General features: G+C 72.2%; 86 protein-coding genes and 1 pseudogene. 52 read left to right on the top strand and 35 right to left on the bottom strand.

Annotation, left to right across the window (positions count from 1 at the left end; translation table 11 throughout):
• Nucleotides 1–307 precede the first annotated feature (307 nt).
• From ACZ6B8_RS04785 to ACZ6B8_RS04750, 8 genes are all read left to right on the top strand, one after another.
• Nucleotides 308–1297, top strand: a complete 990-nt coding sequence (locus tag ACZ6B8_RS04785) for a malate dehydrogenase (RefSeq protein WP_471606284.1) — start codon at nucleotides 308–310, stop codon at nucleotides 1295–1297.
• 122 nt (nucleotides 1298–1419) lie between these two features.
• The gene (locus ACZ6B8_RS04780) at nucleotides 1420–1665 is read left to right on the top strand and encodes a helix-turn-helix transcriptional regulator (RefSeq protein ID WP_471084777.1); all 246 of its coding nucleotides are present in this window, start codon (nucleotides 1420–1422) and stop codon (nucleotides 1663–1665) included.
• The gene (locus tag ACZ6B8_RS04775; RefSeq protein ID WP_471606283.1) at nucleotides 1665–2216 is read left to right on the top strand and encodes a hypothetical protein; all 552 of its coding nucleotides are present in this window, start codon (nucleotides 1665–1667) and stop codon (nucleotides 2214–2216) included. The genes ACZ6B8_RS04780 and ACZ6B8_RS04775 overlap by 1 nt, the downstream gene beginning before the upstream one ends.
• Nucleotides 2217–2365: 149 nt before the next feature.
• Complete coding sequence (locus tag ACZ6B8_RS04770) at nucleotides 2366–3895, top strand: aldehyde dehydrogenase family protein (RefSeq protein WP_471084783.1); 1530 nt, start codon at nucleotides 2366–2368, stop codon at nucleotides 3893–3895.
• 124 nt (nucleotides 3896–4019) lie between these two features.
• On the top strand, nucleotides 4020–5555 hold the full coding sequence (locus tag ACZ6B8_RS04765) for a GMC family oxidoreductase (RefSeq protein ID WP_471084786.1): 1536 nt from the start codon (nucleotides 4020–4022) through the stop codon (nucleotides 5553–5555).
• Nucleotides 5552–6673 carry a quaternary amine ABC transporter ATP-binding protein gene (locus ACZ6B8_RS04760; protein WP_471606282.1) on the top strand — a complete coding sequence of 374 codons (1122 nt, stop codon included), beginning with the start codon at nucleotides 5552–5554 and terminating at the stop codon, nucleotides 6671–6673. The genes ACZ6B8_RS04765 and ACZ6B8_RS04760 overlap by 4 nt, the downstream gene beginning before the upstream one ends.
• Nucleotides 6673–8640 carry an ABC transporter permease gene (locus ACZ6B8_RS04755; protein ID WP_471606281.1) on the top strand — a complete coding sequence of 656 codons (1968 nt, stop codon included), beginning with the start codon at nucleotides 6673–6675 and terminating at the stop codon, nucleotides 8638–8640. The genes ACZ6B8_RS04760 and ACZ6B8_RS04755 overlap by 1 nt, the downstream gene beginning before the upstream one ends.
• Before the next feature lies 1 nt (nucleotide 8641).
• On the top strand, nucleotides 8642–9607 hold the full coding sequence (locus tag ACZ6B8_RS04750; RefSeq protein ID WP_471084795.1) for an ABC transporter substrate-binding protein: 966 nt from the start codon (nucleotides 8642–8644) through the stop codon (nucleotides 9605–9607).
• A gap of 66 nt (nucleotides 9608–9673) precedes the next feature.
• On the opposite strand, the gene ACZ6B8_RS04745 is transcribed toward ACZ6B8_RS04750, so the two are convergent.
• Genes ACZ6B8_RS04745 through ACZ6B8_RS04735 form a run of 3 tightly spaced genes read right to left on the bottom strand, consistent with a single transcriptional unit; the run spans nucleotide 9674 to nucleotide 11408 of the window.
• A complete protein-coding gene (locus tag ACZ6B8_RS04745) occupies nucleotides 9674–10405 on the bottom strand; it encodes an isocitrate lyase/PEP mutase family protein (protein WP_471084798.1) in 732 nt (243 codons plus the stop codon).
• Nucleotides 10399–10845: a carboxymuconolactone decarboxylase family protein gene (locus ACZ6B8_RS04740; protein WP_471085068.1), complete on the bottom strand. Its 447-nt coding sequence runs from the start codon at nucleotides 10843–10845 to the stop codon at nucleotides 10399–10401. The genes ACZ6B8_RS04745 and ACZ6B8_RS04740 overlap by 7 nt, the downstream gene beginning before the upstream one ends.
• A 17-nt stretch (nucleotides 10846–10862) precedes the next feature.
• Nucleotides 10863–11408, bottom strand: coding sequence for a carboxymuconolactone decarboxylase family protein (locus ACZ6B8_RS04735; protein ID WP_471606280.1), 546 nt, complete (start codon nucleotides 11406–11408; stop codon nucleotides 10863–10865).
• Nucleotides 11409–11454: 46 nt separating this feature from the next.
• On the opposite strand from ACZ6B8_RS04735, the gene pdxR reads away from it, so the two are divergent.
• On the top strand, nucleotides 11455–12957 hold the full coding sequence (pdxR, locus tag ACZ6B8_RS04730; RefSeq protein WP_471606279.1) for a MocR-like pyridoxine biosynthesis transcription factor PdxR: 1503 nt from the start codon (nucleotides 11455–11457) through the stop codon (nucleotides 12955–12957).
• A 124-nt stretch (nucleotides 12958–13081) separates the two neighbouring features.
• Here the strand turns inward: pdxR and ACZ6B8_RS04725 are convergent, their stop codons facing one another.
• Entirely contained in the window at nucleotides 13082–13927 is an 846-nt protein-coding gene (locus tag ACZ6B8_RS04725; RefSeq protein ID WP_471085070.1) for a DMT family protein, read from the bottom strand.
• Nucleotides 13928–14128: 201 nt separating this feature from the next.
• On the opposite strand from ACZ6B8_RS04725, the gene ACZ6B8_RS04720 reads away from it, so the two are divergent.
• Together ACZ6B8_RS04720 and ACZ6B8_RS04715 are read left to right on the top strand one after the other, a co-directional pair.
• Nucleotides 14129–14518 (top strand): hypothetical protein, encoded by a 390-nt coding sequence (locus ACZ6B8_RS04720; RefSeq protein WP_471606278.1) that lies wholly within the window; start codon nucleotides 14129–14131, stop codon nucleotides 14516–14518.
• Between the two features lie 28 nt (nucleotides 14519–14546).
• The gene (locus ACZ6B8_RS04715) at nucleotides 14547–15731 is read left to right on the top strand and encodes a glutathionylspermidine synthase family protein (protein ID WP_471606277.1); all 1185 of its coding nucleotides are present in this window, start codon (nucleotides 14547–14549) and stop codon (nucleotides 15729–15731) included.
• Nucleotides 15732–15780: 49 nt separating this feature from the next.
• Here the strand turns inward: ACZ6B8_RS04715 and rocD are convergent, their stop codons facing one another.
• On the bottom strand, nucleotides 15781–17019 hold the full coding sequence (gene rocD / locus ACZ6B8_RS04710) for an ornithine--oxo-acid transaminase (protein WP_471606276.1): 1239 nt from the start codon (nucleotides 17017–17019) through the stop codon (nucleotides 15781–15783).
• 365 nt (nucleotides 17020–17384) lie between these two features.
• Here rocD and glyA point away from each other — a divergent pair.
• The 3 genes and pseudogenes from glyA to ACZ6B8_RS04695 form a co-directional block, all read left to right on the top strand.
• Nucleotides 17385–17573: pseudogene (glyA, locus tag ACZ6B8_RS04705) on the top strand (serine hydroxymethyltransferase); the annotation flags it as partial.
• A gap of 103 nt (nucleotides 17574–17676) precedes the next feature.
• On the top strand, nucleotides 17677–18690 hold the full coding sequence (gene trpS, locus ACZ6B8_RS04700; RefSeq protein WP_471084815.1) for a tryptophan--tRNA ligase: 1014 nt from the start codon (nucleotides 17677–17679) through the stop codon (nucleotides 18688–18690).
• Between the two features lie 85 nt (nucleotides 18691–18775).
• Nucleotides 18776–19357 carry a 2'-5' RNA ligase family protein gene (locus ACZ6B8_RS04695; RefSeq protein WP_471084818.1) on the top strand — a complete coding sequence of 194 codons (582 nt, stop codon included), beginning with the start codon at nucleotides 18776–18778 and terminating at the stop codon, nucleotides 19355–19357.
• Nucleotides 19358–19430: 73 nt separating this feature from the next.
• Here ACZ6B8_RS04695 and ACZ6B8_RS04690 read toward each other — a convergent pair whose 3' ends face one another.
• Both ACZ6B8_RS04690 and ACZ6B8_RS04685 read right to left on the bottom strand, forming a co-directional pair.
• Entirely contained in the window at nucleotides 19431–20186 is a 756-nt protein-coding gene (locus tag ACZ6B8_RS04690; RefSeq protein WP_471084821.1) for a decaprenylphospho-beta-D-erythro-pentofuranosid-2-ulose 2-reductase, read from the bottom strand.
• An 11-nt stretch (nucleotides 20187–20197) separates the two neighbouring features.
• On the bottom strand, nucleotides 20198–21622 hold the full coding sequence (locus ACZ6B8_RS04685; RefSeq protein ID WP_471606275.1) for an FAD-binding oxidoreductase: 1425 nt from the start codon (nucleotides 21620–21622) through the stop codon (nucleotides 20198–20200).
• Between the two features lie 176 nt (nucleotides 21623–21798).
• Between ACZ6B8_RS04685 and ACZ6B8_RS04680 the strand changes: the two genes are divergently transcribed.
• Genes ACZ6B8_RS04680 through ACZ6B8_RS04665 form a run of 4 tightly spaced genes read left to right on the top strand, consistent with a single transcriptional unit; the run spans nucleotide 21799 to nucleotide 24680 of the window.
• Nucleotides 21799–22320: a phosphatase PAP2 family protein gene (locus tag ACZ6B8_RS04680; protein ID WP_471606274.1), complete on the top strand. Its 522-nt coding sequence runs from the start codon at nucleotides 21799–21801 to the stop codon at nucleotides 22318–22320.
• Nucleotides 22313–23266 (top strand): decaprenyl-phosphate phosphoribosyltransferase, encoded by a 954-nt coding sequence (locus tag ACZ6B8_RS04675; RefSeq protein ID WP_471606273.1) that lies wholly within the window; start codon nucleotides 22313–22315, stop codon nucleotides 23264–23266. The genes ACZ6B8_RS04680 and ACZ6B8_RS04675 overlap by 8 nt, the downstream gene beginning before the upstream one ends.
• A gap of 2 nt (nucleotides 23267–23268) precedes the next feature.
• Nucleotides 23269–23736 carry a GtrA family protein gene (locus ACZ6B8_RS04670; protein WP_471606470.1) on the top strand — a complete coding sequence of 156 codons (468 nt, stop codon included), beginning with the start codon at nucleotides 23269–23271 and terminating at the stop codon, nucleotides 23734–23736.
• Nucleotides 23724–24680 carry a YihY/virulence factor BrkB family protein gene (locus ACZ6B8_RS04665; protein ID WP_471606272.1) on the top strand — a complete coding sequence of 319 codons (957 nt, stop codon included), beginning with the start codon at nucleotides 23724–23726 and terminating at the stop codon, nucleotides 24678–24680. Before ACZ6B8_RS04670 ends, ACZ6B8_RS04665 begins: the two co-directional genes overlap by 13 nt.
• Here ACZ6B8_RS04665 and ACZ6B8_RS04660 read toward each other — a convergent pair.
• Nucleotides 24671–25942, bottom strand: a complete 1272-nt coding sequence (locus ACZ6B8_RS04660) for a D-alanyl-D-alanine carboxypeptidase family protein (protein ID WP_471606271.1) — start codon at nucleotides 25940–25942, stop codon at nucleotides 24671–24673. The genes ACZ6B8_RS04665 and ACZ6B8_RS04660 overlap by 10 nt on opposite strands.
• A 109-nt stretch (nucleotides 25943–26051) precedes the next feature.
• On the opposite strand from ACZ6B8_RS04660, the gene ACZ6B8_RS04655 reads away from it, so the two are divergent.
• Together ACZ6B8_RS04655 and ACZ6B8_RS04650 are read left to right on the top strand one after the other, a co-directional pair.
• Entirely contained in the window at nucleotides 26052–26294 is a 243-nt protein-coding gene (locus ACZ6B8_RS04655) for an SCO4848 family membrane protein (protein WP_355803629.1), read from the top strand.
• A 2-nt stretch (nucleotides 26295–26296) separates the two neighbouring features.
• Nucleotides 26297–27649 (top strand): metallophosphoesterase, encoded by a 1353-nt coding sequence (locus ACZ6B8_RS04650; protein WP_471606270.1) that lies wholly within the window; start codon nucleotides 26297–26299, stop codon nucleotides 27647–27649.
• Here ACZ6B8_RS04650 and ACZ6B8_RS04645 read toward each other — a convergent pair.
• Nucleotides 27553–28971: an MFS transporter gene (locus tag ACZ6B8_RS04645; protein ID WP_471606269.1), complete on the bottom strand. Its 1419-nt coding sequence runs from the start codon at nucleotides 28969–28971 to the stop codon at nucleotides 27553–27555. The genes ACZ6B8_RS04650 and ACZ6B8_RS04645 overlap by 97 nt on opposite strands.
• Before the next feature lie 182 nt (nucleotides 28972–29153).
• Between ACZ6B8_RS04645 and ACZ6B8_RS04640 the strand changes: the two genes are divergently transcribed.
• Nucleotides 29154–29696: a MarR family winged helix-turn-helix transcriptional regulator gene (locus tag ACZ6B8_RS04640; protein ID WP_471606469.1), complete on the top strand. Its 543-nt coding sequence runs from the start codon at nucleotides 29154–29156 to the stop codon at nucleotides 29694–29696.
• A 30-nt stretch (nucleotides 29697–29726) separates the two neighbouring features.
• Here ACZ6B8_RS04640 and ACZ6B8_RS04635 read toward each other — a convergent pair whose 3' ends face one another.
• The 7 genes from ACZ6B8_RS04635 to ACZ6B8_RS04605 form a co-directional block, all read right to left on the bottom strand.
• On the bottom strand, nucleotides 29727–30185 hold the full coding sequence (locus tag ACZ6B8_RS04635) for a VOC family protein (protein WP_471606268.1): 459 nt from the start codon (nucleotides 30183–30185) through the stop codon (nucleotides 29727–29729).
• 99 nt (nucleotides 30186–30284) lie between these two features.
• Complete coding sequence (locus ACZ6B8_RS04630) at nucleotides 30285–30845, bottom strand: hypothetical protein (protein WP_471606267.1); 561 nt, start codon at nucleotides 30843–30845, stop codon at nucleotides 30285–30287.
• A gap of 92 nt (nucleotides 30846–30937) precedes the next feature.
• Nucleotides 30938–31708, bottom strand: a complete 771-nt coding sequence (locus tag ACZ6B8_RS04625; protein WP_389720230.1) for a succinate dehydrogenase iron-sulfur subunit — start codon at nucleotides 31706–31708, stop codon at nucleotides 30938–30940.
• Nucleotides 31708–33462 carry a succinate dehydrogenase flavoprotein subunit gene (gene sdhA, locus ACZ6B8_RS04620; RefSeq protein WP_469250022.1) on the bottom strand — a complete coding sequence of 585 codons (1755 nt, stop codon included), beginning with the start codon at nucleotides 33460–33462 and terminating at the stop codon, nucleotides 31708–31710. The genes ACZ6B8_RS04625 and sdhA overlap by 1 nt, the downstream gene beginning before the upstream one ends.
• Before the next feature lie 16 nt (nucleotides 33463–33478).
• Nucleotides 33479–33970 (bottom strand): succinate dehydrogenase hydrophobic membrane anchor subunit, encoded by a 492-nt coding sequence (locus ACZ6B8_RS04615; protein ID WP_471084860.1) that lies wholly within the window; start codon nucleotides 33968–33970, stop codon nucleotides 33479–33481.
• Nucleotides 33971–33978: 8 nt separating this feature from the next.
• A complete protein-coding gene (gene sdhC / locus ACZ6B8_RS04610; RefSeq protein ID WP_471084863.1) occupies nucleotides 33979–34359 on the bottom strand; it encodes a succinate dehydrogenase, cytochrome b556 subunit in 381 nt (126 codons plus the stop codon).
• 147 nt (nucleotides 34360–34506) lie between these two features.
• Nucleotides 34507–35124 carry a 2-oxo-4-hydroxy-4-carboxy-5-ureidoimidazoline decarboxylase gene (locus ACZ6B8_RS04605; RefSeq protein WP_471606468.1) on the bottom strand — a complete coding sequence of 206 codons (618 nt, stop codon included), beginning with the start codon at nucleotides 35122–35124 and terminating at the stop codon, nucleotides 34507–34509.
• A gap of 261 nt (nucleotides 35125–35385) precedes the next feature.
• Here ACZ6B8_RS04605 and ACZ6B8_RS04600 point away from each other — a divergent pair, with 261 nt between their 5' ends.
• From ACZ6B8_RS04600 to ACZ6B8_RS04585, 4 genes are all read left to right on the top strand, one after another.
• The gene (locus ACZ6B8_RS04600) at nucleotides 35386–36996 is read left to right on the top strand and encodes a beta-N-acetylhexosaminidase (RefSeq protein WP_471606266.1); all 1611 of its coding nucleotides are present in this window, start codon (nucleotides 35386–35388) and stop codon (nucleotides 36994–36996) included.
• A gap of 75 nt (nucleotides 36997–37071) precedes the next feature.
• Nucleotides 37072–37839, top strand: coding sequence for a DUF4328 domain-containing protein (locus ACZ6B8_RS04595; RefSeq protein WP_471606265.1), 768 nt, complete (start codon nucleotides 37072–37074; stop codon nucleotides 37837–37839).
• Between the two features lie 84 nt (nucleotides 37840–37923).
• Complete coding sequence (locus ACZ6B8_RS04590) at nucleotides 37924–38430, top strand: hypothetical protein (protein WP_471606264.1); 507 nt, start codon at nucleotides 37924–37926, stop codon at nucleotides 38428–38430.
• A gap of 64 nt (nucleotides 38431–38494) precedes the next feature.
• Complete coding sequence (locus ACZ6B8_RS04585) at nucleotides 38495–39082, top strand: hypothetical protein (RefSeq protein WP_471606263.1); 588 nt, start codon at nucleotides 38495–38497, stop codon at nucleotides 39080–39082.
• Here the strand turns inward: ACZ6B8_RS04585 and ACZ6B8_RS04580 are convergent.
• Nucleotides 39079–39324, bottom strand: a complete 246-nt coding sequence (locus ACZ6B8_RS04580; protein ID WP_471606262.1) for a hypothetical protein — start codon at nucleotides 39322–39324, stop codon at nucleotides 39079–39081. The genes ACZ6B8_RS04585 and ACZ6B8_RS04580 overlap by 4 nt on opposite strands.
• Nucleotides 39325–39720: 396 nt before the next feature.
• Here ACZ6B8_RS04580 and ACZ6B8_RS04575 point away from each other — a divergent pair, with 396 nt between their 5' ends.
• From ACZ6B8_RS04575 to ACZ6B8_RS04560, 4 genes are all read left to right on the top strand, one after another.
• Complete coding sequence (locus ACZ6B8_RS04575) at nucleotides 39721–40158, top strand: hypothetical protein (protein ID WP_471606261.1); 438 nt, start codon at nucleotides 39721–39723, stop codon at nucleotides 40156–40158.
• 150 nt (nucleotides 40159–40308) lie between these two features.
• Entirely contained in the window at nucleotides 40309–41163 is an 855-nt protein-coding gene (locus ACZ6B8_RS04570; protein WP_471606260.1) for an RNA polymerase sigma factor, read from the top strand.
• 51 nt (nucleotides 41164–41214) lie between these two features.
• Nucleotides 41215–43425: a hypothetical protein gene (locus ACZ6B8_RS04565; protein ID WP_471606259.1), complete on the top strand. Its 2211-nt coding sequence runs from the start codon at nucleotides 41215–41217 to the stop codon at nucleotides 43423–43425.
• Between the two features lie 76 nt (nucleotides 43426–43501).
• The gene (locus ACZ6B8_RS04560) at nucleotides 43502–45100 is read left to right on the top strand and encodes a type 1 periplasmic-binding domain-containing protein (RefSeq protein ID WP_471606258.1); all 1599 of its coding nucleotides are present in this window, start codon (nucleotides 43502–43504) and stop codon (nucleotides 45098–45100) included.
• 129 nt (nucleotides 45101–45229) lie between these two features.
• Here the strand turns inward: ACZ6B8_RS04560 and ACZ6B8_RS04555 are convergent, their stop codons facing one another.
• Entirely contained in the window at nucleotides 45230–47839 is a 2610-nt protein-coding gene (locus ACZ6B8_RS04555; protein ID WP_471606257.1) for an FG-GAP-like repeat-containing protein, read from the bottom strand.
• 293 nt (nucleotides 47840–48132) lie between these two features.
• On the opposite strand from ACZ6B8_RS04555, the gene ACZ6B8_RS04550 reads away from it, so the two are divergent.
• Nucleotides 48133–48966 (top strand): hypothetical protein, encoded by an 834-nt coding sequence (locus ACZ6B8_RS04550; RefSeq protein ID WP_471606256.1) that lies wholly within the window; start codon nucleotides 48133–48135, stop codon nucleotides 48964–48966.
• Between the two features lie 48 nt (nucleotides 48967–49014).
• Here the strand turns inward: ACZ6B8_RS04550 and ACZ6B8_RS04545 are convergent, their stop codons facing one another.
• The gene (locus ACZ6B8_RS04545) at nucleotides 49015–49416 is read right to left on the bottom strand and encodes a Uma2 family endonuclease (RefSeq protein WP_471606255.1); all 402 of its coding nucleotides are present in this window, start codon (nucleotides 49414–49416) and stop codon (nucleotides 49015–49017) included.
• A 234-nt stretch (nucleotides 49417–49650) separates the two neighbouring features.
• On the opposite strand from ACZ6B8_RS04545, the gene ACZ6B8_RS04540 reads away from it, so the two are divergent.
• Nucleotides 49651–50316 carry an RNA polymerase sigma factor gene (locus ACZ6B8_RS04540; protein ID WP_471084894.1) on the top strand — a complete coding sequence of 222 codons (666 nt, stop codon included), beginning with the start codon at nucleotides 49651–49653 and terminating at the stop codon, nucleotides 50314–50316.
• Nucleotides 50316–51569 carry a hypothetical protein gene (locus tag ACZ6B8_RS04535; protein WP_471606254.1) on the top strand — a complete coding sequence of 418 codons (1254 nt, stop codon included), beginning with the start codon at nucleotides 50316–50318 and terminating at the stop codon, nucleotides 51567–51569. Before ACZ6B8_RS04540 ends, ACZ6B8_RS04535 begins: the two co-directional genes overlap by 1 nt.
• Before the next feature lie 229 nt (nucleotides 51570–51798).
• On the opposite strand, the gene ACZ6B8_RS04530 is transcribed toward ACZ6B8_RS04535, so the two are convergent.
• Nucleotides 51799–52665: a L,D-transpeptidase family protein gene (locus ACZ6B8_RS04530; protein ID WP_471606253.1), complete on the bottom strand. Its 867-nt coding sequence runs from the start codon at nucleotides 52663–52665 to the stop codon at nucleotides 51799–51801.
• 89 nt (nucleotides 52666–52754) lie between these two features.
• Between ACZ6B8_RS04530 and ACZ6B8_RS04525 the strand changes: the two genes are divergently transcribed.
• Nucleotides 52755–54335, top strand: coding sequence for an acyl-CoA mutase large subunit family protein (locus tag ACZ6B8_RS04525; protein WP_471606252.1), 1581 nt, complete (start codon nucleotides 52755–52757; stop codon nucleotides 54333–54335).
• Between the two features lie 147 nt (nucleotides 54336–54482).
• Nucleotides 54483–55136: a leucine efflux protein LeuE gene (gene leuE, locus ACZ6B8_RS04520; RefSeq protein WP_471606251.1), complete on the top strand. Its 654-nt coding sequence runs from the start codon at nucleotides 54483–54485 to the stop codon at nucleotides 55134–55136.
• Between the two features lie 24 nt (nucleotides 55137–55160).
• Here the strand turns inward: leuE and ACZ6B8_RS04515 are convergent, their stop codons facing one another.
• The gene (locus ACZ6B8_RS04515; protein WP_471084909.1) at nucleotides 55161–55637 is read right to left on the bottom strand and encodes a MarR family winged helix-turn-helix transcriptional regulator; all 477 of its coding nucleotides are present in this window, start codon (nucleotides 55635–55637) and stop codon (nucleotides 55161–55163) included.
• An 18-nt stretch (nucleotides 55638–55655) separates the two neighbouring features.
• Nucleotides 55656–57137 (bottom strand): FAD-dependent monooxygenase, encoded by a 1482-nt coding sequence (locus ACZ6B8_RS04510; RefSeq protein WP_471606250.1) that lies wholly within the window; start codon nucleotides 57135–57137, stop codon nucleotides 55656–55658.
• A 38-nt stretch (nucleotides 57138–57175) separates the two neighbouring features.
• Between ACZ6B8_RS04510 and ACZ6B8_RS04505 the strand changes: the two genes are divergently transcribed.
• Nucleotides 57176–57817 carry a TetR/AcrR family transcriptional regulator C-terminal domain-containing protein gene (locus tag ACZ6B8_RS04505; RefSeq protein WP_471606249.1) on the top strand — a complete coding sequence of 214 codons (642 nt, stop codon included), beginning with the start codon at nucleotides 57176–57178 and terminating at the stop codon, nucleotides 57815–57817.
• A 12-nt stretch (nucleotides 57818–57829) separates the two neighbouring features.
• On the opposite strand, the gene ACZ6B8_RS04500 is transcribed toward ACZ6B8_RS04505, so the two are convergent.
• Genes ACZ6B8_RS04500 through ACZ6B8_RS04490 form a run of 3 tightly spaced genes read right to left on the bottom strand, consistent with a single transcriptional unit; the run spans nucleotide 57830 to nucleotide 61343 of the window.
• Complete coding sequence (locus tag ACZ6B8_RS04500; protein WP_471606248.1) at nucleotides 57830–59002, bottom strand: acyltransferase family protein; 1173 nt, start codon at nucleotides 59000–59002, stop codon at nucleotides 57830–57832.
• Nucleotides 58999–60369: a polysialyltransferase family glycosyltransferase gene (locus ACZ6B8_RS04495; protein ID WP_471606247.1), complete on the bottom strand. Its 1371-nt coding sequence runs from the start codon at nucleotides 60367–60369 to the stop codon at nucleotides 58999–59001. The genes ACZ6B8_RS04500 and ACZ6B8_RS04495 overlap by 4 nt, the downstream gene beginning before the upstream one ends.
• Nucleotides 60366–61343: a glycosyltransferase family 2 protein gene (locus tag ACZ6B8_RS04490; RefSeq protein ID WP_471084924.1), complete on the bottom strand. Its 978-nt coding sequence runs from the start codon at nucleotides 61341–61343 to the stop codon at nucleotides 60366–60368. Before ACZ6B8_RS04490 ends, ACZ6B8_RS04495 begins: the two co-directional genes overlap by 4 nt.
• A gap of 198 nt (nucleotides 61344–61541) precedes the next feature.
• On the opposite strand from ACZ6B8_RS04490, the gene ACZ6B8_RS04485 reads away from it, so the two are divergent.
• Genes ACZ6B8_RS04485 through ACZ6B8_RS04470 form a run of 4 tightly spaced genes read left to right on the top strand, consistent with a single transcriptional unit; the run spans nucleotide 61542 to nucleotide 66339 of the window.
• On the top strand, nucleotides 61542–62891 hold the full coding sequence (locus tag ACZ6B8_RS04485) for a DUF6716 putative glycosyltransferase (RefSeq protein ID WP_471084927.1): 1350 nt from the start codon (nucleotides 61542–61544) through the stop codon (nucleotides 62889–62891).
• Nucleotides 62892–62917: 26 nt separating this feature from the next.
• Nucleotides 62918–64231, top strand: a complete 1314-nt coding sequence (locus ACZ6B8_RS04480; RefSeq protein WP_471606246.1) for a cytidylyltransferase domain-containing protein — start codon at nucleotides 62918–62920, stop codon at nucleotides 64229–64231.
• Between the two features lie 13 nt (nucleotides 64232–64244).
• On the top strand, nucleotides 64245–65195 hold the full coding sequence (locus ACZ6B8_RS04475; protein ID WP_471084933.1) for an N-acetylneuraminate synthase family protein: 951 nt from the start codon (nucleotides 64245–64247) through the stop codon (nucleotides 65193–65195).
• 37 nt (nucleotides 65196–65232) lie between these two features.
• Nucleotides 65233–66339, top strand: a complete 1107-nt coding sequence (locus ACZ6B8_RS04470; RefSeq protein WP_471084936.1) for a hypothetical protein — start codon at nucleotides 65233–65235, stop codon at nucleotides 66337–66339.
• A gap of 9 nt (nucleotides 66340–66348) precedes the next feature.
• Here ACZ6B8_RS04470 and ACZ6B8_RS04465 read toward each other — a convergent pair whose 3' ends face one another.
• Nucleotides 66349–66813, bottom strand: a complete 465-nt coding sequence (locus ACZ6B8_RS04465; RefSeq protein WP_471606245.1) for a protein-tyrosine phosphatase family protein — start codon at nucleotides 66811–66813, stop codon at nucleotides 66349–66351.
• Nucleotides 66814–68752: 1939 nt separating this feature from the next.
• Complete coding sequence (locus ACZ6B8_RS04460; protein ID WP_471606244.1) at nucleotides 68753–69970, bottom strand: serine hydrolase domain-containing protein; 1218 nt, start codon at nucleotides 69968–69970, stop codon at nucleotides 68753–68755.
• A 292-nt stretch (nucleotides 69971–70262) separates the two neighbouring features.
• On the opposite strand from ACZ6B8_RS04460, the gene ACZ6B8_RS04455 reads away from it, so the two are divergent.
• The 10 genes from ACZ6B8_RS04455 (at nucleotide 70263) to ACZ6B8_RS04410 (ending at nucleotide 81420) form a co-directional block, all read left to right on the top strand.
• Complete coding sequence (locus ACZ6B8_RS04455; protein ID WP_471085085.1) at nucleotides 70263–71507, top strand: M20 family metallopeptidase; 1245 nt, start codon at nucleotides 70263–70265, stop codon at nucleotides 71505–71507.
• Between the two features lie 239 nt (nucleotides 71508–71746).
• Nucleotides 71747–72832, top strand: a complete 1086-nt coding sequence (locus ACZ6B8_RS04450) for a BMP family lipoprotein (RefSeq protein WP_471085088.1) — start codon at nucleotides 71747–71749, stop codon at nucleotides 72830–72832.
• A 231-nt stretch (nucleotides 72833–73063) separates the two neighbouring features.
• Complete coding sequence (locus tag ACZ6B8_RS04445) at nucleotides 73064–74116, top strand: BMP family lipoprotein (RefSeq protein WP_471084945.1); 1053 nt, start codon at nucleotides 73064–73066, stop codon at nucleotides 74114–74116.
• Nucleotides 74117–74398: 282 nt separating this feature from the next.
• Nucleotides 74399–75982: an ABC transporter ATP-binding protein gene (locus ACZ6B8_RS04440; protein WP_471606467.1), complete on the top strand. Its 1584-nt coding sequence runs from the start codon at nucleotides 74399–74401 to the stop codon at nucleotides 75980–75982.
• Nucleotides 75979–77121, top strand: a complete 1143-nt coding sequence (locus ACZ6B8_RS04435) for an ABC transporter permease (protein ID WP_471606243.1) — start codon at nucleotides 75979–75981, stop codon at nucleotides 77119–77121. The genes ACZ6B8_RS04440 and ACZ6B8_RS04435 overlap by 4 nt, the downstream gene beginning before the upstream one ends.
• On the top strand, nucleotides 77118–78383 hold the full coding sequence (locus ACZ6B8_RS04430) for an ABC transporter permease (RefSeq protein ID WP_471606242.1): 1266 nt from the start codon (nucleotides 77118–77120) through the stop codon (nucleotides 78381–78383). The genes ACZ6B8_RS04435 and ACZ6B8_RS04430 overlap by 4 nt, the downstream gene beginning before the upstream one ends.
• On the top strand, nucleotides 78380–78793 hold the full coding sequence (locus ACZ6B8_RS04425; RefSeq protein WP_471084954.1) for a cytidine deaminase: 414 nt from the start codon (nucleotides 78380–78382) through the stop codon (nucleotides 78791–78793). Before ACZ6B8_RS04430 ends, ACZ6B8_RS04425 begins: the two co-directional genes overlap by 4 nt.
• Nucleotides 78794–78913: 120 nt before the next feature.
• The gene (locus ACZ6B8_RS04420; protein WP_471606241.1) at nucleotides 78914–80191 is read left to right on the top strand and encodes a thymidine phosphorylase; all 1278 of its coding nucleotides are present in this window, start codon (nucleotides 78914–78916) and stop codon (nucleotides 80189–80191) included.
• Nucleotides 80192–80331: 140 nt separating this feature from the next.
• On the top strand, nucleotides 80332–80916 hold the full coding sequence (locus tag ACZ6B8_RS04415; protein ID WP_471606240.1) for a Uma2 family endonuclease: 585 nt from the start codon (nucleotides 80332–80334) through the stop codon (nucleotides 80914–80916).
• A gap of 66 nt (nucleotides 80917–80982) precedes the next feature.
• Complete coding sequence (locus ACZ6B8_RS04410; protein ID WP_471606239.1) at nucleotides 80983–81420, top strand: STAS domain-containing protein; 438 nt, start codon at nucleotides 80983–80985, stop codon at nucleotides 81418–81420.
• Here the strand turns inward: ACZ6B8_RS04410 and ACZ6B8_RS04405 are convergent.
• Nucleotides 81331–82314 carry a sigma-70 family RNA polymerase sigma factor gene (locus ACZ6B8_RS04405; protein ID WP_471606238.1) on the bottom strand — a complete coding sequence of 328 codons (984 nt, stop codon included), beginning with the start codon at nucleotides 82312–82314 and terminating at the stop codon, nucleotides 81331–81333. The genes ACZ6B8_RS04410 and ACZ6B8_RS04405 overlap by 90 nt on opposite strands.
• Nucleotides 82315–82453: 139 nt before the next feature.
• Complete coding sequence (locus tag ACZ6B8_RS04400; protein ID WP_471606237.1) at nucleotides 82454–83740, bottom strand: MFS transporter; 1287 nt, start codon at nucleotides 83738–83740, stop codon at nucleotides 82454–82456.
• Nucleotides 83741–83802: 62 nt separating this feature from the next.
• Here ACZ6B8_RS04400 and ACZ6B8_RS04395 point away from each other — a divergent pair, with 62 nt between their 5' ends.
• Entirely contained in the window at nucleotides 83803–84774 is a 972-nt protein-coding gene (locus ACZ6B8_RS04395) for a LysR family transcriptional regulator (RefSeq protein ID WP_471606236.1), read from the top strand.
• Between the two features lie 84 nt (nucleotides 84775–84858).
• Here the strand turns inward: ACZ6B8_RS04395 and ACZ6B8_RS04390 are convergent, their stop codons facing one another.
• Entirely contained in the window at nucleotides 84859–85623 is a 765-nt protein-coding gene (locus ACZ6B8_RS04390) for an alpha/beta hydrolase (protein WP_471084973.1), read from the bottom strand.
• Nucleotides 85624–85725: 102 nt separating this feature from the next.
• On the opposite strand from ACZ6B8_RS04390, the gene ACZ6B8_RS04385 reads away from it, so the two are divergent.
• Both ACZ6B8_RS04385 and ACZ6B8_RS04380 read left to right on the top strand, forming a co-directional pair.
• Nucleotides 85726–86895 carry an adenosine deaminase gene (locus ACZ6B8_RS04385; RefSeq protein ID WP_471084975.1) on the top strand — a complete coding sequence of 390 codons (1170 nt, stop codon included), beginning with the start codon at nucleotides 85726–85728 and terminating at the stop codon, nucleotides 86893–86895.
• A gap of 161 nt (nucleotides 86896–87056) precedes the next feature.
• The gene (locus tag ACZ6B8_RS04380; protein ID WP_358710344.1) at nucleotides 87057–87437 is read left to right on the top strand and encodes an ATP-binding protein; all 381 of its coding nucleotides are present in this window, start codon (nucleotides 87057–87059) and stop codon (nucleotides 87435–87437) included.
• A 100-nt stretch (nucleotides 87438–87537) separates the two neighbouring features.
• Here the strand turns inward: ACZ6B8_RS04380 and ACZ6B8_RS04375 are convergent, their stop codons facing one another.
• The 5 genes from ACZ6B8_RS04375 to afsQ1 all read right to left on the bottom strand — a co-directional run bounded on the left by ACZ6B8_RS04375 (nucleotide 87538) and on the right by afsQ1 (nucleotide 91278).
• Entirely contained in the window at nucleotides 87538–87738 is a 201-nt protein-coding gene (locus ACZ6B8_RS04375; RefSeq protein ID WP_471084979.1) for a PspC domain-containing protein, read from the bottom strand.
• Between the two features lie 112 nt (nucleotides 87739–87850).
• Nucleotides 87851–88399 (bottom strand): VanZ family protein, encoded by a 549-nt coding sequence (locus tag ACZ6B8_RS04370; protein ID WP_471606235.1) that lies wholly within the window; start codon nucleotides 88397–88399, stop codon nucleotides 87851–87853.
• Nucleotides 88400–88451: 52 nt separating this feature from the next.
• Complete coding sequence (locus ACZ6B8_RS04365; protein WP_471084985.1) at nucleotides 88452–89051, bottom strand: hypothetical protein; 600 nt, start codon at nucleotides 89049–89051, stop codon at nucleotides 88452–88454.
• Nucleotides 89048–90604, bottom strand: coding sequence for an ATP-binding protein (locus ACZ6B8_RS04360; protein WP_471606234.1), 1557 nt, complete (start codon nucleotides 90602–90604; stop codon nucleotides 89048–89050). Before ACZ6B8_RS04360 ends, ACZ6B8_RS04365 begins: the two co-directional genes overlap by 4 nt.
• Nucleotides 90601–91278 carry a two-component system response regulator AfsQ1 gene (afsQ1, locus tag ACZ6B8_RS04355; RefSeq protein WP_030779097.1) on the bottom strand — a complete coding sequence of 226 codons (678 nt, stop codon included), beginning with the start codon at nucleotides 91276–91278 and terminating at the stop codon, nucleotides 90601–90603. Before afsQ1 ends, ACZ6B8_RS04360 begins: the two co-directional genes overlap by 4 nt.
• Between the last annotated feature and the right edge of the window lie 219 nt (nucleotides 91279–91497).

Here is a 91497-nt window from a genome sequence, read left to right as displayed (position 1 = left end):
GTGGCAGCGCAGGCAGCCCTCCCTGGAAGGGGGGAGGGGGGGCGTGGGACACCCGACACCAACCCCCCCCCCCCCCCCCCCCCGACGTGGCGGCCGCCCCCCTCTTCAGGTGGGTGGTGCTGTGGGCCGGGACACAGTGACCCGGCGGTCCGGGGCAGCCCGGGCGCGATAGCCTGACGGCGGATCTCTCTTGATGCCAAGAGATCGATCATCGAGAGGCGATCGAGCGGTGTCGGCGGGGATCCAGGAACCAGGGGATCCACGGACGACAGGGACCCCCACCGCCAGCTGTCTTACGGAGATCGCCATGACCCGCACTCCCGTGAATGTCACCGTCACCGGCGCGGCCGGCCAGATCGGCTACGCGCTGCTCTTCCGCATCGCCTCGGGCCACCTGCTCGGCGCGGACGTGCCGGTCAACCTGCGCCTTCTCGAGATCACGCCGGCGCTGAAGGCCGCCGAGGGCACCGCCATGGAGCTCGACGACTGCGCCTTCCCGCTGCTGAACTCGATCGAGATCAGCGACGACCCGAACGTCGCCTTCGACGGCGCCAACGTCGCGCTGCTCGTCGGCGCCCGCCCCCGCACCAAGGGCATGGAGCGCGGTGACCTCCTGGAGGCCAACGGCGGCATCTTCAAGCCGCAGGGCAAGGCCATCAACGACCACGCCGCGGACGACATCAAGGTCCTGGTGGTCGGCAACCCCGCCAACACCAACGCGCTGATCGCCCAGGCCGCCGCCCCGGACGTACCGGCCGAGCGCTTCACCGCCATGACCCGCCTCGACCACAACCGCGCGCTGTCGCAGCTCGCGAAGAAGACCGGCTCCTCGGTCGCCGACATCAAGCGCCTGACCATCTGGGGCAACCACTCGGCCACCCAGTACCCGGACATCTTCCACGCGGAGATCGCCGGCAAGAACGCCGCCGACGTCGTGGGCGACCAGGCCTGGCTCGCCAACGAGTTCATCCCGACCGTCGCCAAGCGCGGCGCCGCGATCATCGAGGCCCGTGGCGCCTCGTCGGCCGCCTCGGCCGCCAACGCCGCCATCGACCACGTCCACACCTGGGTCAACGGCACCGCCGCGGGCGACTGGACCTCCATGGGCATTCCGTCGGACGGTTCGTACGGCGTGCCGGAGGGGCTCATCTCCTCCTTCCCGGTCACCACGAAGGACGGCGCGTACGAGATCGTCCAGGGCCTGGACATCAACGAGTTCTCGCGCACCCGCATCGACGCCTCCGTGCAGGAGCTCACCGAGGAGCGCGAGGCCGTCCGCGGTCTCGGCCTCATCTGAGTCGCAGTTCTTTTCCCGCCGCCCCTCGGCGGCCGCTCCCCAGCGGCCGCCGCGGGGCGGTTTTGTGTCTCCCGGGAGGGTGTTTGTTGAAATGCTGCTCACGAATGTAGTACTTCTTATACATGAGCGAGCAAGTGCACAACAGGCTGGCGATGGTGCGCGCCGAGCGCAAGGTGTCGCGGCAGAGCCTGGCCGAGGCGGTGGGGGCCCACTACCAGACCATCGGCTACATCGAGCGGGGGCAGTACAACCCGAGCCTGGATCTCGCACTGAAGATCTCCGCGTTCTTCGGGCTGCCGGTCGAGGCGCTGTTCTCCCTCGAACCGTTCCAGCCGCTCACCGACCAGGTCTACGGGAGGAACCACTGATGACGACCGCCGAGCAGCGCCCCCTGACCGCCTACGACCGGTGGATGCACCGGTTGATGAACCGCCGGGAGGCGGCCCCCTTCCACGCCACCGCCGCCCGCAGGCGGGCCATGGTCACCGTCCACGTGGCGCTGACCGCGGTGGCCGTCACCGTCTGGCTGTGCTCGGTCGTCGGCGATGAACGCTGGGCGACGTTCGCCATGCTGGGGCTGCTGTTGCCGTGGTGCTTCGTGACCGGCGTCATCAACAGCTCGACCCGCGGCCTGCTCGATCTGCGGGTGCGCGCGCTGGACGAGCGTCAGCGCGCGGAGCGCAGCCGCGTCGCGGCCACGGCCCAGCGGGTGATGCTGTGGCTGCTTCTCGCGGTCACCGTCGCGGCGGGCGCCGCCACCCTGAAGGGCGTGGACGTCGAAGGATTCCTCTTCCCCGTCCTCTTCGCCGTCTTCGTCGTGCACTGGCTGATGCCGCTGTGGGTGGCCGGTCTGGCGGTCGAGGACGAGCCGGCCGACGACGTCTTCGACGAGTTCGCCGGGGTCGCCGACACGCGGTGACCCGCGCCCTCCGGGCCGGCCGTCGCGCGTACGTTTGCCCCCGGTCCCCGCACACGCAGTGACACAGCGCACTTTCGGCCACAGGATGTGCATGGTTTCTCCGCCGGAGGGCAGGTGCACCCGGCTACCGCGAGTGACAGGCGGGGCAGATGACAGGAACGGAAGGCAAACGGGACGTGTCCGCACAACAGACCATTCATGTGGGCGGAGAGTGGCTTGCGGCCGCCTCCGGCGCCACCCGAGAGATCCTCGACCCGGCGGACGCCAAGCCGTTCGCCGTGATCGCCGAGGGCTCCACGGAGGACGTGGACGCCGCCGTCGCAGCCGCCCGCACGGCCTTCGACGAGGGCCCCTGGCCGGGCACGCCCGTCGCCGAGCGCGCCGCGCTGCTGCGCCGCGTCGCCGACCTCCTCGTACGCGACCGCGAGAAGATCGGGCTCCTGGAGAGCCGCGACGCGGGCAAGACCCTCGAAGAGGGCCGCGTCGACGTCGACTGCGTCGCCGACGCCTTCCGGTACTTCGCCGACCTGGTGATCGGCGAGGGCGCGGGCCGGGTCGTCGACGCCGGCTCCGAGGACATCCACAGCGTCGTCGTGCACGAGCCCATCGGCGTCTGCTCGATGATCACGCCCTGGAACTACCCGCTCCTGCAGGCCAGCTGGAAGATCGCGCCGGCCCTCGCGGCGGGCAACACCTTCGTCATCAAGCCGAGCGAGATCACGCCGCTGACGACGGTCGCGCTCATCGAGCTCCTCGTCGAGGCCGGGCTCCCCGCCGGCGTCGCCAACATCGTCACCGGCCCCGGCCACACCGTCGGCGCCCGGCTCTCCGACCACCCCGACGTCGACCTGGTCTCCTTCACCGGCGGCCTCGTCTCCGGCACCAAGGTCGCCCAGGCCGCCGCGCTCGGCGTCAAGAAGGTCGCCCTCGAACTCGGCGGCAAGAACCCCAACGTCGTCTTCGCCGACGCCTGCGCCACCGAGGAAGGCTTCGACACCGCCGTCGACCAGGCGCTCAACGCGGCCTTCATCCACAGCGGACAGGTCTGCTCCGCCGGTGGCCGCCTCATCGTCGAGGAGTCCGTGCGCGAGCGCTTCGTCGCCGAACTCGCCCGCCGGGCCCGGAAGATCAAGCTCGGCCGCGGCACCGAGGACGGCGTCGAGTGCGGCCCGCTCGTCTCCGCGCAGCAGCGCGAGAAGACCGAGATGTACGTGGCCTCCGCCCTGGAGGAGGGCGCGGTGCTCCGCTCCGGCGGCAAGCGCCCCGAGCCCAGCGACGTGCGGCCCGCCGAGGGCTACTTCTACGAGCCGACCGTGCTCGACCAGTGCCACCGCGAGATGAAGGTCGTGCGCGAAGAGGTCTTCGGGCCGGTGCTGAGCGTGGAGACCTTCCGTACCGAGGACGAGGCCGTCGCCCTCGCCAACGACACCGAGTACGGCCTGGCCGGCGCCGTGTGGACCAGCGACCAGGGCCGCGCCGCCCGGATGGCCCGCCGGATGCGCCACGGCACCATCTGGATCAACGACTTCCACCCCTACCTGCCGCAGGCGGAGTGGGGCGGCTTCGGCAAGAGCGGTGTCGGGCGCGAGCTCGGGCCCGCGGGTCTCGCCGAGTACCGCGAGTCCAAGCACATCTACCAGAACCTGGCGCCGCAGCCGGTGCGCTGGTTCGCGGGCTGACAGCCGGCACACGAGGGATACGCGCGGGGCGGCACGTCCGCCCCGCGCGCAACACGTTCAAGCGCCCCCGCTCATGACGCGCAAGCACCTTGGCACGACCTCGCAGGAAGAGGAGCACGTACGCATGTCTGACCAGACCGAGTTCGACTACGTCATCGTCGGTGGCGGCACCGCGGGATCGGTGATCGCGTCCCGGCTCACCGAGAACCCGGACCTCACTGTCGCCGTCATCGAGGGCGGCCCCAGCGACATCGACCGGGAGGACGTCCTCACGCTGCGCAAGTGGCTCGGCCTGCTCGGCGGCGAGCTGGACTACGAGTACACGACCACCGAGCAGCCGCGCGGCAACTCGCACATCCTGCACAGCCGCGCCAAGGTCCTCGGCGGCTGCTCGTCGCACAACACGCTGATCTCCTTCAAGCCGCTGCCGTCCGACTGGGACGAGTGGGAGGCGGCCGGCGCCACCGGCTGGAACGCGAAGGCGATGGACCCCTACTTCGGCAAGCTGCGCAACAACATCGTGCGCGTCGCCAAGAAGGACCAGAACCAGATCGCCACCGACTGGGTCGCGGCGACGAAGACCGCGCTCGGCGTCCCCGAGGTCGTCGGCTTCAACGACAAGCCCTTCGACGAGGGCGTCGGCTTCTTCGACCTCTCGTACCACCCGGAGAACAACAAGCGCTCCTCCGCCTCGGTCGCCTATCTGCACCCCCACATGGAGGCCGGTGACCGCCCGAACCTCCACCTCTTCCTGGAGACCTGGGCCACCAAGCTGGAGCTGGACGGCAAGACCGCCCGCGGTGTGCACCTCCGCACCAAGGACGGCGCCGAGAAGCTGTTCACCGCCCGCCGCGAGGTGCTGGTCTGCGCCGGCGCCGTCGACACGCCGCGGCTGCTCATGCACTCCGGCATCGGCCCGAAGAAGGACCTCGAAGCCCTCGGCATCCCGGTCGTCCACGACCTGCCGGGCGTCGGCGAGAACCTCATCGACCACCCCGAGTCGGTCATCGTCTGGGAGACGAACGGGCCGATCCCCGGCAACTCCGCGATGGACTCGGACGCCGGTCTCTTCGTGAAGCGGGACCCGGACCACAAGGGCCCGGACCTGATGTTCCACTTCTACCAGATCCCGTTCACGGACAACCCGGAGCGCCTCGGCTACGAACGCCCCGAACACGGCGTCTCGATGACGCCGAACATCCCCAAGTCCCGCTCCCGCGGCCGCCTCTACCTGACGTCGGCCGACCCCGAGGTCAAGCCCGCCCTCGACTTCAAGTACTTCGAGGACGAGGACGACTACGACGGGCGGACCCTCGTCGACGGCATCAAGCTGGCCCGCAAGGTCGCCGAGGCCGAGCCCTTCAAGAAGTGGCTCAAGCGCGAGGTCTTCCCCGGTCCCGACGTCACCGACGACGCCGAGATCAGCGAACTGGTGCGCAAGGCCGCGCACACCGTCTACCACCCGGCCGGCACCTGCCGAATGGGCGCTTCCAGTGATGAACTCGCCGTGGTCGACCCGGAGTTGAAGATCCGGGGCCTGGCCGGAATCCGTATCGCGGACGCATCCGTCTTCCCGACGATGCCCGCCGTGAACCCGATGATCGGAGTACTCATGGTCGGGGAGAAATGTGCCGAGATCCTCGGGGGTGACGGCCGATGAGCGAGGCCACCGTGACCAGCACGGACCACACGACCGGGCAGGACGCGTCCGACGGGCCCGTCTTCGCCGTCCGCAACCTCTGGAAGGTCTTCGGACCCGGCGCCGAGCGAATACCCGGCAACACCGAGGTGCACGACCTCAGCCCCGCCGAGCTGCGGGAGCGCACCGGCTGCACCGCCGCCGTGCGCGACGTCTCCTTCGACGTCAAGAAGGGTGAGGTCTTCGTCGTCATGGGCCTGTCGGGCTCCGGCAAGTCCACCCTCGTCCGCTGCCTCACCCGGCTCATCGAGCCCACCTCCGGCAGCCTCGCCATCGACGGCGAGGACGTCCTCGCCATGGACAAGTCCCGCCTGCGCGAACTGCGCCGCCACCGCGCCGCCATGGTCTTCCAGCACTTCGGCCTGCTGCCGCACCGCTCGGTCCTCGACAACGTCGCGTACGGCCTGGAGATCCAGGGCGTCGCCAAGGCCGAGCGCCGCGCCAAGGCCCTCGACGTCGTCAAGAAGGTCGGCCTCGAAGGGCTCGAACAGCGCAAGCCGGGCCAGCTCTCCGGCGGCCAGCAGCAGCGCGTCGGCCTCGCCCGCGCCCTCGCCGTCGACCCCGAGGTCCTCCTCTTCGACGAGCCGTTCAGCGCCCTCGACCCGCTGATCCGCCGCGACATGCAGGAAGAGATCTGCCGCCTGCACGACGAAGAGGGCCGCACGATGGTCTTCATCACCCACGACCTCAGCGAGGCCCTCCGGGTCGGCGACCGCATCGCCCTGATGCGCGACGGCCGCGTCGTCCAGCTCGGCACGCCCGAGGAGATCGTCGGCTCCCCGGCCGACGACTACGTCCGCGACTTCGTGCGCGACGTGGTGCGCGCCGACGTGATGACCGTGCGCAGCGCCATGCGCCCCGCCGCCGAGGGCGAGGAGACCCGCGGCGCCGCCCTCGCGCCCGACGCCAAGGTCTCCGAGGCCATCGAGGCCGTCGCCCGCACCGGCTCCCCGGTGCGCGTGATGGACGGCAAGCGCTGCCTGGGCGTGGTGGACCACGCCGGGCTGCTCGCCGTGGTCGCGGGGACCTCGGCCCCCGCGCCTGACAGGGCCCCCGGCCAGGGCGAGGTGGTCGCCTGATGGCCACCGCCACCGCCTCAGGACCCGTACGGGATACGGGAATCGGCGCGCTCCTCCGCCACCGTGCCGTCGGCAAGCTCCTGCTGCTCGCCGTCGCCGCGGCCGTCCTCGTGCCGATCGTCAACGCCAAGTGGGCCTCCGGTGCCTGGCCCGACGCGCTCACCGTCGACCTGACCGAGCCGCTCGGCAGGACCACCGACTGGATCATCGACAACCGCGACAGCCACCCGCTGTTCATCTACTTCCTCGGGCACGTCAGCAACGCCATCGTGCTCTCCGTGCGCGGCGTCTACCTCGTGCTCCTCGCGGCCGGCTGGGCCGGTGTGACCGTCGGCGCCGGGCTCGTCGCCTGGCGGGTGGCGGGCGTCAGGCTCGCCGTCATGGCGTCCGCCGCGTTCGCCGTGTGCGGTCTGCTCGGCATGTGGGTGCCGACCATGCAGACGCTCGCCCTGATGATCGTCGCCGTCCTCGTCTCGGTCGTGATCGGGCTGCTGCTCGGCCTCGCCGGCGGCCTCAACGACCGGATCTTCCGGATCCTGCGGCCGGTCCTCGACACCATGCAGGTGCTGCCCGCGTACGCGTACCTGCTGCCGTTCGCGCTCGTCTTCGGCATGGGCGTCCCGGCCGCCATCATCGCCACCGTCGTCTACGCCGCCCCGCCGATGGCCCGGCTCACCGCGCTCGGTCTGCGCGGCGCCGACGCCGGCGTGATGGAGGCGGTGACCTCGCTCGGCGCGACCGGCCGGCAGCGGCTGTTCTCCGCCCGCTTCCCGCTCGCCGCCAAGCAGCTCCTGCTCGGCCTCAACCAGACGATCATGATGGCGCTCTCCATGGCCGTCATCGCCTCGGTGATCGGCGCCGGCGGCCTCGGCGACCGCGTCTACCAGGCGCTCTCCACCGTCGACGTGGGCCAGGCGCTCGCCGCCGGCATCCCCATCGTGCTGCTCGCCGTGGTCCTCGACCGGGTCACCGGCGCCGCGGGCGAACACGCCGGGGCCGGCGCCGAGGACACCTCCGCGCTGCGCGGTTGGCGTGGCTGGTCCGTCGCCGCCGCCGGCACCGTCGTCGCCGCGCTCGCCGCGCGCTTCGCGGACCGCGTGGACTGGCCGACCGACTGGGTCGTCAACATCGCCCCGTCGGTGAACACCGCCAAGGAGTGGATGGTCGACCACATCTACACCGGCGTGCCCGTCGTCGGCGGCACCGCCGACTGGGCCTCGCACTTCACCACCTGGGTCCTCAACCCGGTCAGGGACGGCCTGCAGGGCCTGCCCTGGTGGTCGGTGCTGCTCGTGGTCGCCGCGCTCGCCTGGCTGATCGGCACCTGGCAGACCGCGCTGACCGCCGTCGCCGCGATGGCCGCGATCGGCGTGCTCGGCGTCTGGGACAAGTCCCTCGACACCCTCGCGCAGGTCCTCGCCGGTGTCGCCGTGACGCTGGTCCTCGGCTTCGCGACCGGCATCGCGGCCGCCCGCAGCAAGCGCTTCGAACGCCTGCTCAGGCCGGTGCTCGACGTCTTCCAGACGATGCCGCAGTTCGTCTACCTGATCCCGGTCGTCGCCCTCTTCGGCATCGGCCGCGCCCCCGCGGTCGCCGCGGCGGTCGTCTACGCGCTGCCCGCCGTCGTCCGCATCACCACGCAGGGCCTCGGCCAGGTCGACGCCGCCGCGATGGAGTCCTCGCGCTCGCTCGGCGCCTCCGGCTGGCAGCAGCTGCGCAAGGTCCAGCTGCCGCTGGCCCGCCCCGCGCTCATGCTCGCCCTCAACCAGGGCGTCGTCCTGGTCCTCGCCGTCGTCGTCATCGGCGGTCTGGTCGGCGGTGGCGCGCTCGGCTACGACGTCGTGTTCGGCATCGCCCAGGGCGACCTGGCGACCGGCCTGGTGGCCGGCGCCGCGATCGTCTGCCTCGGCCTGATGCTCGACCGCGTCACGCAGCCCACGGCCCGCCGTGCGAAGAAGGGAGCGTGACATGCGCGTTCGTACGCGTGTCATGAGCGCCGCCACGGCCGCCGGTGCGCTGCTCGCGCTCTCCGGCTGCGGCGCCGCCGACATGAGCAAGCAGGCGTCTCCGTACGCGAACGCCGAGGGTGCCAAGACGGTGACCCTCTCGGTCCAGTCCTGGGTCGGCGCGCAGGCGGACGTCGCCGTCGCCGAGTACCTGCTCAAGAACGAGCTCGGCTACCGCGTCGACAAGGTCCAGATCGACGAGGTGCCCGCCTGGGACGCCCTCAGCCAGGGCCGCGTCGACGCGATCATGGAGGACTGGGGCCACCCGGACCAGGAGCAGCGGTACGTCAAGGAGAAGAAGACGATCGTCCCCGGCGGCGACGTCGGCGTGACCGGGCACATCGGCTGGTACGTCCCCACGTACTTCGCCAAGAAGCACCCGGACGTCACGAACTGGAAGAACCTCAACAAGTACGCGAAGCAGTTGCGTACGTCCGAGAGCGGCGACAAGGGCCAGCTCATGGACGGTTCCCCGTCGTACGTGACGAACGACAAGGCCCTGGTGCAGAACCTGGGCCTGGACTACCAGGTCGTCTTCGCGGGGTCCGAGGCGGCGCAGATCACCCAGATCGAGCAGTTCGCCAAGCAGCGGAAGCCGTTCCTCACCTACTGGTACAAGCCGCAGTGGCTGTTCGAGAAGGTGCCGATGACGGAGGTGAAGCTGCCGAAGTACAAGGAGGGCTGCGACGCCGACCCCGCCAAGATCAAGTGTGCCTACCCGCACACGCCGCTGCAGAAGTACTTCAACGCGGACTTCGCGAAGAACGGCGGCGAAGCCGCGGAGTTCCTGAAGAACTTCACGTGGTCGGAGGAGGACCAGAACGAGGTCTCCCTGATGATCGCGGACAAGAAGATGTCGCCGGACGACGCGGCGAAGACGTGGATCGACGAGCACAAGTCGAAGTGGAAGGGGTGGCTGCCCAAGTAGGGCAGCCCCGCAGCCCCGCCGCCGCGTGCCGGGTGCCCGTCGAACGGGCGCCCGGCACCGCCATGTCTACGCCAGCTGTCCGGCGATGTCCCGCAGGGCCGCCATCGTGCGGTGCAGCAGGCCGGGGCCGAAAGTGACGCGGGTCGCGCCCAGTTCGCCGAGCTCGCGCAGGGACGGCCCGTCCGGCCGCGCCACCACGTTGATCGGGCCCTCGATCCCCGCCCGCAGCGCGGGAATCGCCTCGGTGGGCGCCATGATCGGGTAGACGCAGTCCGCGCCGGCCGCCACGTACGCGCGGGCCCGCGCGATGGCTGCGCCGGGGTCGGTGTCGCCCCGGATGAAGGTGTCCACGCGGGCGTTGACGAAGAGCCGGTCGCCCGCGGCCTCCCGTACCGCCGCGAGGAAGTCCGCCTGCGCGGCGGGGTCCTTGAGGGGGCTCGCGCCGCCCTCGCCGCCGGTGGAGTCCTCCAGGTTGCAGCCGACCGCGCCCGTCTCCAGGAGCCGCTCCACCAGTTCCTTCGGGGCCAGGCCGTAGCCGGCCTCGACGTCCGCGGTCACCGGCACGGCGACGGACCGCACGATCCGCCGGATCGCCGCGAACATCTCCTGCGGCGGCACCTGCCCGTCCTCGTACCCGAGGGAGAGCGCGACACCGGCGCTGGGCGTGGCGAGCGCCTCGTATCCCTTCTCCTCGAACACCCGGGCGCTCGCGGCGTCCCACGGGCCCGGCAGGACCAGCGGTCCGTCGGCCGCCGACCGCCGGTGCAGGGCGCGCAGTGTGTCGACGTGGTTCACCATGCCGGGCCTCCGGGTGCGATGCGGCGGCTGACCATCAGCCGGTTCCAGCTGTTGATGACGGCGATCACGCCGAGGAGATGGGCGAGCCGCTCCTCGTCGAAGTGCGCGGCCGCCCGCGCGTAGACGTCGTCGGGCACGAAGCCGTCGGTGAGTACGGTGACGGCCTCCGTCAGCGCGAGAGCGGCGCGTTCCCGCTCGCCGAAGAGGTCGCCCGCCTCCTCCCAGGCGTTGAGCAGGGCGATGCGCTTGGGGTCCTCGCCGTTCTTCAGGGCGACGTCCACGTGCATGTCGAGGCAGAACGCGCAGGCGTTGATCTGCGAGGCCCGCATCATCACCAGCTCGGCGAGCACGGGGTCGCCGAGCCCCTGCTTGGCGGCGGCGCTGAGCGCGCTCAGCGCGCCGACGACGCCCTTGTCCAGCTGGGTGGTACGCGTGCCCAACTGCGAGGTGGACGCGCTCACTTGGCCGCTCCCGACTTGTAGTGGCCCGGCACCTGGCGGGTGCTGACGCCGAAGCGGTTCCACGCGTTGATGACGGTGATCGCGGCGATGAGCTGGGTCAGCTCCGCCTCGTCGAAGTGCTCGGCCGCCTGCGCGTACACCTCGTCCGGCACGAAGCCCTCGGTCAGGACGGTGATCGCCTCGGTCAGCTCGATCGCGGCGACCTCCTTGGCCGTGTAGAAGTGCCGCGACTCCTCCCAGGCGCTGAGCTGGATGATGCGCTCGACGCTCTCGCCCGCGGCGAGGGCGTCCTTGGTGTGCATGTCGAGGCAGTACGCGCAGTGGTTGAGCTGCGAGGCGCGGATCTTGACGAGCTCGCCGATCACCGGGTCGAGTCCCTTACGGGCGGCCGCGTCGAGCTTGATCATGGCCTTGAACACCTCGGGCGCGTGCCGGCTCCAGTCGAGACGGGCGGTGTGCTCGTGGAGGTGGGCGGCGGGGGTGGAGGCGCTGGTGGTGTCGGCCTGGCCGGTCGGTTCGGTGGTGGTCGTGTGCGTCGTCATGCTTCGACCCTACGGAAGCGGTAGCCCACGGGTATGGTCCATTTCCATGGGAGAAACGTGGGCCACTTCTGCGGACACCGGCAAGGACGGGAACGCCGGTACGGGTGACACGGGCGGCACCCGAGGCGGTGTCCTGGGCGTCGACCTCCACCTGGAGACGGGCGGCGGCGTGTCCCGGCACGGGGTGCGCAAGGGGCTGACGGACGCGCTGCGGGAGGCGGTGCGCGGCGGCCGGCTCGCCCCCGGCACCCGGCTGCCGTCCTCCCGCTCCCTCGCCGTGGACCTGGGCGTCGCCCGGAACACGGTGGCCGACGCCTACGCCGACCTGGTCGCCGAGGGCTGGCTCACGGCGCGCCAGGGCTCGGGCACCCGGGTGGTCGAGCGCGCGATCGCCCCGCCGGTGCGGCCCGCGCGGCCCCGCAGGACGGGCGGCGCGCCGAGGTACGACCTCGGCCCCGGCACGCCGGACCTGTCGACGTTCCCGCGCGCGGAGTGGCTCAAGGCGGTCCGCCGCGCGCTGGCCACCGCGCCGGCCGACGCGCTCGGTTTCGCCGACCCCCGGGGGCGCGTCGAACTGCGCACGGCCCTGGCCGACTACCTGGCGCGGGCCCGCGGCGTGCGCGCCGACCCGGACCGCTTGATCATCACCGCGGGCTTCATCCACGCCCTGTCGGTCCTCGGCCGGGTTTTGAAGGCGCGCGGGCTGCCCGAGGTGGCCGTGGAGGCGTACGGCCTCGACCTCTACTGGAACCAGTTGCACCGGGCGGGCCTGCGCACGGTTCCGCTCGGCTTCGACGAGCGCGGCACGGACGTGGCGGGGCTGCGGGCCGACGCCGACGGGCGCCGCGGTCCGGCGAAGGCGGTGCTGCTCACCCCCGCGCACCAGTTCCCGATGGGCGTGCCGCTCCACCCCGACCGGCGGGCGGCCGTCGTCGACTGGGCGCGACGCGAGGGCGGGGTGATCCTGGAGGACGACTACGACGGGGAGTTCCGCTACGACCGCCAGCCCGTCGGCGCGCTCCAGGGCCTGGACCCCGAACGCGTCGTGTACTGCGGCACGGCCAGCAAGTCCCTCGCGCCGGGGTTGCGGCTCGGGTGGATGGTGCTGCCGTCGGGCCTGTGGGAGGAGGTGCTCGCCGAGAAGGAGGCGGGCGGCGCGTCGTGCGGCGCGGTGGAGCAACTGGCGCTGGCGGAGTTCATCACATCCGGGGCGTACGACCGGCATGTACGCGCCGCCCGACTGCGGTACCGGCGCCGCCGCGACCAACTGGTGGCGGCGCTGGCGGCACGGGCGCCGCAGGTGCGGGCCACGGGCATCGCGGCGGGCCTGCACGCGGTGCTCGAACTCCCGCCGGGCACCGAACAGTCGGTGGTCCAGGCGGCAGGCTGGCAGTACCTGTCGGTCCACGGCCTGACGTCCTACCGCCACCCTCAGGCGACCCTGGCCCCGACCGAGCGCAGGGACGCGCTGGTGGTGGGCTACGGGACACCGGCGGAGCATGCGTGGGCGGGGGCGTTGGAGGCGTTGTGCAGGGTGCTGCCGGGGTGAGGGAATCTCCCGGGGCCGGGGCGCCGGTGAGGCAATGTCAGCCCGTCCGGCGGTTGAGGAGCGGGGTCCGGGGCGGAGCCCCGAGGCGTGCGGCGAAGGGAACCCGCACGAAACCCCACCGAGCTCAAACGGTGACCGCCCCCGCACCGCTCCCGGACTCAGGCTCACCGAACCGCGCCAGCGCCAACGCCCCCACCACCGCCACAGCGAACCCCAGCACCGCCAGCCACTCCAGCCCGTCACGCGTACGGTCACCCAGCCACACCACACCCACCAGCGCGGGACCGATCGTCTCGCCGATCACCAGACCGGCGGTGGCCGTCGTCACCGAGCCGCGCTGCAACGCCGACGTGAGCAGCAGGAACGCCGAACCGCCACCCACCAGCAGCGCGTACGTCGCCGGATTGGTGAGGAGCGCACCCGGCGCCATGTCGTCGATGAGCCGTACGGTCACCTCCACCACCCCGAAACCGCACCCCGCGCCCAGGCCGAGCGCCAGCGCCCGCCCCCGCCCGGGCAACCGCCCGGCCACCGCGCCGAGCAGCAGAACGGCGAAGGCGATGCCCAGCATCACGTACCGCAGGGTCGTCGAGCCGGCCCGCTCGCCCTCGTCACCGGAGGCGAGGCCGAGCATCGCGAGCCCCGCGCACACGACGGCCACGGCGCCCCATTCCACGCCGCTGAGCCGTACCCGCAGCAGCCGGGCCGCGACCACCGCCGTGACGGCGAGGCTCGCGGCGAGCGCCGCGCCCACCGCGTAGATCGGGATGGTCCGCAACGCCACGATCTGCAGCAGGAATCCGAGCCCGTCGAGGCCGAGCCCCACGAGGTAGCGCCACTGGCGCAGGGCGCGCAGCAGCAGCGCCGCGTCGACACCGGAGCCGGTGCCGGGCGCGGTGGCGCGCGTACCGACCGCCTGAAAGACCGAGGCCGTGCCGAAGCAGACCGCTGAACCGAGAGCGCAAATCATCCCAAGAGACACGAAGTGACTGTAGAGGACGCCGAGTAGGCGCGATCCGCGGGGAACCACCGGGCAAGCGACTGGCCCGGACCGCCGAGGCTTACCTACGCTGATCGCGCACGCCGCGCCACGCGGCACACGCAGCACGACGACGCCGGACGACGCCGGACGACGCCGGACGACGCGGGACAACGGGGGAGCAGAAACATCATGGCGCAGAAGCAACCACGACGGCTGAGGTCGAGCACGGTCGTGCTCGGCGGCATGGGCGTCCTCGCGGCGGCCCTGACCTCCTGCGGCTCGGACCCCGACCGCCGCTGCGTGGACCGCGACAGCTACGACACCCTCAAGGGCTACCACGTCGTCAGCGACAGCAAGTGCAAGTCCGGCACCTCGGGTTCGTCCGGCTCGTCCTCCTCGGGCACATCCCGCAAGGGTTCCCACGGCACCGGCACCGGCAAGGCCTCGGGCCGCGTCGACGCCGCCTGGTACTACGACGCCGACGTCGACGGGCGCTACGCGGACGACGGCACCTTCAGCCGCAGCGAGGCCGTCGACCGGGACGGCTTCGGCTGCTCGGGCGGCAGCGGCGGCGGCTGAACGGACGACGAGACGCGACACACACGCCATGGAACGCCACACCATAGAGCCGCGCCCCGGCTGGCAGCAGACCGTCGAGGACCAGGGGCTCATCTACCCCCTCACGCGCTACCCCGACGACACTCTGCGCCCCTACTGGGACGAGAGCGCCTACTACGTCTTCTCGCTCCCCGAGGTGGAGGCCCTGGAGGAGGTCGTCGAGGAACTGCACGCGATGTGCCTGGCCGCCGCCGCGCACATCGTCGAGCACGACCGCCTCGCCGACCTCGGCATCACCGACCCACGCGTGGCCGCCGCCGTCACCGAGGCCTGGCGCCGCCGGGCGGAACTCCCGTCCCTGTACGGCCGTTTCGACCTGCGGTACGACGGCACGGGCCCGGCGAAGATGCTGGAGTACAACGCCGACACCCCCACCTCCCTCGTCGAGGCCGCGAGCCCGCAGTGGTTCTGGATGGAGGAGCGCTTCCCCGGCGCCGACCAGTGGAACTCCCTGCACGAGCGCCTCGTCGACGCCTGGAAGAAGCAGGCCGGGCTGCTGCCGCCCGGCGGCCCGCTGTACTTCGCCCACTCCGCGGCCGACGAACTCGGCGAGGACCTGATGACGGTCGCGTACCTGCGCGAGACGGCCGAACAGGCGGGCCTCGCCGCCGAGTCGATCTCCATGGAGGACATCGGCTGGGACCGCCTCTCGCGCCGCTTCGTCGACAAGAAGCTCCGGTTCATGCGCAGTTGCTTCAAGCTCTACCCGTGGGAGTGGCTGACCACCGACCGCTTCGCCCCGCACGTCCTGGAGACCCTCGACAACGGCGGCGGCACGGGCTCGACGCTGTGGATCGAACCCGCCTGGAAGATGCTGCTCTCCAACAAGGCCCTCCTCGCCATCCTCTGGGAGCTGTACCCCGGTCACCCGAACCTCCTCCCCGCCTACCTGGACGGCCCGCGCGAACTCGCCCGCGCACGCGGTTACGTCGCCAAGCCGCTGCTCGGGCGCGAGGGTGCAGGAGTGACGGTGCACGAGCCGGGCGCCGAGCCCGCCCGCCGCCAAGAAGCCTGCTGCTACCAGGAGTTGGCTCCCCTCCCGGACTTCGACGGCAACCGGGTCGTGCTCGGCGCGTGGGTCGTCGAGGACGAGGCGGCGGGCCTCGGCATCCGGGAGTCGTCCGGCCTGATCACCGACGAGTACGCGAGGTTCGTACCGCACGTGATCCTGTGAGCCCGCACGACTCCCCGTAGGAGCACCGGACCGGTTCCGACGCAAGGCCCTAGCTCAGCACCGCCCGCAGCTGGTCCAGGCCCCAGTCCAGGTCCTCCTTGCTGATCACCAGCGGCGGCGCGATGCGGATCGTGGACCCGTGCGTGTCCTTGACCAGCACCCCCCTGTCCATCAGCTTCTGGGAGATCTCCCGTCCCGTGCCGTACGACGGGGCGATGTCGACGCCCGCCCACAGCCCGCGCCCCCGCACCTGCGTCACCTTGCCCGTGCCGGTCAAAAGACCCAGCTCGGCGTGGAGATGCTCGCCCAGCTCCGTGGCCCGCTGCTGGAACTCGCCCGTCTCCAGCATGGCCACCACCTCCAGGGCCACCGCACAGGCGAGCGGATTGCCGCCGAACGTCGACCCGTGCTCGCCCGGCCTGAACACCCCGAGCACATCGGAGTCGGCGACCACCGCCGACACCGGCACCACGCCACCCCCGAGCGCCTTGCCCAGCAGGTACACGTCCGGCACCACGCCCTCGTGCTCGCACGCGAACGTCCGTCCCGTCCTGCCGAGACCCGACTGGATCTCGTCCGCGACGAAGAGGACCTGCCGCTCCCGGGTGAGCTCCCTGACCCCCGGCAGATAGCCGGCCGGCGGCACGAGGACCCCTGCCTCGCCCTGGATCGGCTCCAGCAGCACGGCCACGGTGTCGTCGGTGACCGCGGCCCGCAACGCCTCCAGGTCGCCGTAGGGCACGATCTCGAAGCCCGGCGTGTACGGCCCGTAGTCCGCCCGCGCCTCCTCGTCCGTGGAGAAGCTGATGATGGTCGTGGTCCGGCCGTGGAAGTTGTCCGCCGCGACCACGATCTTCGCCTGTCCGTCCGGCACGCCCTTGACCCGGTAGCCCCACTTGCGCGCGGTCTTCACGGCCGTCTCGACCGCCTCCGCGCCGGTGTTCATCGGGAGCACCATCTCCTTGCCGCAGAGCCCGGCGAGGCGCGTACAGAACTCGGCGAACCGGTCGTGGTGGAAGGCCCGCGACGTCAGCGTCACCCGGTCCAGCTGCGCCTTCGCGGCGTCGATCAGCCGGCGGTTGCCGTGCCCGAAGTTGAGGGCGGAGTACCCGGCGAGCATGTCGAGGTAGCGGCGCCCCTCCACGTCGGTCATCCACGCGCCCTCGGCCGTGGCGACCACGACGGGCAGCGGATGGTAGTTGTGCGCGCTGTGCGCCTCGGCCGAGGCGATGAGCTGCTCGCTGCTCGTCCGGGAACTGTTCGTAGCGGAAGATGACGTACTCGACACGGGGTCTCCGTTCGTCCTGCGGCTGGGCGCGGGTGTGGCGCCCCATTCCTATCGTCGCTCGCATCGCGGACGAAGAAACCTGCCGAACCGGCGTGCCCGCCAGGGTGGCCCCGACAGCACGGTGACTGGCGCACGGGGGACGGACCCCGAGGAAGCCGTGCGAGGCAGGACCTTCGAGGTGCCGACCCCCTCCAAGCTCTCGGCTCCGCTCGACCAGGGGATGCCCCATCGGCACCCCGGGGACACGACCGGACACCGACCGCTCGCCCCGGAGGACGCCATGACTCTCCCTTTCCCCTGCACGAGGCGTCCCGGCCCTCCTTCCGCGACTACGACCACGCGGTCGTCGACAATGCCGAGGCTCTGACCCGAGGAAGCCCTTCGACCCCTCCGGCGTCCGCATCGGCACCCCCTCCCTGACCTCCCGCGGCCTCGGCACGCACCGCATGGCGACCGTCGCCGACCGGATCGACCGCGCGGTCGCCGCCGCGCACACCGGGGACGAGGCCGCCCTCACGAAGATCAGGTCCGAGGTGGCCGACCTGATGACCTCCCCCTGTGCCCTCACCCTCCTGGCGCACCGGCCGTGGCGGATCGGTGCCCACCCGTCACACACCTGTTTCCGAGCTAGGAGAGTCACCTGAGAGAATGGGCACCATGGCCTCTGAACGACCTCGTGTGCTCTCCGGAATCCAGCCCACCGCCGGCTCGTTCCACCTCGGCAACTACCTCGGAGCGGTCCGCCAGTGGGTGGCGCTGCAGGAGTCCCACGACGCCTTCTACATGGTGGTGGACCTGCACGCGATCACGCTGCCGCAGGACCCCGCCGACCTGCGCGCCAACACCAGGCTCGCCGCCGCCCAGCTGCTGGCCGCCGGCCTCGACCCGGAGCGCTGCACGCTCTTCGTCCAGAGCCACGTCCCCGAGCACGCCCAGCTCGCCTGGGTGATGAACTGCCTCACCGGTTTCGGCGAGGCCTCGCGCATGACGCAGTTCAAGGACAAGTCCGCCAAGCAGGGCGCCGACCGCGCGTCCGTCGGCCTCTTCACGTACCCGGTCCTGCAGGTCGCCGACATCCTGCTGTACCAGGCCAACGAGGTGCCGGTCGGTGAGGACCAGCGTCAGCACATCGAGCTCACCCGCGACCTCGCCGAGCGTTTCAACGGCCGCTTCGGGGAGACGTTCACCGTGCCGTCGGCGTACATCCTCAAGGAGACGGCGAAGATCTACGACCTTCAGGACCCGTCGATCAAGATGAGCAAGTCGGCGTCCACGCCGAAGGGCCTCATCAACCTCCTCGACGAGCCCAAGGCCACCGCCAAGAAGGTCAAGAGCGCCGTCACCGACACCGACACCGTGATCCGCTACGACGTGGCGGAGAAGCCGGGTGTGAGCAACCTCCTCAGCATCTACTCCACGCTCACCGGAACCGGTATCGCGGAACTGGAGCAGAAGTACGCCGGCAAGGGCTACGGTGCGCTGAAGACCGACCTCGCCGAGGTCATGGTCGAGTTCGTGACTCCCTTCCGGGACCGCACCCAGCAGTACCTGGACGACCCGGAGACGCTCGACTCGATCCTGGCCAAGGGGGCGGAGAAGGCCCGTGCCGTCGCCGCCGAGACCCTCGCGCAGGCGTACGACAAGGTGGGCTTCCTGCCCGCCAAGCACTGATCCTCCGGACCGGACGAGCACAACAGCACCACGCTGCCCACCGGGCAGCGTCCCCTGCCCATGGACACGACGACAGGAGTACGACGTGGGGACCGTAACGATCGGCGTCTCGATCGCGGTCCCGGAGCCACACGGCAGCCTGCTCCAGGAGCGGCGCGCGAGCTTCGGGGACCCCGCGGCGCACGGCATCCCCACGCACGTCACCCTGCTGCCGCCGACCGAGGTGGAGGCGTCGGCGCTGCCCGCGGTCGAGGCACATCTGCTCTCGGTCGCGGCGGCCGGCCGCCCCTTCCCGATGCGCCTCTCCGGGACGGGCACCTTCCGCCCGCTGTCCCCTGTGGTCTACGTCCAGGTGGTGGAGGGCGGCTCGGCCTGCTCCTGGCTCCAGGAGCGGGTCCGGGACGCGTCGGGGCCGATCCAGCGCGCACTGCAGTTCCCGTACCACCCGCATGTGACGGTGGCGCACGGCATCTCCGAAGAGGCCATGGACCGCGCGTACGAGGAGCTCTCGGAGTACGGGGCCGCGTGGCCGTGCACCGGCTTCGCCCTCTACGAGCAGGGCTCCGACGGGGTCTGGCGCAAGCTGCGGGACTTCGCCTTCGGCGGCTGTGTGGTGCCCCCGCAGGCCTCGGCCCCGGTGGCACGGGGCACACTGCCCGCCTGCTGACCGGGGCCGGGGTGCGACGCGCCCGGGGCACGGCGGGCGCGCCCCGGGAGCGCCTGAAGGGCTCTGGGAGGCCCTACAGAGGCAGTCGCCGGAAGACCGGCCGCGGCACGTGCCGCAGTGCCGACATCACCAGCCGGAGCGCCCCCGGCACCCACACCGTCTCCGAGCGGCGCCGCAGGCCCGTCTCGATGGCCTCCGCGACCGCGTCCGGCGTGGTCGCCATGGGGGCCTCCTCCAGGCCCGCCGTCATCTTCGAGCGCACGAACCCGGGGCGGACGACCATCACGTGCACCCCGGTGCCGTGCAGGGCGTCACCGAGGCCCTGGGCGAACGCGTCGAGGCCCGCCTTGCTGGAGCCGTAGATGAAGTTGGAGCGGCGCGCGCGCTCACCCGCCACGGACGAGAGCACCACCAGGGAGCCGTGCCCCTGTGACTGCAGCGCCCGCGCGCAGACCAGGCCCGCCGAGATCGCCCCCGTGTAGTTGGTCCGGGCGACGCGGACCGCCGCGAGCGGCTCGTCCTCGTCGCGGGCCTGGTCGCCGAGGATGCCGAAGGCGAGCAGCACCATGTCGATGTCGCCCTCGGTGAAGATCTTGCCGAGGGACTCCTCGTGGGACTCGGGGTCGAGCGCGTCGAAGGCGACGGTGTGCACCTCCGCGCCCATGTCGCGCAGGCCGGCCGCGGCCTTCTCCAGGTCCGGCGACGGACGGCCGGCCAGCCACACCGTGCGGGTGCGGCGGGCCACGAGGCGCCGCGCGGTGGCGAGGCCGATCTCCGAGGTGCCGCCGAGGACGAGCAGGGACTGAGGGGTGCCGAAGGCGTCTTTCATGGTCCGGTCTCCTAGAGGGCGAGGCGGCGGGAGAGGTCCGAGCGGAACACGCCGCGCGGGTCCAGTTCGGCCCGCAGGGCGCGGAAGTCGTCGAGCCGGGGGTACATCGCGGCGAGCATGTCGGGCCGCAGGCGGGAGTCCTTGGCGAGGTAGACGCGCCCGTCCGCGGCGGCCACCTCCTCGTCGAGCTCGTCGAGGAAGGCGCCGAGCCCGGGGAGGTTCGCCGGGATGTCGAGCGCGAGCGTCCAGCCGGGCATCGGGAAGGACAACCAGCCCGGATCGCCCTCTCCGAAGCGCTTCAGTACGGCGAGGAAGGACGGACAGCCGCGCTCCGAGATGCGCTGCACGATGCGGCGCAGGGCCTCCTCCTTCCCGTACCCGACGACGAACTGGTACTGCACGAAGCCGCCGCGGCCGTAGATGCGGTTCCAGTGCGGGACCCCGTCCAGGGGGTGGAAGAAGGTGGAGATCTTCTGCAGCTCGCCGGTGCGTGAGCGGGGCGCCTTGCGGTACCAGAGCTCGTTGAAGAGGCCCACCGAGGCCTTGCCGAGCAGGCCCTCCGGCAGGAACGAGGGGGCCGCGGGGAACTGTCCCGGACGGAACGCCAGAGGGGCCCTGCGCGCGCGTGCCCGCCGCGGAAGCGCGTCCAGCGGGGCGTGGTCGCCGCGGGTGAGGACCGCGCGGCCCATGGCGGCGCCGCGGGCGAGCAGGTCGATCCAGGCGACCGAGTAGCGGTAGCGGTGGTCGGTGGCGGCGAGGCGGGCCATCAAGTCGTCGAGGTCGGCGGCGCGTTCGGTGTCGACGCTCATCAAGGACGTCTCGACCGGCAGGAGTTGCACGGTCGCCGCGAGGATCACGCCCGTGAGGCCCATGCCGCCGGCCGTCGCGTCGAACAGGTCGCTGCCGGGCTCGACGGTGCGGACCGTGCCGTCGGCGGTCAGCACGTCCATCGACAGGACGTGGCGGGAGAAGGAGCCCGAGACGTGGTGGTTCTTGCCGTGGATGTCGGCGCCGATCGCGCCGCCGACCGTCACGTATCGCGTCCCCGGGGTCACCGGCACGAACCAGCCCAGGGGCAGCAGGACTTCCATCAGGTGGTGCAGCGACACGCCCGCGTCGCAGACCACGGTGGCCGCCGGGGCACCGGTCTCCGTCGTCCGCGTGGTGTCGATGACGCGCACCCGGTCGAGGCCCGTCATGTCGAAGACCGCGCCGCCCGCGTTCTGCGCGGCGTCTCCGTAGGCACGGCCGAGGCCACGGGCGATGCCGCCGCGCTCCCCGCAGTCGCGCACCGCGGCGGCGGCCTCCTCCTGCGTACGGGGTCTCACCAGCCGGGCGGTGGTCGGGGCGGTGCGGCCCCAGCCGGAGACGGAGACGGGGACCTCGGACGACGCCGGGGCGGGGGCGAGGGAATCGGCGGGGGAGTCGGCAGACATGAAGGCGACGGTATCGCCCGCAAGTGGGCGGTTCGCCCCAAGCTGTCCCGGCTCTCACCGAAATGGGTGATTAAGAGAGTGTCAGCATAGATTGACCCCATTATCGGGAGATTGCCTAGAAGAGTCGAGATGCCCAGCCCTCGAGTGTCTTCGCATCTCTTCGAAAAAGAGGCCACATGTACGACATGGACCACAGGTTGCTGTCGGCCCTGCGCGACTGCGGCACCGACCCGCGCGTGGCGTCCGCCGCGCGCGCACTGTCCCGTACCGGCGAGCACGGCGCGCTGTGGATCGTCGCCGGTCTGGCCGGCGCCGCCGTCGACCGCGAGCGCCGCGGCGCCTGGCTGCGCGGCACCGCGCTCACCGCCGCCGCACACCTGGCCAGCATGGGCGTCAAGCGGATCGTCCGCCGCCCCCGCCCCGGCGACCACCACGGCGCGAAGCCCCTCGTGCGGACCGTGGGCCGCCACTCCTTCCCCAGCTCGCACGCCACCTCCGCGGCGGCGGCCACCGTCGCGTACGGCGCGCTGCGCCCCGTCGGCGCCCGGCTCGTCCCGCCGCTGGCCGCCGCGATGTGCGTCTCCCGCCTGGTCGTCGGCGTCCACTACCCCTCGGACATCGCCGCCGGCGCGGCCCTCGGCGCGCTCACCGCGCGCGCGGGCGCCGCCTGGATGAACGGAGGCCGCCGCGATGCCTGAACGTGCCGCCACCGTCCTGGAGCGGCCCAGCCCGCCCCGCAAGCCGCGCACGGGAGCCGTCGGACTGCCGCTCGGCCTCCTGAAGACCGCACGCCCCCGCCAGTGGGTGAAGAACATCCTCGTCGTCGCGGCCCCCGCCGCGGCCGGCGAGCTCTTCTCACGCCACGCGCTCGTCCAAGTCGCGATCGTCTTCGCCCTGTTCACGGCCGCCGCGTCCGCCGTCTACCTGATCAACGACGCCCGCGACGCCGACGCCGACCGCGCCCACCCCACCAAGTGCCGCAGGCCGGTCGCCGCCGGGCAGGTCCCGGTGCCCGTCGCGTACGCCGTGGGCGGGCTCCTGGCCGTCCTCGCGCCCACGGCGGCCGCCCTCCTGTGCACGCCGCTCACCGCGGCGCTCTTGGCCGCCTACGTCGCCATGCAACTCGCCTACTGCATCAGCCTCAAGCACGTCCTCGTCGTCGACCTCACCATCGTCACGACCGGCTTCCTGATGCGCGCCATGATCGGCGGTCTGGCGCTCGACATCCCGCTCTCGCGCTGGTTCCTGATCACCACGGGCTTCGGCGCCCTCTTCATGGTCTCCGCCAAGCGCTACTCCGAGGCCGTGCAGATGTCGGGGAGTTCGGAGCGACTGGGCGCCACGCGCGCGTTGCTCACCGAATACACCACCGGATACCTGCGCTTCGTGTGGCAGCTCGCCGCGGGCGTCGCCGTCCTCGCGTACTGCCTGTGGGCCATGGAGGAGGGCGGCACCGCCAGCGGCCTGCTGCCCTGGCGCCAGTTGTCCATGACGGCCTTCATCCTCGCCATCCTGCGCTACGCCGTCTTCGCCGACCGGGGCACCGCGGGCGAGCCCGAGGACGTCGTCCTGAGGGACCGGGCGCTCGCCGTCATCGGGCTGGTGTGGCTCGCGATGTACGGGCTCGCGGTCGCGGACTGGTGAGCCTGCGCGCGCGACTGCGGTCGCTCGGCCCCGAGCTGCTCGGCTTCGCGGCCGCCGGCATCTGCGCCTACGCCGCCGACCTCGGCCTGTTCGTCTGGCTGCGCGGCCCCGTGGGCCTGGACCCGCTGACCGCCAAGGCGCTCTCCTTCGTGGCGGGCTGCTCGGTCGCCTACGCGGGCAACGCGCTCGGCACCTACCGGCGCAGGGCCGCCGGGGTCTCGCGGCTGCGCCAGTACGCGGTGTTCTTCGCCGTCAACATCGCGGGCGCCCTCGTCCAACTGCTGTGCATCGCCGTGTCCCACTACGGGCTCGGTCTCACCTCGCAGCGCGCGGACACCGTCTCGGGCGCCGGAGTCGGCATGGCACTCGCCACAGTCCTGCGGTTCTGGGGTACCCGGACCTTGGTCTTCCGTACAGCGGGCAGGACACCAGGCAGCACAGCAGGCACGGAGGCGTCATGGACTGGCTGAAGAAACTGCCCGGGATCGGGCCCCTGGTCGAGAAAGGCATGCGCACGCACGCGTGGCAGGCCTATGAACGGCTCGACCAGGTGCACTGGACGCGGCTCGCGGCCGCCATGACGTTCATCAGTTTCCTGGCGCTCTTCCCGCTGCTCACCGTCGCCGCCGCGGTCGCCGCGGCGACGCTGTCGAAGAAGCAGCAGAACACCCTCGAGGGCAAACTCTCCGAGCAGGTGCCCGGCATCTCCGACCAGTTGAACCTGGACGCCCTGGTCGCCAACGCGGGCACCGTGGGCCTCGTCGCGGGCGCCCTGCTGCTCTTCACCGGCATCGGCTGGGTCGGCTCGATAAGGGAGTGCCTCAGGGCCGTCTGGGAGCTCGCCGACGAGGAGGAGAACCCCGTCCTGCGCAAGGCCAAGGACGCCGGTGTGCTCCTCGGGCTCGGCGGCGCGGGTCTCGCGTCGTTCGCCGCGTCGGGTCTCGCCTCGCTCGCCGTCGGCTGGACCGCCGACCTCCTGGGCGTCGACGAGAAGGGCTGGGGCGCCGTCCTGCTCCAGGTCATCGCGTTCGCCCTCGCCGTCCTCGCGGACTTCCTGCTGCTGCTCTACGTACTGACGCTGCTGCCCGGCGTCCAGCCGCCGCGACGCGCGCTCCTCACCGCCGGGCTCATCGGCGCGGCCGGCTTCGAGCTGCTCAAGCTGCTGCTCGGCGGCTATATGAAGGGGGTCGCGTCGAAGAGCATGTACGGCGCCTTCGGCGTACCCGTCGCGCTGCTCCTGTGGATCAACTTCACGGCGAAGCTGCTGCTGTTCTGCGCGGCGTGGACGGCGACGCGGAGGGCCTCGCGCACGGAGGCGGCGCGGGACGCCGGAACCACCGACGAAGCCGAAGAGGCGGCCTCCGAAGAGACCGCCTCCACCGTCACACCCCCCGGAGAGAGCCGTCAGCCCTGACGCTCCCGGCGCCCCGCCTGCCCCGGCAGCGGCAGCCTGCGCCTGATCACGAAGGCACCCGCGGCCAGCACCGCGAGGACGCCGCCCGCGATGGCGAAGGCCACGCCCATGCCGTTGCCGCCGCCGTCGTCGGAGGAGTGCGCCGCGTTCTCGGTCCCGTCCGCCGCGCCGCCGCCGCTGCCCGGGGCGCCCTTGCCCGCGCCGCCCGTGGCGGCCCCCTTCGGGGCCACCAGCTGACCCACCGGGTCGACCTTGCCGGCCGCCTGGAAGCCCCAGTCGAAGAGCCGCGCGGTCTCCTTGTAGACGGCGTGCGCCTCCGTGGAGGAGGGGTTCATGACGGTGACGAGGAGGACCTTGTCGTTGCGCTCGGCGACACCGGTGAACGTGTTCCCCGCGTTCGAGGTGTAGCCGTTCTTCACCCCGGCGATGCCCTTGTAGGGGGTGACGCCCTCTCCGCCGGTGAGGAGCTTGTTGGTGTTCTGGATGCCGAAGGACTCGCGCTTGGTCTTGCCCTTGTCCTCGCCCTTCTCGATCTTCTTCGTCTCGCCGGGGAACTGGGCGGTGGCCGTCGCGCAGTACTCGCGGAAGTCCTTCTTCTGCAGCCCGGAGCGGGCGAACAGCGACAGGTCGTACGCGGAGGAGACCTGCCCCTTCTCGTCGTAGCCGTCCGGCGTGACCACGTGGGTGTCGAGCGCCTGCAGGTCCTCGGCGTGCTTCTGCATGTCCTCGACGGTCTTCGGCACGCCGTCGTTCATCGCCGACAGGACGTGCACCGCGTCGTTGCCGGAGCGCAGGAAGACGCCCAGCCACAGGTCGTGGACGGTGTACGTCTCGTGCTCCTTGATGCCGACCATGCTGCTGCCGGCGCCGATGCCCGCCATGTCGGAGGGCGCGACCTTGTGCTTCTGCGTCTTGGGGAACTTCGGCAGGACCGTGTCCGCGAAGAGCATCTTCAGGGTGCTCGCCGGGGGCAGCCGCCAGTGCGCGTTGTGCGCGGCGAGCACCTCGCCCGTCTCGGCGTCGGAGACGATCCAGGAACGCCCCGTCAGCTCCTTGGGCAGCACCGGCGCACCCGGCTTGAGCTTGACCTGCGTACCGGCCTCACCGAGCTGGGCGCCGCCCACGGTGGACATCCTGGAGGGGGGCTTCGGCTGGTCCTCGTCTTCTCCCGGCTTCCCGTCCGCCAGCGCGGGCGCTGCGGTCGACATGGTCAGCAATGCGGCGGAAGCGACGAACATGGCGGTCTTTTTTACGGCAGGCACGGACGAGAACGTACAGGGCCGGGCTGTGTGCGTCTGCGCCGAGGTGGGCTGTGTCCCGTCGTCCCCACCCCGGCGGCGGTGCGCGAGGGGAGCTCGCGATACTGAACGCATGAAGCTCAGCCGCCCTGTCTCCTGGTTCCTGCTCGCCTTCGGGGTGTGGAGCTGGTTCATCTGGATCACTTTCGTCAAGAACCTGTGGAAGGACGGCAGTGGGCTGGCCTTCGACGACGCGGACAACCCGACCGGGTACTTCTGGGTGCACCTGACGCTTGCCGTTGTCTCCTTTGCCTTGGGGACGGTGGTGGGGGTCATCGGGTTCCGCGGAGTCCGCGCTCTGCGGAGAACGTCATAGCCGTGGTCGTCCTCGTGGTCCTCGCGGTCCTGGCCGTTCTGGCGGCCTTCGTCGGCCTCCACTGGTACGTGTGGCGGCGCGTGGTGCGGGACACCACGGCCGGGCCCGGGTTCGCCCGGCGGGCGGGCACCGTGGCGTTCGTCGCGGCGCCGCTGCTGATGTTCGCGGCGCTCGCGGCCGAGCGGACCGGGGCGCCCTTCCTGCTGCAACAGGTGCTGGCCTGGCCCGGGTTCCTGTGGATGGCCTTCGCGCTCTACCTGTTGCTCGCGCTGCTGGTGGGGGAACTGGCGCGGCCGTTGGTGCGGCGGTGGGCGGAGCGCCGGTCCGCCGGACGCGGGTCCGCGGAGCCGGAAACGGGACTCTCCGTAGCGGACGATGCGCGGGAGCGGCACTCCGTAGCGGACGGTTCGGCGCCGGCCGCTGCGGGGGAGGCCCCCTCCGCGGACGCACCCGCTCCGGGGTCCGTGGAGGTAACGGACTCTGCCCCCGAGTCCGCGGCTCCCGCCCGCGCGACTGCCCTTTCCGCCGCCCCCTCGCGGCGCCTCTTCGTCTCCCGCGTCATCGGCGGGAGCGCGGCCGTCGTCGCCGCCGGGACCGTCGCCCACGGAACGTACGGCGTGCTGCGCGGCCCGAAGGTGAAGCGGATCACCGTGCCGCTGGCGAAGCTCCCGCGCGCGGCACACGGTTTCCGGATCACCGTCGTCAGTGACATCCACCTCGGGCCGATCCTCGGCAGCGGCTTCGCCCGGCGCGTGGTCGACACGGTCAACGCCACCCAGCCCGATCTGATCGCCGTGGTGGGCGACCTGGTCGACGGCTCCGTCGAGCACCTCGCCCCGGCCGCGGCCCCGCTCGCCGGACTGCGCTCGCGGCACGGCGCGTACTTCGTCACGGGCAACCACGAGTACTTCTCCGGGGCCGACCAGTGGGTCGACCACGTACGCGAACTCGGCCTGCACCCGCTGCGCAACGCCCGCACCGAACTCCCCGGCTTCGACCTCGCGGGCGTCGACGACGTCGCGGGCGAGAGCGAGGGCAAGGGCCCCGACTTCGCGAAGGCCCTCGGCGACCGGGACCGCGCCCGCGCCTCCGTACTCCTCGCGCACCAGCCGGTCGTCATCCACGACGCCGTCGAGCACGGCGTGGACCTGCAACTGTCCGGCCACACGCACGGCGGCCAGCTGTGGCCCGGCAGCCTCGTGGCGGAGCTGGCCAATCCGACGGTCGCGGGCCTGGAGCGGTACGGCGACACCCAGCTCTACGTGACGCGCGGCGCGGGGGCGTGGGGGCCGCCGGTACGCGTCGGGGCGCCGTCGGACATCACGGTCGTGGAACTGGCGTCACGGCAGGCGTGAGTGCGCGGCGCGGCTGCGCCACCGCACCAGCCGGCCTCCGCTGCGGGCGCGTCCTCGGCGACGGCGGTCGTGGTGGCGGCCTCGCGCGTGAACCGTCGTACGCCCGGTACCGCCGCCGTGCCCGCGCAGGCCGCGCCGACGGTCAGGGCCGCGATCCACAGCGGAGTCGCCGCGCCCCAGGCGTTCGCCGCGAGCGGGGCGAGGACGTAGCCGAGCGGCATCGCGGCCATGGAGAGCAGCCAGTCGTACGAGGTGACGCGGGCCAGTACCGAGGACGGTATCGCCGCCTGCACCGAGGTCTCCCAGACGGGGCTGAGGAATCCGAGCCCTGCTTGGGCGAGACCGTAGGCGATGACGACGGCGTACGCGGGGGCCCCGGCGGCGAGCAGGGCGAGTGGCAGGGCGTATGTCGCGAGTCCCAGGTTGGCCGTCAGGATGGGCCGCCTCGGCCGTGCCCGGCCGGCGAGCAGCGAGCCGAGCAGCAGCCCGACGGCGCCCGCCTGGAGGATCCAGATCCACACGCCCTCGCCGCCCAACTCCTCAATGGCGAGGGCCGGTCCGAGGGTCATGAGTACGGCGGCGGCGCCGTTCCAGGCGGCGTGTGCCAGCAGGCTCGTCCAGTACCAGTCCCGGCGGCGCACCTCCTGCCAGCCTTCGACCAGGTCCCTGCGCAGGGATGGACGCGCCTTCGTGGGGGCGGCAACGTCCGTGTGCGGAAGGCGGATCGCCGACAGGAGGCAGGCGCTGGTCGCGAACGAGACGGCATCGATGACGAAGGCCCAGCCGGGACCGGCGAAGGCGATCAGCAGCCCGGCGAGTGCCGGACCGCCCAGCACCGTACCGCTCCTGACGATGCCGAAAAGGGAGTTGGCGGTGTGCAGGTCCTTCTTCTCGACCGTGCCCGTGATCAGCCGCGGCAGCGTCGGCATCGCGAAGGCCGACGCGGCCCCGCCGACCGCTTCGGCGGCCGCGATGTGCCACAGCCTCGGGTCACCGCCGAGCAGTTCGACGCCCACGAAGAGCTGGGTGCCGCAGCGCACCACGTCGGTGGCGAGCGCGAGCATACGGGGGTCGAGGCGGTCGGCGACGACCCCGCCCAGCGGCAGCAGGAGCAGCCGGGGGCCCATCGCGCAGCCGAGCACGAGGGCCATGGCCGAGCTGGATCCGGTGGCACGGAACACGGCGAGGGCCAGGGCGGCGGGGATCGCGGCGTCGCCCACGAGCGACAGGGCGCGGCCGAGGAGGAGGAGCCGGAAGGGGCGGTTGCGCAGCAGGGGGTGTGCAGACCGGCGGGCGGTCGGCGACAGGCGGGGCGGAGACATGGAGCGGATAGTATTTTGGTACCGAACTATTCGTCAACGAAATACCAGCGCCCCGGAACACGCGCTCGCGGAGTCCGCCCGCCCACGGGGCGGCGGGACACCGCTGCCCACGGAACAGCGGAACACTGACACCCGCCGCCCACGGAACAATGGACCGCATGACGGATGACGGGACGGATCGCATGGCGGACGATGTGGCGGGCGGCCCCGTGGGGCGGCGGGAGCGGGACTGGACGGACGGTCACGTCGAACGCTGGCTGCCCGTCCTGCCCGAGCTGGACCCGGACATCGAGGGTGCGGTCACCCGCATGAAGAAGCTCACCGTCCACCTGCGCCGGGTCCGTGAGCGCTCCCTCGCCGCATTCGACCTGGAGCGCCACGAGTTCGACACCCTGCACAAGCTGGCGGGCCGGGGCGGCGCCGCGAGCCCGTCCGACCTCGCCGCGGACCTGGACCTCGCCCCGGCCTCCGTCACCGGCCGCCTGGACGGCCTGGAGCGGCGCGACCTGGTCCGGCGGACCCCGTCCAGAAAGGACCGCCGCCGGGTCGATGTGGAGCTGACGGAGTCGGGCAGGTCGGCGTGGCTGGGAGCGATGGCGGTCGTGGGTCGGGAGGAGGAGCGCCTCCTCGGGGTGCTGCCCGGGGCGGAGCGGGCGCACCTGTCCGACATGCTCCGCCGGATCATGGTGGTGGTGGAGGAGAGCGGAGACGCCGGCTGGCGGTAGGCGGCGCGCTGAGGCACTCCTCGGGCACTTTCAGGCGCCCCGCGCCAGCTCCGGCCGTTTCAGGTAGTCCGTGAAGCCGACGACGTTCCCCCACGGGTCGGCGATCTCCACGGTCCAGCCGGTGGCCACGGAGAACGGTTCGGCCAGCAAGGGGACTCCCGCCGCCGTCAGGGCCCGGCCCTTCACGCGGGCGTCGCGGACCTCCAGCCAGACGCGGGGCGAGGGCCACGGCGGCGTGCGCGGGATGATGCCCTCCTCCACGCGCAGCAGGACGCCCGGGGTCTCCTCGCCCACCTTCAGGATCGCGAGCCCGATCTCGTCGAGGCGGAACGTCACGGGGAAGCCGGCCCGCTCGTAGAACTCGACGGCCGCGCCGAGGTCGCCGACGGGGAACAGGACGTTGTCGAAGCCGAGCAGCGCCGCGGACGGGTCGTCGAGGAGTGCGGTGGGCTGGTCAGCCGACAGGCCGACCGACTGGTTGTCTGACATTCCGTCAGGGTAGGTCGGGGCCCGTCACGTGGGCGCAGGCGCGCGTGCGCCCGTGCGGCACAGGTGCGATTCTTCGTCCGTACGGCGGCCCGGTGGTCGTCACGGGCCGGCCGACCGGACCTTCGCGAGGAAGGCGCGGACCGCGCCGAGCGTCGTCCGCCATTCGGAGATCTCGTTGCCGTCCTCGTCGACTGTGCCGCGCGGCTCCACCGAGCGCCACGGCTCCAGCGGCCGGAACTCCTCGGCGAGTTCGCGCAGGGGGATGATCGCGTTCTGGACGTACACGTCCGTGCCGCGTCGGTGGAGCGGCCAGCAGAAGACGAAGTGCGCGGTCGCCGGGTCGGTGAGCGAGGTGACGAGGCACGAGTCGGCCTCGTCCTCGGCCGCGTCGAGACGGCGCAGGGCACGCACCCAGCCGGCCCGGTAGTCGTCGGCGCTCCAGTACGAGAGGTCCAGCGGAAAGTCCTCCGAGAAGTCCCCCACCGTGATCCTGCCGACGGCTCCGGCTCCGGCTCCGGCTCCGGCTCCGACTCCGACTCCGGTGCCGTTCCCGGGCGCCTCCGCAGAGGACTCCGGAAGCACGCGGATCGAGAAACCGGCGCCCTCGTCCTCGCTTCCTCCGCCGAGCGGACTTTCCCTGGGCGAACTCACGACAGCCACGACAGCCACGTTAGCCACGAGGCCACCGGCAACGCCAAGGGCCCCGCTCCGGACTGGAGCGGGGCCCACGGTGCGTACCGGTGGAAGCCGGATCAGAAGCGGCGCGTGATCAGCGCGCGCTTGACCTCCTGGATCGCCTTCGTGACCTCGATGCCACGCGGGCACGCGTCCGTGCAGTTGAACGTCGTGCGGCAACGCCACACGCCGTCCTTGTCGTTGAGGATCTCCAGGCGCTGCTCGCCCGCCTCGTCACGGCTGTCGAAGATGAAGCGGTGCGCGTTCACGATCGCGGCCGGCCCGAAATACTGGCCGTCGTTCCAGAACACCGGGCACGAGGACGTGCACGCGGCGCACAGGATGCACTTGGTCGTGTCGTCGAAGCGCTCGCGGTCCTCGGCGGACTGCAGACGCTCGCGCGTCGGCTCGTTGCCCGTCGTCACCAGGAACGGCATGACGTCGCGGTAGGCCTGGAAGAACGGGTCCATGTCGACGACCAGGTCCTTCAGGACCGTCAGACCCTTGATGGGCTCGACCGTGATCGGCTTGCCCGGGTTGATGTCCTTGATCAGGGTCTTGCAGGCGAGACGGTTCTTGCCGTTGATCCGCATGGCGTCCGAGCCGCAGATGCCGTGCGCGCAGGAGCGGCGGAACGTCAGCGTGCCGTCCAGCTCCCACTTGACCTTGTGGAGGGCGTCGAGGACACGCTCCTTGGGGTCGATCTCCAGCTGGAAGTCCTCCCACGTGGCGTCCGCCGAGACCTCGGGGTTGAAGCGGCGCACCCGCAGGGTGATCGTGATGTACGGGGAGTCGGCGAAGCCCGCCTCGGGCTTGGCGTCTTCCTTGTCGAGGGTCGGGGTAGCCATCAGTACTTACGCTCCATCGGCTGGTAGCGGGTCTGGACGACCGGCTTGTAGTCGAGACGGATCGTCTCCGTGCCGTCGTCGCCGACCTCGCGGTACGCCATGGTGTGGCGCATGAAGTTGACGTCGTCGCGGTTCGGGAAGTCCTCGCGGTAGTGACCGCCGCGCGACTCCTTGCGGGCGAGCGCGGACTGCGCCATGACCTCGGCGAGGTCGAGCAGGTTGCCCAGCTCGATGGCCTCCAGGAGGTCGGTGTTGAACCGCTTGCCCTTGTCCTGGATCGAGACGTTGAGGTAGCGCTCGCGGAGCTCCGCGATCTTCTCCACCGCCGTCTTGATCGTCTGCTCCGTGCGGAACACCATGACGTTGGCGTCCATGGTCTCCTGCAGCTCCTTGCGGAGCTCGTGGACCCGCTCGGTGCCCGTGGCGTCGCGCAGCCGCTCCACCTGGGAGACGACGAGCTCCTCGGCGTTCTCGGGGAGCTCGACGAAGTCGTTCTTCGCCGAGTACTCCGCCGCCGCGATGCCCGCACGACGTCCGAAGACGTTGATGTCCAGGAGCGAGTTGGTGCCCAGGCGGTTGGCGCCGTGCACGGAGACGCAGGCGACCTCGCCCGCCGCGTACAGGCCCGGGACGACGGTGGTGTTGTCCGCGAGGACCTCACCCTCGACGTTGGTCGGGATGCCGCCCATGGCGTAGTGCGCGGTCGGCTGGATCGGGATCGGGTCCGTGTAGGGCTCGATGCCGAGGTAGGTGCGCGCGAACTCGGTGATGTCCGGGAGCTTGGCGTCCAGCTGCTCCGGCGGGAGGTGCGTGAGGTCGAGGTAGACGTGGTCGCCCTCGGGACCGCAGCCGCGGCCCTCACGGATCTCCGTGTAGATGGAGCGGGACACGACGTCACGGGACGCGAGGTCCTTCATGACCGGCGCGTACTTCTCCATGAAGCGCTCGCCGTCCTTGTTGCGGAGGATGCCGCCCTCACCGCGGGCGCCCTCCGTGAGAAGGATGCCCATGCGCCAGATGCCGGTCGGGTGGAACTGGAAGAACTCCATGTCCTCCAGCGGCAGACCGCGCCGGTAGCAGGCCGCCTGGCCGTCACCGGTGAGCGTGTGCGCGTTCGAGGTCACCTTGAAGAACTTGCCGGTGCCGCCGGACGCGTAGATCACGGACTTGGCCTGGAAGATGTGGATCTCGCCGGTGGCCAGCTCGTACGCGACGACGCCCGCGCTCTTCTTGACCCCGTCCACCTCGACGATGATCTGGTCGAGGACGTAGAACTCGTTGAAGAACTCCACGCCCTCCTTGACGCAGTTCTGGTACAGCGTCTGGAGGATCATGTGGCCGGTGCGGTCCGCCGCGTAGCAGGACCGGCGCACGGCGGCCTCGCCGTGGTTACGGGTGTGACCGCCGAAGCGACGCTGGTCGATGGTGCCGTTCGGGGTGCGGTTGAACGGCAGGCCCATCTTCTCGAGGTCGAGGACCGCGTCGATGGCCTCCTTCGCCAGGATCTCGGCGGCGTCCTGGTCGACCAGGTAGTCGCCGCCCTTGATCGTGTCGAAGGTGTGCCACTCCCAGTTGTCCTCCTCCACGTTGGCGAGCGCGGCGGCCATGCCGCCCTGCGCCGCGCCCGTGTGGGAACGCGTGGGGTAGAGCTTGGTGAGCACGGCGGTGCGGCTGCGCTTCGTCGCCTCGATGGCGGCGCGCATGCCGGCGCCGCCCGCGCCGACGATGACGGTGTCGTACTTGTGAATCTTCACTGGGGTCGCCTCGGCTTTAGCGGATGTTCGGGTCGAAGGTGAAGATCACCAGCGTGCCCAGAAGGATGGTGAACACCGTGGCGGTGTACAGCAGGCCCTTGAGCCACAGACGCGTGTTCGGGCGCTCCGCGTAGTCGTTGATGACCGTGCGCAGGCCGTTGGCGCCGTGCAGCATCGCGAGCCACAGCATCAGCAGGTCCCAGACCTGCCAGAACGGCGAGGCCCAGCGGCCGGCGACGAACGCGAAGCCGATCTTCGAGACACCGCCGTCGAGCACCAGCTGGATCAGCAGGTGGCCGAGGACGAGGACGACCAGGACGACGCCGGACAGGCGCATGAAGAGCCATGCGGCCATCTCGAAGTTGCCGCGGGTCGAGCGCGGGGTCTTGGAGGTGCGCTTGCGGGGCGCCTCGATGACCGGGGCCGGGTTGTCGGCGTCGTAGAGCGACGCGCCCTCGACGGGGCCGACCCCGGGCGTTCCGGACTTCTCAAGCGTGGTGTCAGACATGTCTGGCGTCAGCTCCCGAAGAGTTCGCGGGCGGCGTGGCCGAGGACGGGGTAGATCGCCCCGACCATCAGCACGACCCAGATGGCCACGACGGTCCAGAGCATCTGCTTCTGGTAGCGGGCACCCTTCGACCAGAAGTCGACGGCGATCACGCGCAGGCCGTTGAGAGCGTGGAAGAGGATGGCGGCGACCAGGCCGTACTCGAGGAGTCCGACGATGGGCGTCTTGTAGGTGCTGACGACATCGTCGTACGCCTCCGGGGAGACGCGGACGAGAGCGGTGTCGAGCACATGCACGAACAGGAAGAAGAAGATGAGGACGCCGGTGACTCGATGAGCCACCCAGGACCACATTCCTTCCCGGCCGCGGTACAGCGTTCCAGCCGGCACGGAAGAACCCTCCGGGAGCGGGGATTGGGGCCGGCCGGCTTCTTGTCGGACGAGCCCGGCCGGGTACGGTCCACCGGCCGCTCGTCATCGTATCGACGAGTTGTCGGTGTCTTCGCCCCGGGTCCGCAGGTGTGATCAAACAGGCAATCAAACAGGCACGTACGGGCTATCGGGGCGCGATTGCGGGCGACTCTCCCGGGCGGCGTGTTGCGGGGCCTGTCCCGCGGCGTGTTCGGCGGCCTGGCACAGGGTGAGCCTGGCCAGCCGGCCCCGGGCGAGGCGGCGCAGCTCGTCGGCGGCGACGGCCCGCTCGTCCTCCGGATCGTTGCCGAGGCGTGACCGGATGCCGGAGAGCAGCTGGTCCAGGGCCTCGTCCGGCGCGACGTCGTCGAGGCAGATCACGAAGGAGTGCCCGAAGCGGCTCTCGTACGCGGCGTGGGCGGCGCGCAGGGCGGTGTGGGCCGCGGTGTAGGTGGTGTGCCCGGCGCCCTGGTGCGGGACCGGGGGGCCGAGGGGTTCGCAGGCCAGCGCCTCGGCGAGGTCGGCGGGCGTCAGGTCGTACGTCGCCTCGTCGGAGGCCGCGAGCAGCGCGTCGAGGTCGGGATAGGGCCGGTGGGCGGCGACCCGGCGGGCCCAGCGGCGGCTGCCGCAGCAGGTGAGCAGGTCGGCCTCGGCCGCTGCCGGGGTGGCGGTGTTCAGCAAGTGCGGCGCGAGGGTGGCGCGCGCGGCGGGACGGACGGGACTGGGAAGACGGTGCGGGAACAGCGTGCGCTCCTGGGCAGGGGGCGGCAGGGGTGGGGCACAGCGGTGTGGGGGTGGCGCCACGCTACCGAGGCGCGGGATGACCTGTCCGATGGATGAGCGAATTTCACTCGAATGGGAGAGTTTGGCTGTGTTTTGTGGACGGGCCGCCCGACGCGCCGTTGCGGAGAGGTCGTCGTAGCGTGGCGGTATGGCTCTGGCTCTGACTGCAGGTGCGGACGCCGCCCTCGCGCGGCGAGGTGACAGGTCACCGCGGGGTGACCGATGAGGCGCGGGCCGGTGGCCGCCGCGGGCGGCGTCGCCGTCGCGGGGGCGGTGGTGCTCACCGTCGGACTCTGGCCCGGCGGGGACGGCGACGGGCCGTCGGGCGCCTCGACCGCGGACGGCACGTCCGCGTCGGCCGCCGCGCCGAGCCCCTCGAAGAGCTACCCGCTGTCGAAGGCCCCGGACACCATCCCCGCCGTACGCGAGCACAGCGCCGCCCGCGGCCCCGGCTGGCGCCCCGCCGAGGGCAAGGGCCGCGTGGTCGTCCGCGACAAGGACCTGGCGGACGAGGGACGGCTGCTCGCCGGCGAGCTGAAGCTGGAGTACGGGGGGGACGCGCGCCCGAAGAAGGGTGACGTGGAGCTGGCGCTCACGGACCGCGAGGACGAGAGCGGCAAGAAGGGCGACGGCGGCTCGGAGTCGTACACGCTGACCGTCAAGGGCGAGCAGGTGCGGATAGCCGCGCCCGCCGAGGCCGGTGTCTTCTACGGGACCCGCACCCTCAAGCAGGAGGTCGCCGGCGGCCGGACCGCGCCCGAGGGCGAGGTCCGGGACCGCCCGGCCAAACCGCAGCGCGGCTTCATGATCGACATAGCCCGCAAGCACTACGACGAGAAGTGGCTCGAGGACCGCATACGCGAGCTCGGCGACCTCAAGTACAACCAGCTCGGCCTGCACTTCTCCGACGACCAGGCGTTCCGCGTCGAGTCGGATACGCACCCCGAGATCGTCTCCTCCGACCACCTCACCAAGGACCAGGTCCGCCGCCTGGTGAAGCTGGCCGAGAGCCGGCACATCACCGTCGTGCCCGAGATCGACTCGCCGGGACACCTCGGCGCCGTCATCGCGAAGCACCCCTCGTTGCAGCTCCGCGACGCCGGCGGCGGCGCCACGCGCGGCGCCGTCGACATATCCGAGCCCGCGGCGGCGAAGATCGTCGACGATCTGCTCAAGGAGTACGCCGAGCTCTTCCCCGGCCGTTACTGGCACCTCGGCGCCGACGAGTACCAGGCCCTCACGGTGAAGGACCCCGAGTCCTCCTTCCCGCAGCTGGCCGCCGCCGCCCGCGAGCGCTACGGCGCCGGCGCCCGCGTCCAGGACCTCGCGACGGGCTGGCTCAACGACCGCGCCGACACCGTGCGCCCGCTCGGCAAGAAGCTGAAGGCCTGGAACGACGGGTTCTTCGCGGGCGGCACCGCCAAGGCCGCCGACGACCTGGAGGTCGCGTACTGGACGGGCAAGGAGATCGGCGCCCGCGATCCCGACGCCTACCTGAAGGCGGGCCGCGAGCTGACCAACTACAACGACGAGTACCTCTACTACGTCCTCGGCCAGCCCAACGACTTCCGCTACCCGACCGGGCAGCGCATCTACGAGAGCTGGACCCCGCTGGTGGTCCGCGGCACCCGGCCGGTGAGCGGGAAGTACGACGACCAGATCCTCGGCGGCACGTTCGCCGTGTGGGGCGACCTCGCGGGCGCGCAGACCCAGGAGCAGGTGGCGCAGGGCATCCGGCTTCCGCTGGCCGCCACCGTGCAGAAGCTCTGGGACCCCGACAAGCCCACCCGGTCCTGGAACGACTTCGTGAAACTCGCTGATAGCGTCCGTTAGCCGCCGGCGCCCTGGGGAGGGACGCGGGCGGATCCGCTCGTCCTTCGAGAACCACCCGTGGGGGGTCGCTCCGTCATGCTGTCCCAGGACCATCCGCCGCACCCGTACGGCCCGTCGGGCCGCCCGGCCCGGCTGCGCTCGCCGGTCGGCCTCAGCCGCGCCGTCATCGCGCTGCTCGCCGTCACCATCGCCGCCGACCTGTACTCGCTGTGGGCGGGCACGGTGATGCGCGGGGTGATGGACGATCTGATCTCCGGCGACTACGGCGCCGGGATCGAGCGCGAGGCGGACCGCGCCGACACGCTGTACGCCGCCTCCGGCTTCCTGCAGACCGGGGCCCTGCTCGCGACCTGCGTCGTGTTCCTCGTCTGGTTCCACCGGGTGCGCGTGAACGCCGAGGTGTTCGAGCCGTTCATCCACCGCAAGACGCGCGGCTGGGCCGTCGGCGGCTGGTTCGTGCCCGTGGTGAACCTCTGGTTCCCGCGGCGGATCGCCGTGGACATCTGGGACGCGAGCGGCCCGCGCTCGGTGGCCCTCGACCGCACCATGATCCTCGACCCGAGGGCGGGCGCGGTGCCGCACCGGCTGCTCAACGCCTGGTGGGCGCTGTGGGTGGTGAACCTCCTCGCCGGGCGGTGGTCCACCCAGGCGTACTGGCAGGCCGAGGAGCCCGACGAGATCAGGGACGCCGTCGGCAACCTGATGTTCTCCGACGTGGTCGACATCGCCTCGGCCGTCCTCGCCATGGTCTTCGTGCACCGCCTCACCCGCCTCCAGGACGACAAGGCCAGGTCGGGCCCGCCGCGGGACCCCGCCCTTCCGGAACCGCCCGACCCTGCCTGATTTCGGCTTTTTGGTGGCGAAACCACCGATGCCTGTGGTGTATTCGGCCTCGAAGTCCAGTGCGAGCACACGGGGGGACGCGCCATGGGTTACTGGGGGTACTACGTCGTCGGCAAGAGCGAGCAGCCGCTCGCGGAGCTCTCGGCGGTGGCCGCCGTGCGGGACGAGCTGTCCCTCCTCGACCGCAGGTCCGACGGCTGGCAGGTGTGGGAGGTGCCGGGCGGCGACGGCGCGCGGGACGTCGGGAACATGAACGTGCTGGCCGAGGAGACGGGCGCGCCCGCCCTCTTCGGCTATGTGATGGACAGCGACTGTGTGGTCGTCGAGGCGGCCGCCCCCGAGAGCGGGGCGTGGACGACCTGCCTGGACCGCGCCGCCATGGCCGGTTACCTCGGCGACGCCGAACTGACCGTGGAGGACTACTTCCTGGAGCCCCGCGACGCGGCGCGGCGCGCGGTGGCCTGGGCGGCGGAGTCGGGCCGTACGGTCACGGCGGGGCCGCTGCTCGACGTCCTGAACGCGGACGCCGAACCCTCGGCCGAGGAACTCTTCTTCCGCTTCCTCGACCGGCTGGGCGTGGTCCCGCAGTGACGTTCCGGGGCCGCCGCACGCAGTAAGGGTCAGTGCAGGGTCCGGGACGGGGGAGACGTACAGCATGAGCCTGGTGGAGCTGATCGCGCAGGCCGACGAGAGGGGTCTCGCGGCGAGCGGGCTCGCCTGCCTCGACCGGTGTGTTCCGGTGCTCGGCGGCGACGACGACCTGTTGCGGCCGTTGTGGACGCGGCTCGCGGAGGGCGGCGACTGGGGCGGTGCGCTGGCCGGGGCGCGCGCGGCGCTGGACGGCGCGCCGGGGGAGCCGGCCCGGCAGGGCGGTGCCGCCTCCGGTGAGGCGGCGGCGCTCGCCCGGCGGATGTTCGACGCGGTGCCGACGGTGTACGGGGGCCCGGAGGTACGGGAGTGGGCCGACGGCTGCTCCGTCGCCGCGCTCCAGGTCCACCGCCTCCTGGAGACCGCGCCGGACCATGGGGCCCGCTCGGTGAGCGCCCGCCGCGAGGGCCGCACCGACGGCATGACCCCGCTGGTCGCGGCCGAACTCCGCCGCCAGGTACGGATCCTGGAGCTGCTCGGCAACAAGGGCGCGGGCCCCGCGGGCGGGCTGCGCCAGGCGCTGGACGTATCGACGGAGGGGCGCCGGGTGTTGCGGGCGGTGGTCTCGCGACGGGCGCGGGGGTGGGGAGCCTAGGGGCTCCGGTCCGCGTGCGGGCCCACGCCCACGCTCGTGTCCGTGACGCGGTGGGGCGCCGATGCGGTGTGCGTGGGGCGGTCCTCCGAGGTGCCGCCGGGGCCGTCGTCGTCGCCACCGCCGCCGAGAAACCCGTAGGCGACGAATGCGGCGCAGACACCGATGAGGAGCGCACCGACGACCACCACGCGGCGGTCCGGGATTTCCCCGACCACCGTCGGATCGTCGGGATCCTCGGGCACGACGACTTCCCCCGGGCCCCCCGACAGGTCGCCTGACAAGACCCCCGGGCCGACTTCCCCCGGTCGGAATTCTGCTAAGCCACCGCTTTCCTCGACGTCCCTCATGCTTTCGCCCTTCATCTCCCCCACCTCATGAGCGCGCCCGCCCCCAGCGCATGAGGGTGAGCGTCAAATCCGGCTGGTTATACAACACCGGGGTCCCGGTTCACCAGAGGTGGAATAAAAGGGACATCCGCCCGACGCGTGAACCCGCTGAATGGTTGTACGGGAAGGGCGGCGTCCGGCGCGTGACAAGGGACACGCCCGAAAGCCGTCACGGCGCGGCGCGGATCCGCGCTCTGTGGAACGAGGGCACGCGTGTGCTCTCGCGGGTGCGGGGGTGAAGGGATGGGGACCATGGACGGTGCGGGAGAGCGGACGCCGACAGCGGCCGAGATGCGGGGCCGGGCACGGCAGTTCGTGGCCCGCGCGACCGCGGGGAACCGGTTGCCGCTCGACTTCTCCGTCGCCAGCCTTCGCCTCGTCGACTTCCTCGTCGACGGACTTCGTCGGGGAGGCCGCGAACGGAGTGAGATCGCGGGGACGCTGTTCGGGCTCGGCGCCTATGTCGGGGAAGTGCTGGTGCGCCGGGCCGGCGCCGTGTGGGTCGACTTCGACGGGGAACAGCGGGAATTCTTCGGGCAGTCCGTCGGCGTCCGGATGCCGGACGGCCGGATCTGGAATCCCCTCGGCAAGGTCGTCAATTGCCTGGAGCGGGGCGGAACGGAAGGCTCCGAACCGTCCCTCCAGGCCTTTTACCTCACACTGCCCGGCCGCACGCGCAACGCGGCGTGAAAAATCCGGCGGCGGGATATCGCCGCCGGGAGATATAAAGCCTTCTTCCGTTAAGGGGAACTGCGGCAGAGTGAGCCGTAAAAGTGCGGGACGCGGGGGCGCGGCGGGCACGGGCACGGTGGGCGGTGTCGACGGGGGGAAGAGGAAAGTGTGGCGCAGGGTGCGGGACATCGCCGTCCGACGACCGGCGACGAGGAGCTGACGCGGGCGCTCGGGCAGGCGCGGGCGGGGGACGAGGCGGCCTTCGCCCATGTCTACCGGTGTGTGCACCCGGGGCTGCTCGGCTCCGTGCGCGCACGCGTCGGCGACGACGCGGAGGACGTGGTCTCCGAGGCCTGGCTGCAGATCGTCCGCGATCTGCCCCGGTTCCAGGGCGGCGGCGCCGACTTCCGCCGCTGGGCCGCGACCGTCGCGCGGCACCGGGCCCTGGACCATCTGCGACGGCAGCGGACCAGGCCCCGGACCGCCGCGCCGGCCGAGCAGGACGTGGCCGACATGCCGGCCGCCGACGACACGGCGGCCCGCGCCCTGGAGGCGCTCTCGACCGCGCACGTCCTGGATCTGGTCGCCACCCTGCCGCCCGACCAGGGCAGGGCGGTGCTGCTGCGGGTGATCGTGGGCCTGGAAGGTCCGGCCGCCGCGCGGGTGCTGGGCAAGCGTCCGGCGGCGGTGCGGTCCGCCACGTACCGCGGCCTGCGGCGCCTGGCCCGGGAGGTGCGGAGCACCGCGACGCCGCCGGACGAGCACCCGTCGGAGCCCCCCGCGGCGGTCGCCCCGGGGGGCTCTTCACGGCTGCCGCGGTCGCGCCGGAGCCGGTCCCGGCCGCTGAGCGCGTCGGGCCTGCCGGTGGCCGCTTCGCCCTCGTCACCCCGCGGCGTGCAGATGTTTCCGGCCGTGCACGGCGGCTTCCGCGCACCCGGCGGCGATCTCCCCTCCCGCCCTGGTCAACTCGCCCCCCGGCAAAGCCACTTGCGCACTCTCCCCAAACTCCCGCCCCTTCGTTAACCTGACGAGCCTTGATCCGGCGACCCGGCCGTCACGGCCACGGAGCGGCCCGTGCCTGAGGAACTCGGATTCGACGAGCTGCTGGACGACGGCGGCCTGATCGCCCGGCTGCTCGGGAAGACCGCGGCCGGGCGCAAAAGGGAACCGCTCTACGGGCCCGACCTGCCCGTCGTCCTGCTCGTCGGCGGCCCCGGCATGGGCAAAGGGCGGCTTCTGCGGTGCATACGGCGGCGCTTCGGGCCGCGCGTGCCCGTCGCCCACGTCGACTGCGCGCTCACCGACTGCCGGGAGCAGGCCGAGGCGCGGCCCGGCAGCCGTTCGGAGATGACCGAGGTACTGCGCAAGATCGCGCTGCAGTACGGCGACTGGGGCGGTGACGGCGGCGGGATCGCCGTGCCGCGCCTTTACGCCGGTCTCGCGGCCGTGGCGGCCAGTGACCGGCTCGCCAGGCCCGCGCCGCTGGTCGACGAGGTGAGCCGGCTCGAAGGGCTCCTGCCGCCCGGCTCCTTCTGGCGCGGCGTGCTGAAGGGGACGGCCAGGAACTACGTCGGATACGTCGCCGGGCTCGTCGGCAACCCGCTGACCGGGCCCTTCCTCAACGCCCTGCTGGACGGCCTGTTCGCCCGCGTCTCGGCCGAGGGCAGGGCCGCCCTCACCGCCTGTTACGGCGAGTACCCCGGCGCGGGCGGCCACCCGGCGGCCGGACTGCGGGCGCTCGGCGAGGACTTCCAGCAGGGCGGCGAGGCCCGGCGGACCGCCGAGGGATTCCTCTTCCGGGCGCTGCGGCAGGACATCGACGCCGCGTACCTCTCCGTGCGCGGCCGGATGTCCCGGGTGGGACGGCCCGCCCTGCTCCTCGACCACGCGGACAACGTCCTGGGCCGGCGCCTGGTGAAACCCGCCCTGGAGGACCGGGAGCGCGGGCACCACGACCGTCTCGTCATCTTCGCCACCGCCCGCCGCGAGGACGGCGGCCGCTTCCTGCACCGGGCGGGCTCCCGCCACGACGCCGTGGCGAGCTGGCAGCCCTTCACCGGCACGCTGCCCGAGTGGCACCGCCCGGCCGGCGGCGTCCCCGACCACGCGCCGCTGTGGCGGGGCGTCCTCCTCGTACGCATGCCGGTCCTCACCCGCGACCGGCAGCGGGACGAGCTCAGCCGGCTGCGCGGCGGCCACGACCCGCTCGACAACGCCGTACGGCTGCGCGTCCACAGCGGTGTGCACCGGCTGAGCGGCGGCCGGCCGCTGTTCGTGACCCGGCTCGGCGAGGCAGCCGCCGCGACGGCGTTCCCGACGCCCGACGCGTGCACCGACTGGGCCATCCTGGACGCCCGGGTGCCCGCGGGCGAGGACGACCGGGGCCACCCCGTCGCGGACCGGGCCGTCGCCGACGTCCTCGTCGACGAACTCGTCGTCCGCCAGCGCCCCGAGGAGCTGCCGCCCGAACACCGCGCCCACTGGCTCGACCTGCTCACCCACCTCTCCGTCGCGCACGACGTGGAGTGCGCCCAGACCCTGATGCGCGCGGTGCAGGAGGGGCGCACCGAGCAGCTGAACGCCTACCGCATCGCCGAACTCCTGGAGGACACCGGCTGGCCGCGCTGCCCCCGGCACTTCATCGCGGACCTCGGCCTGCGCCGGCTGCTGACCCGCAGGCTGCACCGGCTGCGCGACGGCGGCGCGGCCTGGCACGCCGACCACGCGCTGCTCCAGGCCCACTACCGCGACCTGGGCGACCGCCACCCCGACCCGCTGTTCGTCACCGCCGCCGCGCACCGCATGCACCATCTGCTCGCCTCCGACGGCGCGGAACTCGTCACCCGCCACCTCGCCGACGCGTTCCACACCCGCCCCACCGACGAGTGGTGCGCGGAGCTGCTCGCCATCGCGGACGCCGCCCTCGTCGGCGCCCCCGACGACCGCTACGCCCGAGCGCTCGGCGAGCGGCAGGTGCGCGGCGACACCCGGCGGCGCCAGATCGACCGGCTGCTGCACGCCGTCTGGCTCACCGAGGACCGCACCCGGCCGCTGGAGGAGATCGTGCCCGGCGTCCTGCGCGGACCGCTGCGCGAGCTCAGCGAGGAGCTGGCGCGGATCGCCGACGACGCGGTCCGCGACCAGGGCCCCGAGGGCGCCGACGTGGCCAGGGCGGCGGACGGGGCCGCGCTCCTCATCCGGATGGCCCGCGACTGGGGCGACCGGGCCGAGGACAAACAGCCGCTCCAGCGGTGCGTGTGCACGGAGCACATCGGGTTCGGCTGAGACCGGCCCCGACGGGCACAGCGGTCCGGCCGGCCGGCCGGACCGCACGAGGCGTCACGGCAGAGGGAGGGCAGCGTTGAGGCAGTTCGGGAACTGGCTGTACAACACGTTCTTGGCCAACTGGATGCGCAGGATCCTCACGCTGCTCGGCCTGGCGGCCGCCGGTGTGCTCCTGTACCTGTTCCTGCCGCCGGTCGGCGCGGCGGAGAGCTGCGCCGCCGGGGTCGAGCGGCACGCCGGCGAGTGCATCGGCGTCAACGGCACCGGATACGCCTTCGGCACCCCGGAGATCGACAAGGTGGCCCGGGCCATCGCACGGGAGAACGAACGCGTCGTCGGCGACAAGCCGCACGTCACCGTCGCGCTGATGCTGCCGCTCCAGCCCGACATCGCCGCCGAGCGCAAACAGCTCCGCAGCGAGGTCCAGGGCGCCTATCTCGCCCAGTACCGGGCCAACCGCGCGGAGAGCACACCGCTGCTGCGTCTGGTGCTGGCCAACCCCGGCGACGCGTACGGACAACAGGCCCGCGTCGTCGACCAGCTGGCGGAGATGGCACACGACAAGAAGGACAACCTGCGGGCCGTCACCGGTTTCAACCTCAGCCTGGACGCCACCGAGCAGGCCATCGCGCGCCTCACCCACGACCTGCACATCCCCGTCCTCGCGAGCCGCGTCAGCGCCGACGGCCTCGCCAACCCGGAGAAGACCGCGGGCAAGGACCCCTATCCCGGCCTCGCCCGCATCATCCCCACCAACCGCCAGCAGGCGGACGCGCTGGCCAGCTTCCACGGGCAGCTCAAGGACGAGCAGACCGTCCTGGTCAAGGACGAACGGCCGCACGACATCTACAACAACTCGCTGGCCGCCGCCTTCAGCCGCGACGAGGACGGCCCGCCCGGACCCAAGGACCAGACCTTCGAATCGCCCTCGATCACCGAACAGGGCGACACCGGCAACGACTTCTCCCTCATCGCCCAGAACATCTGCCAGTCCTCCGCGCGGTACGTCTACTTCGCGGGCCGCCCCGTCCACCTGAGGCTCTTCGCCCTGAAGCTGGCCGAGGTGCCGTGCCGGGGCAAGAAGTACACGGTCATCAGCGGCTCCGGATCGGCCACCCTCGACCGCTACCTGAAGGCCGACGACTGGGCGAGGCTGCGCGGCGGCGACGGCAAGGAGCCCGCCGTCACCGTGCAGTACGCGGCCCCCGGGCACCCCGACGCGTGGGACCGGGAGCTGCGCCGCACGGACACCGGCAAGCGCCGCCCCGCCCATCTCACCCAGCCCCAGCAGGAGCTGCGCGCGCTGCGCGAGCTCATCACCCGGCGCTCCGCGGGCGACATCGGCCCCGTCCGCCTGGAGGACTCCCGCACCATGCTGGTCCACGACGGTGTGCGCACGATCGCCAAGGCGGTGCTGCTCGCCAACGCCCAGACCGAGGGCACGGTGCCGCCCCTGAAGCGGGTCTCCGACATGTGGCAGCGCCTGGAGGCGGTCAACAAGGTCGTGGGGACCAGCGGCTGGATCTGTCTGACCAACGCGGGCAACGCCTACGACAAGCCGGTGGCCGTCGTCGAACTCGACCCGGTCACCCGCGCGTTGGAGTTCGTCGGCATCGGCTGGCCCAACGGCAGGCCGCAGCCCGAGGACTGCCGGGTGCCCAGCGACACCGGGTGAACCCGGAGAACACCGACGCGCCGCCCCCGGGTCGGGGGAGCGGCGCGTCGGTGCGGGCCCTACGGCATCAGCGCTACGGCGTCAGCGTCACGGCATCAGCGTCACGGCGTCAGCGTCACGGCGTCAGCGTCACGGCGTCAGCGCCTGACCCAGCCGAGCGCCCGCGGGCGTCCCCAGCAGCGTACGGCCGTAGTAGACGCCGCTCGATCCGGGCACGCTGCCCGAACTGCCGCTGTCCAGCTGGAGGATGGTGCCGTCGCCCGTGTCCTCGCCCTCGGCGCCGATGGCCAGGTCCGCGCGGCCGTGGCCGGAGATGTCCGCCAGGGTCACCGACGAGCCGAGGCGGTCACCGGACTCCGTGGAGCCGGGGACGTCGGGCTCGTCCTGCGAGAAGGCCTTCGCGCCCGTGCCGGTGAGGCCGGAGGCGGAGCCCTTCAGGAGGAGGGAGGTGCCCGCGTCCTTGCGGTTCTTCTCGGCGCGGGTGATGTCCTCGTCGGGGGCGCCGGTCAGGACGTCCGCGTACCCGTCGCCGTTGTAGTCGCCGGCCGCGACCGACCAGCCCATGGCGTCGCCCGCCTCGGCGGCGCCGGGCACGCCGGACGTCGCCTGGTGGACCGTCTTCATGCCGGTCGTCGTGAACCCGGTCGACGTGCCGGGGACCACCGTGACCTGGCCGCCCGCGTAGGCGCCCGACTCGGCCGTGTACGGCTGGCCGATGACCAGGTCGTCGTAGCCGTTGCCGTTGACGTCGCCCACCGCGACGGACCGGCCGCCGGGGACGGACAGGACGCCGACCCGGCTCAGCCCCGAGCGGCCGCCGCGGAACCAGGCGACCTTGCCCTTGCCCGCCTGGTCGCGGTAGGTCAGCGCCACGTCCGCGTATCCGTCGCGGTTGAAGTCGCCGGACGCGGCGTCGGGGTAGGCGATGGCGGTGTCGCCCGAGGTGAGGCTGCCGCCCGACTCGTGCTCCGCGTCGAGCCGCGCGGCCCACGAGCCGCCCGTGCCGGTGGCCGCGGCGAACACGTCGGCCCTGCCGTCGGCGTTGAAGTCGCCCGAGGCCACCGCGGAGCCGAACTTCGCCCCGGGGTAGTGGAAGTCGGGTGAGAGCTGCATGTCCGTGCCGGACGTGAACTTCGGGCCGTACAGCATGGTGACCGCGCCGCGGTCGGCGTGGCCCGCGCTGTCGTCCTCACCGGGGGCGCCGATGACGAGGTCCGCGTATCCGTCGGCGTTCAGGTCGCCCCACGCCGTGGCCGCGCCCCAGCCGTCGCCGGTCTCCGAGGAGCCGGGGACGCCCGCGCTGGCCTGTGTCAGGGAGATGCGGGACGCGCCGACCGGGCCGTCGAGGCCGCCCGGCACGACCGTGACGCGGCCGCGGGACGACGACGCCTTCGGGGTGGCGGCGATCAGGTCGGCGATGCCGTCGCGGTTGTAGTCGCCGGACGGGATCGCGGAGTTGCGGCCCGGCGTGCTCGCGTAGCGGCGGATCTCGCCGAGCTTGGCGTACAGGTTCTTGCCCGGGCACAGGGTGGCGAAGCCGTCGCGGTGGCCGGAGACGGTGTTCAGGGTGGCCTGCTCGCCCTTCTTCCACACGCCCGTGTCGTCGGCCGCGGTCAGCGTGACCTTGCCGGCCGGGTCGCCGCCGTACTGGCCGAGCTTCCACGCCGCGACCCGGGCCACCGACTCCAGGGCGGCGCGGGTCGGCCTGCCCGCGGGCTTCTCCGCCGCCGGGTCGCCCTCGAAGTCGCCGAGGACGGCGATGCCCGCCGAGTCGCCGTTGAAGCCGTAGGTGTGCGCGCCGCGCACGGGCAGGTCGATGCCGCCGGCGCGGCCCTCGAATATCTGGCCGCACTTGTCGACGAGGAAGTTGTAGCCGAGGTCGTTCCACTTCTCGACGTCCACGTGGTACGTCAGGATGCCGCGGACCAGCGACGCGGACTCGGCGCAGCTGTAGTCGTTGCTGCCGACCGTGTGGTGGACGAAGACCGCCTTGACCTTCTCCAGGTACTCCGGCGGGTCCTTGACGAGGGACTCGTCGGCGCCCCAGGCGGCCCGCTTCACCACGGGCGGCTGGGTGACGGTGGACGGCGGTGCCGTCGGCCGGGTCGGGGCGGGGTCCGGGGCGGAGCTCGACGGGGTGCCGGAGGGGCTGCCGGAGGGGTCGGGGGTCTCGTCGGCCGCGAAGGCCGCCGGGTCCATGCCGGAGCCGGAGCCGCCGTCGAGGGACGGGTTCGCGGCCTCCTTGGCCGTGACGCCCGGGTCCACGAGGTTGACCTCGAGTCCGTTGGGCAGCCCGGACTTCGCGGTGCCGTCGGCCGCGACGACGCGGACCTCGACGCCGTCCGACGGGCCGACCCAGAGCGGATCGGACGCGGCGCGCGTGCCTGCCTCCGGCTTCTCCGCCGGGTGCGTCTCCAGGTCCAGGGAGCGCCAGCCGGTCCAGGTGCCGGAGCCGATGGCGCGGGTGCGGACCTGCGCGGTGCCCTCGAGCTCCGTGGCGGCGCCGCCCCACGAGACGCCGAGCAGCGAGAACTGCCCGGTCGACGTGCGCGGCAGCTCCCGCTTCTGGGCACCCTCTCCCTGGAGCGCCAGATCGTGCACGCTCGGCGCCCGCCTGGCGCGCGGATCGACGCCGGGCCCCGGCCCGTCGGTGGGGCCGGCCATCGCGTACGTCACGGCCCCCGCGCCGCCCAGGACGACGGCGCCCATGGTCAGCCACGCCCGGCGCTTCAGGCTCAACGGTCGGTACGCGTGCGTGGTACGCGCCTTTTCACGCGTTTTGCGCGGCCTCAATTGCCCCACCCCTCAGCGAATTTCAGGTGAACTCAGCGAGTTCGTACGACTGCTCGAGGGGCCAAAGGGTTGTAGCGGGGCGGGTGATCTGTCGCGTGATGTATGACGCATCCATCGGGTGGGGCGGATGGGCGGGCCGGTGCGCCGGCTCATGTGAGAGTGGTGCGGTTGTCGCGGCGGTGGGGCTTGGGGTGGGAGTACGGGTGGGGACTCGGTCGGGGCGTCCTACGGGACGCCGGATGAGGGCGAACAGGGGCTGGATACGCACCGGTGCGGTCTGTCTCGCGGTGGGCGTGCTCGCGTCCTGCGGTACGGACGGCCGGGCGTCGTACTCCGGCGGCACCCTCGAAGAGGTCGTCCCCGCGGACGAGCGGCGCGGCAAGGAGCTTGCCGTCGAGGGCATGCGGCTCCTGAGGGACGCGGACTCGGTGCGGATCGGCGTCGACATGACCACCGCCAAGGGCACGCAGAAGGCTTCGCTGCGGGTGGACCGCGACGGCAACTGCAAGGGCACCTTCGCGAGCGGGCCCGTGATGCGCGGCGAGCTCCTCGTCGTCGAGGGAGACGCGGCCTACGCGCGCTACAGCGACGCGACGCTCGACGCGATCATCGAGATGGCGGCCCGGCGGGGACCCGAGTCCGGCGCGCGCGCCCGGGAGCGGGCGGCGCTCGCGCGCGGCAAGTACCTGAAGGTGCCGGAGGGCTCCTCCCTGGGCTCCGCGCAGGCCGCGGGCCCGGCGGCCTGCGACCTCGACGCCTTCACGGCCGAGATGCCCACCGCGCCGAAGCCGGGCGAGACCTTCAAGACCCTTGACCGCACCCACCGTTACGGCCGGGAAGTCATCCCGGTCACCGGCCGGCAGAACGGGCAGCGGACGACCCTGTACGTGGCCGCGGAGGGCAAGCCGTACGTCGTCGCGGTCAGCCAGGTGGAGCACGGCGAGGCCATGATCCTGCGCTTCTCGGAGTACGACGAGCCGGTCCACGCGAAGACCCCGCCGGCCGACCGCACACTCGACATCTCCGAGTTCGCCCCCGGAGGCCCGGGAGACGGTTCCCTCTTCGAGGTCTGAGCACGCCGTCCTCCGCCCGGACCAGGGTGCTCTCGACCGCTCCGGCCCTCAACTGCTCCGGGGCGGTGTGAGCTTGTCCAGGTCGAGCGTGATCTCGAAGGGGAGCGGGCGCCGGCGGGTTCCCCGGAAGATGCCCGCGGGCGCGTAGGCGCCGGTCGGTTCGTCGAGCTCGTACACGTGGACGGCCGGTGCGCCGTCCTCTTCCTCGACGCACCAGGAGTGCGGAATGCTGGCCTCCGCGTACTTGCGGAGCTTGACCGTGCGGTCGCGGTGGGCGGACTCGGGGGAGACGACCTCCACGACGAGCTGCACGTCGTCGGGGGCGTACCAGGTCCGGTCGGGGTCGTGGGGCAGGCCCGTCAGCAGGAGGTCGGGCTCGGGGCGGCTGCGGCTGCGGCGGGCCGGGAGCTCTCCTGCCGGCCCGCTCCAGAGCTCACCGAAGAATCCCACCGAAGAACCGGCCGGGGCCGCCACCCCCCACAGGAGAGGCCCCGGCCGGCACACGGTACGAACCGCGTGCGGTCCGTACTCCCTTCAGCGCCGGGGGTGCGTTTTCTGTCACACCGCACTCTGTCACCCGCTAGTTGCACGTTGTACAAACATGGACGTAGGGCCTCCCCAGCCCGTAGCGTGCTGCTTCGCGCCGGGGCCGGGCGCAGATCTCCGAGTGGCAGGATTGTGAGAGTGCTGGGGGACGACGCGGAGCTGACCGCCGCGGTGCTTGCGGCGCAGGACGGGGACGAGACCGCCTTCCGGACTGTGTACCGCGCCGTGCACCCACGGCTGTTGGGATACATACGCACGCTGGTCGCCGACCCGGACGCGGAGGACGTCGCCTCCGAGGCCTGGCTGCAGATCGCGCGCGACCTCGGACGCTTCAGCGGGGACGCGGACCGTTTCCGGGGCTGGGCGGCGCGCATCGCGCGCAATCGCGCCCTCGACCACATCCGCATGCGGGGGCGTCGGCCCGCGGTGGGCGGCGACGAGTCCGAGCTGACCGGAAAACCGGGCGAGTCGGACACCGCCGACGAGGCGATGGAGTCCCTCGCCACCGGTGAGGCCCTCGCCCTGATAGCCCGGCTCCCGCAGGACCAGGCCGAGGCCGTCGTGCTCCGCGTGGTCGTCGGCCTGGACGCGAAGAGCGCGGCGCAGACCCTCGGCAAGCGCCCCGGGGCCGTCCGCACGGCGGCGCACCGCGGTCTGAAGCGCCTCGCCGAACTGCTCGGCGCGCAGGGCGCCGACCCCCAGGAGGCGCTCGGCGCCGTACCCCCACAGAGAGAGCCGCGCGGCTGCGCGGTGACGTCCGCCGGTGTGACGCAATCGCGTACGCGGACGCAGAAGGACATGTGATGGCCGACGAGCAGCACAGGTGGCTGGACCGCGACGCGGCGGAGCGTCTGCTGCGCGGCGAACCCCTCGAAGGCATCGACCTCCACGCCCAGGAGCGGGCGGACCGGCTCGCCCGGACGCTGGCCGAGCTGGCCGAGCAGAGCCGGGTTGTCGGCGCGGCGGAGGCACCGGCGGCCCAGGGCCCTTCGGCCCCGCAGAACCCGGCCTCGGACGCCCCGCAGGAGGCCGGTGGCGAGCCTCTCACCGAGGCCGGCCGGACCGCTCCCGCGGGCTCAGGACACGACCGCCCCGCCTGCGCCGATGCCCACGCCGACACAGCCGCCGCCCACCCCGTACCCGGCGAACTCCCCGGCGAGGCCGCCGCGTTGGCCGCCTTCCGGGCCGCCCGCGCGGAGCTCCCGCAGGGCGCGGGCGCCGGCTCGATGACCGCGCCGTACGCGACGGCCGCCCACCGCGCCGCCGCCGACGAGACCGTACGGCTGGCCCGCGCGGGGACCCGCCCCGCCCCCAGCCGCTGGGGGCGCCCCGTCCGCTTCGGGCTCGCCGCGGCCCTCGCGGCCTGCATGATCGGCGGCGTCGCCGTGGCCGCCGGGACGGGCGTGCTGCCCTCGCCGTTCGGCGCGCGCCACGAACCCGGCCCCGCCGCGTCCGCCTCACCCGTCGCCACCCCGGACGAGCCGCGGGCCTCCGCGTCGGGCGGCGCGCCCGAGCCGAGCGAGGACCTGGAGACGGACGAGAGCACCGAGCCCGGCGACGAGCCGACCGGTGAAGCCACGACCGGCCCGGACGAGACCACGCCCGGTGCCGGGACGGGCGGCGAGACCCCCGCCGAGACCCCGCGGCAGCCCGCCGGCGACCGGCCGCCCCACCGGGACGAGGCCGGGGGCTGGTACCGCAAGGCGGTGACCGCCTGCCGCGCCTACCGCAGCGGTGAGCTGCAGGGCGACAAGCGCCGGCGCCTGGAGGAGGCCGCGAAGGGGCCGGCCCGGGTGGAGGCGTTCTGCGGCCGGATCCTCGACGGCTCGGGTGGCGGCGGCCATCAGGGTGGCGGCCACCAGGGTGGTGGCGGTGGTCAGGGCGGTCCCGGCGGCCACGACGGGGACGGCGAGAACGGTTCGGGCGGCGGCGACGAGGACGGCGGCGGCTCGGGCGGCGGCGACACCGGAGGCGCCCACGTGCCGCCCATCTCCTCCCCGTCCGTCCCGCGGGCGACGCCCACGGGCTCGTACAGCGCGCTGCCGCACCTGTCGTAGCGGTTCGTGGCTGTCGTGGCGTTCGCACCCGCCGCAGCGGGGTTTCCCGCACCGGTGCGACGCGGGGTGTGACGTTTTTCGGGACGGCGGCGCAGTATGAAGTGAGCCGACTGGTCATCGGCCCACGCACGAGCCGGGGGTTCCCCCCGTACCTTCGGCTCCGTGCCCTCGGCGTGGGCGGGATACGTTCCCCCGATCCCGCCCACGCCGCTTTTCCACCCTTCGCCTCTCACTTGTAGATGACGACGCGGTCACCCTTGCGCACCTCGGCGAACAGCCGCGCGATCTTCTTCTCGTCCCGCACGTTCACACAGCCGTGCGACGCGCCGCTGTACCCACGGGCCGCGAAGTCCGACGAGTAGTGCACGGCCTGGCCGCCGCTGAAGAACAGGGCGTACGGCATGGCCGTGTCGTAGAGCGTCGATACGTGATGCCGGGACTTCCAGTAGACGCTGAAGGTGCCCTCGCGGGTCGGCGTGTACTGCGAGCCGAACCGCACGTCCATGGTCGACACGGCCCTGCCGTCGATCATCCAGGTCAGCGTGCGGGTGCTCTTGGCGATGCACAGGACCCGGCCGGTCATGCAGCGCTTGTCGGGCGGGGCGGGCGGCATCCCGCCTCCCGCGTACAGCTCCTGCCGCGTCGGCTCGCGCGTCATGTCGTGCAGCTTGCCCAGGGTGACGGTGTCCGCGTCGCCGGTGCGGGGCAGGCCGCGCTTGGCCTGGAAGCCCTTGACCGCGCTGACGGTGGCGGGCCCGTACGTCCCCGAGGGGGTGGCGAAGAACCAGGCGATCTGCCGCAGCCTGGCCTGCAGTTCCCGCACCTGTCCGCCGTGGTCGCCCGCCCGCATGAGCGTCATCGGACGGGGCGTCGGCGGGGCGGCGGTCGCGACGGGAGGAGGGGTGCCGTGGGGTTCCGGAGTCCGCGCCGGGGGCGGGACCGTCGGGGTCCGCTCGGCGGGCGGCCGGGTGGCCGCGGCCTTCGGCCTGCCGTCCGTGCCGGAGGGCGCCCCGTCCGCGTCCACCGTCACCGCCTTGCACCCGGCGGTCAGCACCAGCACCGCTACGGCCCCCGCGGATATCGCTTGCCTGCCCATCACGCCCCCAAGCCCTGGACAACACATCTGGAAGTGTTTCCCGGTTTGCCGCGAGTGACGCGTACGGGGAGCGGGCGCAAGCTGGAGGCATGACACACGAGTCAGAGTCCGGACTGCCCATCGAGCCCGTCTACGGCCCCGAGGACCTGGCGGGCTGGGACCCGGCGGAGAAGCTCGGCGCGCCCGGCGCGTACCCGTACACGCGCGGCGTCTACCCGACGATGTACACCGGCCGCCCCTGGACGATGCGCCAGTACGCCGGGTTCGGCACCGCCGCCGAGTCCAACGCCCGCTACCGGCAGCTGATCGAGCACGGCACCACCGGCCTGTCCGTCGCCTTCGACCTGCCGACCCAGATGGGCCACGACTCCGACGCGCCGATCGCGGCCGGCGAGGTCGGCAAGGTGGGCGTCGCGGTCGACTCCATCGAGGACATGCGCGTCCTGTTCGACGGGATCCCGCTGGACAAGGTCTCCACGTCGATGACGATCAACGCGCCCGCCGCGCTGCTGCTCCTGCTCCACCAACTCGTCGCCGAGGAACAGGGCGTCGCCGCCGCGGAGCTGACCGGCACGATCCAGAACGACGTCCTGAAGGAGTACATCGCGCGCGGCACCTACATCTTCCCGCCCCAGCCGTCGCTGCGGCTCGTCGCGGACACCTTCCGGTACTGCCGGGCCGAGCTGCCCCGCTGGAACACCATCTCCATCTCCGGCTACCACATGGCCGAGGCGGGCGCCTCACCCGCGCAGGAGATCGCCTTCACGCTGGCCGACGGCATCGCGTACGTGCGGACGGCGGTCGCGGCGGGCATGGCCGTGGACGACTTCGCGCCGCGGCTCTCCTTCTTCTTCGTGGCGCGCACGACGATCCTGGAGGAGGTCGCCAAGTTCCGTGCGGCGCGGCGCATCTGGGCCCGTGTCATGCGGGAGGAGTTCGGCGCCCGCGACCCCAAGTCCCTGATGCTGCGCTTCCACACCCAGACGGCGGGCGTCCAGCTCACCGCGCAGCAGCCGGAGGTGAACCTGGTCCGGGTCGCCGTCCAGGGCCTCGGCGCGGTCCTCGGCGGCACCCAGTCGCTGCACACCAACTCCTTCGACGAGGCCATCGCGCTGCCCACCGACAGGTCGGCCCGGCTCGCCCTGCGCACCCAGCAGGTCCTCGCGTACGAGACGGACGTGACGGCGACGGTGGACCCCTTCGCCGGGTCGTACGTGATGGAGAGCATGACGGACGACGTGGAGCGGGCGGCGCTGGACCTGATGCGCCGCGTGGAGGATCTCGGCGGCGCGGTGCACGCCATCGAGCAGGGCTTCCAGAAGGGCGAGATCGAGCGGAACGCCTACCGCATCGCGCAGGAGACGGACAGCGGCGAGCGCGTGGTGGTCGGCGTCAACCGCTTCCGCCTCGACGAGGAGGAGCCGTACGAGCCGCTGCGCGTCGACCCGGCGATCGAGGCCCAGCAGGCGTCCCGCCTCACCCGCCTGCGCGCGGACCGCGACACCCCGAAGGTGACCGCCGCCCTGACCGCGCTCCGGGAAGCGGCGAAGGGCGACGCCAACGTCCTCTACCCGATGAAGGACGCGCTCCGGGCCCACGCCACGGTGGGCGAGGTGTGCGACGCGCTGCGGGAGGTGTGGGGGGCGTACGTGCCGACGGACACGTTCTGAGCAGAGTCCGCGCCGGCCTCGAACGGGTGATCCGGAGCGGAACGCCCGCGAGGGTGGTTACGCTCATGAAGAGTGCCGCGGGGGCCCGGCTGTCCGTAGTCCGGACGCCGTTCGAGGCATTCCGTACGCGCGTGCGAGACTCCGGCCATGCTGGGTGTCACCGATCTTCCGACCTACCTCGCGGGCCTCGCCCTGATCATTCTGCTGCCGGGCCCGAATTCGCTGTACGTGCTCTCCGTCGCCGCGCGGCGCGGCATACGTACCGGCTACACCGCGGCCGCGGGCGTCTGGTGCGGGGACACCGTCCTGATGACGCTCTCCGCGGCCGGGGTGGCCTCGCTGTTGCAGGCCAACGCGGTGCTCTTCGGGATCGTGAAGTACGCGGGCGCCGGCTATCTGGCCTGGCTCGCGCTCGGCATGCTGCGGGCCGCCGTCGCGCTGTGGCGGACGCGGCACGAGAAGAGCGTGGACGCGGGCGGCGAGAGCGGGAGCGAGGGCGCCGAGCGGCCCTTCCGCCGGGCCCTCGTGATCAGTCTGCTCAACCCGAAGGCGATCCTCTTCTTCATCGCCTTCTTCGTGCAGTTCGTCGACCCCGGTTACGCCTACCCGGCGCTCTCCTTCGTCGTCCTCGGCGCCTTCGCGCAGCTCGCGAGCTTCCTCTACCTCACCGCCCTGATCTTCAGCGGCACCCGGCTCGCCGACGCCTTCCGCCGCCGCAGGCGCCTCTCGGCGGGCGCCTCGTCGGCGGCGGGCGCGCTCTTCCTCGGGTTCGCGGTGAAGCTGTCGCTCAGCAGCGTCTGACCTCTCGGCCCGGGGGCCGGGGCGTCAGTGGTGCCAGGCCGAGCCGCCCACGTTGTGGATCATCCGCTGCAGGACCTTCAGCGTGCGGACGTAGTCCTCGTCCGTGATGCCCTCGTGGATCTGGGCGCGCAGCTCCTGCTGGCGTACGGCCACCCGGTCCCTGAGCGTGCGGCCCTCGTCGGTGAGGGCGACCGTGCCGGTCGGCTCCTCGGTGAGCAGACCGCGCTCGCGCAGGGCGCGGATGTCGTGGCGCAGGGCGCCCTCGCCGACCTCCAGGTAACCCTTCAGGACCGCCACGACCTCGTCCCCCGGGCGGCCGTCGGGGTGTCCGAGGAGCTGGTTGAGGATCCACCACTGCGGCTGGGTGAGGCCCAGGCCGGCCAGGGTGGTGCGGATGTGGTGGACCACGGCCGCGCCCGCCGCCGAACTCCAGTAACCGACGGGCTGGCCCGCGAGTTCCTCGTCGCTGTGTGAGTACGTGAACGTCGTCGATGTCGTCATGGACGGGAACGTAGGACCTCAAGTCGCCTTGAGGTCAAGGGCGCTCGCGCCGGCCCCGCACCGGGCCAGGTACTCCACGAGCCCGTCCCGCGCGTCCGTACCCGCCCACCCCACGTACCCGTCGGGACGGACCAGGAAGAGCCCCTTCCCGTACGGCTCGTACGCGGGGACGTGGTGCACCCGCACCGAATCCCCGCCCCACGTCGCCGACTCACCCCGCGCCGCCGGCCCCGCGTCCGTGCCCACCGCGAGCAGCGTCCAGTGCGGGCCGCGGAACGCGTCGAACAGCGTGCCCGCCCCGTACGGCCCGTCCGGCGCGCGGTCGCCCGCCCGCAGCTCGTCCTCCGCCAGGGCCGCGCGGGTCTCCGCCGCCAGCGACGACGTGCGGTAGCCGATGCCGAGCTGCCGGGTGGCCGCCCCGCGCCGCGCCTCGCCGCGGTGGATGCAGGTGGACAGACCGAGCATCTGCGCGGCGTTGGGCAGCCGCTCCTCCTCGTAGGTGTCGAGCAGGGCGTCGGGCGCCCCGCCGCCCAGCACCGCGGCCAGCTTCCAGCCCAGGTTGTAGGCGTCCTGGACGCTGGTGTTGAGGCCCTGGCCACCGGCGGGCGAGTGCACGTGCGCCGCGTCGCCGGCCAGGAAGACGCGGCCCGCCCGGAACCGGTCCGCCAGCGCCGCGCGCGGCCGGAAGTCGGAGGCCCAGCGCAGCTCGGTGACGTCGTCGGCGCTCAGGTGCGTGCGGGCCGCGACGAGGTCCCGTACGCCCCGGAGGGTCAGGTCGGGCGTGGTGCCGGCCGGGAACTGGGCGGTCAGCTGGAAGTCCGCGGTCCCGGCCAGCGGGCAGATCGCTGTGTACAGGCCGCCCTCCTCGGCGGCCGGGAACATGTGCCAGTGGTCGCGGTCCAGCGCGGGGATGCGGACGTCCGCCACCAGGACCGGGTTCGGGTCGACGGTCTCGCCCGTCATGGCGATGCCCAGGGCGCGCCGCAGGGTGGACCGTCCGCCGTCCGCCGCCACCGCGTACGCCGCGCACACCGTCCCGCCCGTCGAGAGCCGCGCGGTGACCTCGGCCGCGTCCTGCGTCAGCTCCGTCACCGCCGCACCGAACACCACGTCGCCGCCCAGCTCCCGCAGCCGCGCGAGGAGGATCTCCTGGGTGCGCCACTGGGGGAGCATCCACGGCGCGGTGTACGGCGCGGTCGGGGTCGGCTCCGGCGGGTCGAACATCCGGTGCTCGCCCTGCCGCTCGCCGTCCCGCCACACCATCCCGACCGGGATCGGGCCGCCCGACGCGAGGACCGCGCCGATCACGCCGAGGTCGTCGAAGACCTCCATGGTCCGGGGCTGGAGCCCCTTGCCGCGCGAGCCGGGGAAGAGGACCGGGGCCCGCTCGACGACGAGCGGCCGCACACCGCGGCGCGCCAGGTCGCAGGCGAGGGCGAGCCCGGTGGGGCCCGCGCCCACGATGAGCACACCGGTTTCCTTAACGTCGTTAAGTTCCATGGCCCGGAGCATGCGCTTAACGGTGTTAAGTTGTCAAGGTGGCTACGACGAAGCTGGACCGCACCCGGGTGGCGCGCACCGCGCTGGACCTGCTGAACGAGACCGGGCTCGAAGGGCTCACCCTGCGCGCCATCGCCCGGCGCCTGGACGTCAAGGCACCCGCGCTGTACTGGCACTTCAAGGACAAGCAGGCGCTGCTCGACGAGATGGCCACCGAGATGATGCGGCGGATGGCCGACGAGTTCCTGAGCGCGCCGGACCCGGACTGGCGGACCGCCGTCACCACCGCGATGTGCGGCCTGCGCCGCCACCTGCTGCGCTACCGCGACGGCGCCAAGGTCTTCAGCGGCACGCGCTACACGGACCTGTCGTACGCGGCCCCCATGGAGGCGATGCTGCGCACGCTGAACGCGGCGGGGTTCGCGCCGGAGACGGCCGCGCGGGCCTGGTTCACCGCGTACAGCTACACCATCGGTTACGTCATCGAGGAGCAGTCGACGCTGCCCGACCCGGCGCGCGGCGAGGGGGACGACGAACTGGCCGCGCGCGCCGCGCGGCTGGCCGCGTATCCGCTGATCGCGGCGGCCGGCGACGAGATGTTCCGCGCCCACGACCGCGGCTTCGAGACGGGTCTCGCCGCGGTCGTGGCGGGGATCGGGGCGACGCTCCTCACGGGGTGAGGCCCGCGCGGATCAGAGGGTGAGTCCCTTGCGGATCAAGGGAGTCAGGCGCTGCTCCACACAGCGGTGCAGAAGCCAGGCGAGGACCAGCATCGCGGCGATCGTCAGCCCGAACGTGGCGTACGACGGCAGGCCCAGACGCCGGTGCAGCGCCTCGACCGTCACCCAGCCCAGGTGCTCGTGCACCAGGTAGAAGGGGTACGTCAGCGCGCCCGCCACGGTCAACCAGCGCCAGTTCGCCCGGTGCAGGTGGCCGAGGGCGATGACGAGCACCGCGGCGAAGCCGGCCGTCACCACGGCGATGATCACGTAGGCGGACCGGTAGGAGAAGAAGTCCGGGTTCGGCGCGTGCCACAGCTGGTCGACCGCGTAGTGCTGGCCGATCAGCCAGCTCACCCCGGTGACGCCCCATGCCGTGAGGTCGCGGCGGTCCCGGTGAATGAGATAGATGCCGATGCCGCCGACGAAGAAGGGCGCGTACTCCGGCATCAGGACCAGGTCGAGCAGCGGCTCGCCCGCGCCCTCGGCGACGGCCGCGGAGAGCGTCCACACGGCGCAGAACAGCAGGACCCGCGCGCGGGTCGCGCCCGGCAGCACCACGCACAGCGCGAACAGCGCGTAGAAGCGCAGCTCGGCCCAGAGCGTCCAGCACACGCCGAGGACCCGGTCCGCGCCGAGCGGTTGCTGGAGCATGGTGAGGTTCACCAGCGCGTCGCTCGGCGCGACCGCCTCGTACGCGACGACGGGCAGCGCGAAGACCGCCGTCACCAGCAGGATCGCCGCCCAGTACGCGGGCAGCAGCCGGGACGCGCGGGAGGCGAAGAACGAGCGCAGCGGCCTGCCCCAGCCGCTCATGCAGATGACGAAGCCGCTGATCACGAAGAAGATCTGCACACCCAGACAGCCGTAGGCGAACCACTCGCTCGCCGTCGGGAACTGGACCCGCGGCGAGCTGCCCCAGGCCCGCGTTATCTCACCGTCGCGGCCGCCGTAGTGGTAGGCGGCGACCATCAGGGCGGCGACCAGACGCAGGCCGTCCAGGGCGCGCAGCCGCGGTCCGGCACGGCCGGGCCGCGCGCCGGGTATGGCGGGGGGAGCGGGATCCGCGGCAGGTTCGGCGGAGGCGGCCGAGGGAGCCGCGGAGGCCCCGGCTGCCGCGGGGGGCGCGGTGGCGGGCGTGGTCATCCGAGGGCGGTCCGCTTGAGGGAGCGCTGGACCGAGCGCGCGCGGCGGGCCACGCGGCGGACGGCCGCGTTGCGCGGGATGAACGCGAGCTGCGCGGGGACGGCGCCGGGCAGCGCGAGCGCGGTCAGACGGCGCCGCTTGAAGTAGCGCCAGGTCGCGGGGGTGAGGTGCCGCGCGAGATAGCGCTCGGCGTCGGGGCGCAGCTGGGGATGGATCTGCGGCTGCATCGCGAAGCCGACGGCCTTGAGGAGCTGGGTCAACTCGCCGGTGCCCAGGGCGCTTTCCTGTGCCGCGACGGCCGCCCGGTCGGTGAGCTCGGGCAGCAGCGCGTCGACGATGGTGACCGGGACGCGGTTGCTGTTCTGGTACGGCGCGAGGCGCTCCAGGAGGAGGTCCGTGCCGGTGCGGGCGGCGGGCAGCCCGTACAGCGCGGATGCCGTGAGCAGCGCCGTGGAGAAGCAGCCGACGACGAGCGCGGGCCGCATCCGCTGGTAGAGCACCTCGGCGAGCACCGGCGTGTCGAGCACCGTCAGCTCGACGCCGATCGCCTCGGCCTCCTTCTCCAGCGCCCGCGACCAGCGGGCGGGCGCCGTCGGGTGCGGCTTGAACACGACGTGGGTGTGGCCGAGTCCGGCGGCGCCGCGCACCATGCGGATGTGCAGCTGCTCCTCTTCCTCCGCGGTCAGGATGGAGAGCGCGGAGAGGTACTGCCCGAGGACGAGCGCGGGCCCCTCGATGTCCGGCAGGGCGCCCGACGGCGCGCTGTCGTCGTCGGCGAGCTCGGCGAGGACCCGGACGAACGCGTCGGTCGGCACGACCTCCGGCCGCACCCCGAACTCGGTGAGGAGCAGCGGGGTGAGCCCCGGCACCAGGTCCAGGTGGAGCAGGCGCCGCACCCGGGTGCCGACCAGCGGGTCGATCTTGTTGCGGGTGGGGCCGTAGCTCATCAGGCCGTCGGCGTAGACGTCCACCGGGACCCCGGTGAAGATCTGTGCGAGCGCGAGCGCGGGGTTGACCTGGAGGGACTCGACGGCCAGTTCGACGTCGTCGTCGCCGAGGCCCCAGAGCAGCCGGACGTACCGCTCCCACAGCACGACGTCGTCGCCGCGCGGCGCCCAGCCGCCGGGGTGGAAGGGCGCGATGGTCTCGTTCCAGGACCGCACGTCGTCGAACCGGCCGCGCAGCCGCGCGAACCCCGGCATCCCGTCCAGCGGCGGCGTCGTCTCTGGCGTCGCCGCGTTGTTGCTGACCAGCAGGATGCGCCGGTCGGCGGGGCCGAAGCGGCCGGCGTCCAGGGCGGCGGCGAGGGTCGCGGCCCCGTACAGCGTGGACGCGAAGAAGATCTGCGTCGTGCGGCGGGCGCTCACGCGGCCACCTCCGCCGTCACCGGGCGCCGCCGCAGCCTGCGCAGCCGGGTCGCCCGCTGGACGTCCATGGAGTCGAGCGCGTCGTCCAGCACGCCCTGCGGCATCCGCTTCAGCGCGGCCGCACTCATTGACTTCAATTTCCGCGCCACGGATGGCTCGAACCTTTCGATGGATCCCAAATGGTGGGAGATGATCGCGCAATACGTACGGACGGCCTTGGGCAGGAGTTCGGCCGCGTCCCGGTCCGCCGCGGTCTCCCGTACCACCTGGTCGAATGCCTTGATGAAATCGAGCTGGCGGACGTCGCCGATCTGCGTCAGCGACGAGGCGACCCCACGCCGGTAGAACACCCCGAGCAGGCTCACCGCCGCGAAGGATTCCGCCTCGCGGTGCAGCCGCCAGATCCACGGCCGGTCCTCCGCGGTGCGCAGCCCGTCGGTGAAGTGCAGCAGCCCCCGGTCGGCGAGCCGGCGGTGGTAGACGCCCGCCCAGGCGTACGCGTAGTCGACGGAGGTCGAGCGGTCGGCGGGCAGGATCACCTCGCGCGGGTCCATCACGACGCCCCGCCTGCCGTGCGGCACCCGGTGCACGGTGCGGGCCCGCGCGGTGCACTGCACATGGTCGGTGCGCACGAAGTCACATCCCAACTCCTCGATGGCGTCGACGAGTTGGGAGTAGTAGCCGGGGGCGAGCCAGTCGTCGCCGTCCAGGAAGGTGAGGTACTCGCCGCGCGCCGCGTCGAGGCCCGTGTTGCGGGCGGTCGCGAGGCCGCCGTTCGTCTCATGTCTGAGGTGGACGACGCCGGGAAGCTCGCGCGCGGCACGCTCCAGGATGTCCGGGGTCTCGTCGCGCGAGCAGTCGTCGACGAAGATGAATTCGAAGTCCTCACGCGCGTTCGCACGCAGACTCCGCAAGGTGTCGGGGGCGTATTGCTGCACGTTGTAGAACGGCACGATGACGGAGAGCTTAACCACGTGGGTGACGTTAAGTGTCGGCACGTCATTCGGGTCGACCCGCGGTGGGATGACAGGTGAACGACGTATGGCGGAATGGTTAACCGGGCCGCCGGAAACACCGTCCCCGGGCCGATTCGCCATTCGTCGGCGTGCTGTTAACCGTTTGTTGCACCTGAGTTGGGCCGCGAATCGAATTGCCTTCCTAGCGTCTGGGACGTGCCAGCAAGCAACCAGAACCCGCTGCGGGTCGCCGTCCTCGCCGACTCCGATACGCGATGGAAGTGGGGCGCCCTCACGGCGAACCGCATCGTATCGGGAGCCGGCGCCGAGGGGCTCCGGCTCGACGGGTACCTGCTCCGCGGCCGGGCCACTCCCACCCCCCGGCAGCTCGACGAGGTGGGCGTGCGCGCGGACTCCCTGCGCGAGGTCACCGCCGTGGAGTTCCTGCGCGAGACGGAGCGGGACGCGCCCGACGTGATCGTGCTCGCCCTGGTGGGCGGCGCGGTCCAGGCGGTGCTGCACGGACTCGCCCGCGTCACCCGCGACGCCCGCCTCAGCGGCGCCCCCGCGCGCCGCCCCGTGGTCGTCACCGGCTACGTCGGCGTCGTCTACGAGAAGCTCGCCGACGGCCTCCTCCTGCGGCACGGAGCGGACGTCGTCCTCGCCAACTCCCGTCAGGACGCCGAACGCTTCCGCGCGGTGTACGAGGGGGTGGGCGCCGACGCCTCGGCGGTCACGGAGGCCGCGCTGCCCTTCCTCGGCGGCGCCCCGTACGGGAAGCAGAACGACCCGTACACCGTCGTCTTCGCCGCCCAGCCCTCCGTCCCCGAGACCGCCGCGCACCGCGCCTACCTGCTGCGCAGGCTCGCCGAGCACGCCCGCCGCCACCCCGGCCGCGAGGTCCTGCTCAAACTGCGCAGCAAGCCCGGCGAGCACACCACCCACATCGAGGAACTGCCCTACCAGAAGCTGGCGCAGCGCCTCGACGGCGGACTGCCCGCCAACTGCCGCCTCGTCTACGGGCACATGGGCGAGGTCCTGGACCGCACCGACCTGCTGGTCACCGTCTCCTCCACGGCCGCCCTCGAATCCCTGCACCGCCGCATCCCCACCGCCGTCCTCACCGACCTCGGGGTGCGCGAGGCACTCGGCAACCACCACTTCACCGGCTCCGGGTGCCTCGCCTCCTGGGACCAGCTGGACGCCGGCCACCTGCCCGTGCCCGACGAGCGCTGGCTGGCCCGGCAGGGTGTCGCCGCCGACGGGGCGTACGAGAACGCCTTCGACGCGGCACGCGAGCGCGTCACCGAACTGCTCGCCGAGGCGGCCGCTGGCGGCCTCGCCCCCCTCGCGCCCTACTACGGCCTCACCACGGCCCGCGGCTATCTGCCCGGCATCCTCGCCCGCCACCACCTCGGCCCGGACGGCGAACCGCTGCCGGGCGCCCCCGCGGCCGACCGCGACCCCGGACCCGTACGGCAGATCGTGCGCCGCGCGGCCCGCGGGGCCTACCGCCACGGAGTGCAGCGCGTGGCCCCCGTCATCCGGCGGATGGGCGAGCTGTGAGCACCCACCCCCTCCAAGGAGCCCCCATGTCCCACCCCGGCCCAGCCGGTACGCCCCGCCGCGTGCTCGCCGTCATCCCCGCCCGCGGCGGCTCCAAGGGCGTGCCCGCCAAGAACCTCGCCCCGGTCGGCGGCGTCCCGCTGGTGGCCCGCGCCATCCGCGCCTGCACCGCCTCCCGGCTCGTCACCGACGTCGTCGTCTCCACCGACGACCACGTGATCGCCGAGACGGCCCGTGCCGCGGGCGCCGAGGTGGTGCTGCGCCCCGCCGCCATCGCCGGCGACACCGCGACCAGCGAGGCCGCCGTCCTGCACGCCATGGACGCCCACGAGGCGCTGCACGGCGCGAGCGTGGACGTCGTCCTGCTCGTGCAGTGCACCAGCCCCTTCCTCACCCCCGACGACGTCGACGGGGTGGCCGCCGCGGTCGCCGAGCACGGCGCGGACACGGCCGTCACGGTGGCCCCCTTCCACGGCTTCATCTGGCGCGACGCGGCCGACGACGCCACGGACGCCGGCACCGAGCTCCCCGCCCAGCGCACCGACGCCCGCGGCGGCACCGCGACCCTCGCCAACTCGGCCCGCACCCGCGGCGGTTACGGCGTCAACCACGACAAGTCGTTCCGCCCGCGCCGCCAGGACCGCCCCCAGGACCTCCTGGAGACCGGCGCCGCCTACGCGATGGACGCGGCCGGCTTCCGCACCGAGAAGCACCGCTTCTTCGGCCGCACCGAGCCCGTCCGCACCGACCCGGCCCGGGTCCTGGAGGTCGACGACCCGCACGACCTCGCCCGGGCCCGCTCGCTCGCCCCCCTCTTCGACGCGGCCCGTCCCGGGGACGAGGCCGCCCTCCCGACCGCCGCCGACATCGACGCGGTCGTCCTCGACTTCGACGGCACCCAGACCGACGACAGGGTGCTGATCGACTCCGAGGGACGGGAGTTCGTCTCCGTGCACCGCGGCGACGGACTCGGCATCGCGGCCCTCCGCAGGAGCGGCCTGGACATGCTGATCCTGTCCACGGAGCAGAACCCGGTCGTCGCCGCGCGCGCCAGGAAGCTCAAGCTCCCGGTCCTGCACGGCATCGACCGGAAAGACCTCGCACTGAAGCAGTGGTGCGAGGAGCAGGGCATCGCTCCCGAGCGCGTGCTCTACGTCGGCAACGACGTCAATGACCTCCCGTGCTTCGCCCTCGTGGGCTGGCCCGTGGCGGTCGCGAGCGCCCACGACGTCGTACGCGGCGCCGCACGCGCGGTCACCACCGCCCCCGGTGGTGAGGGCGCGATCCGAGAGATCGCCACCTGGATCCTCGGCCCCTCTCTCGACTCCCTCCACAGTTAAGGAATTTCCTGCCATGAGCTCCATCACCTCCATCGGCGCCGACTCCCGCCTCCGCCGCTTCGGCTCGAAGACGGCCGGTCCCGGTCAGCCCGTGTACATCACCGGCGAGATCGGCATCAACCACAACGGCGACCTGGAGAACGCGTTCGCGCTCATCGACGTGGCCGCCGACGCCGGCTGCGACGCGGTGAAGTTCCAGAAGCGCACCCCGGAGATCTGCACCCCGCGCGACCAGTGGGACATCGAGCGGGACACCCCCTGGGGCCGCATGACGTACATCGACTACCGCCACCGCGTGGAGTTCGGCGAGTCCGAGTACCAGGCCATCAGCGAGCACTGCGCCAAGCGCGGCATCGACTGGTTCGCCTCCCCGTGGGACACCGAGGCCGTCGCCTTCCTGGAGAAGTTCGACCTGCCCGCCCACAAGGTCGCCTCCGCCTCGCTCACCGACGACGAGCTGCTCCGCGCCCTGCGCGCCACGGGCCGCACGATCATCCTCTCGACGGGCATGTCCACCCCTCGCCAGATCCGCCACGCGGTCGAGGTCCTCGGCTCGGACAACATCCTGATGTGCCACGCCACGTCGACGTACCCGGCGCAGGCGGAGGAGCTCAACCTCCGTGTCATCAACACCCTGCAGGCCGAGTACCCGAACGTCCCGATCGGCTACTCCGGCCACGAGACCGGCCTGCAGACCACCCTCGCCGCGGTCGCCCTCGGCGCCGCCTTCGTCGAGCGCCACATCACCCTCGACCGCGCGATGTGGGGCTCCGACCAGGCCGCCTCCGTCGAGCCGCAGGGCCTCACCCGCCTCGTCCGCGACATCCGCACCATCGAGGCGTCCCTCGGTGACGGCGTCAAGAAGGTCTACGAGTCGGAGCTCGGCCCGATGAAGAAGCTGCGCCGCGTCGCGGGCGTCGTCGCCGAGTCGGAGTCCGCCGCCGCCGAGCCGGTAGCCGTCTGAGCGCGCGGCCGATTCAACGGGAGACGGACCTACGACGATGAGCCCCCGAGTCGGCCCGGCGGTCGACCCCACAGCGCCGGCCGCGGCGCCCGCCACGCTCGCCTTCGTGGAGAGCCCGGTCCAGCTGCTGAACGTCCTGGAATGGGCGCACAGGGCGGGCGCCACCGGCCCGGCCGGGGGCCTCACCGTCGTCGTCCTCTCCCCGAACGACCCCATGACGCGCGGCCAGTTGCGCCGGATGGCGCAGCTCGCCCGCGACGAGGGCGTCGAGGTCCGCTGGGAGGAGGCGCGTGGCGGTGCCACCGCCCCCTTCCACACGATCGGCGGGCTCACGGGCCCGCTGCGCCGGGCCGACCGGATCGTCATAGGCGACCCGTTCTCCCGTTACGTACAGCTCCTGCTGACCATCACCCGGGCCCGCTCCCTGGTCGTCGTCGACGACGGCACGGCCACCATGGAGTTCATCTCCCAGCTGGCCCGCGGCGAGCGTCTGCAGCGCTGGCACCGCAAGGGCGGCCGCCCCGGCCTCCGGGACCTGGTCTTCGCGCCGGTCTCGGCCTCGGCCCGGCGCCGCCTCACGCCCGGCGGGGCCCGCCGGGTGGAGGTCTTCTCCTCGATGCCGATCGACAGCGCGCCGGACGGTGTGGAGGTCACGGTCAACGCCTTCGCCTGGACCAGGGAGCGCTTCGGGCCGCCGCGGGTGAGCCGGGGCGCCGACCTGGTGGGCACGTCACTCGTCGAGACGGGCGTGGTCGACCTCGACCGGTACGTGGAGGCGGTCCGGGCGCTGGCTCGCACCCACGGCGCCACCCGCTACTTCGCCCACCGCCGCGAGAGCTCCGAGAAACTCCACCGGCTCGCGGTCGAGACCGGCCTCCAAGTGGTCCGCCCGGACCTCCCCCTCGAACTCATCGCCCGCCGCGGCCCCATCGGCCGTACGATCCTCAGCTTCCCCTCGACCGTCGTGCACACGCTGCCGCTCGCGCTGGCCGGTACGGAGGTGAAGGTGGCGGTCTGCGACATCGACCCGGCGTGGCTGACGGAGACGGCGTCGCCGCGCGCGCAGGGCTTCCTGTCCGGCGTCACCGGGACGGCGCGCGACGTGCACCGCCTGACGTCGGTACGGCACGCGGCGCCGGCGTAACCGCGGGTCCTACGCGGTGAACCGTGCCACGTACCGCCGCTGCCACGGGGTCTCCACGGCGTGCCGGTCGTAGTGGGCGCGTACGTAGGCGACCGCATCGTCGGCGGGCACCCCGTCGAGTACGGCGACACAGGCGAGCGCGGTCCCGGTCCGCCCGCGCCCACCGCCACAGGCGACCTCGACGCGCTCGCCGACGGCCCGCTCCCACACCTCGCGCAGCTCCGCGCGCGCCTGCTCCCGGTCGCCGGGCAGCCGGAAGTCGGGCCATCGCAGCCAGTGCGAATCCCACGGGACGTCGGGAGGCCGCTTCCCCAGCAGGTAGACCCCGAAGTGCGGCAGGTCCCCCTCGGGCAGCCCGCGCCGAAGCCCCCGCCCGCGTACGAGCCGCCCGGAGGGCAGGGGGAGTACGCCGGGGGTTGCTGGCTGCCAAGTCCCTGCGGTGCCGGGGTCGTTCGTGGGCGGCGGGGTCTTCATGGGGGCGAGGATAGTGCGGGGCTGGTTGCCGGGAGGGCCGGCGCCCTGGGCCGGCGGGCTAGGGGGCGGGGGGCAGCGGTGGACTTGGCCGGCCCAGTCTGCTCGGGCCGTCGGCTTTGTCGGCAAGGTGCGAACCGGCCCACCGTGGGCGGAGGTGCTCTGAGTCTTCGGTGGCCCGGCGCCTTCGATTCCTACCGGGGCCGCCCGGGTGTTTGCGGAGTGTGGCGCCTCCGGGCCGGGAGTAAAGGGCGCTCCTTCGGCGCGTCGGCTTCGCCGATTCCGCTGCGCTCCACCCTTGACTCCCGTCCCTCCACCGCAGCGAAACGTCCGACCCGGCCGGCCAGGGTGAGGCGACGGACTCCTCTTGTCGGGTCATCACCTTTCGCTGCCGGGTGCCGACCGGCCCATCGCGAGCCGACGCCACGGTGCGAGCTCGGCCCACGGCCGCCCTGGTCGGGTCATCCACTCGCGCGGCCGGGTGCGGACCGGCCCAACGTGCGCGGGCGCCACGGTCACGGCTCGGCCAGCCGCCCGGCTTCGCTGCTCGGGACAGCCTCCTTCGTCGCCGGATGCGGATCGGCTCATTGTGGAGGGGGCGCAAGGTGCCTGGCTCGGCCTATGGCTGGTCTGCTCGGGTCATCACCTCTCGCTGCCGGGTGCGACCCGGTCCATCGTGGGCGGGCGTCAGGGTTGGGGCTGGGCCCACGGCCGGTCTGCTCGGGCCATCACCCTTCACTGCCGGGTGCGGACCGGCCCATCGCAGGCGGGCGCCCCGGTGCGCGCTCGGCCAGCCACGCGGCCACGCCGCTCGGACCATCGCCTCTCGTCGCCGGGTGCGGACCGGCCTATTGTGAGCCGACGCCACGGTCGGGGTGTTCGGTCACCCACCCGGCTTCACGACTCGGGGGCAGCGGGTGGCGTTGGCGGGTGCGGGGTGGGCGTTGAGCTGGAGGTGCGGCCCTCTGCCCCGGGGGCTGGCACCTACTTTGGGAAAGTTGCGAACCGAGACGCCGCGCGCCCCCTGCCGTCGCGGTGAATGCGCCCCCGGGGACGTGGTTCCGCCCTCTGACCTCAGGCCCGTCACCGTCCCACCCTTGGCGGGCGCGGTGGTTGCTCATCGTGGGCGGGCGTCAGGGGCGGAGTGCGGGGTGAGCCGGAGACGCGGCCGTCTGCCCGGCGGTCGGCCACCTACTTCGGGAAAGTTGCGAAGCAGATCTCCGCGCGCCCCCTTCCCGCGCTCCATGCGCCGCCCGGCGGGTGGGCGATCGCAGGGGCCCGCCCCCACACCCGGACCCAGCCGTCTCACTCAACTCCTCTACCCCACAGGCCTCTTACCTCCACGAGAACCCGCCCTTCCCACGATTCCCGTGTCCCGCAAAGACCCCGTCCGTCCCATCACCGCCAGCGGGTTGGCCAGTTCCGGGGGCGCTTGGGGTGTGGCAGGGGGGCGCGCGGCGTCCTCATTCGCAACTTTCCCGAAGTAGGTGCCAGACCCCCCGGCGGGCAGTCCATCGGAGGTGGCGTCCGCTGGCGATGGGCCGGACCGCACCCGGCAGCGAAAGCCGATGACCCGCGCAGCGAAGCTGGACGGCTGGCCGAGCTCGCACCGAGGCCCGCGCCCACGATGGGCCGGTCCGCACCCGGCCGCGCGAGCTGATGACCCGACCAGCCGGGCCGCGTGGCTGGCCGGGCGCGCACCGTGGCATCCGCCCACGATGGACCGGTCGGCACCCGGCCGCGAAAGGTGATGACCCGAACAGCGAGGTCCGCCGCCATCCCCTGGCCGGCCGGGTCGGACGTTTCGCTGCGGTGGAGGGACGGGAGTCAAGGGTGGAGCGCAGCGGAATCGGCGAAGCCGACGCGTAGCGCAGCGGAGCGCCCTTTACTCCCGGCCCGGAGCCGCCACACTCCGCTCTCACCCGGGCGGCCCCGGTCACCGTCAACGCCCCCGGCCCACCGAAGTCCCCCCGCCCGACCCCGCACCCACCCCACACAGAGCCGACTCGACCACCCGGTCCACGCGACCCCTGCCCGCCTCGTCGTCCAGCTGCGTCGTCACCGCGACACTCGCCGCCCGCCGCCCCCCATCCGTGGCCCCACCCCGCGTCTCGTAACCCGGGAAACTGCCGCCATGCCCCCAGTACAGCCCGCCGCACGGCAACGGCTTGCTCACCAGGCCCAGGCCATAGCGGGCGCCAGGGCCGAAGGTGTCCTCCGCGGGGACCGTCCTGCGCATCTGGGCGAGCTGCGCCCGTGGCAGGAGCTCTCCCTCCAGGAGCGCCGTGAAGAACCGGTTCAGGTCCGAGTTCGTGGAGATCAGCTGACCCGCCGCCCACCCCCACGAGGGGTCCGTCTCCGTGACGTCGAGCAGTGGCCCGCCCGGCGACTCCCGGTAGTAGCCCTTGGGGTGAGCGCCCCGGATCGTCGCGTCGCGCGGCGCGGGGAAGTACGTGTGGCGCAGGCCGGCCGGCCCGATGACGCGCCGCTCCATCTCCTCGGCCAGCGAGTGCCGCGTGACCTTCTCGATGATCATGCCCGCCAGCACGTAGTTCGTGTTGCTGTACTTCCACTTCTCGCCCGGCCTGGACTCGGACTCGTGCCGCAGCGCGATGTCGACGAGCTCGCTCGGCGTGAAGTACCGGACCTCCTCGCCCAGGTACGCGCTGTAGTTGGGGAGCCCACTCGTCTGCTGAAGGAGATGGCGCACGGTGATGGCACCCCCGTCGTTGCCGTGGCCGCGGACCAGGCCCGGCAGGTACGCGTCCACCGGGGCGTCGAGGCGGACCTTGCCCTCGGCGACCAGTTGCAGCACGACCACCGCCGTGAAGGTTTTGGTGTTGCTGCCGATCCGCACCCGCCCGTCCCGGGGCACCTCCGCCCCGGTCATCACGTCGCCGACCCCCGCCGTGTAGTCACGGGTGCGGCCGTCCTGCCCCATGACCCCGGCGAGCGCACCGGGCGACCCGCCGGGCCCCACCAGCGCGCTCAGGCCCTGCTGCACGGGGTCGGGCCGCCCACCGCCGGCCGACGCGGAGGGCGCGAACGCCCCCAGCGTGATGGCGCCGGCGAGCAGGGCGGCCGCGGCCTGCCCGGCCCGCCGCCGGCCACCGCGTCGCCGCCGGGGAGAACCGATCTTCTGACCTGCACGATCACACACGGGGCAACTCCTGGGAACCATGGACGACCATCGAAAACGCGCCGACGGCGCGCTGCCGTCCCAGCCTGTCCCGCGCACCTCACCTGGTCGATCCCGCTACCCGGTGGATCACCGTGGGGTTAACCTCCGTCCCACACCCCGCATCCTCCGTGAGAGCGAAAGAGCCTACCCACCGCGACCAGCCGCCATGCGCCACGACGCCATAAAATCTTCCCCTAACGGACTGAACTTTTGTTGATCGTGGGTCAGTTGGCCGGTTCGTCGCCTTACCCTTCAAAGGGTGAACCAACTGATGTCCCGTGCGTCCGAAGAGGTGTCCGACGACGTGTCCGAATCGGAGTCCGTACCGGCGGACACGCTGCCCGGCGCGCTGCCCGAAGCGCTGCGCGCCGAACTGGTCGCCTTCCGCCGCGACTTGCACATGCACCCCGAGCTCGGCAACCAGGAGTTCCGTACCACCGCGGCCATCAAGGCCCGGCTGGAGGAGGCGGGCCTCGCGCCCCATGTGCTCGCCGGGGGCACCGGGCTCATCTGTGACATCGGCACCTGGGACGGGGTGCGGCCCATGCTCGCCCTGCGCGCCGACATCGACGCGCTGCCCATCCCGGACACCAAGCTCGGCGTGCCCTACCGCTCCACCGTGCCCGACCGCGCGCACGCCTGCGGGCACGACGTGCACACCACCGTCGTCATGGGCGCCGGCCTCGTGCTCGCGGAGCTGGCCGGGCGCGGGCAGCTGCCCCACCCCGTGCGGCTGGTCTTCCAGCCCGCCGAGGAGGTGCTGCCCGGCGGCGCCACCGACGCCATCGCGTCCGGTGCCCTCGACGGCGTCGGCAAGATCCTCGCCGTGCACTGCGACCCCCGCGTCGACGCGGGCCGTATCGGCGTCCGGCACGGCCCCATCACCTCCGCCTGCGACCGCCTGGAGGTCACCCTCGGCGGGCCCGGCGGCCACACCGCGCGGCCGCATCTGACCACCGACCTGGTCACCGCCGCCGCCAAGGTCGCCACCGAGGTCCCCGCCCTGGTCGGCCGCCGCGCCGACGCCCGCTCGGGGCTCTCCGTGACCTGGGGCCGCATCGAGTCGGGCCACGCGCCCAACGTGATCCCGCAGCGCGCCGAGCTCTCCGGCACGGTGCGCTGCCTGGACCTCAGGGCCTGGCGGGACGCGCCCGACCTGGTGCACGGCGCCGTCCAGGAGATCGCCGACCTCTACCGCGCCAAGTGCGAGATCAACTACATCCGTGGGGTGCCGCCGGTCGTCAACGACCCGCTCGTCGCCGAGCTGCTGCGTGACTCCATGTCGGCGCGGCGCGGCCCGCAGTCCGTCGAGGACACCGAGCAGAGCCTCGGCGGCGAGGACTTCTCCTGGTACCTGGAGCGGGTCCCCGGCGCCATGGCCCGGCTCGGCGTGCGCAGGCCGGGGGAGCGCACCGTCCGCGACCTCCACCAGGGCGACTTCGACGTGGACGAGTCCGCGATCACCGCGGGCGTCGAACTCTTCACCGCCGCGGCCCTGCTGGACGCGGGGCGCTGACGTCCCCCGGCGGCGGACCGCCGGCCGAGGCCGCTCGCGCGGCACGCGTGCACGCTCGCGCGAGCGGCCTCACCCCACAGTCGTATGAAGACTCACCCCACATCAGCACGAAGAGGTAACAGCACCGCGAAAACCCGTTCCCCTCCCTTTCTACGCGCGTTAATGTGCGCCGAAATCAGCGCCGTACGCGGCGCGTCGGCGATCAAGGGGTGCTTCCTGTGCGTCGTCTCTCTTCACGGATCTCTTCCCGGAAATCTCGCACCACCCACATCACCGCGACCCTCGCCGTGCTCGCCCTCGCCGCGGCCGGCTGCGGCAAGACCAGCGGCGAGGCCTCGCAGGACGACGGCAAGGACAAGGGCTCCGCGGGCTCGTCGTCGTACAAGGGCAAGGGCATCGGCCTCGCGTACGACATCGGCGGCAAGGGCGACCAGTCCTTCAACGACGCCGCCTACGCGGGGTACGCGAAGGCCCGCAAGGAGTTCAAGGTCGGCGGCGTGGACATGGAGCCGGGCGACGGCGAGTCCAGCGCCGACAAGGTCCAGCGCCTCGAACAGCTCGCCAAGCAGGGCTACGACCCGGTCGTCGGCGTCGGCTTCGTCTACGCGCCCGCCGTGGAGGCCGCCGCCAAGAAGTTCCCGAAGACCACCTTCGGGATCATCGACGACAACACCGTGAAGGCGGACAACGTCGTCGACCTGGTCTTCCACGAGGAGCAGGGCTCGTATCTCGCGGGTGTCGCCGCCGCGAAGGCGAGCAAGGCCAAACACGTCGGATTCGTCGGCGGAGTGGACATTCCGCTCATCCACAAATTCGAGGCCGGATTCGTGCAGGGCGTGAAGTCCGTCGATCCCAAGATCGAAATCGAGAAGCGGTATCTGACGGAAAAGCCCGAGGAGGGTGGATTCTCCAGTCCGGACCGTGGTCAGAACGCCGCGAGCGGCCAGATCGAGGCCGGCGCCGACGTCATCTACCACGCGGCGGGGCTCTCGGGGCAGGGCGTCATCCAGGAGGCCGGCTCGCAGAAGAAGTGGGCCATCGGCGTCGACTCCGACCAGTACCGGCAGAAGGCCCTCGCCAAGTACAAGCAGTACATCCTCGGCTCCGCCTTCAAGGACGTCGGCGGGGCGGTGTACGACCTCACCAAGTCGGTCGTCGAGGGCAAGCCGATGAAGGGCGAGCAGCGCTACGACCTTGAGTCCGGCCGGGTCGGCTTCTCCGACTCCAACCCGAAGTACCAGGCGATGAAGGACGTCGTCGCAGCCGTCGAGAAGGCGAGGAAGGACATCGTCGACGGCAAGGTCGAGGTGAAGACCGTTCCGTAGCGGACGGCCCGCACACGTTTTACGTAGTACTTCAAGCGGCGCCCGGGCGTCCCCACAAAGGGGGCGCCCACCCGTTGTTCGGGCGCCGGACGCCCGGTGGCCACAGCTCGATAACGGACCGGACAGAAGGGTTCTTATGTCAGGTCTACGCGCGTTACGCTGCGGCGAAATCAGCGCCAGGTGAGGCGCTCGAACGTGCTTGTGCTTGCTTGTACTAAGGAGTTCGTCTCTATGCGCCGGGTGTCTCGAATAGCTGTCGCGGGCGCCGCGACCGCCGCTCTTGCCGTATCCGTCTCCGCCTGTGGTGGCACGTCCAGCGACGCCGCCGCGAGCAAGGACGACAAGAACAAGGGCGTCGCCATCGCCTACGACGTCGGCGGCGCCGGCGACCAGTCCTTCAACGACGCCGCGACCGTCGGCATGAAGAAGGCCGCCAAGGAGTTCAAGACCGGCGAGAAGGCCATCGAGCCGGTCGACGGCGAGTCGGACGCCGACAAGGCGCAGCGCCTCACGCAGCTCGCGAAGCAGGGCTACAACCCGGTCATCGGTGTCGGTTACGCGTACGCGCCCGCCATCAAGGAGGTCGCGGCGAAGTACCCGAAGACCACCTTCGGCATCGTCGACGACGAGACGATCAAGGCCGACAACGTCTCCGACCTGGTCTTCAGCGAGCAGGAGGCGTCCTACCTCGCGGGCGTCGTGGCCGCCAAGGCCACCAAGTCCAAGACCGTCGGCTTCGTCGGCGGCGTCGACGTCCCGCTGATCCACAAGTTCGAGGCCGGCTTCGCGCAGGGCGTCAAGGACACCGACCCCAAGGTCAAGCTGGTCAAGCAGTACCTGACCGAGAAGGCCGAGGACGGCGGCTTCTCCAGCCCCGACAAGGGCAAGACCGCCGCGCAGGGCCAGATCGAGAAGGGCGCCGACGTGGTCTACCACGCCGCGGGCCTCTCCGGTCAGGGCGTCATCGAGGCCGCCGCCGCCAAGAAGGTCTGGGCGATCGGCGTCGACTCCGACCAGTACAAGCAGGACGCCCTCAAGAAGTACAAGAAGTACATCCTGACCTCGGCGACCAAGGACGTCGCGGGCTCGGTCTACAACCTCGCGAAGGCCGTCGAGGACGGCTCCGCGAAGGGCGGCGTCGTCCGCGCCGACCTCAAGTCCGGCGGTGTCGCGCTCGCGGCCTCCAACCCCGAGTTCCAGCAGATGAAGGATGTCCAGGCCGCGCTGAAGAAGGCCGAAGAGGGCATCAAGGGCGGCAAGATCAAGGTCAAGACCACGCCGTGACGGCGCGGCGGCCGTGCGGGCCGCCCTGCCCGCTGCCGTGACGGCAGCGTGATTCTCGTGCGACGGGGTGTGGGGGACGATGGTTCACCCGCGCCCCGTTCGCGCGGACCCAAGCTCGAACGCCCGCGCCAGCGGGGGCGTTTCGAGACCGGGGAGCCCCGACCCGGGGCGCCCCACGAGCAGGGGCACTGCGCGCGTAGGCGGCCCCTTTCCCTCCGGCCCTTTCAGGCCTTCCGGCCCCGAGGAGAGTGCGCCATCGACGCGTCCACCAACCCTCCGCCCATCACCGAGGCGTCAACCGCCCCCGATGGCACCGCCGTTGAGCTCAACGGCATCACCAAACGCTTCCCGGGCGTCGTGGCCAACCACGACATCCACCTGACCGTCCGCAGGGGCACCGTGCACGCCCTCGTGGGCGAGAACGGCGCGGGCAAGTCGACCCTGATGAAGATCCTCTACGGCATGCAGAAGCCGGACGAGGGCACCATCAGCGTCGACGGCGAGCAGGTCGCCTTCGCCAGCCCCGCCGACGCGATCGCGCGCGGCATCGGCATGGTGCACCAGCACTTCATGCTCGCCGACCAGCTGACCGTCCTGGAGAACATCGTCCTCGGCAGCGAGAAGCTGCACGGCATCGGCGGCGCGGCCCGCCGCCGCATCGCCGAGATATCCGAGCGGTACGGGCTCGGGGTGCGCCCCGACGCGTACGTGGAGGACCTCGGCGTCGCCGACCGGCAGCGCGTGGAGATCCTCAAGGTCCTCTACCGCGGCGCCACCACGCTGATCCTCGACGAGCCGACGGCCGTGCTCGTGCCGCAGGAGGTCGACGCGCTCTTCGACAACCTGCGCGAGCTCAAGTCCGAGGGCCTCGCGGTCATCTTCATCTCGCACAAGCTGGGCGAAGTCCTCTCCGTGGCCGACGACATCACCGTCATCCGGCGCGGCACGACGGTCGGCACGGCGATCCCGTCCGAGACGACGCCGCGCCAGCTCGCCGAGCTGATGGTGGGCAGCGAACTGCCCACCCCCGAGACGGCGGAGTCGACGGTCACCGACCGGCCGATGATCCAGGTCGAGGGCCTCAAGCTGCTCGCCGAGGGCGACTCCGGCCGCGCGCTGCTCGACGACATCTCCTTCACGATCCACGAGGGGGAGGTCCTCGGCATCGCGGGCGTCGAGGGCAACGGCCAGACCGAGCTGATCGACGCGCTCATCGGCCTCAAGCACGCCGACTCCGGCGTCATCCGCATGGCGGGCGACGACATCACCGCCGTCCCCACCCGCAAGCGCCGCGAGGACGGCATCGGGTACATCCCCGAGGACCGCCACCGCCACGGACTCCTCCTGGAGTCCCCGCTGTGGGAGAACCGCATCCTCGGCCACGTCACCGAGAAGCCCAACGCCCGCGGTTTCTGGCTGGACCCGAAGGCCGCGCAGGCCGACACCCGGCGCATCGTCGCGGAGTACGACGTCCGTACGCCCGGCATCGACGTGACGGCCGCGTCGCTCTCCGGCGGCAACCAGCAGAAGCTGATCGTCGGCCGCGAGATGAGCCACAAGCCGCGCTTCCTGATCGCCGCCCACCCCACCCGCGGCGTGGACGTCGGCGCGCAGGCGCAGATCTGGGACCAGATCCGCGAGGCCCGCCGCGAGGGCCTCGCCGTACTGCTGATCTCCGCCGACCTGGACGAGCTGATCGGCCTCTCCGACACCCTCCGCGTGATCTACCGCGGGCGGCTCGTCGCCGACGCCGATCCGGCCACCATCACGCCGGAGGAGCTGGGGTCGGCGATGACGGGTGCCGCCTCCGGTCACCTGGAACACACCGAGTCCGGTGACGGCTCCGAGGAGGACGAGACCCGATGAAGAAGTTCGACAAGGAGCGGGTGCTCCTCGCGGTGGCCGGACCGGTCATCGCGCTGGTCGTGGCCGTGGCGCTGACCTCGGTCGTGCTGCTCGCCTCGGGCAAGAACCCGATCGAGCCGTACACCCTGATGCTGGAGCAGATCTCCTACTCCGACGTGCAGGTCCTGACGATCAACCAGGCCGGCATGTACTACCTGGCGGCGCTCGCGGTGGCCATCGGCTTCCGCATGAACCTGTTCAACATCGGCGTGGACGGCCAGTACCGCCTCGCCGCGATGATCACTGCGGTCGTCGGTGCGCACGTCGCGCTCCCCGCGCCGCTGCAGATCCCGCTGCTGATCGCGGTCGCCATGCTCACCGGCGCCTTCTGGGCCGGCATCGCGGGCATCCTCAAGACCACCCGCGGAGTGAGCGAGGTGGTCGCCACGATCATGCTCAACTCCATCGCGACGAGCGTCATCGGCTACCTCACCCTCACCGACAACTTCGGCGTCCCGGTCGGCAACAACCAGACCACCGGCGTCATGGAGAAGTCCGGCTGGTTCCCCGGCATCGGCATGGGCGCCTCCGGCGAGATCTACGGCTTCGTGTTCGTCGCCGTCCTCGCGGGCGTCCTGTACTGGCTGGTCCTCAACCGCACCCGGTTCGGCTTCGACCTGCGCGCCACCGGCGCCTCCCCGTCGGCCGCCGCGGCCTCCGGTGTGAACGCCAAGCGGATGGTGCTCACCGCCATGCTGCTCTCCGGCGCCATCGCGGGCCTCTCCGGCCTGCCGATCCTGCTCGGCGACACCCACACCTACAGCCTCAGCTTCCCCGCGGGACTCGGCTTCACCGCCATCGGCATCGCCCTGCTCGGCCGCAACAACCCGGTGGGCATCGCGCTCGCCGCGCTGCTGTGGGCCTTCCTGGACAAGGCCTCGCCCGCCCTCGACTACGCCACCCCGGTCGCGTACGACAAGGAGATCGCGGTGATCATGCAGGGCCTCATCGTGATCGCGGTCGTCGTCTCCTCCGAGTCCGTGCGCCGCTGGGGCCTGCGCCGCCAGCAGAAGCGCGTCGGCGAGGAACTGGCCGCCGCCGCACGGGCGAACGGCAAGAACGGCAACAACGACTCCGTGAAGGAGGTGGCTGCCCGATGAGTACGGCATCCGTGGCCAAGCCCCCGGCCAAGCAGCCCGCTCCGGCCGGCCGCAGCCGCATCTCGCTCCCCGTCCTCCTGCTGATCATCGCCGGCGTCCTGGTGCTGACCTCCGTGGTCCGCATCATCACCGGCGCCGACGGCATCACGTCCACCGGCCAGATGTCGACGGCCCTCAAGCTCGCCGTGCCGATCGGCCTCGCCGGGCTCGGCGGTCTGTGGGCCGAGCGCGCGGGCGTCGTCAACATCGGCCTGGAGGGCATGCTGATCCTCGGCACCTGGTTCGGTGCCTGGGCCGGCTTCCAGTGGGGCCCGTGGGCCGGCGTCCTCTTCGGTGTCCTCGGCGGTGCGCTCGGCGGTCTGCTGCACGCGATCGTGACGGTCACCTTCAACGTCAACCACATCGTCTCCGGTGTGGCCCTGAACATCCTCGCCCTGGGCGTCACCCGCTACCTCGCCACCTTCGCCTTCGAGGGCGAGGAGGGCGGTACGTCGAAGCAGTCGCCGCCCGTCGAATCGCTCGGCGACTTCTCCGTGCCGGGGCTCTCCGACTGGCTGATGGACCTCAACGGCAAGCACTGGTTCCTGGTCTCCGACCTCGCGGGCCTGCTTGGCGGCCTGTTCACCAACCTGTCGCCGCTGACCGTGGTGGCCGTCGCGATGGTGCCGCTGAGCTGGTGGGTGCTCTGGCGCACCGCGTTCGGCCTGCGGCTCCGCTCCTGCGGCGAGAACCCGGTCGCCGCGGAGTCGCTCGGCGTCAACGTCTACAAGTACAAGTACCTGGCCGTGGTCATCTCCGGCGGCCTCGCGGGCCTCGGCGGCGCGTTCCTGTCGCTGGTCGCCTCCAACATCTATCTGGAGGGCCAGACCGGCGGGCGCGGCTACATCGGCCTCGCCGCGATGATCTTCGGCAACTGGATGCCGGGCGGACTCGCGCTCGGTGCGGGCCTGTTCGGTTACACCGACAGCCTGAAGCTCCGGGGTGGCGGCACGAACGTCCACGCGCTCCTGCTGCTGCTCGCGATCCTGCTGGTCATCGGCGCGGCCTACCTCGCCTGGCGCAAGCGTTACGTGCCCGTGGCGATCACCGCGGCCGTCTCCGCGCTGATGTTCCTGTGGTACGGCTTGACCGACGAGGTGCCCAACCAGGTCGTCACCGCCACGCCGTACGTGGTGACCCTGCTGGTCCTCTCGCTCTCCGCGCAGCGGCTCCGGATGCCGAAGGCGGACGGAATGCCCTACCGAAGGGGACAAGGCAAGTGACGTTTCCCCCTGCCGACGCCGCCACCGACGCCGACTGGGACGCCCTGCGGGAAGCCGCGCGCGAGGCCATGTCCCGCGCGTACGCGCCCTATTCGGGGTTCCCGGTCGGGGCCGCGGCCCTGGCCGACGACGGCAGGACGGTCTCCGGCTGCAACGTGGAGAACGCCTCCTACGGCCTCGGCCTGTGCGCCGAGTGCGGCCTGGTCTCGCAGCTCCAGTTGACCGGGGGAGGCCGGCTCACGCACTTCACTTGTGTGGACGGCAAGGGCGACATCCTGATGCCGTGCGGCCGCTGCCGCCAGCTGCTGTACGAGTTCGGCGGCGCGGATCTCCTCCTGGAGACCTCGTCGGGCGTACGGCCGCTGGGCGACCTGCTGCCGGACGCGTTCGGGCCCGAGCACCTCAACTGAAGGACGGCCCCGCCCCCTTGGAGATCTCGGGTGCGGGGCCGCCTTCAGCTCCCGGCTCTATGCGCGTAGAGTCGCGGCATATCTATGTACGTACGCCGTTGTACTGCTGGAAGGACCGCCATGGACGTCATCTCCGTCATCCGCACCAAGCGCGACCGGGGCGAGCTCGGCGACGAGCAGATCGACTGGGCCATCGACGCCTACACCCGCGGCGCGGTCGCCGACGAGCAGATGTCGTCCCTCGCGATGGCGATCCTGCTCAACGGCATGAACCGCAAGGAGATCGCCCGCTGGACCGCCGCGATGATCGCGTCCGGCGAGCGCATGGACTTCTCCTCGCTGTCCCGGCCGACCGCCGACAAGCACTCCACGGGCGGCGTCGGCGACAAGATCACGCTGCCGCTCGCCCCGCTGGTCGCCGCGTGCGGCGCGGCCGTACCGCAGCTGTCGGGCCGCGGTCTCGGCCACACCGGCGGCACCCTGGACAAGCTGGAGGCCATCCCCGGCTGGCGCGCGCTGCTCTCCAACGAGGAGATGCTGAACGTCCTCGACACCGTCGGCTCGGTCATCTGCGCGGCGGGCGACGGCCTGGCCCCCGCCGACAAGAAGCTCTACGCGCTCCGCGACGTCACCGGCACGGTCGAGGCGATCCCGCTGATCGCCTCCTCGATCATGTCGAAGAAGATCGCCGAGGGCACGGGCTCCCTGGTCCTGGACGTGAAGGTCGGCACCGGCGCCTTCATGAAGAACCTCGACGACGCCCGCGAACTGGCCTCCACGATGGTCGAGCTGGGCACCGACAGCGGGGTGCGCACGGTGGCCCTGCTCACGGACATGTCGACCCCGCTCGGCCTGACCGCCGGCAACGCCCTGGAGGTCCGCGAGTCGGTGGAGGTCCTCGCGGGCGGCGGCCCGGCCGATGTCGTCGAGCTGACCCTCGCGCTGGCCCGCGAGATGCTGGACGCGGCGGGCCTGCCGGACGCCGACCCCGCGAAGGCCCTCGCCGACGGCTCCGCGATGGACGTGTGGCGTCGCATGATCGCGGCCCAGGGCGGCGACCCGGACGCGGCGCTCCCGGTGGCCCGCGAGCAGCACGTGGTCCGCGCCCCGTCGTCCGGTGTCCTGACCCGCCTCGACGCGTACGACGTCGGCGTCGCCGCCTGGCGCCTCGGCGCGGGCCGGGCCCGCAAGGAGGACGTGGTCCAGGCGGGTGCGGGCGTCGAACTCCACGCCAAGCCGGGCGACTCCGTCGAGGCGGGCGCCCCGCTGATGACCCTGCACACGGACACGCCCGAGCGCTTCGCGTACGCGCTGGAGTCGGTGGAGGGCGCGTACGACATCGCCCCCGCAGGCACGGACTTCGCGCCTGCACCGATCGTGCTGGACCGGATCGGCTGAGGGCCGGCCGCGGGCGCGCCCGCGGCCCCTCGACAGGGCTCTGGCCAGGGCTTTCTCGTACGGGTGAACGGGATCGGTGGACCGCCGTCGGTCCCGTTCGGCATGCTGGGATCGGTGACGTACCCAAAGAGGAGACCGCCATGAGCGCACTCGCCGTCGGCCGTTGGCCTGGCCAGAGCTGGGAGGACTTGCTCCGGCTCCGGGAGGAGATGGAGTGGCCCGAGGGCAGCAAGGTGGAGATCATTGATGGGGTCATCACCGTGTCACCCAGCCCAGCCAACCAGCACCATGTCATCGCGGAGAAGGTGCAACGTCGCCTGTATTCCGTGCTTCCGGAGGACTGGGGCATCTACCAGACGCTGTCCGTATCGGTACCGCTGAGTCTGGGAATGTTCATTCCGGATCTTGTCGTAGTGCCTGTTGCGGAAGCCGGAGCGCCTGGTACCTCCGTTTCAGCGAGCGCTGCCGAACTCGTCGTCGAGGTGACCTCGCCGTCCAATGCCCACCACGATCGCGTGGGTAAGCTCGCGGGCTACGCGGCAGCAGGGGTCCCTCTCTACCTCCTCATCGATCGCTGGGCCCCAGGTGGTCCCAGAGTCACCCTCCACGGCGAGCCCCACGACCGCGTCTACCGCATCCTCAGCGCCTGCAAGTTCGGCGAGCCCATCACTCTTCCCGAGCCCTTCTCCCTGGAGATCGACACCAGCGCCTTCCCCGTGGACTGACGCGCGCATGCCGGGTCCCGGGCGCGATCACCGATGAATTCCGCCCGCCCCGCCGGTCAACCCTGCGTGGCCGAATCAGAAGAGCACGAGACGCGCCGAACGCGCCCCGCCCACGACGAACACGACGAGCAGCACGACGAGCACCTGATCCGCATAGCGGGCCCCCTGCGCCCGGGCGACATCCCGCGCCTGTGCGAGCAGGTGGCCCCCGCCCGGCACGGGCCCGGCGGGGGGAGGGCGGGCGACGTCGTCTGTGACGTCGCCGCCGTCACCACCGCCGACCTCACCACCGTCGACGCCATCGCCCGGCTGCACCTGGCCGCCCGCAGGGCCGGGCGGCGGATCCGGCTCCGGAACCCCGCCCCCGCCCTGCAGGCGCTGCTGCGCCTCGTCGGTCTGGTCGAGCTCCTCGGGCTAGTCGTCGAGACGGGGAGCCAGGCCGAAGAGCGGGAACCACCGCTGAACGTCCAGGAAGCAGTGGAAGCCGGCGATACGTCCCTCTGAGATCTCGATGACCTGGATCGCCCACGGCGTGTAACCGCCGTTGTCCGGGTCGGGCTTGTAGTGCGCGAAGCCCGGCGTGCCGTTCACGTTCACCGGGAACAGGCGGCTGTTGACGCAGCTCGCGCCGATCGTGGTCATGAAGCCCGTGATGTCCGCGGTGCCGCGCAGCCACAGGTCGAACGGCGGCATCGTCATGACGGCGTCCTCGGCGAGCAGCGCCGTCAGCGCCGCCATGTCGTACCCCTCGAAGGCGGCGACATAGCGGTCCAGGAGCTTCTGCTGCTCCTCGTCCAGCGGATCGGAGACGGCCGTGTCATCCGCCGGCCGCTCGGCGAGGGTGGCGCGGGCCCGCTGCAGCGCGCTGTTGACCGAGGCGACGGAGGTGTCGATCAGCTCGGCGACCTCATTGGCCTTCCACGCGAGCACCTCGCGCAGGATCAGCACCGCCCGCTGCTTCGGCGGCAGGGACTGCAGCGCCGCGACGAAGGCCAGCCGCACCGACTCCTTGGCGACCGCGGCCTCCGCGGGGTCGCCGGGCGTCGGCAGGACGCGGGCGTCCGGCACCGGCTCCAGCCAGGTGTTGTCGGGGCGCGGATTGAGCGCGGCCTGCGCCAGCGGGGCGGCCGCGGTCAGATCCATGGGGCGGGCCCGGCGGTTGCCCGCGTTCAGCATGTCCAGGCAGACGTTGGTCGCGATGCGGTACAGCCACGAGCGGACGCTGGAGCGGCCCTCGAACTTCTCGAAGCTCCGCCAGGCCCGCACCATCGTGTCCTGCACGGCGTCCTCGGCCTCGAAGGCCGAGCCCAGCATCCGGTAGCAGTACCCGGTCAGCTCGACGCGGTGTTTCTCCAGCGTGACGTCCAGATCGGTCGTCGTCCCTGCGATGTCGCCCATCCCAACCCACCCCTGGCTCGAGCGCGCGGCCCCCTGTGAGGCCCCACACATCGGAAGCTACCGCAGCCCACTGACAACGGCCCCCGGAGTGGGAAAACCCGCAGGTGAAAAGGGGTGGAGCAACAAGGCGCCCGGCGCCTCAGCGCGCCGCCGCCACCAGCCCGCGCCGCTCCTGGACCCGCGCCGCGTGCGAGCCCCACACCGTCACGGACACGACGCCGAGCACCGCGAGGACCCCGAGGCCCACCGTCCCGGCCCAGCCGCCCGCGTGGAAGGCGACCGCGCCGAGCGTGCCGCCCGCGCTGGAGCCCAGGTAGTACGCGGACTGGTACAGCGCGGAGGCCTGCGCACGCCCCTCGGTGGCCGTCCGGCTCACGGACGAGGAGGCGACCGCGTGCCCCGCGAAGAACCCCGCGGTGATCAGCACCAGGCCAAGGAGCACCAGGACCAGCGACGGCGACAGGGAGAGCAGCAGCCCGCCGGCCGTGGTGCTCACCGCCAGATACAGCGCCCCGCGCCGCCCGAGCCGGGCCACCAGGCGCCCGGCGGCCGCCGAGGAGACCGTACCGACGAGGTAGACGAGGAAGATCGAGCCGATGACGCCCTGCGGGAGCGAGAAGGGCGCCTCGGTGAGGCGGTAGCCGATCACCGTGTAGACCGCGCCGAAGACGGTCATGAAGAGCGCCCCGATCGCGTACAGCCGGCACAGGAGCGGGTTCGACAGATGCGTACGGACCGTACGGGCGAGGGACCGGGGGCTGAGCGTGCCCGCGGTGAAGTGCCGCGGCGCGGGCAGCAGCACGCGGAACGCGACCGCGCACAGCACGGCGACGACACCGACCACGCCGACCGCCGCGCGCCAGCCCCACGCCTGCGCGACCCAGCCGGTGACGATGCGCCCGCTCATCCCGCCGATGGAGTTGCCCGCCACGAACATGCCGATCGCGGCGACCAGCGCCTTGGGCCGCACCTCCTCGGCGAGGAACGCCATCGCGGAGGCGGGCAGACCGGCGAGCGCGGCGCCCTGCACCGCGCGCAGCACGATCAGGACCTCGACGGAGGGCGCGAAGGGGACGACGAGTCCGACGACGACGGCGACGGTCAGCGAGGCGGTCATCACCGCGCGCCGCCCGAAGCGTTCGCTGAGCGCGCTCAGCGGCAGGACGAAGAGGGCCAGGGCGCCGGTGGCGCCGGACACCGTCCAGCTCGCGGTGCTCGCGCTCACGCCGAAGTCGGCGGAGACGAGCGGGAGGAGGGCCTGCGTGGAGTAGAGGAGGGCGAAGGTGGCGACGCCGGCGAGGAAGAGCGCGAAGCTCATCCGGCGGTAGCCGGGCCCGCCCGGGGTCAGCCGGGTGTCGGTGGCAGGGGACGACGGGGCAGGGGCGGCCGCATGGGTGACGGACGCCCCGCTACTGGCAGCAGGCATGCCTCGAACCTACGACCGGACTTTTGATGCGTCCAATGCATGGAAACGCCATAATCGATCCCATGCAGCATCAGCAGAGGTCACAGCCGCGTCTGTCACATGACAGTGACGCGGAGGACATCGTCACGCTGCTTGCTCCCCGCCTCGCGTACTTCGCGGGCGTCGCCCGCACCGAGCACGTCACCCGCGCGGCGCAGCAGCTGGGGATCCCGCAGTCGACGCTCTCCCGCGCGCTCGTCCGGCTCGAACGGGACCTGGGCGTCGACCTGTTCGTCCGCCGCGGCCGCACCGTCTCGCTCACCCCGGCGGGCCGCACCTTTCTCGGCTCGGTCGAGCGGGCCCTCGGCGAGGTGGAGCGGGCCGCGGAGTCGGTGCGCGCGGACGCCGACCCGGAGACCGGCAAGGTCGCCTTCGGCTTCCTGCACACCAGGGGCTCGGAGACGGTGCCCGGCCTGATCCGCGCCTTCCGCGCCGATCACCCGCGCGTGCGCTTCAGCCTCGTGCAGAACTACGGCGAGGCGATGATCGAGCGGCTGCGCGCCGGCGAGCTCGACCTCTGTCTGACCTCACCCGTGCCGGACGCCCCCGACCTCGTCGCCCGCCGCCTCGACGAGCAGCGCCTGCGCCTGGTCGTACCCGACGACCACCGCCTCGCCTCCCGCAAGCGGGTCCGGCTCGGCGAGGCGGCCGACGAGGCGTTCGTGACCCTGGAGCCCGGGTACGGCCTGCGGCGCATCACGGACGACCTCTGCCGGGACGCGGGCTTCCGCCCCCGGATCGCCTTCGAGGGCGAGGAGGCGGAGACGCTGCGCGGCCTGGTCGCGGCGGGCCTGGGCGTGGCCCTGCTGCCGCCCCCGGCCGTGCCGCGCCCGGGGGTGGTGGAGCTGACGGTGACGGGCCAGCGCGCGGTCCGCGAGATCGGTGTGGCCTGGCTGGACGGCCACCCGGACACGCCACCGGTGGCGGCGTTCAAGGCGTTCCTGCTGAGCCGCAAGGGCAACCTGGTGGCGGACGCCGGCCCGCACGGCGCGTGAGGCGTACGCGGCCGGGATTTCAGCCCGTCCGGCGCTTGGGGACGAACTCGGCGGAGCCGGTGATGGCGGCGCTCCGTCGCCGGGTCACCGTCGAAGCGACCGCCCGAAGCCGGAGGCGAGCGGCATCCGAAGCCCCAACGGCGGCGGAGCCGCCAACGCATCCTCCAGGGGCCGGGCGAACCCGGCCCCGAACAACGTGCCCATCACGAAGTCCGAGGCCAGCGCGAGGACTTCGGACTGATGCTGGTGCAGCCGGTGCCCGTCGGAGTGCACCTCGAACCGGCACACGTCCCGGTTCGCCTTCTTCGCCCGCTCGGCCAGCCGGAACGACAGCTCGGGGTCGGTCCGCTCGTCGTTGGTGCCGTGCACGATGAGCACCCGCCGCCCCGCGAGCTGCTTCACCGGCTCCGGCGGTGCGGCCACGTCGTCCTCGGGCAGCCAAGGGGCCACCGCGAGCACGGAGTTGACGGCGTCGTGGCCACCGGCGCGCAGCGCGGCCCGGCCGCCCATGTCCACTCCGGCCAGACACACGGGGACGTCGCCGTAGAGCCGTACGACCTCCTCCACCGCCCAGGCCGTGTCGTGCGCGAGCCGCGCCTGCGCGCCGTTCCAGCCCCGGCAGCGGTAGTGCACGACATGCGTGGCGAGGCCCGCCGCGCGCCCGTCGTGGGCGAGTCTGCGGCCCAGCGCCCGCACCCCCGCGCCGGCGAGCGGCGAGGGCTTACGCGTGGAGGTCTCGGCGCCACCGGGCAGCAGCAGCACCGCCCCGCCCACCGCCGACGGCGCCGTCCCGATCACGCGCCCGAGCCTGGCCGCGCCCGCCGGCCCCGCGGTCCCTTCCTCTGCCATGACAGAACAGTGTCAGAAGCGATGGTGTACGCGACCCGTCCGCAGGGTCACTGTTACGTATCGACCAGTGAGTTCTACGCGCGTAGGCGCTAGAGTGCCGAAATGACGAGCCAGACACACACGACCGGTCACACGGACCGTGAAACGCCCAGTGCCGAACAGATCCGCCGCGCCCCCAAGGTGCTCCTGCACGACCACCTCGACGGCGGCCTGCGTCCCGGCACGATCGTCGACCTCGCCCGCGACTGCGGTTACGAGGGCCTGCCCGAGACCGACCCCGACAAGCTCGGGATCTGGTTCCGCGAGGCGGCCGACTCCGGCTCCCTGGAGCGCTACCTGGAGACCTTCGCCCACACCTGCGCGGTGATGCAGACGAAGGACGCCCTCAAGCGCGTGGCCGCCGAGTGCGCCGAGGACCTCGCCGAGGACGGCGTCGTCTACGCCGAGATCCGGTACGCCCCCGAGCAGCACCTGGAGAGCGGCCTCACCCTCGAAGAGGTCGTCGAGGCGGTCAACGACGGCTTCCGCGAGGGCGAGCGCCGCGCCAAGGAGAACGGCCACCGCATCCGGGTGGGCGCGCTGCTCACCGCCATGCGGCACGCGGCCCGCGCCCTGGAGATCGCCGAACTCGCCAACCGCTACCGCGATCTGGGGGTCGTCGGCTTCGACATCGCGGGCGCCGAGGCGGGCTTCCCTCCCACCCGCCACCTCGACGCCTTCGAGTTCCTCAAGCGCGAGAACAACCACTTCACGATCCACGCGGGCGAGGCCTTCGGCCTGCCGTCGATCTGGCAGGCCCTGCAGTGGTGCGGCGCCGACCGCCTCGGCCACGGCGTGCGCATCATCGACGACATCGAGATCGCCGACGACGGCACCGTCCGGCTCGGCCGCCTCGCGTCGTACGTACGGGACAAGCGCATCCCGCTGGAGCTCTGCCCCACCTCGAACCTGCAGACCGGCGCCGCCACTTCCTACGCCGAGCACCCCATCGGCCTGCTGCGCAAGCTGCACTTCCGGGCGACGGTGAACACCGACAACCGTCTGATGTCGGGCACCAGCATGAGCCGCGAATTCGAGCACCTGGTCGGCACGTTCGGCTACTCGCTCGACGACATGCAGTGGTTCACAGTCAATGCGATGAAATCAGCATTCATTCCTTTCGATGAGCGTCTCGCCATGATCAACGACGTGATCAAGCCGGGCTACGCCGAGCTGAAGTCCGAGTGGCTGTTCCGCCAGACCGTGTCCACCAGCGGTTCTGTCGCGAGCTGACACACGGCGTCCGTCTCCGCGTCACGCGGCAGCGGCCGGGAGCATCCGCTCCCGGCCGCTTTCATTTCCCGGCCGCCCGTGATCGGGGCTCCCCACGGTCGTTGAACCGTGGGAACCCCCCTTCGTAAACACAGTCGCAGAGACACAAGGACGCATTGAAGATGAAGCAGTCTGCCGCCAAGACCCTCGGTGTCGCCGCGCTCGGCGCCGCCTTCGCCGCCGCCGGTGCCGGTGCCGCGAACGCCGCCCCCGCCGGTGTCCCCGACCCCGCGGCCGCCCTGGGCCCGGTCTCCTCGGTGGTGCCCGTCGGCGGTCTGACCGGCGCCACCGAGTCGCTGAGCGCCGGCCAGAGCGCCCTCGACAGCGGCGTGAAGGCCGCGGCGCCGACCGTCGCCCAGGCCGCCCCGCAGCTCCTCGGCGACAAGACGTCCCGCGCTGCCGCCGCCAAGCCCAAGCCCAAGAAGCCCGCCTCCCCGGTCGCGGGCCTGCTCGGCGGCCTGCCCCTCGGCGGCACCGGCGTGAACGGCCTGCCGCTCGGCTGATCCGACGCAGCGCGTACGCCGATGGGGCGCCCCTCGTGTCGAGGGGCGCCCCATCGCGTCGCGCGGCCGTACCCGCCGGGTCGTGCCCGCCGGGCCGCGGTCACCAGGCCTGGCGGACCTTGTCCTCGCCGGGGAGCAGGATCCACAGCGCGATGTAGAGCAGGAACTGCGGCCCCGGCAGCAGGCAGGAGACCACGAAGATCACCCGCATCGTCGTCGCGGAGGTGCCGAAGCGCCGGGCCAGGGCTGCGCACACTCCGCCGATCATCCGGCCGTGGTGGGGGCGGGCAAGGGCGGTCATGTCGGGCTCCTTCGCGAACGTGGATGCTGCTTGCGGTCGATTACCGAGGCCTCGGACTCCTTGTGCCCCGATACTTCGACGGTACGTTCACGAAGCCGGTCAAAGCATCGCTCTACGGTGCGATGCCGACCCTGGGAATCGTCGGGGTCGGCCCCTGAGGGGTGTCCTCCCGCAGGAGGGGCACGCGCTCCTCCCCGTCCTGACCGCGGCGGAGCCTGACCCGGGCCGCGGGCACCACCGCGAGGTGCGCGACGGCCACCCCGAGGGTGTTGAGCAGCAGCGAGTCGATGTCGACGACCTGACCGGGCACCCCGGTCTGCAGCAGCTCGATGCCGAGCGAGAGCAGGGCGCCGGCGGCGACCGTACGGACCAGCGACCCCCACGGCGAGACCACGAGCCGGCCGCCGGCCAGCGGCAGCAGCACCCCCAGCGGGGCCAGGAGCAGCACGCTCTCACCGATCCGGCGGACCGCCTGGAGACCGCCCAGCGCCAGATCCGCCTTGATCCCGGCGAGGGGCTGCAGATTCGCGGCGCTCACCCAGGGCACGTCCAGGGGACGCAGCGTGATCCACCCGACGAGCAGGAGGTGTGCGACGAGGAGGAATCCCCCCGCCGCACGGAAGCGGATGGCGGCAATGCGGCCGCCCGAGCCTTGACGCACGCCCCCCAAGACGTCCGGGGCGGCAGGATCGGTTCCGCGTACCTGGCGCCGGCTACGCGACGCTCTTCATGGGCGGTGCCACGGTCCCGGGCCTGGCGCGCACCTCGGTGGTGCACTCGTAGCGCCGCAGCGGGCTCCTGCCGGGGCCGCCCATGACCACCGCGCCGTCGTCCGCCGCCGCGTTGTCGGCCAGCGTGCACACGATCTGGGCGAGCGCGAACGCGGACAGACCCTCCGGCGGCGTACTCATCCGCAGCGCGTCGGCGGGGTCGCCCTTACGGGGCCCGGAGACGGTGGTGGCGCCGCGCACGTCCGTCGCGAAGCCCGCCTCCTTCTCGGCGCCCGACGGCGGATCGGCCAGCTCGTCGAGGAGCGCCTGGGCGATGCGCACCCGGTCGGTGGCCGCCTTGTCGTCACGGATCTGCAGGCTCCGGTCGACGGTCACCAGCTGCGACGCGCACACCAGGAACACCTCCACCGGTACGCCGCCCGCCGACTGCGGGGTGATCCCGGCGCCCGCCAGCACGCACGGCACCCGCGACGGCGCCGCGCCGTAGTCGGTCGGCACCTCCGTCGACCTGATGCCGCAGCCGGCGAGCAGGGCGGCGAGCCCCACGGCGGCGGCCACCGCACGCATCCGTCGCCCGTTCATGCCTCGTCCCCCTCGGCGCGGTCGTCCTCGGTGCCGTCCACGCCCTCGCCGTCGCGCGGCAGCCACAGCGTGAAGACGGCGCCGCCGTCCGGAGAGTTGGCGGCGGTGATCTCGCCGCCGTGGATGTGCGCGTTCTCCAGGGCGATGGAGAGGCCGAGGCCGCTGCCCTCGGACCGCGGGCGGGACGCGCTCGCCTTGTAGAAGCGGTCGAAGACGTGCGGCAGGACCTCTTCGGGGATGCCGGGGCCGTGGTCGCGTACGGCGATCACCAGCTTGGCGTCCTCGAGGCGGACCGAGACCTCCACCGGCGAACCGCCGTGCTTGAGGGCGTTGCCGATGAGGTTGGCCAGGATCACGTCGAGGCGGCGCGGGTCGAGCCGGACCGTGATGCCGCGCTCGGCGGCCAGGTCGACCGCGTCCAGCCAGGCGCGCGCGTCGATGCACGCGGTGATCTGGTCGGCGATGTCGACGTCGTCGAGGACCAGGCGCGCGGTGCCCGCGTCGAAGCGGGTGACCTCCATGAGGTTCTCCACCAGGTCGTTCAGGCGGCGGGTCTCGCTCACCACGAGCCGTACCGCGGGCTCGATCATCGGGTCCACCGAACCGGTCTCCGCGTCGAGCTCCTCCTCCAGGACCTCCGTCACGGCCGTGATCGCGGTCAGCGGGGTGCGCAGCTCGTGCGACATGTCGGCGACGAAGCGCCGGGACGCCTCCTCGCGGGCGCTCATGTCGGCGACCTTCTTCTCCAGGTTCTCGGCGGTCTTGTTGAACGTCCTGGACAGATCGGCGAGTTCATCGGTCCCGGACACCCGCAGCCGGGTGTCGAGCTTGCCCTCGCCGAGCCGCCGCGCGGCGACTCCCAGACGGTGCACGGGTTTCAGGACCGTCGTCGCCGCGGCCTGCGCGAGCAGCGCGGAGCCGATCAGCGCGAGCCCCGTGGCGATGGCGAGGGACCAGCCCAGCGAACTGAGGTCCTTCGCCTCCGGCTCCAGGGACTTGAGCATGTACCCGGTCGGGCCGCCGCCGATCACGGTGGCGCCGCCCACCAGGTACGGGGTGCCGTGGTCGGCGATCCGCTGCCAGTACAGGTGGTACGGGCTCTTGTTGCCCGAGGTGAGCGCCTGCTTCCTGCTCACCGCCTTCTGCAGCGGGCCCGGCACCTTGGCGAGCGTGAAGGCGTCCAGGTCGCTGTAGCCGACGATCTGGCCGCCGTTCTTCTTCTCGGCGACCAGCAGCACGCTGTAGCGCTGGCTGCTGCTCGCCATCTGCTCGGCGGCGGACTGCAGATCCTCCTGCGAGGGGTCGGCGGGCAGCGCGCCCGCGCGGTTCTGCATCTGCTGCCGGAAGTCCTTGAGCGCCGCGTCCTGCGCGCGCGTGAGCACGGCCTCGCGGTTCAGCCAGTACGCGATGCCGGAAGCGGAGACGGCGGCGGTGAGCGCCACCAGACCGAACACCACGACGAGCCGCAGTCGCAGACTGGTGAAGCGGAGGCCGGCCAGTATCGCCTTGCGCGCCGCGGCCCAGCCGCGGAGCTTGTCCTGCGGTTTGGTCACTGAGGCGTGTCCAGCCGGTATCCGACGCCGCGCACCGTACGGATCAGGGTCGGCGACGAGGGCACGTCCTCGACCTTGGCGCGCAGCCGCTGCACACACGCGTCGACGAGCCGCGAGTCACCGAGGTAGTCGTGCTCCCACACCAGCCGCAGCAACTGCTGCCGCGACAGGGCCTGGCCGGGCCTGCGGCTCAGCTCCAGGAGCAGCCGCAGCTCGGTCGGGGTGAGCTGGAGGTCCTCGCCGTTCTTCGTCACGGTCATCGCGGCGCGGTCGATGACGAGCGAACCGAACGTCGCCGCGTCGTTGGCCTCGCGCTCACCGCGCCGCAGCACGGCCCGGATCCGGGCGTCGAGGACCCGCCCCTGCACGGGTTTGACCACGTAGTCGTCGGCGCCGGACTCCAGGCCCACGACCACGTCGATGTCGTCACTGCGCGCGGTCAGCAGGATGATCGGCAGTTGGTCGGTGCGCCGGATGCGACGGCACACCTCGAACCCGTCGATGCCCGGCAGCATCACATCCAGCACGATCAGGTCCGGCCGCTGCTCACCGAGCAGTTTCAGGCCGTCCTCGCCGGTGGCAGCAGTGGCCACCCGGTGCCCCTGGCGCGTGAGCGAAAGCTCCAGGGCCGTCCGGATGGCGTCGTCGTCCTCGATCAGCAACAGGGAAGGCACGGACGTCATTCTGTCCCATGCCACGGCCCCAGTTCGACTGCCTGCCCTTCCCCGTGCCCCTAAAGGGCAGGTAGGTGCCCGCACTCACACGTGACCTTCACAGGTGGAAGGCCCCCGAACCCCTGTTGCAGGCCTGTGACAGTCGGCGGACACCGTCATGAAGTGGGTCGGGCAGAGTTCAGGTCACAAGCAAGAGAGCACGCGAGCAAGACGGAACAA

The organism is Streptomyces sp. NPDC041122 (assembly GCF_055592445.1).
The sequence above is the reverse complement of the archived record's forward strand: the minus strand, read 5'-3'. Positions and strand labels throughout refer to the sequence as shown.

What these genes read in the sequence shown, in the direction of transcription:
- ACZ6B8_RS04785 (WP_471606284.1), top strand. Translation starts at nt 308, where the DNA reads ATGACCCGCACTCCCGTGAATGTCACCGTCACCGGCGCGGCCGGCCAG.
- ACZ6B8_RS04780 (WP_471084777.1), top strand. Translation starts at nt 1,420, where the DNA reads ATGAGCGAGCAAGTGCACAACAGGCTGGCGATGGTGCGCGCCGAGCGC.
- ACZ6B8_RS04775 (WP_471606283.1), top strand. Translation starts at nt 1,665, where the DNA reads ATGACGACCGCCGAGCAGCGCCCCCTGACCGCCTACGACCGGTGGATG.
- ACZ6B8_RS04770 (WP_471084783.1), top strand. Translation starts at nt 2,366, where the DNA reads ATGACAGGAACGGAAGGCAAACGGGACGTGTCCGCACAACAGACCATT.
- ACZ6B8_RS04765 (WP_471084786.1), top strand. Translation starts at nt 4,020, where the DNA reads ATGTCTGACCAGACCGAGTTCGACTACGTCATCGTCGGTGGCGGCACC.
- ACZ6B8_RS04760 (WP_471606282.1), top strand. Translation starts at nt 5,552, where the DNA reads ATGAGCGAGGCCACCGTGACCAGCACGGACCACACGACCGGGCAGGAC.
- ACZ6B8_RS04755 (WP_471606281.1), top strand. Translation starts at nt 6,673, where the DNA reads ATGGCCACCGCCACCGCCTCAGGACCCGTACGGGATACGGGAATCGGC.
- ACZ6B8_RS04750 (WP_471084795.1), top strand. Translation starts at nt 8,642, where the DNA reads ATGCGCGTTCGTACGCGTGTCATGAGCGCCGCCACGGCCGCCGGTGCG.
- ACZ6B8_RS04745 (WP_471084798.1), bottom strand. Translation starts at nt 10,405, where the DNA reads ATGGTGAACCACGTCGACACACTGCGCGCCCTGCACCGGCGGTCGGCG.
- ACZ6B8_RS04735 (WP_471606280.1), bottom strand. Translation starts at nt 11,408, where the DNA reads ATGACGACGCACACGACCACCACCGAACCGACCGGCCAGGCCGACACC.
- pdxR (WP_471606279.1), top strand. Translation starts at nt 11,455, where the DNA reads ATGGGAGAAACGTGGGCCACTTCTGCGGACACCGGCAAGGACGGGAAC.
- ACZ6B8_RS04725 (WP_471085070.1), bottom strand. Translation starts at nt 13,927, where the DNA reads ATGATTTGCGCTCTCGGTTCAGCGGTCTGCTTCGGCACGGCCTCGGTC.
- ACZ6B8_RS04720 (WP_471606278.1), top strand. Translation starts at nt 14,129, where the DNA reads ATGGCGCAGAAGCAACCACGACGGCTGAGGTCGAGCACGGTCGTGCTC.
- ACZ6B8_RS04715 (WP_471606277.1), top strand. Translation starts at nt 14,547, where the DNA reads ATGGAACGCCACACCATAGAGCCGCGCCCCGGCTGGCAGCAGACCGTC.
- trpS (WP_471084815.1), top strand. Translation starts at nt 17,677, where the DNA reads ATGGCCTCTGAACGACCTCGTGTGCTCTCCGGAATCCAGCCCACCGCC.
- ACZ6B8_RS04690 (WP_471084821.1), bottom strand. Translation starts at nt 20,186, where the DNA reads ATGAAAGACGCCTTCGGCACCCCTCAGTCCCTGCTCGTCCTCGGCGGC.
- ACZ6B8_RS04685 (WP_471606275.1), bottom strand. Translation starts at nt 21,622, where the DNA reads ATGTCTGCCGACTCCCCCGCCGATTCCCTCGCCCCCGCCCCGGCGTCG.
- ACZ6B8_RS04680 (WP_471606274.1), top strand. Translation starts at nt 21,799, where the DNA reads ATGTACGACATGGACCACAGGTTGCTGTCGGCCCTGCGCGACTGCGGC.
- ACZ6B8_RS04675 (WP_471606273.1), top strand. Translation starts at nt 22,313, where the DNA reads ATGCCTGAACGTGCCGCCACCGTCCTGGAGCGGCCCAGCCCGCCCCGC.
- ACZ6B8_RS04665 (WP_471606272.1), top strand. Translation starts at nt 23,724, where the DNA reads ATGGACTGGCTGAAGAAACTGCCCGGGATCGGGCCCCTGGTCGAGAAA.
- ACZ6B8_RS04655 (WP_355803629.1), top strand. Translation starts at nt 26,052, where the DNA reads ATGAAGCTCAGCCGCCCTGTCTCCTGGTTCCTGCTCGCCTTCGGGGTG.
- ACZ6B8_RS04645 (WP_471606269.1), bottom strand. Translation starts at nt 28,971, where the DNA reads ATGTCTCCGCCCCGCCTGTCGCCGACCGCCCGCCGGTCTGCACACCCC.
- ACZ6B8_RS04640 (WP_471606469.1), top strand. Translation starts at nt 29,154, where the DNA reads ATGGCGGACGATGTGGCGGGCGGCCCCGTGGGGCGGCGGGAGCGGGAC.
- ACZ6B8_RS04635 (WP_471606268.1), bottom strand. Translation starts at nt 30,185, where the DNA reads ATGTCAGACAACCAGTCGGTCGGCCTGTCGGCTGACCAGCCCACCGCA.
- ACZ6B8_RS04625 (WP_389720230.1), bottom strand. Translation starts at nt 31,708, where the DNA reads ATGGCTACCCCGACCCTCGACAAGGAAGACGCCAAGCCCGAGGCGGGC.
- ACZ6B8_RS04615 (WP_471084860.1), bottom strand. Translation starts at nt 33,970, where the DNA reads ATGTCTGACACCACGCTTGAGAAGTCCGGAACGCCCGGGGTCGGCCCC.
- ACZ6B8_RS04600 (WP_471606266.1), top strand. Translation starts at nt 35,386, where the DNA reads ATGAGGCGCGGGCCGGTGGCCGCCGCGGGCGGCGTCGCCGTCGCGGGG.
- ACZ6B8_RS04595 (WP_471606265.1), top strand. Translation starts at nt 37,072, where the DNA reads ATGCTGTCCCAGGACCATCCGCCGCACCCGTACGGCCCGTCGGGCCGC.
- ACZ6B8_RS04590 (WP_471606264.1), top strand. Translation starts at nt 37,924, where the DNA reads ATGGGTTACTGGGGGTACTACGTCGTCGGCAAGAGCGAGCAGCCGCTC.
- ACZ6B8_RS04585 (WP_471606263.1), top strand. Translation starts at nt 38,495, where the DNA reads ATGAGCCTGGTGGAGCTGATCGCGCAGGCCGACGAGAGGGGTCTCGCG.
- ACZ6B8_RS04575 (WP_471606261.1), top strand. Translation starts at nt 39,721, where the DNA reads ATGGACGGTGCGGGAGAGCGGACGCCGACAGCGGCCGAGATGCGGGGC.
- ACZ6B8_RS04550 (WP_471606256.1), top strand. Translation starts at nt 48,133, where the DNA reads ATGAGGGCGAACAGGGGCTGGATACGCACCGGTGCGGTCTGTCTCGCG.
- ACZ6B8_RS04535 (WP_471606254.1), top strand. Translation starts at nt 50,316, where the DNA reads ATGGCCGACGAGCAGCACAGGTGGCTGGACCGCGACGCGGCGGAGCGT.
- ACZ6B8_RS04530 (WP_471606253.1), bottom strand. Translation starts at nt 52,665, where the DNA reads ATGGGCAGGCAAGCGATATCCGCGGGGGCCGTAGCGGTGCTGGTGCTG.
- ACZ6B8_RS04525 (WP_471606252.1), top strand. Translation starts at nt 52,755, where the DNA reads ATGACACACGAGTCAGAGTCCGGACTGCCCATCGAGCCCGTCTACGGC.
- leuE (WP_471606251.1), top strand. Translation starts at nt 54,483, where the DNA reads ATGCTGGGTGTCACCGATCTTCCGACCTACCTCGCGGGCCTCGCCCTG.
- ACZ6B8_RS04515 (WP_471084909.1), bottom strand. Translation starts at nt 55,637, where the DNA reads ATGACGACATCGACGACGTTCACGTACTCACACAGCGACGAGGAACTC.
- ACZ6B8_RS04510 (WP_471606250.1), bottom strand. Translation starts at nt 57,137, where the DNA reads ATGGAACTTAACGACGTTAAGGAAACCGGTGTGCTCATCGTGGGCGCG.
- ACZ6B8_RS04500 (WP_471606248.1), bottom strand. Translation starts at nt 59,002, where the DNA reads ATGACCACGCCCGCCACCGCGCCCCCCGCGGCAGCCGGGGCCTCCGCG.
- ACZ6B8_RS04480 (WP_471606246.1), top strand. Translation starts at nt 62,918, where the DNA reads ATGTCCCACCCCGGCCCAGCCGGTACGCCCCGCCGCGTGCTCGCCGTC.
- ACZ6B8_RS04475 (WP_471084933.1), top strand. Translation starts at nt 64,245, where the DNA reads ATGAGCTCCATCACCTCCATCGGCGCCGACTCCCGCCTCCGCCGCTTC.
- ACZ6B8_RS04470 (WP_471084936.1), top strand. Translation starts at nt 65,233, where the DNA reads ATGAGCCCCCGAGTCGGCCCGGCGGTCGACCCCACAGCGCCGGCCGCG.
- ACZ6B8_RS04465 (WP_471606245.1), bottom strand. Translation starts at nt 66,813, where the DNA reads ATGAAGACCCCGCCGCCCACGAACGACCCCGGCACCGCAGGGACTTGG.
- ACZ6B8_RS04455 (WP_471085085.1), top strand. Translation starts at nt 70,263, where the DNA reads ATGTCCCGTGCGTCCGAAGAGGTGTCCGACGACGTGTCCGAATCGGAG.
- ACZ6B8_RS04445 (WP_471084945.1), top strand. Translation starts at nt 73,064, where the DNA reads ATGCGCCGGGTGTCTCGAATAGCTGTCGCGGGCGCCGCGACCGCCGCT.
- ACZ6B8_RS04435 (WP_471606243.1), top strand. Translation starts at nt 75,979, where the DNA reads ATGAAGAAGTTCGACAAGGAGCGGGTGCTCCTCGCGGTGGCCGGACCG.
- ACZ6B8_RS04430 (WP_471606242.1), top strand. Translation starts at nt 77,118, where the DNA reads ATGAGTACGGCATCCGTGGCCAAGCCCCCGGCCAAGCAGCCCGCTCCG.
- ACZ6B8_RS04420 (WP_471606241.1), top strand. Translation starts at nt 78,914, where the DNA reads ATGGACGTCATCTCCGTCATCCGCACCAAGCGCGACCGGGGCGAGCTC.
- ACZ6B8_RS04415 (WP_471606240.1), top strand. Translation starts at nt 80,332, where the DNA reads ATGAGCGCACTCGCCGTCGGCCGTTGGCCTGGCCAGAGCTGGGAGGAC.
- ACZ6B8_RS04405 (WP_471606238.1), bottom strand. Translation starts at nt 82,314, where the DNA reads ATGGGCGACATCGCAGGGACGACGACCGATCTGGACGTCACGCTGGAG.
- ACZ6B8_RS04400 (WP_471606237.1), bottom strand. Translation starts at nt 83,740, where the DNA reads ATGCCTGCTGCCAGTAGCGGGGCGTCCGTCACCCATGCGGCCGCCCCT.
- ACZ6B8_RS04395 (WP_471606236.1), top strand. Translation starts at nt 83,803, where the DNA reads ATGCAGCATCAGCAGAGGTCACAGCCGCGTCTGTCACATGACAGTGAC.
- ACZ6B8_RS04390 (WP_471084973.1), bottom strand. Translation starts at nt 85,623, where the DNA reads ATGGCAGAGGAAGGGACCGCGGGGCCGGCGGGCGCGGCCAGGCTCGGG.
- ACZ6B8_RS04385 (WP_471084975.1), top strand. Translation starts at nt 85,726, where the DNA reads ATGACGAGCCAGACACACACGACCGGTCACACGGACCGTGAAACGCCC.
- ACZ6B8_RS04380 (WP_358710344.1), top strand. Translation starts at nt 87,057, where the DNA reads ATGAAGCAGTCTGCCGCCAAGACCCTCGGTGTCGCCGCGCTCGGCGCC.
- ACZ6B8_RS04375 (WP_471084979.1), bottom strand. Translation starts at nt 87,738, where the DNA reads ATGACCGCCCTTGCCCGCCCCCACCACGGCCGGATGATCGGCGGAGTG.
- ACZ6B8_RS04365 (WP_471084985.1), bottom strand. Translation starts at nt 89,051, where the DNA reads ATGAACGGGCGACGGATGCGTGCGGTGGCCGCCGCCGTGGGGCTCGCC.